General features: G+C 56.6%; 95 protein-coding genes, 3 tRNA genes and 1 pseudogene (1 of these 99 running past the window's edge). 65 read left to right on the top strand and 34 right to left on the bottom strand.

Annotated elements, in window-relative coordinates; translation table 11 throughout:
- From CI070_RS08525 to CI070_RS13135, 5 genes are all read left to right on the top strand, one after another.
- Positions 1 to 1,284: the 3' portion of a cytochrome c peroxidase gene (locus CI070_RS08525; protein WP_094137354.1), read on the top strand. 96 nt of this gene lie to the left of the window's left edge; the window shows 1,284 of its 1,380 coding nt (coding positions 97-1,380); the start codon falls outside the window, past its left edge; it ends in the stop codon at positions 1,282 to 1,284.
- Between the two features lie 263 nt (positions 1,285 to 1,547).
- Positions 1,548 to 1,760, top strand: a complete 213-nt coding sequence (locus tag CI070_RS08520) for a FeoA family protein (RefSeq protein WP_094137379.1) — start codon at positions 1,548 to 1,550, stop codon at positions 1,758 to 1,760.
- 31 nt (positions 1,761 to 1,791) lie between these two features.
- Positions 1,792 to 2,022, top strand: coding sequence for a FeoA family protein (locus tag CI070_RS08515; RefSeq protein WP_094137353.1), 231 nt, complete (start codon positions 1,792 to 1,794; stop codon positions 2,020 to 2,022).
- 77 nt (positions 2,023 to 2,099) lie between these two features.
- Positions 2,100 to 4,364, top strand: a complete 2,265-nt coding sequence (gene feoB, locus CI070_RS08510) for a ferrous iron transport protein B (RefSeq protein ID WP_094137352.1) — start codon at positions 2,100 to 2,102, stop codon at positions 4,362 to 4,364.
- A 27-nt stretch (positions 4,365 to 4,391) separates the two neighbouring features.
- The gene (locus tag CI070_RS13135; RefSeq protein WP_143245729.1) at positions 4,392 to 4,562 is read left to right on the top strand and encodes a FeoB-associated Cys-rich membrane protein; all 171 of its coding nucleotides are present in this window, start codon (positions 4,392 to 4,394) and stop codon (positions 4,560 to 4,562) included.
- Between the two features lie 85 nt (positions 4,563 to 4,647).
- Here CI070_RS13135 and CI070_RS08505 read toward each other — a convergent pair whose 3' ends face one another.
- The 7 genes from CI070_RS08505 to rlmB all read right to left on the bottom strand — a co-directional run bounded on the left by CI070_RS08505 (position 4,648) and on the right by rlmB (position 10,009).
- Complete coding sequence (locus CI070_RS08505) at positions 4,648 to 5,055, bottom strand: hypothetical protein (protein WP_094137351.1); 408 nt, start codon at positions 5,053 to 5,055, stop codon at positions 4,648 to 4,650.
- A gap of 460 nt (positions 5,056 to 5,515) precedes the next feature.
- Positions 5,516 to 6,691, bottom strand: coding sequence for a carbohydrate porin (locus tag CI070_RS08500; RefSeq protein ID WP_179218565.1), 1,176 nt, complete (start codon positions 6,689 to 6,691; stop codon positions 5,516 to 5,518).
- 127 nt (positions 6,692 to 6,818) lie between these two features.
- Positions 6,819 to 7,010 carry a hypothetical protein gene (locus tag CI070_RS13955; protein WP_094137349.1) on the bottom strand — a complete coding sequence of 64 codons (192 nt, stop codon included), beginning with the start codon at positions 7,008 to 7,010 and terminating at the stop codon, positions 6,819 to 6,821.
- Between the two features lie 675 nt (positions 7,011 to 7,685).
- The gene (locus CI070_RS08485; RefSeq protein ID WP_094137347.1) at positions 7,686 to 8,138 is read right to left on the bottom strand and encodes a metal-dependent transcriptional regulator; all 453 of its coding nucleotides are present in this window, start codon (positions 8,136 to 8,138) and stop codon (positions 7,686 to 7,688) included.
- A gap of 123 nt (positions 8,139 to 8,261) precedes the next feature.
- Positions 8,262 to 8,480 (bottom strand): hypothetical protein, encoded by a 219-nt coding sequence (locus CI070_RS08480; RefSeq protein ID WP_094137346.1) that lies wholly within the window; start codon positions 8,478 to 8,480, stop codon positions 8,262 to 8,264.
- A gap of 92 nt (positions 8,481 to 8,572) precedes the next feature.
- Entirely contained in the window at positions 8,573 to 9,394 is an 822-nt protein-coding gene (locus CI070_RS08475; protein ID WP_094137345.1) for a metallophosphoesterase, read from the bottom strand.
- Positions 9,395 to 9,427: 33 nt separating this feature from the next.
- Positions 9,428 to 10,009 (bottom strand): 23S rRNA (guanosine(2251)-2'-O)-methyltransferase RlmB, encoded by a 582-nt coding sequence (gene rlmB, locus CI070_RS08470; protein WP_094137344.1) that lies wholly within the window; start codon positions 10,007 to 10,009, stop codon positions 9,428 to 9,430.
- Between the two features lie 106 nt (positions 10,010 to 10,115).
- Here rlmB and nadB point away from each other — a divergent pair, with 106 nt between their 5' ends.
- From nadB to CI070_RS08450, 4 genes are read left to right on the top strand one after another with little or no spacing between them, the layout of a single operon-like run.
- Positions 10,116 to 11,720 (top strand): L-aspartate oxidase, encoded by a 1,605-nt coding sequence (gene nadB / locus CI070_RS08465; RefSeq protein ID WP_094137343.1) that lies wholly within the window; start codon positions 10,116 to 10,118, stop codon positions 11,718 to 11,720.
- Positions 11,714 to 12,739: a hypothetical protein gene (locus tag CI070_RS08460; RefSeq protein WP_094137342.1), complete on the top strand. Its 1,026-nt coding sequence runs from the start codon at positions 11,714 to 11,716 to the stop codon at positions 12,737 to 12,739. The genes nadB and CI070_RS08460 overlap by 7 nt, the downstream gene beginning before the upstream one ends.
- Positions 12,740 to 12,759: 20 nt before the next feature.
- Positions 12,760 to 13,968 (top strand): glycosyltransferase family 4 protein, encoded by a 1,209-nt coding sequence (locus CI070_RS08455; RefSeq protein ID WP_094137341.1) that lies wholly within the window; start codon positions 12,760 to 12,762, stop codon positions 13,966 to 13,968.
- The gene (locus tag CI070_RS08450; RefSeq protein WP_094137340.1) at positions 13,965 to 15,161 is read left to right on the top strand and encodes a glycosyltransferase; all 1,197 of its coding nucleotides are present in this window, start codon (positions 13,965 to 13,967) and stop codon (positions 15,159 to 15,161) included. Before CI070_RS08455 ends, CI070_RS08450 begins: the two co-directional genes overlap by 4 nt.
- On the opposite strand, the gene CI070_RS08445 is transcribed toward CI070_RS08450, so the two are convergent.
- The gene (locus tag CI070_RS08445; protein WP_094137339.1) at positions 15,158 to 17,056 is read right to left on the bottom strand and encodes a RecQ family ATP-dependent DNA helicase; all 1,899 of its coding nucleotides are present in this window, start codon (positions 17,054 to 17,056) and stop codon (positions 15,158 to 15,160) included. The two genes, CI070_RS08450 and CI070_RS08445, sit on opposite strands and share 4 nt — an antisense overlap.
- Positions 17,057 to 17,143: 87 nt before the next feature.
- Between CI070_RS08445 and CI070_RS08440 the strand changes: the two genes are divergently transcribed.
- Positions 17,144 to 18,802 (top strand): sulfatase family protein, encoded by a 1,659-nt coding sequence (locus CI070_RS08440; RefSeq protein WP_094137338.1) that lies wholly within the window; start codon positions 17,144 to 17,146, stop codon positions 18,800 to 18,802.
- A 131-nt stretch (positions 18,803 to 18,933) separates the two neighbouring features.
- Here CI070_RS08440 and CI070_RS08435 read toward each other — a convergent pair whose 3' ends face one another.
- From CI070_RS08435 to metK, 5 genes are all read right to left on the bottom strand, one after another.
- Complete coding sequence (locus CI070_RS08435; RefSeq protein WP_094137337.1) at positions 18,934 to 19,824, bottom strand: hypothetical protein; 891 nt, start codon at positions 19,822 to 19,824, stop codon at positions 18,934 to 18,936.
- A 286-nt stretch (positions 19,825 to 20,110) separates the two neighbouring features.
- The gene (locus CI070_RS08430; protein WP_094137336.1) at positions 20,111 to 21,376 is read right to left on the bottom strand and encodes a protoporphyrinogen/coproporphyrinogen oxidase; all 1,266 of its coding nucleotides are present in this window, start codon (positions 21,374 to 21,376) and stop codon (positions 20,111 to 20,113) included.
- Positions 21,377 to 21,405: 29 nt separating this feature from the next.
- A complete protein-coding gene (locus CI070_RS08425) occupies positions 21,406 to 22,389 on the bottom strand; it encodes a hypothetical protein (RefSeq protein WP_094137335.1) in 984 nt (327 codons plus the stop codon).
- A gap of 863 nt (positions 22,390 to 23,252) precedes the next feature.
- On the bottom strand, positions 23,253 to 24,668 hold the full coding sequence (ahcY, locus tag CI070_RS08420; RefSeq protein WP_094137334.1) for an adenosylhomocysteinase: 1,416 nt from the start codon (positions 24,666 to 24,668) through the stop codon (positions 23,253 to 23,255).
- Positions 24,669 to 24,690: 22 nt separating this feature from the next.
- Entirely contained in the window at positions 24,691 to 25,875 is a 1,185-nt protein-coding gene (gene metK / locus CI070_RS08415; RefSeq protein WP_094137333.1) for a methionine adenosyltransferase, read from the bottom strand.
- A 37-nt stretch (positions 25,876 to 25,912) separates the two neighbouring features.
- Here metK and CI070_RS08410 point away from each other — a divergent pair, with 37 nt between their 5' ends.
- On the top strand, positions 25,913 to 26,830 hold the full coding sequence (locus CI070_RS08410; RefSeq protein ID WP_094137332.1) for an ArsR/SmtB family transcription factor: 918 nt from the start codon (positions 25,913 to 25,915) through the stop codon (positions 26,828 to 26,830).
- A gap of 111 nt (positions 26,831 to 26,941) precedes the next feature.
- On the opposite strand, the gene CI070_RS08405 is transcribed toward CI070_RS08410, so the two are convergent.
- Entirely contained in the window at positions 26,942 to 27,574 is a 633-nt protein-coding gene (locus CI070_RS08405; protein ID WP_094167848.1) for a hypothetical protein, read from the bottom strand.
- A 280-nt stretch (positions 27,575 to 27,854) separates the two neighbouring features.
- On the opposite strand from CI070_RS08405, the gene CI070_RS08400 reads away from it, so the two are divergent.
- The 8 genes from CI070_RS08400 to CI070_RS08365 all read left to right on the top strand — a co-directional run bounded on the left by CI070_RS08400 (position 27,855) and on the right by CI070_RS08365 (position 38,542).
- Complete coding sequence (locus CI070_RS08400) at positions 27,855 to 28,499, top strand: hypothetical protein (RefSeq protein ID WP_143245726.1); 645 nt, start codon at positions 27,855 to 27,857, stop codon at positions 28,497 to 28,499.
- Between the two features lie 131 nt (positions 28,500 to 28,630).
- Complete coding sequence (locus CI070_RS08395; RefSeq protein ID WP_094137329.1) at positions 28,631 to 30,112, top strand: MFS transporter; 1,482 nt, start codon at positions 28,631 to 28,633, stop codon at positions 30,110 to 30,112.
- A 12-nt stretch (positions 30,113 to 30,124) separates the two neighbouring features.
- A complete protein-coding gene (locus CI070_RS08390; RefSeq protein WP_094137328.1) occupies positions 30,125 to 31,150 on the top strand; it encodes an ankyrin repeat domain-containing protein in 1,026 nt (341 codons plus the stop codon).
- Positions 31,151 to 31,232: 82 nt separating this feature from the next.
- On the top strand, positions 31,233 to 31,661 hold the full coding sequence (locus tag CI070_RS08385; protein ID WP_094137327.1) for a hypothetical protein: 429 nt from the start codon (positions 31,233 to 31,235) through the stop codon (positions 31,659 to 31,661).
- 145 nt (positions 31,662 to 31,806) lie between these two features.
- Positions 31,807 to 33,087 (top strand): TolC family protein, encoded by a 1,281-nt coding sequence (locus CI070_RS08380; protein WP_094137326.1) that lies wholly within the window; start codon positions 31,807 to 31,809, stop codon positions 33,085 to 33,087.
- A 32-nt stretch (positions 33,088 to 33,119) separates the two neighbouring features.
- Complete coding sequence (locus CI070_RS08375) at positions 33,120 to 34,535, top strand: efflux RND transporter periplasmic adaptor subunit (protein ID WP_143245725.1); 1,416 nt, start codon at positions 33,120 to 33,122, stop codon at positions 34,533 to 34,535.
- Between the two features lie 89 nt (positions 34,536 to 34,624).
- The gene (locus CI070_RS08370; RefSeq protein ID WP_094137324.1) at positions 34,625 to 37,783 is read left to right on the top strand and encodes an efflux RND transporter permease subunit; all 3,159 of its coding nucleotides are present in this window, start codon (positions 34,625 to 34,627) and stop codon (positions 37,781 to 37,783) included.
- A gap of 132 nt (positions 37,784 to 37,915) precedes the next feature.
- Positions 37,916 to 38,542 (top strand): TetR/AcrR family transcriptional regulator, encoded by a 627-nt coding sequence (locus tag CI070_RS08365; protein ID WP_094137323.1) that lies wholly within the window; start codon positions 37,916 to 37,918, stop codon positions 38,540 to 38,542.
- Positions 38,543 to 38,638: 96 nt separating this feature from the next.
- Here the strand turns inward: CI070_RS08365 and CI070_RS08360 are convergent, their stop codons facing one another.
- The 5 genes from CI070_RS08360 to bamA all read right to left on the bottom strand — a co-directional run bounded on the left by CI070_RS08360 (position 38,639) and on the right by bamA (position 44,091).
- On the bottom strand, positions 38,639 to 38,911 hold the full coding sequence (locus tag CI070_RS08360) for a hypothetical protein (protein ID WP_094137322.1): 273 nt from the start codon (positions 38,909 to 38,911) through the stop codon (positions 38,639 to 38,641).
- 254 nt (positions 38,912 to 39,165) lie between these two features.
- The gene (locus tag CI070_RS08355) at positions 39,166 to 39,903 is read right to left on the bottom strand and encodes a tetratricopeptide repeat protein (RefSeq protein ID WP_094137321.1); all 738 of its coding nucleotides are present in this window, start codon (positions 39,901 to 39,903) and stop codon (positions 39,166 to 39,168) included.
- Between the two features lie 52 nt (positions 39,904 to 39,955).
- Entirely contained in the window at positions 39,956 to 40,891 is a 936-nt protein-coding gene (gene metF, locus CI070_RS08350) for a methylenetetrahydrofolate reductase [NAD(P)H] (RefSeq protein ID WP_094137320.1), read from the bottom strand.
- A gap of 38 nt (positions 40,892 to 40,929) precedes the next feature.
- Positions 40,930 to 41,670 (bottom strand): hypothetical protein, encoded by a 741-nt coding sequence (locus tag CI070_RS08345; protein ID WP_094137319.1) that lies wholly within the window; start codon positions 41,668 to 41,670, stop codon positions 40,930 to 40,932.
- Positions 41,671 to 41,703: 33 nt separating this feature from the next.
- Complete coding sequence (gene bamA, locus CI070_RS08340; protein ID WP_218824891.1) at positions 41,704 to 44,091, bottom strand: outer membrane protein assembly factor BamA; 2,388 nt, start codon at positions 44,089 to 44,091, stop codon at positions 41,704 to 41,706.
- Positions 44,092 to 44,390: 299 nt separating this feature from the next.
- Here bamA and tig point away from each other — a divergent pair, with 299 nt between their 5' ends.
- From tig to CI070_RS13600, 17 genes are all read left to right on the top strand, one after another.
- The gene (gene tig, locus CI070_RS08335; protein ID WP_094137317.1) at positions 44,391 to 45,701 is read left to right on the top strand and encodes a trigger factor; all 1,311 of its coding nucleotides are present in this window, start codon (positions 44,391 to 44,393) and stop codon (positions 45,699 to 45,701) included.
- A 122-nt stretch (positions 45,702 to 45,823) separates the two neighbouring features.
- Complete coding sequence (locus CI070_RS08330) at positions 45,824 to 46,480, top strand: ATP-dependent Clp protease proteolytic subunit (protein WP_094137316.1); 657 nt, start codon at positions 45,824 to 45,826, stop codon at positions 46,478 to 46,480.
- A gap of 36 nt (positions 46,481 to 46,516) precedes the next feature.
- Positions 46,517 to 47,887 (top strand): ATP-dependent Clp protease ATP-binding subunit ClpX, encoded by a 1,371-nt coding sequence (gene clpX / locus CI070_RS08325; RefSeq protein ID WP_094137315.1) that lies wholly within the window; start codon positions 46,517 to 46,519, stop codon positions 47,885 to 47,887.
- A gap of 22 nt (positions 47,888 to 47,909) precedes the next feature.
- Positions 47,910 to 48,992: a tRNA (adenosine(37)-N6)-threonylcarbamoyltransferase complex transferase subunit TsaD gene (gene tsaD, locus CI070_RS08320; RefSeq protein ID WP_094137314.1), complete on the top strand. Its 1,083-nt coding sequence runs from the start codon at positions 47,910 to 47,912 to the stop codon at positions 48,990 to 48,992.
- Between the two features lie 206 nt (positions 48,993 to 49,198).
- A tRNA-Thr gene (locus tag CI070_RS08315) sits at positions 49,199 to 49,273 on the top strand.
- A gap of 44 nt (positions 49,274 to 49,317) precedes the next feature.
- The gene (gene tuf, locus CI070_RS08310) at positions 49,318 to 50,502 is read left to right on the top strand and encodes an elongation factor Tu (protein ID WP_012420089.1); all 1,185 of its coding nucleotides are present in this window, start codon (positions 49,318 to 49,320) and stop codon (positions 50,500 to 50,502) included.
- A gap of 93 nt (positions 50,503 to 50,595) precedes the next feature.
- Positions 50,596 to 50,671, top strand: a tRNA-Trp gene (locus CI070_RS08305).
- A 33-nt stretch (positions 50,672 to 50,704) separates the two neighbouring features.
- Positions 50,705 to 50,932 (top strand): preprotein translocase subunit SecE, encoded by a 228-nt coding sequence (locus tag CI070_RS08300; protein ID WP_012420088.1) that lies wholly within the window; start codon positions 50,705 to 50,707, stop codon positions 50,930 to 50,932.
- A gap of 29 nt (positions 50,933 to 50,961) precedes the next feature.
- On the top strand, positions 50,962 to 51,531 hold the full coding sequence (gene nusG, locus CI070_RS08295; protein ID WP_012420087.1) for a transcription termination/antitermination protein NusG: 570 nt from the start codon (positions 50,962 to 50,964) through the stop codon (positions 51,529 to 51,531).
- Between the two features lie 63 nt (positions 51,532 to 51,594).
- The gene (gene rplK, locus CI070_RS08290; protein WP_022197881.1) at positions 51,595 to 52,023 is read left to right on the top strand and encodes a 50S ribosomal protein L11; all 429 of its coding nucleotides are present in this window, start codon (positions 51,595 to 51,597) and stop codon (positions 52,021 to 52,023) included.
- 51 nt (positions 52,024 to 52,074) lie between these two features.
- Positions 52,075 to 52,776, top strand: a complete 702-nt coding sequence (rplA, locus tag CI070_RS08285; RefSeq protein WP_094137313.1) for a 50S ribosomal protein L1 — start codon at positions 52,075 to 52,077, stop codon at positions 52,774 to 52,776.
- Positions 52,777 to 52,797: 21 nt separating this feature from the next.
- On the top strand, positions 52,798 to 53,301 hold the full coding sequence (gene rplJ / locus CI070_RS08280) for a 50S ribosomal protein L10 (protein ID WP_012420084.1): 504 nt from the start codon (positions 52,798 to 52,800) through the stop codon (positions 53,299 to 53,301).
- 158 nt (positions 53,302 to 53,459) lie between these two features.
- Positions 53,460 to 53,834 (top strand): 50S ribosomal protein L7/L12, encoded by a 375-nt coding sequence (gene rplL / locus CI070_RS08275; protein WP_012420083.1) that lies wholly within the window; start codon positions 53,460 to 53,462, stop codon positions 53,832 to 53,834.
- Between the two features lie 201 nt (positions 53,835 to 54,035).
- Positions 54,036 to 57,974, top strand: a complete 3,939-nt coding sequence (gene rpoB, locus CI070_RS08270) for a DNA-directed RNA polymerase subunit beta (protein ID WP_012420082.1) — start codon at positions 54,036 to 54,038, stop codon at positions 57,972 to 57,974.
- A 72-nt stretch (positions 57,975 to 58,046) separates the two neighbouring features.
- Complete coding sequence (gene rpoC, locus CI070_RS08265; protein WP_094137312.1) at positions 58,047 to 62,243, top strand: DNA-directed RNA polymerase subunit beta'; 4,197 nt, start codon at positions 58,047 to 58,049, stop codon at positions 62,241 to 62,243.
- A gap of 636 nt (positions 62,244 to 62,879) precedes the next feature.
- The gene (locus tag CI070_RS08260) at positions 62,880 to 68,204 is read left to right on the top strand and encodes an autotransporter outer membrane beta-barrel domain-containing protein (RefSeq protein ID WP_256943600.1); all 5,325 of its coding nucleotides are present in this window, start codon (positions 62,880 to 62,882) and stop codon (positions 68,202 to 68,204) included.
- A gap of 115 nt (positions 68,205 to 68,319) precedes the next feature.
- A complete protein-coding gene (locus CI070_RS13600) occupies positions 68,320 to 68,562 on the top strand; it encodes a hypothetical protein (protein WP_094137311.1) in 243 nt (80 codons plus the stop codon).
- Here CI070_RS13600 and CI070_RS08250 read toward each other — a convergent pair.
- Entirely contained in the window at positions 68,546 to 68,749 is a 204-nt protein-coding gene (locus CI070_RS08250) for a hypothetical protein (protein WP_094137378.1), read from the bottom strand. The genes CI070_RS13600 and CI070_RS08250 overlap by 17 nt on opposite strands.
- 248 nt (positions 68,750 to 68,997) lie before the next feature.
- Between CI070_RS08250 and lepA the strand changes: the two genes are divergently transcribed.
- The 8 genes from lepA (at position 68,998) to CI070_RS08210 (ending at position 78,582) form a co-directional block, all read left to right on the top strand.
- Positions 68,998 to 70,797, top strand: a complete 1,800-nt coding sequence (lepA, locus tag CI070_RS08245; protein WP_094137310.1) for a translation elongation factor 4 — start codon at positions 68,998 to 69,000, stop codon at positions 70,795 to 70,797.
- A gap of 77 nt (positions 70,798 to 70,874) precedes the next feature.
- The gene (locus CI070_RS08240) at positions 70,875 to 71,093 is read left to right on the top strand and encodes a hypothetical protein (protein WP_143246904.1); all 219 of its coding nucleotides are present in this window, start codon (positions 70,875 to 70,877) and stop codon (positions 71,091 to 71,093) included.
- 65 nt (positions 71,094 to 71,158) lie between these two features.
- Entirely contained in the window at positions 71,159 to 72,142 is a 984-nt protein-coding gene (locus CI070_RS08235) for a thioredoxin family protein (protein ID WP_143245724.1), read from the top strand.
- Positions 72,143 to 72,372: 230 nt separating this feature from the next.
- Complete coding sequence (locus CI070_RS08230; RefSeq protein WP_094137307.1) at positions 72,373 to 74,118, top strand: sulfatase family protein; 1,746 nt, start codon at positions 72,373 to 72,375, stop codon at positions 74,116 to 74,118.
- Positions 74,119 to 74,231: 113 nt separating this feature from the next.
- Positions 74,232 to 75,788: a beta-N-acetylhexosaminidase gene (locus CI070_RS08225; protein WP_094137306.1), complete on the top strand. Its 1,557-nt coding sequence runs from the start codon at positions 74,232 to 74,234 to the stop codon at positions 75,786 to 75,788.
- Between the two features lie 121 nt (positions 75,789 to 75,909).
- The gene (cysS, locus tag CI070_RS08220) at positions 75,910 to 77,325 is read left to right on the top strand and encodes a cysteine--tRNA ligase (protein WP_094137305.1); all 1,416 of its coding nucleotides are present in this window, start codon (positions 75,910 to 75,912) and stop codon (positions 77,323 to 77,325) included.
- Positions 77,326 to 77,329: 4 nt separating this feature from the next.
- Positions 77,330 to 77,668: a cupin domain-containing protein gene (locus CI070_RS08215; RefSeq protein WP_094137304.1), complete on the top strand. Its 339-nt coding sequence runs from the start codon at positions 77,330 to 77,332 to the stop codon at positions 77,666 to 77,668.
- Positions 77,668 to 78,582, top strand: a complete 915-nt coding sequence (locus tag CI070_RS08210; RefSeq protein WP_094137303.1) for a DMT family transporter — start codon at positions 77,668 to 77,670, stop codon at positions 78,580 to 78,582. The genes CI070_RS08215 and CI070_RS08210 overlap by 1 nt, the downstream gene beginning before the upstream one ends.
- 194 nt (positions 78,583 to 78,776) lie before the next feature.
- Here CI070_RS08210 and CI070_RS08205 read toward each other — a convergent pair whose 3' ends face one another.
- Complete coding sequence (locus tag CI070_RS08205; protein ID WP_094137302.1) at positions 78,777 to 80,771, bottom strand: ABC-F family ATP-binding cassette domain-containing protein; 1,995 nt, start codon at positions 80,769 to 80,771, stop codon at positions 78,777 to 78,779.
- An 80-nt stretch (positions 80,772 to 80,851) separates the two neighbouring features.
- Entirely contained in the window at positions 80,852 to 81,355 is a 504-nt protein-coding gene (locus CI070_RS08200) for a peptidylprolyl isomerase (RefSeq protein ID WP_094137301.1), read from the bottom strand.
- Between the two features lie 202 nt (positions 81,356 to 81,557).
- On the opposite strand from CI070_RS08200, the gene CI070_RS08195 reads away from it, so the two are divergent.
- The 10 genes from CI070_RS08195 to CI070_RS08150 all read left to right on the top strand — a co-directional run bounded on the left by CI070_RS08195 (position 81,558) and on the right by CI070_RS08150 (position 89,959).
- Positions 81,558 to 82,331 carry an Hsp33 family molecular chaperone HslO gene (locus tag CI070_RS08195; protein WP_094137300.1) on the top strand — a complete coding sequence of 258 codons (774 nt, stop codon included), beginning with the start codon at positions 81,558 to 81,560 and terminating at the stop codon, positions 82,329 to 82,331.
- A 66-nt stretch (positions 82,332 to 82,397) separates the two neighbouring features.
- Positions 82,398 to 83,018, top strand: coding sequence for a hypothetical protein (locus CI070_RS08190; RefSeq protein WP_143246903.1), 621 nt, complete (start codon positions 82,398 to 82,400; stop codon positions 83,016 to 83,018).
- A complete protein-coding gene (locus CI070_RS08185) occupies positions 83,015 to 84,070 on the top strand; it encodes a hypothetical protein (RefSeq protein ID WP_094137298.1) in 1,056 nt (351 codons plus the stop codon). Before CI070_RS08190 ends, CI070_RS08185 begins: the two co-directional genes overlap by 4 nt.
- Positions 84,067 to 85,032: a GDSL-type esterase/lipase family protein gene (locus tag CI070_RS08180; protein ID WP_094137297.1), complete on the top strand. Its 966-nt coding sequence runs from the start codon at positions 84,067 to 84,069 to the stop codon at positions 85,030 to 85,032. Before CI070_RS08185 ends, CI070_RS08180 begins: the two co-directional genes overlap by 4 nt.
- 68 nt (positions 85,033 to 85,100) lie before the next feature.
- Positions 85,101 to 85,508: a hypothetical protein gene (locus tag CI070_RS08175; RefSeq protein ID WP_143246902.1), complete on the top strand. Its 408-nt coding sequence runs from the start codon at positions 85,101 to 85,103 to the stop codon at positions 85,506 to 85,508.
- Between the two features lie 409 nt (positions 85,509 to 85,917).
- Positions 85,918 to 87,558 carry a hypothetical protein gene (locus CI070_RS08170; RefSeq protein ID WP_094137295.1) on the top strand — a complete coding sequence of 547 codons (1,641 nt, stop codon included), beginning with the start codon at positions 85,918 to 85,920 and terminating at the stop codon, positions 87,556 to 87,558.
- Positions 87,555 to 88,121 (top strand): hypothetical protein, encoded by a 567-nt coding sequence (locus CI070_RS08165; protein ID WP_094137294.1) that lies wholly within the window; start codon positions 87,555 to 87,557, stop codon positions 88,119 to 88,121. Before CI070_RS08170 ends, CI070_RS08165 begins: the two co-directional genes overlap by 4 nt.
- Before the next feature lie 194 nt (positions 88,122 to 88,315).
- On the top strand, positions 88,316 to 88,921 hold the full coding sequence (locus CI070_RS08160; RefSeq protein WP_094137293.1) for a MarC family protein: 606 nt from the start codon (positions 88,316 to 88,318) through the stop codon (positions 88,919 to 88,921).
- A gap of 16 nt (positions 88,922 to 88,937) precedes the next feature.
- Positions 88,938 to 89,642 (top strand): alpha/beta fold hydrolase, encoded by a 705-nt coding sequence (locus CI070_RS08155; protein WP_094137292.1) that lies wholly within the window; start codon positions 88,938 to 88,940, stop codon positions 89,640 to 89,642.
- Positions 89,639 to 89,959, top strand: a complete 321-nt coding sequence (locus CI070_RS08150) for a DUF3820 family protein (protein ID WP_094137291.1) — start codon at positions 89,639 to 89,641, stop codon at positions 89,957 to 89,959. Before CI070_RS08155 ends, CI070_RS08150 begins: the two co-directional genes overlap by 4 nt.
- A 35-nt stretch (positions 89,960 to 89,994) precedes the next feature.
- On the opposite strand, the gene CI070_RS08145 is transcribed toward CI070_RS08150, so the two are convergent.
- The 9 genes from CI070_RS08145 to CI070_RS08095 form a co-directional block, all read right to left on the bottom strand.
- Positions 89,995 to 90,348, bottom strand: a complete 354-nt coding sequence (locus tag CI070_RS08145; protein ID WP_143245722.1) for a hypothetical protein — start codon at positions 90,346 to 90,348, stop codon at positions 89,995 to 89,997.
- Positions 90,345 to 90,575 (bottom strand): hypothetical protein, encoded by a 231-nt coding sequence (locus tag CI070_RS08140; RefSeq protein WP_094137289.1) that lies wholly within the window; start codon positions 90,573 to 90,575, stop codon positions 90,345 to 90,347. Before CI070_RS08140 ends, CI070_RS08145 begins: the two co-directional genes overlap by 4 nt.
- A gap of 18 nt (positions 90,576 to 90,593) precedes the next feature.
- Positions 90,594 to 91,181 carry a DUF2589 domain-containing protein gene (locus CI070_RS08135; RefSeq protein ID WP_179219369.1) on the bottom strand — a complete coding sequence of 196 codons (588 nt, stop codon included), beginning with the start codon at positions 91,179 to 91,181 and terminating at the stop codon, positions 90,594 to 90,596.
- Between the two features lie 7 nt (positions 91,182 to 91,188).
- Positions 91,189 to 91,998: a hypothetical protein gene (locus tag CI070_RS08130; protein ID WP_094137287.1), complete on the bottom strand. Its 810-nt coding sequence runs from the start codon at positions 91,996 to 91,998 to the stop codon at positions 91,189 to 91,191.
- A 38-nt stretch (positions 91,999 to 92,036) separates the two neighbouring features.
- A complete protein-coding gene (locus tag CI070_RS08125; RefSeq protein WP_094137286.1) occupies positions 92,037 to 92,876 on the bottom strand; it encodes a DUF2589 domain-containing protein in 840 nt (279 codons plus the stop codon).
- 157 nt (positions 92,877 to 93,033) lie between these two features.
- Complete coding sequence (locus CI070_RS08120) at positions 93,034 to 93,519, bottom strand: LytR/AlgR family response regulator transcription factor (protein ID WP_094137285.1); 486 nt, start codon at positions 93,517 to 93,519, stop codon at positions 93,034 to 93,036.
- Between the two features lie 619 nt (positions 93,520 to 94,138).
- The gene (locus CI070_RS08105) at positions 94,139 to 98,074 is read right to left on the bottom strand and encodes a TIM-barrel domain-containing protein (RefSeq protein WP_094137282.1); all 3,936 of its coding nucleotides are present in this window, start codon (positions 98,072 to 98,074) and stop codon (positions 94,139 to 94,141) included.
- A gap of 220 nt (positions 98,075 to 98,294) precedes the next feature.
- Positions 98,295 to 98,567: a hypothetical protein gene (locus tag CI070_RS08100; protein WP_094137281.1), complete on the bottom strand. Its 273-nt coding sequence runs from the start codon at positions 98,565 to 98,567 to the stop codon at positions 98,295 to 98,297.
- 210 nt (positions 98,568 to 98,777) lie between these two features.
- Positions 98,778 to 98,854: transfer RNA gene (locus CI070_RS08095), tRNA-Met, on the bottom strand.
- Between the two features lie 350 nt (positions 98,855 to 99,204).
- Between CI070_RS08095 and hpf the strand changes: the two genes are divergently transcribed.
- A complete protein-coding gene (gene hpf / locus CI070_RS08090; protein ID WP_094137280.1) occupies positions 99,205 to 99,804 on the top strand; it encodes a ribosome hibernation-promoting factor, HPF/YfiA family in 600 nt (199 codons plus the stop codon).
- Between the two features lie 207 nt (positions 99,805 to 100,011).
- The gene (locus tag CI070_RS14150) at positions 100,012 to 100,140 is read left to right on the top strand and encodes a hypothetical protein (protein WP_012420041.1); all 129 of its coding nucleotides are present in this window, start codon (positions 100,012 to 100,014) and stop codon (positions 100,138 to 100,140) included.
- A gap of 243 nt (positions 100,141 to 100,383) precedes the next feature.
- Here the strand turns inward: CI070_RS14150 and CI070_RS08085 are convergent, their stop codons facing one another.
- The gene (locus tag CI070_RS08085; protein ID WP_143245721.1) at positions 100,384 to 101,094 is read right to left on the bottom strand and encodes a hypothetical protein; all 711 of its coding nucleotides are present in this window, start codon (positions 101,092 to 101,094) and stop codon (positions 100,384 to 100,386) included.
- A 122-nt stretch (positions 101,095 to 101,216) separates the two neighbouring features.
- Here CI070_RS08085 and CI070_RS08080 point away from each other — a divergent pair, with 122 nt between their 5' ends.
- The 5 genes from CI070_RS08080 (at position 101,217) to CI070_RS08050 (ending at position 106,786) form a co-directional block, all read left to right on the top strand.
- The gene (locus CI070_RS08080) at positions 101,217 to 102,827 is read left to right on the top strand and encodes an ABC-F family ATP-binding cassette domain-containing protein (protein WP_094137278.1); all 1,611 of its coding nucleotides are present in this window, start codon (positions 101,217 to 101,219) and stop codon (positions 102,825 to 102,827) included.
- Positions 102,828 to 103,068: 241 nt separating this feature from the next.
- Positions 103,069 to 103,815: a 3-oxoacyl-[acyl-carrier-protein] reductase gene (gene fabG, locus CI070_RS08070; RefSeq protein WP_094137276.1), complete on the top strand. Its 747-nt coding sequence runs from the start codon at positions 103,069 to 103,071 to the stop codon at positions 103,813 to 103,815.
- A 23-nt stretch (positions 103,816 to 103,838) separates the two neighbouring features.
- Positions 103,839 to 105,041, top strand: coding sequence for a formylglycine-generating enzyme family protein (locus tag CI070_RS08065; protein ID WP_094137275.1), 1,203 nt, complete (start codon positions 103,839 to 103,841; stop codon positions 105,039 to 105,041).
- A gap of 391 nt (positions 105,042 to 105,432) precedes the next feature.
- Positions 105,433 to 106,140, top strand: coding sequence for a PEP-CTERM sorting domain-containing protein (locus CI070_RS08060; protein ID WP_094167846.1), 708 nt, complete (start codon positions 105,433 to 105,435; stop codon positions 106,138 to 106,140).
- Between the two features lie 412 nt (positions 106,141 to 106,552).
- Positions 106,553 to 106,786, top strand: coding sequence for a hypothetical protein (locus CI070_RS08050; protein ID WP_094137272.1), 234 nt, complete (start codon positions 106,553 to 106,555; stop codon positions 106,784 to 106,786).
- 27 nt (positions 106,787 to 106,813) lie between these two features.
- Here the strand turns inward: CI070_RS08050 and CI070_RS08045 are convergent, their stop codons facing one another.
- Both CI070_RS08045 and CI070_RS08040 read right to left on the bottom strand, forming a co-directional pair.
- Positions 106,814 to 107,626: a TatD family hydrolase gene (locus tag CI070_RS08045; protein ID WP_179218560.1), complete on the bottom strand. Its 813-nt coding sequence runs from the start codon at positions 107,624 to 107,626 to the stop codon at positions 106,814 to 106,816.
- 5 nt (positions 107,627 to 107,631) lie between these two features.
- Positions 107,632 to 107,904, bottom strand: coding sequence for a hypothetical protein (locus CI070_RS08040; protein WP_143245720.1), 273 nt, complete (start codon positions 107,902 to 107,904; stop codon positions 107,632 to 107,634).
- 233 nt (positions 107,905 to 108,137) lie between these two features.
- Here CI070_RS08040 and CI070_RS08035 point away from each other — a divergent pair, with 233 nt between their 5' ends.
- The 4 genes and pseudogenes from CI070_RS08035 to CI070_RS08020 all read left to right on the top strand — a co-directional run.
- Complete coding sequence (locus tag CI070_RS08035) at positions 108,138 to 108,806, top strand: succinate dehydrogenase cytochrome b subunit (protein ID WP_179218559.1); 669 nt, start codon at positions 108,138 to 108,140, stop codon at positions 108,804 to 108,806.
- Between the two features lie 21 nt (positions 108,807 to 108,827).
- Positions 108,828 to 110,786, top strand: a complete 1,959-nt coding sequence (locus CI070_RS08030) for a fumarate reductase/succinate dehydrogenase flavoprotein subunit (protein WP_022197427.1) — start codon at positions 108,828 to 108,830, stop codon at positions 110,784 to 110,786.
- A 40-nt stretch (positions 110,787 to 110,826) separates the two neighbouring features.
- On the top strand, positions 110,827 to 111,594 hold the full coding sequence (locus CI070_RS08025; RefSeq protein WP_022197426.1) for a succinate dehydrogenase/fumarate reductase iron-sulfur subunit: 768 nt from the start codon (positions 110,827 to 110,829) through the stop codon (positions 111,592 to 111,594).
- 386 nt (positions 111,595 to 111,980) lie between these two features.
- Positions 111,981 to 115,343: pseudogene (locus CI070_RS08020) on the top strand (sugar-binding protein); the annotation flags it as partial.

The raw sequence follows: 115,343 nt of genomic DNA, 5'->3' as shown, positions 1-115,343 counted from the left end.
AATGTCAAGCCACTGACGTCCGCCCAGGCGGCGGAAATCACCGCACAGACCATGAACGCCAAGTGTGCGGACTGCCACAGCCCCGGCACGCATATTTCCGAACTGGTCAATACTCTTTCCGGAGGCCTGCTGGCGCGCCATATCAGGGACGGGCAGCGCAGCTACAATATGGAAGAGCCTCCCACCGCCGTCACCCTTTCCAAGCTGGAGCATGTGCTTCAAATCAATTCCATGCCTCCCACTTCCTACACCATGGTGCACTGGGGCAGTACGCTCACTCTCCGGGAGAAAAACGCCATGCTCCAGTGGATCAAGGATGAGCGTCTGAAAATTTTCGGCGACATGGTAGGTGAGGAATACGCCCTTTCCCCTCTTGCCCCCATTCCGGACGCCCTCCCCGCGGATCCGGCCAAAGTGGCCCTGGGCTACAAGCTTTTCCATGACGTGCGCCTTTCCACGGACAATACCGTTTCCTGCGCTTCTTGCCATTCCCTGGAAAAAGCCGGGACGGACAACCTGCCCACCTCCACCGGAGTCCGCGGCCAGAAAGGCGGCATCAACGCCCCTACCGTCTTCAATGCCGCTTTCCATGCCAAGCAATTTTGGGACGGACGCGCTGCCAACCTCCAGGAACAGGCCGGAGGGCCGCCCCTGAATCCGGTGGAAATGGGTTACGAACATCCGGATGACTGGAAGAAGATCGCTGCCAAGCTGGATCAGGACACCGCTTTTGCCGCGGAATTCAAAAAGGTTTACCCTCAGGGGTTCACCGGTGAAACCATCACGAATGCCATCGCGGAATATGAAAAGACCCTCATCACGCCGAACAGCCCGTTTGACCGTTACCTGAAAGGGGATAAAAACGCCATCAGCGAGAACGCCAAAAAGGGTTACAAGCTTTTCCTGAAGCTTGGCTGCCAAACCTGCCACACCGGTCCTGCCATGGGAGGACAGTCTTTTGAATACGCCGACCTTAAAGGCGATTTCTTTGCCGGACGCGCCAAAACCAATGACGATAACGGTCTGATGAATTTCTCCAAAAAGGAATCGGACAGACACCGGTTCCGTGTTCCTACCCTCCGCAACGTGGAACTCACCTGGCCGTACATGCATGACGCCTCCGCACGGACGCTGGAGGAAGCCATTACGAAGATGTATCATTACCAGCTCGGTTACGACAAACTGGACAAGAAGGAGGTGAGACTTCTGGTAGCCTTCCTGAAGTCGCTCACCGGAGAATACAACGGTAAACCTGTCCGGGGCGAAGTTTGCCCCGCCTCCTGAATCTGAAGAAAAACTCCTTTTCCAGCCGCGCTGATGAACATTCATTAGCGCGGCTTTTTTGTATCTTCCTTCCGTGTCCTACGGCAGGCATTACCGGGGAATTTCCACCTTCTCTCCATTAACAAGAATTAGATTAAACTAATATATAATCAGTTCATATTAAATGAGCTTTGAATAAATGAAAGAAAGATAGCCGAATAATATCATTGACTTGTTAGTTTGATAAGACTAACTTTCTCCCGAACTTGATTCATACACGCACCATGCCACTCTCTATGCTCAACATCGGCGATATCCGCCAAGTCAACAAAATCCATGGCAGGGATGAAACCCGGCGTTTTCTGGAAAGTCTGGGATTCATTGCCGGGAGCGCGATTTCCATCGTTTCCGAAAACGGAGGCAATTTCATTGTCAACGTCAAAGGAGCCAGAATTGCTCTCAGCAAGGCGCTTGCCAGCAAAATATTCGTTGCCTGAGTTCTTTCATCCAACAATCAACCATTATTCTATGACCAAACAACGTACATTAAGAGACGCCCTCATCGGGGAAACCGTCACCGTCGGGAAACTGGCGGGGGAAGGCCCGGTCAGAAGGCGCATCATGGACATGGGAGTTACCAAGGGAACGCAGATATTCATCCGCAAAGTAGCCCCCCTGGGAGACCCTATTGAAGTTACTGTCCGCGGGTACGAACTCTCCATCCGCAAATTGGAAGCCGAGAATATCCACATCCATTGATTCCGCTTTTATTACCGCACGTTTCCTGACCTGACAGCAAGACGGCGCACTCATTCATCAAGACAAGGAAACCATTCATGAGCAACATTACCATCGCCCTGGCGGGCAACCCCAACTGCGGAAAAACCACGCTTTTTAACGCCCTGACAGGCGCCAGCCAATACGTCGGAAACTGGCCCGGCGTCACCGTGGAAAAAAAGGAAGGCCGCCTGAAAGGGCATAAAAATATCATCATTGAAGACCTTCCGGGCATTTATTCCCTTTCCCCTTATACTCTGGAGGAAATCGTCAGCCGGAATTACCTGGTCACGGACCACCCCTCCCTTATCCTGAATCTGGTTGACGGCAGCAACCTGGAACGCAATCTTTACCTCACCACCCAGCTTTGCGAACTGGGCGTTCCCGTCATTATCGCACTGAACATGATGGACATTGTCCGGAAGCGCGGCGACAGGATCGACACGGAAAAACTTTCACGCGACCTCGGTTGCCGGGTGCTGGAAATCAGCGCTCTCAAGGGGACCGGCATCCGTGAACTGATAGACGCCGTGGTAACGACGGCTGCGTCGGACGATGCACGCCCCCCGCAGGCCGTCCACTTTCCGAACCACCTGGAAAAAGCCATCGGAGAAATTGGGGACATCATCACCGGCAAATGCCTGGACCAGCAGAAAAAATGGTTTGCCGTTAAAGTTTTCGAAAGAGACCGGAAAGTCGCGGACCAGCTCGCTCTCCATCCCGAGGAACAATCCCGCATTAACGGGATTATTGAAACCATGGAGCGGAAAATGGATGACGACAGCGAGTCCATTATCACCAATGAACGCTATAATTCCATTTCCCGCATCATCAACAATGCCGTCGTTAAAGCCAGCCCCGGCGGCCTGACGGGCAGCGACAGGATTGATCGCATCATCACCAACCGCTGGCTGGGCCTCCCCATTTTCGCCGTCGTCATGTGGGCTGTATATTACATCTCCATCCAGACGATAGGCGCGTGGGGTACGGACTGGGCCAATGATACATTCTTCGGGGAATGGGTTCCTGAATGGGTGGGAGGCCTGCTGGAAAGCGCCGGCTGCGCCCCCTGGCTGGAAAGCCTGATCCAGGACGGCGTGATTGCCGGCGTGGGGGCCGTTCTGGGCTTCCTCCCGCAAATGGCGGTACTGTTCCTGTGCCTGGGCATATTGGAGGACTGCGGCTATATGGCCCGCGTAGCCTTTATCATGGACCGCATTTTCCGCAAATTCGGCCTTTCCGGGAAATCCTTTATCCCCATGCTTGTTTCCATGGGGTGCGGCGTTCCCGGAGTCATGGCGACCCGAACCATTGAGAACGAAAAGGACAGGCGCATGACCATCATGACCACCACGTTCATCCCCTGCGGGGCCAAAACCCCCATCATTGCCCTGATTGCCGGAGCCTTTTTCCCGGAAAATTCCTGGGTGGCTCCGGGAGCCTATTTCATCGGGGTGGGCGCCATCATCCTTTCCGGCCTCATTCTGAAAAAGACCGCCATGTTCGCCGGGGATCCCACCCCCTTCGTCATGGAACTTCCCATTTACCACATCCCGGCCTGGAAGAACGTCATCATCCATGCATGGGACCGCTGCAAGGCTTTCGTGCAAAAAGCCGGAACCGTCATCTTCGTGTCCAGTGCCCTGATCTGGTTCCTCTCCAGCTATAACTGGAAGGTGGATTCCGTAGAGCAGAATGACAGCATGCTTGCCTCCATCGGCAATGCGGCCGCGCCTGTCTTCCAGCCTTTGGGCTGGGGGGAATGGAAACCCGCCATGGCTACCATCACCGGATTGATCGCCAAGGAAAACGTAGTCGGAACCTTCGGCGTCCTGTATGCGGACGGCGGTTCCGGAGACGATGAGGCGGAAAAAACGGAGGAACCCTCCGAAACGCAGGAAATGTCCCCCGCCGGCCAGGAGCTCCAGGCATCCCTGGAGGAAGGTTCCGGGGAATCCGCCGCTGAAGCGGAAGAAGAAGATGAAGACGCGGAAATCAGGGAAACAGGGGACCGCCTTGTCCAGGCGGGAGCCTTCACGTTCCTGAGCGCTTTCTCCTTCATGATTTTCAATCTTCTCTGCGCCCCCTGCTTCGCGGCCATGGGAGCCATCAGAAGGGAAATGAACAGCGCCAAATGGACTTTCTTCGCCATCGGCTACATGTGCGCCCTGGCGTACTGCCTGGCTTTCCTGACCTACCAGCTGGGAGCATGGATTTATGCGGAAGCTTCCTTCGGCATCGGACAGAGTGTTGCCCTATTGCTCCTGCCGGGTCTTATTTACCTGGTGGCAAAGAAACCTTATACAGCCTCCAATGACTGCTGAACCCACACCTTAACTCTACTAACCAATATGGGAACATATATCATCGCCACCCTTCTTTTCCTGGCTCTGGCCTACGCGTTATACAAAATCCTCAGCAAGCGCGGCAACTGCTGCGGCAGCTGCGGCAACGACAGCGACGGTTGTTGCGGCGGAAATTGCTGCGGCGGCCACCATCACGACCACGGAAAACGGGATTAGCCCCCAATTCCGGCCCTCCCTTCCAGAACCTGCAAACCGTTTTCCGCGGTTTGCAGGTTTTTTGCCGCGTCGCATGCCGCCCCTGTCACTTAATCCAGCCGTGCTGGTACGCCGCCATAACCGCAATTACCAGCGCAATGAACAGGAAAATGAACCACATCACATTGTGGCGGTGGCGGTATTCCACGGCCATCAGAGGTTCCCATTCCTTTTCCACAAAGGAAAAATCGTCTCCATTGGCAAAACGGTCGTAAAGCATTTCCAGTTCCTTTCCCGTCACCCCTTCCGGGGCGGCGAATACCGGCGGGCAGCAGGAATCCTCCTTGAATACGATTTCGCAATGGTACACGCCGTCCGCTTCCTTGTACGACTGGAGGCATGCACCGTCGCGGGCGCACACTACGTGGCCGGTCGTTCCTTCCTGCAAGCGGCGCAGAGCAGTATCACGGTCGGTCACTTCATCATTTGAAATTTCCCATTGAACCTTACTCATTCTGTCAGTTTAAGATAATTTCCGTTCAAGTCAATATGGTTTTAAACGCTTCGAGCCCCGGAAACGTTACGGTTTCCATCCATCTTCCGGCGTGGCAAAAAACCTGCTTTTCCGGGAACGGCGGCAGGGAGCCTTATCTTCATTTGACGGTATTTTATGACAGCCCCGGAAGACTGAGGGCCATTCCAAGAGCCGGCATGGATTGCCGGTCAGATCAGCCGGCAGACGTCAATCAAGGAGGGCAAACGCTCCGTAATCAAATAAGCAGCGCCGCATCCTCTACCTGATTGAGAATGCGGCGCTGCCGCCAGGTCATGCAGACCCCTTCTATATCTTTTCCACGCAGGATTCCGCTCACTGCATGGAGACAGATAAGGAAGATTTAATATGACTGCGTTTTCATCAAATTCCGGCCATGCCCAATCCAGGAGAAAAGGCGGCCGCGTCCAGAATCAGCTGGTCAGAAAGAAAAGACTGCCTGAACGCCCCAGAGAATATTCTCGCTGGAAGCGCTGTAAGCCGGATTCGCAATGTACTGGAAATGCGGAACAACCTTGAAGTAATCATTCACCTGGAAGCTGTACATGACTTCCAGCACTTGTTCGCGGTTATGCTCAGCGCGCTCTCCGTCACAGGGAGTCTGCCCTTTGAACACACCGTAGGAAATGCCCAGGAAGTCATCTTCACGGGAAGGGAAGAGCTTAACGTTGGCTCCCACGGAGAATTCAGCGGAATTGCTCAAGTATTGTTTGGCGGCAAACCCGGCTCGCGAGTAAATGGTCAAAGGCTCGCAGGGGATATATTCAATGCTCGCGACAAGTCCGGCATTTTGGCGGCGGCGTTCCCCGGTCCCGTCATCCATGTCCACATCCGTACTGGCATAGAACGGATTGACGCGGAGAGTCGCAGCTCCATCGGCAAAAATATGGCCGTATTCGCCAACCACGGCATAACCATCGCCATGATCGGAATTAAAGGGGTTGTATCCGGAATCGCATCCCGTGCGGGAAACGGCAACCATCATGTAATTATTGCGGTTGAGTTCAACTTGCAGAATACCGCCAACATTGCTGTCCACCAGAGGAAGAATAGTGGAGTTCACAAACCCGTCATTGGTGAAAGAAGAGAAAGAATCATTGGCGATGCTGACGGCATCAACATAGTTGGTGAGGTTTACCATGCCTGCAATGAGGCAGCCGCGCTTCCCCGCAAAGTATTGCATCAGGGCCACTTCAGGGAATATCCCTTCATGAGGTCCCATCGCGTCAGCGTGCAAACCGGAAGCCGTGGCATAGGCTTCAGTGAAAAACGTATCGCTCTGGGCGGATTCGCGATCCAGCCCCCATGAGCCGGAAAATTCCACACGCAACCAGGTTCCCCCGTTGGCCTTGTCTTCAATAAGACGCTGATTGAGCTGGGCATGAAGAAGAGCCAGGTTGGTATGGCGCTTAACATTGGAAACCTTTTCCATATTCCAAAGTCCGTAGGCCATATCCACAGCCCATTGGGCGCCGTACTTATCATTGGCCTTCACTTTGTAGGCAGGATCGTCTTCTTCCGGGGTAAACATGTTGATACCCTGTAAAATATCACCAATAGCAGGGGTGCTGTCTTGAGCGATTACAGGAAGAGCCATGAGGCTCGTCAACGCCATTGCCATTATGCTATGCTTCTTCATAGAAAACGGTTAGTCTTATTGTTGGATATTTGTGGAATAATGATTGTATTATTGATCCAGGGCGGCGGAGAGGGGGCGCTTTTCTTTACAGGGAAAGTGCTCCGCTTCCGTTCTGCCGGGATTGCTCTTTCACAGCTCTGCCGCATGCCCCCATACAGAACTCACAGTCTCCGCAAAGCAGACGGTATCTGGGACGCCGGATGAGCAGCCCGGCCAGTTTCCTGTACCGGCAGATCCAGCGGAAGAAACGGCGAAGTCCTGTATGAGCCAAGTTCATGCAACACGGCAAAGTTAGATTGAACTAACTATTCGGTCAACACTTTTTCTTTCCGATTCCCTTGACCGGCTCCGACCATCACCATAACGATTTATTATATTTTACTTATTATCAATATATTAAAAATATTCTTACACCCATCAAAAAAATTAGTTTCCACTAATTTAACTCAACATAAACGTCGAGAAAACGCATAGAAAATGCAGACTGGATTGGATATAATCCCATCTTGCCGGAAGAAAAGCGGCTACATGCCGTCAAGGCCGGATGAACCCAATCAACATAATGACCATGAGTTATATGAACGACAAGGACCTATGGGGGAGGGTGTCGGAGTAATGATCGCCGCCATTAATGCGAAAGCAGTGAAAAGTCCCGCTGCCCGGAAACGGGCCGTTCAGGGCCTGTTGAAAGCCATGCACATCCAGCGGAAGGCCACAGAGAAACCGGCAAACATCCGGGAAGAAACCAGCCCCAGACCATTTTCCGCACGCCGGACAAACTCAGGCCTGAAACGCTCCGCAGCCACGAACCGGAAGAACGTGAGAAATCCGGAAAACCAGCCCGGCCCTTGTTTCTCCGCGTAGCAGCGAAAGTTTCTTCTCTTCTGTTTTTCAAGGTGTTTCCGCCGCCTCCGCTTAGAATGGCTAAAGCATTCCGGATTACGGTTCCTGTTTACGGCGCGGAGCAGCCGGCCGGGGAAGCGGACTGCTCCATGTATTCTATACCCCTCTCTCTGCAACGTTCCGTCAGAATCCGGAAACGGGAGATTTCCTCCAGCGTCATGATATGTTCAATGCAGCAGGCCACTTCATCGGCGCGTTTTTCCTCCATCTTCAGCACTGTCATAAGGAACTCCTTCACCATGGTATGGCAGGAAATGACCCGGTCCGCGTAATAACGGCCTTCCCCGGTCAGGGCAATGGGAGAATACTGCGTGTATTCCACCAGGCCGCGTTCCTTCAACTGCTTCATGGCCAGTGAAGCGGAAGGCTTTTTCACATTCAGGGCTTCCGCAATCTCCCCTACGGTGGCGAACCCCTTTTCCAACTCAATGTTGCGGACAGCCTCAATATAATCCTCCAGACTGTTGCTCAACTCCGGAGTGGGGAATTTTTTGTGTATCATGGTTGACTCTTATTAGGTTTGACTAACAAAAAAAACAATAGCCAAGGATCTGTCCAAGTCAATCTCTTCCTGGAAAATATTAGATTGACCAAACTTTTTTCTTGCAAGAATAGTTAGAGTGAACTAACTTTGATTCATGATCAGCCCCGATTCGGAAAGAAACAGTGAAAGAAAACGCTCCGGCGGCGCATCCGCCAGAACGGAGTCCTTCTTCTCCAGGCTTTTTTCCTCCTCGCGCCCCTGCTGCTGCCGGGGCTGCGCCCTGAAAAGCTCCGGGAAAAACTGTCCCGCCAGCCGCCAGGGGAAACAGGCGCGGTCAAATTCTATGGGGAACGCGTCCACAAACTGTATGGACTAGTCATTCGGTGCTCTAACACATTATCGCCTAAACACGGACGCGTTCCCCTGACCTTTTTCTCCGGGAAAGGCATCAATCAGCGGAGGATTGCCGCCGGACCGTCATATCCCCCGGGCGTATAACTGCGTATGGAGACGCCCCCCTCCGGCGTCACGTCCGCCGCCCAGCACTTGGCATGGCGGAAACAGGCGCCCAGGTTGACGTTCAGACGCCTCCCCTTTTTCCCGCTCACCGCCCGGCGGTGAAGATGGCCGAAAATAACGACTTCCGCTTCCGGGAAAAAACAGTCCGCAAATTTCCTCATGCGCCGCATCATCGTCAGCCATGCCAGAAGAATCCGCGCGGGCCGTTCCGGCGGCCAGGCAGAATGAGCTAAAAAACGCACCAGCTTATTTTGATGTGCTCCGGGACGCGTGTAAACAGGCGGCACCAGCACGCTCATGGCACGCGCCAGCTCCAGCCGCCGCAGCAAATCCACATCCGCCTCCGGGAACGCGGCAATCAGTTCGCGGGAAACCTGCTTGTTTTTCAAATATTCCCATCCCCATGGGGCCACCTCCCTGAACAGCGCATGGCCGTGCAAAGCGCAGATGCGCCCGCCCTGCAATTTCAGCAGTCCGGCTTTCTCGTCCGGATCATGGTTGCCGGCCAGCAGAACGGGCTGTACCCCGGCAGCCCGGCACATCCGCAGGAAACGGGCCCGTTTTTCCAAACCTTCCTCCCGGCAGGGGCCTTCACGGGTTTCACTGAGGTCGCCGCACACCACCAGATGGGAACACCCCTTCAGAAGAAACTCCAGCTCTTCCGGCTCCCGCACCAGCGCCTTGGTATGGCCGAAATGAATGTCTGAGATAAATCTGGCGCGGTCCCTCGGAGCAAGAGCAAGTTCCTGAATCATAAAGACGAGGGAGGGAGAAAAACAGTCATGGAATCAGGAACGCTGCCGCACCATTTCATACAGGCATACGCCCGTAGCCACAGATACGTTCAGGCACGGAATGCTTCCTTTCATGGGGATCCTCAGCAGGAAATCGCAGTTCTCTTCCGTCAGCCTCCTCATTCCTTCCCCTTCCGCTCCCATCACCAGAGCGGCCGGCCCCGTGAAGTCCGTTTCATACAGGCCGCGGTCTCCCTTGTCCGATGTGCCGAATATCCAGATGCCGCGGCTCTGGAGCTGCTTCATGGTACGCGCCAGATTGGTCACCTGAATAAAAGGCACCTTCTCCGCAGCGCCTACGGAAACGCGCAGCACCGTCTCCGTAATGCCCACGGATTTGTCCCGCGGGGCGATGACGGCATCCACTCCCGCGCCGTCCGCCGTCCGCAGGATGGCTCCCAGGTTATGGGGGTCCTGCACGCAGTCCAGAATCAGCAGCAGAGGGTTGGGGGATTTGTCCAGAATCCCGTCCAGCGCCTCCTCTCCCAGCGCTTTCACGGCAATTTTGGACGGCGCGCTGCGCACATGCTTGTTCCGGCGCGCTTCCTGTTCGTTCCCTTGGGGTCTCATACCCATCAATTAGCGTGTTTTACGCTTCTTTTCCAGACAAATATGCCCCGCCGCTCCATCATTGGGCGTGACTTGGCGGCCCGCATCATGGTATAATGCCGTACCATTCAAGATGAAGACGAGCGACTTTTTAGTCATTGGGGCAGGTGTTGCCGGATTGAGTTTCGCCTTGAGAGCGGCGGAACACGGCAAAGTTGCAGTCATTACAAAAGGCAAATTTCTGGATTGCAGTTCCGCCAAGGCGCAGGGCGGCATCGCCGCCGTATGGGACCGCAACGATTCCTTTGAAGACCATGTCGCGGATACGCTGGACGCCGGAGCGGGCCTCTGCAACGAACAGGCTGTGCGCACTATCGTGGAGGAAGGTCCGGACGCCATCCGGGAACTGCTGGAATGGGGGGTGAATTTCGACTCCGGCAATCAGGGAGAGGATTACGAACTGGCCAGAGAGGGCGGCCACACCAAGAGGCGCATCCTCCACGCCAAAGACGCCACCGGACTGGAAATTACCTCCAAACTTCTGGAGGCGGCCAAGCTTCACCCCAACATCGAACTTCTGGAAGACCATTTCGCCATTGACCTGATTACGACCACCAAGCTGGGCCTCGTCACGGAAGACCGCGTGCTGGGGGCCTATGTGCTGGACCGCGTCTCCGGAGAAGTGGAAATCTTCCGGTCGGACCGCGTGCTGCTCGCCACCGGCGGCTGCGGGCGCGTCTACCTGTACACCACCAATAATGATTCCGCCACGGGGGACGGCGTAGCCATGGCCTGGCGGGCGGGGGCCACCATCGCCAACATGGAATTCGTGCAGTTCCACCCCACCTGTTTCTTCAACACCCGGGCGGAAGGCGCGGAAGCGCGCTCCTTCCTCATCTCCGAAGCCGTGCGCGGGGAAGGCGGCGTGCTGATAGGCGCGGACGGGAAGGAATTCATGCACAAGTACGATCCCCGCAAGTCCCTGGCCCCGCGCGACATCACCGCCCGCGCCGTAGACTCGGAAATGAAGAGGACGGGCAGCATGTGCGTTTATCTGGATATCTCCCACAAGCCGGAAGGGTTCGTCCGGGAACGTTTTCCCCTGATTTACGAGACATGCAACCGCTACGGCGTCGATCCCGCCAGGGAACCTATCCCCGTTGTTCCCGCAGCGCATTTCCAGTGCGGCGGCGTGCTGACGGACGTCAACGGCCAGACCAGCCTGGACGGCCTTTACGCCGCAGGGGAAACCGGTTGCACCGGCCTTCACGGCGCCAACCGGCTGGCTTCCAATTCCCTGTTGGAATGCGTGGTGGTCGCCAAAAGGGCGCTGAATTCCATGCTTTCCCTGCATCCCCTGAGAAAGGATTCCCCCACTTCTTACGACATCCCCGCCTGGCACCACGGAGATACGGCCCTTCCTGACGAACTTTCCGTCATCTATCATAACTGGGATGAAATCCGCCGCCTGATGTGGGATTACGTCTCCATTGTGCGGACCAATAAAAGGCTGGACCGCGCAGCCACGCGGCTCCGGATGCTGCACCGGGAGGTAAAGGACTTCTACTGGGGGTACCGCATTACGCCGGACATCCTGGAATTGCGCAATCTGGTGGCGGTGGCCTCCCTGATCGTGGACTGCGCCATGCGCCGCAATGAAAGCCGCGGCCTCCATTTCAATACGGATTATCCCGGCAAGCTGGACCACCGCTTCGTCACCCAACTGCACCGATGGTAAACTACCGGCAGCGTCAACAGGCATTACGGAAGGGGTCCTCCGGGAGCCCCCTCCCGTCCGCATGCCTGCTCGCGCTGCTGGTTCTGGTCCCCGCAGGGACCGCCAGGGCGGACATCCAGACAGGGCGGAGCGCCACACGCGCCCTGGCGGACAGCCCCGGACGGCCCAAAGGGCCCGCCATCATCACCCCAACGCAGCGGGACCCCCTACCCCGGGTCATCGTCAAATCGCCCGCGGCAACAGAGGGAGGAAAGCGGCCGGCGCCCCGCATCCTTCCCAGGACGTCCAGGCAAAGCCCCGGCACCTATCCCTGGCGGCTCAACATTACCGCCACAGTCTTTTGGGTGGGGGAAGAACCCACGGAGCGCAACCCTGTAGCCAACCACAAAAGTTCGTGGGATTCCGCATGGCGGGAAAACTTCGGCGGCTTCGACAACCCGGATCCCGTTTGCCGCACGATGGACTTCCGGCCGAAAACATTCATCCCCCGGCAAAACCCCTTTTACGTGGCGCTCCCTTATAATGACGTTTCCAAAGGGGAACATAAGGCGGAGGCGTCGCGGGTCATCCCGTGGTTCCGCCGTGAATACACGGGAAAAGGGCAATCCGTCTGCAAGGGCAGATGGGTGCAAATCGTTTACAACAAGCGTTCCTGTTTTGCCCAATGGGAAGACTGCGGCCCCTTTACCACGGAAGACTGGCCCTACGTCTTTGGCAACAAGCCCCCCGTCAACACCCAGAACAAAGGGGCGGGCATTGACATCTCCCCTGCCGTACGCGACTATCTGGGCATTACCGGGGGAACAGCCCTTGTCCACTGGCGCTTTGTGGAATTTTACCGTATTCCGCGCGGCCCGTGGTCCAAATACGGGGATAACAATCCCTTTGTCAATTCCGGGCTGGGAGCCGGGAAAAAATCCCTCCAGTCACGGGAAGACCGCCTGCGTCGGCAGCAGGAAGCCATTCAAAGGGAGCTATTGAAGGATCCCGCAAAACTCAGAAGGGAACTCCAAGGATAACCCCCTGTTCCGCCGCAGCCATGCAACGTCCACGCATTCTACATATTTTCAGCCGTTACAGCGAGGTTGGAGGGGAAGAAATCTGCTTCCATGCCATTACGGAGGCGCTGGGCGCCATAGCGGACGTCACTCCCTTTGTTTACTCAACGGAGGAACTGCGCCGGAGCCCCCACGGCTCCCTGACGAAAATGAGTTATATGCTCCACAACAGGGATGTGGAGAAAAAACTGCGCGAATGCCTGCTGGAAAACCACTATGACGCATGGATCATCCACAATACGTTCCCGGCCATGTCTCCCTGCGTCTATGAACTGGCCCTGAATCAACCCGCTCCCGTCATCCATTATATGCACAATTACCGCTCCGGCTGCCTCAACGGGGTTTTTTACCGGGACGGAGCGCCCTGCTTTTCCTGTCAGGGCGGCAACTATCTCCCCGGCATCATGCGCGCCTGTTGGAGAAAAAACGCCGCGTACTCCTCTCTGGCAGCCGCCGTCCTGCATCAAACGCGCCGCATGGGAACCTGGAACCGCTTTTCCTCCTACATTGCCATCAGCCAACGCCAGCGGGAGCTTCTCATCCAGACCGGAATACCGGAGGATAAAATCAGGGTTATCCCGCATTTCATCCGGCAACATCCTTCCCCCGCCCCTGGAGCGCCCCGCCGGGACGTCCTTTACGCCGGACGCCTGACGCAGGAAAAAGGAGTCCTGCAACTGGTTCAGGCGTGGGAACTCCTGTCCCCCCCCGGCCGCATGCTCTACCTGATGGGAGACGGCCCCCTGCGCGGGGAACTGGAGCGTTATATCTCTTCCCGCCATCTTGAATCCATCCGCCTGACCGGATTCATTCCCCATGAGGAACAAGGAGCCGTCCGCGCCGCCTGCGGCCTCTCCGTAGCGCCCTCCCTCTGGGAGGAAACCTTCGGTATGGTTGTCCTGGAATCATGGCTCCACGGCACGCCCGTCATCGTTACCCCGAACGGAGGGCTGCCGGAACTCATCACCCACGGCAGGAACGGCTGGATTGCGCAGAAACCTTCCGTGGAATCCCTGGCGGAGACGCTGCGCACCGCCCTAGAGGAAGAAGAACGCTGGCCGTCCATGGGCGCGCACGGGCAACAACTTTTGTCCTCCACATACTCCCCCGCCGCATGGCTCCGGTCCATGGAAGACCTTCTTGGCGAGCTTCACGTTTTCCATTCACCTTCCACCCCCGCAATATCATGAGATGGTACACATGCACGCCGGTTTCCTTCAAAGGGGACCATACCTTCTTTTCCCGTGATTCAGGCGCTTTCTGCAAGGCCTTCCAGAGAATCGGAGTGGAGAGCAGGGCCATCATGCCCACACCTGCCCGGGAAGGAGATGATCCCGACCTCATCCGCACGGAATACGCCAACCTGGAAAACCCCGCCTGGTGGAAGTCCCTGGGCATTGACGGATTGGTCCTGTACGCGTGGGGAATGGGCAAATACCTTCCCATCGCCAGAGCCATCCATGACGCGGGAATTTTTCTGGTAATCTACATGGACTCCTCCGGACTGTTCTTTCCGTGGCAATACTGGCTTCCCATTGCGAAAAACATGTACATTAAAGACGTTTTCATCCACGGGAAAATCAAAGGTTCCGCTTTTTTCCTGCTGCGCCTCCTGAAACAGCATACATGGAACCTCGCCAGCAGGGGACGCAGAAAACATTTGGATTCAGGAGACGTGGTCGCTTTCCCCATTCCGTCCGCCCTCCAATCCGTCGCAGACAGGGAATGGCTCTATGGAAAATCCATCGTCCGGAAACTGGCCCTGGTTCCCAACCCCATTTCTTCCACCTGCCGCTTTGCCGGAGAGAAGCGCAACATCATCATGGCCGTAGGCCGCTGGGACGATCTTCTCTATAAACGCCCCGGACTGCTGATGTCCACGCTGGAACAGGCTCTTGTCCACGCCCCGGAATGGGAAGCGGAAATTTACGGCAATCTCCCGCCTTTTCTCCGGGAATGGCACGGCAACCTTCCGCAAGGCCTTCGCTCCCGCATTCATCTGGCCGGCTATATCCCAAACATTGAGCTGCAAAAGAAACAATCCCTGGCCAAAATCAGTCTTTGCACCTCCCTGTCCGAGGGAACGCACCTTGCCTCCGCAGAAGCGTTGTGCGCCGGAGCCTCTGTCGTAGGGCCCCGCCTCACCCCCCAGCTGAACTGCCTGCAATGGTACGTTTCCCATGATTCAGGCACGCTCAGCCCGCAGGATTCTCCGGAAAGCCTCTCCCAAGCGCTGCTGGAAGAAATACGCGCCTGGGACTCTGGAAAACGCAACCCTGAGGAAATATCCCGCTACTGGGGTTCCCTGCTGCATGCGGAAAATTCCTGCAAACGCATTATTGCCGCCTGTGAAGCCGCCCAAAGCGGAAAAGCCGCCCTCTAACTCCCCAACAAGGCATGCGCCTCAATCCACACGTCTTCCCATTTCCTGTCCGCCAACGCCCCGTAGAGCGGATGGCTCCACAACCGGGCGCGCATGGCCGCGGGGGAAGCCAGCCCCAGCAAAAAGCGCGCCAACTGGGAAGGGCGGGCCAGCGCGGGCTTTCTCTGCCCCGCCAGCTCCATGACGGCGGAACGCAGCTCTTCCGGTAACGGGGAGGGTTCCTCTTCCTCCATGGCCGCGGGCTCCATCCCGCAGCACGCAGGACAATGCCCGCAAGGTCCGGATGCGTCCCGGAAACCGAAATAGGCATCCAGGCTTCTATTCAGGCAGGCGGAAGACGTCAGCGTGGAAACGCAGGTTTTCCAGCGTTCCAGCCCGTTTAGCCGGGATCTGGAAAAATACTGCGCAAATTCCTCCGTAGCCTCTTCCGCGTCAAACCCTTCCGAATACAGATGAAGGGCTGCCTGGCGCATCTCCACTTTCCATTCCCCGGAAAGAGCCAGGTCTCCAAGCCAGGCGGCGGCTTCTTCCCATGAAATTCCCCATTCCACGGCCAGATCTTCCACCTCCCCCTGCCGGCGCATATCCATCCATTGCAGCCGGGCGCATTCCTCCCTGCTGCGGCCGCACAGGATTTCTTCCATCCGGAACAGAGGGCGCACCTTGTAGTACTTGTGTCCCGTCCCCTGCTCCCGTACGGAACCGGAACGCTTCAGGTCAAACAGCATCCGGTCCACCGCCACATCCGGCAAATCATAAACGGAGGAAGCCTCATACAGGGAAATAATGTGCTCCCCCCTGCGGGACAACAGGGATACCAGCCCTTTCATGCCGTGCCGGTCCGGTTCCGCCGCATGCAGCCGGTTGACTGCGGCCACGCTGTCGCGGGGGGACAACATCACCAGGCTGAAGGAAGGAAGACCGTCGCGGCCCGCACGACCGGATTCCTGAACATACGCCTCCAGACTGGCTGGGGGATGGTAATGCACTACGGAACGCACGTCCGGCTTGTCAATCCCCATGCCGAAAGCAATCGTCGCCACCAGCACGTCCGCCGCGCCTGCCAGAAACTCGTCCTGAACCAGCCCCCGCGTTTCCGGAGGCATGCCCGCATGGTAGGACTTGACGGAAAAACCGGCTTTCCCCAATTCGTAGGAAAGGTTTTCCGCATCTTTGCGGGTCCGCGTGTACACCACGGCGGGACGGCGGCCTTCCTCTTTCAACAATTCAACCAGCCGCGCGGCCTTATCCTGCTCCCTCAACGTTTCCACCTGACGGAAAATATTCGCACGGTACGGAGCAGCCCGGAAAATACATTCATCGCGCACGCCAAACAGGCCGGCCAGATCGCGGCACACCCGCTCCGTAGCCGTGGCCGTCAACGCCATAACGCAGCGGAATCCGTGCTTTTTGAAAAAACCGGGCAGCCCCAGATAATCCGGACGGAAACTGTGCCCCCATTCCGAAAGGCAATGAGCCTCATCCACCACGAACAAGCCGGGAGGGACAAGCTCCATGGCCCGCCGAATCCACGGGGATTCCAGAGATTCCGGCGCGGCAAACAGAAGGCGGACGCTTCCGGACGTCAATCTGTCCATCAGGGCGGCCTTATCTTCCTCCGCCAGGGTCGAATCATACCTGGCGGCGGCCACCCCCAGTCTTTCCAGCCCCGCCACCTGGTCGCGCATCAGGGCAATCAGCGGAGAAACCACAACCGTCAGCCCGTTTCCAAGCACCGCCGGAATCTGATAGCAAAGGCTCTTGCCGGAACCCGTAGGCAAAATACCGATGCAGGAACGGCCCTCCAGCGCACACTCCACCAGCTCCCTCTGCATGGGACGGAACCGTTCCTTGCCGAACAAACGCAGCGTGTCTTCCAGAGTAGAGGAAAGCATGGGGCGAGAATACCATAACGCAGAATACCGGCAAAAGGAATCCTATGACATTGACACGGCGGCGCCATCCTATATCCTCCAGGCAATATGAGACCCTTGAAAACCATCGTCGCCGGAACTCTGGCCCTGCTGGCGGCAGTTCCCCTGTCAGCCCAAACCAGGGCCGCGGAAAATAAGAAACCGAACATCCTCTTTATCATTACGGACGACCACGCCTACCAGACGCTGGGCACCGGCAAAGACGATTCCCCCGTCGCCCTGCCCAACTTCAACAAACTGGGACGCCAGGGCATGGTTTTTGACCGCAGCTACTGCGCCAACTCCCTGTGCGGCCCCTCCCGCGCCTGTATCCTGACCGGCAGGCATTCCCACATGAACGGCTTTGTCTTCAACGGCCAGAAACCGCTGGACGGCTCCCAGCCCACCTACCCGAAAATGCTGCAGAAAGCCGGATACCAGACGGGCCTTTTCGGCAAATGGCACCTGGAATCAAATCCCACCGGGTTCGACACGTGGGAAATCTTCCCCGGCCAGGGCAGCTACTACAATCCGGACTTTATCAGCCTCAAGCCGGACGGCAAACGCCAGACGAAGCGATTTCCCGGCTATGCCACGGACGTGGTCACGGACAAATCCATCCAGTGGCTGGAAAACCGGGACAAGAACAAGCCCTTCCTGCTCGTTGTGGGCCACAAGGCCCCCCACCGCGCCTGGTGCCCTGCTCTGCGCCACCTGGGCAAGGTGGACACCTCCGGCATGACGCCGCCCGCCAACTTCCATGACGACTACGCCAACCGTCCGGAATTCCTGAAGAAAAACCAGCAGACCGTCGCCAATCACATGGCGATTTATTCCGACCTCAAAGTACTTAAGGACCAGGTTCCGGAAGAGATGCGCAAAAGCATCGTTTCCCCCGGCTACGGCTGGGACCTGGGCGAACTGAACCGCATGACGCCGGAAGAAAAGAAAACCTGGACGGACTATTACGCCAAGCGCACCAAGTCCCTGGTGGACGGCATGAAATCCGGAAAACTGAAGGACCCGAAAGCGTTTGCGGAATGGAAATGGCATGCCTACATGGAGGATTATCTGGGGTGCCTTCTGTCCGTGGACGACAGCATCGGCCGCCTTATGGAATATCTGGACAAAGAGGGGCTCGCGAAAGACACGCTGGTCATCTACTGCGGAGACCAGGGGTTCTACATGGGAGAACACGGCATGTACGACAAGCGCTGGATTTTTGAAGAATCCCTCCGCATGCCCCTCATCATGAGATGGCCCGGCAAAATTCCCGCGGGCATCCGCAACAACGCCATGGTGCAAAACATCGACTACGCTCCCACCATCGTTTCCGCGGCAGGGGCGGACACCCCGGAAAACATGAATACCTTCCAGGGCGTATCCCTGCTTCCCACCGCTTTCACGGGCAAGACTCCCGACAACTGGAGGGATGCCATTTACTACTGTTTTTACGAAAATCCCGGCGAACACAACGCCCCGCGCCACGACGGCATCCGGACGGACCGCTACACGCTTTCCTACATCTGGACCAGCGGAGAATGGATGCTCTTTGACATGAAAAAGGATCCCATGCAAATGAAAAACGTCATTGACGATCCTGCCTACAAAAATACGGTGGAGCAGCTCAAGAAGCGTTACCACGAACTTCGTAAAGCCTATAAAGTCCCGGAAAACAGCCCCGGAGGCAAGGGAACGCCTATCCCCAAATTCGACGCTTCCTGGTAACAGTTCCCCAGGAAACTGCTTTTCCAAGCGCCGGTTTTTCCGGCGCTTTTTTATTTTTCCCCACAGCAGGCCGGCGCGGTCCGTCACGAAGGCGGAAGCTGGCAGACGCCCCTTCCGCCCACAACCGTCCCTCAACGGTAAAACCCGCGGAGGGGTCTCAAACCAACCAGCTTCATCAATTTACTCATGGCTTTTTCATACAGGAAAAACGCCTGCTGCATACAGCCAACCACGGGCATTAAGGGATGCTCCTCTTTCTTTGCGCCAAGTTCTTCCAAAAACCGGTCCGGGTCCTTGTCGTCAAAACCGGGATGCCGCTCAAACGCCCGGCGGCCTTCCAGATGAATGACGCCCTTCGCGGAATACAGGCAGTCCAGATGATGTTGCGCCGCCACGAGGGACAGCAACGTCTGATCGTGCGTGTGAGCCACAAAATTGGAGCGGCAACGGCTCTCTTCTTCCGGAGCTGCGGAAGACACCAGCTTGAACTGACGGCATAAATCCATCCATTCATGGAGAATTCGGAGGCTTTGTTCCGACTTTTTCAAGAAAAGGAATGATCCCTGAATCAGGGGCGCTTTTTCAAAACACCTGCTATCCAGCTTCAATTCATCAAAAACGCTCTGCTTGCACCACCGCGTAAGGTCCCCCGTATAATAGGAAATGTTCACGCCCGGCATTATATCCTGCCCCTTCTCCCGGAGCCATTGGACAAACGGCTGCAAGGAATGATGGAAAAGCCTCCCCGGCGGACGCCCCGCATCCGTATAAAGCAGGTAATCCCCTTCCTCCAAATGTTCCAGCTCTTTGAGAATGATGAAAGGCTTCCATACCCAAAACCCGGCGCCCTGCAAATTCGGGTCGAACCAGGGAACAGCCTCCCTGATTCCTTCCCTCTCCAGGCGATTAAGATTCCAACAGGACAATTCCACAGAGGAATCCGCCAGCCTCAGGCTCATCATCTGCATCCATTGCCGCAAACGGTAGCCGCGGGTCGCGAAAGAACAATAACGGATAGCCATACTCCCAAATTCCGGTGGAAATGCATGCCCCTGGTAAAAAACAGGGGCACATCTTCTGCGCTTTCAGCTATAACGAGTTGTTAATCCGTCTGTTCCTAAAAAATTTAGGTGTAACTATAAAAAAATAATTATAAATGGTTTATAGGATTGAATGGAATTTTTGCGATAAAAAAAATCCTGTTTCAACCCGTGTTCTATGTACGGAAATTATTCTCTGTTAAAGTTTTCCATTGACAGCGGATTAACAATCCCCCGTTCAAATACTCTGCCATACCCGGAAATTGACTCATCCCCGCGGCATCTGCTTCGCAGCCAGCCTTTTATCCAAATCAAGGGCCGCGCCAATGGCCGCATCCATGTTGTAGTATTCCCACTCCGCAAAACGGCCTAATAAATAAATGCCTTTCGGTTCCAGGCGCTCCTTTAGTTCCCTGATGAGGGTCCGGCTGGAGGCATCCTGAACGGGATAGGTGTATTCTTCCCAGTGATGAGCCAGATACACAGGGGAAAAGGGAATAAGCTCCAGCTGGCGCCTGATTTCCCCTGCCGCCATTTGCTCGGAAAATTCAATAGTCGCGGTGGTGATGTCCCCGTTATTATTATTTCTGGAAAAATTCCCCGTGCAAATGATCCGGTGGGAACGGTGGGACGGAGAGGGCATGTAAATCCAGCTGTAGTCATTAGGGGAGATCCGGCAAAGCACGGAAGTGGTTCCGTGAGAGCGCAATTCTGAAATCCGGGGGAAAAACGGGCGCAATTCGTCCACGCAGGGGAAACAATCCCCAAGCTGCCTGACATTCCCCGTAAAGACAACTCTGTCAAACAACTCTCCCTGTATGAGCCATTTCCCGTCCTTCGGGAGGATATTTACGGCTTCCTCCCGGTACCTGACCTTAAGGCCGCGAGCCAGCGTATCCGCCAGAAACTGGGAACCGCCGTTTTTCGCATAAAAGAAAGAACTGTGCACCATGACGCTTTCATCGATGTGCCCAATATTGTTCAGCAGGATTTCCGCCACACCCGGCATGGGAAGCTTGTTTTCCAGCCAATCCATGGCAATTTGGCTGATATCCTGCCTCCACACCTTGTTATTGTATGGCGTGAAATAAAGGCTGTTCAGGGTTTTCCCGAAACGGTTCAGAAAAAACTCTCCCAGGGAGCGGGGCTCCGCGGGAGGATTCCTGTAAAGTTCCAGCAACTCATGGACGATAGAGGAACGGACGGCCTCGGGAAACTGGTCGAGGTGGTTTTCAATGGGATAATCCACCACAGCCCCACCCTCCAGGGAAATAACCGCCCGGCGCCGGGCGGAAACAAAATCGCGCTCCCTGTCAAACCGGGACCAAAACCAGTCCAGCACCTCCTGCCGCCGGGAATTGAACACATGCCCGCCCACCCGATGATACAGATTACCCTGCACCTCCGTGCATTTAATCAGGCCGCCGGGCCGGGAGTCCCTTTCATAAACAACCACCTCATGACCTCTCTTCAGCAACATTCCGGCCATGGACAATCCGGAAACCCCGGCTCCGATCACAGCATATTTCATCATGGGATAAAAAGGCCAATTTATTGACGCCCCTACCTGGCAAAGCGGGACAATTTCACGGGATGGAGGTACAGGTATTCCTCCGGAAAGGAGGCAAGCAATTTGTCAAGGTTCCCTCCGGAAGAAGACAAAAGCCCTCCGATGACGGCATTCATGGCTTCAAAGTGTTCCGGATCCTGGGGGAACCAGACGTTTCCCGACTTGTATTGTGTGTCCTCCAGCGTAGCCAGTTTTGTACCGGGAAGAAGCTGCAACGCCGTGGGAATGGCCAGCTCCACAAACATGTTCCATGCGGAGAACACTTCGAGAATACGGCAGAAATCGTCCAATCTCCCTTTCGGAATGCAGACAATGTCCGAATATCCGAAAACGACAGGATAGGAATACCGGTATTTTTTCATCCGGTGCTTCCAGTAATTCAGCAAATGCCATACCCTGCCCTTCAACACTTTCCAATTCGCATGAATCCCGCCGGAACTCCATTTGGGCAGAAACATGCGTACGCGCGACAATTCATCATGCCGCATGAGGTTCCTGGATTTTAAAATCCGCCTGGCTTCCTCATAGGAAGGAACGTTCCTGTTGACGCTTTCCGCATCAATACCGGGGGGAGTTATGGAAAAACGGTGAGCTTCCGCCGTTCCCCGGTAACACACCGGCAGAGAAACGTCCACAAAACCGTCAAGGTAACACGTATCCTCCCCATGAATTCCCAGCAGGGACGGCGTGGAAAATTCGTCAAACCCGGGATTTAAAAGAAGATCGTCTCCGATGATGAGAAGATAATCGCCATCCAGCTGTCTGATTCTTTCCCTGGACTGTAAAATATAATTATAAAACTGGAAAGAATTCCCGTAAACGGAACATACGTCAGGGGCATCCCCCTTGTAATAGGGCATTAATTGAAGCAACCCGGAAAAGCGTCTTGAATAAAGCTCTCTGATGACCGGAATGTTACGGTCATACCGATGGTTGAACAACACAACAAGAGACGTTTTCCGGGAAGAAGTATCCATGGTCGTTTGATGTAGAGGAACAAACCGTATCCTCCAACATAAATCATTGAAAAACAGGATTTGCTCTCCGGGTGCATGCACCGTGTAAAGAGTGGGGGAATACTACACGAATTCCAAATTCGATTGAGGGATTCCAAATTCCCTGAGGTTGAAAAAAGATTGAGTGCGATTATTGCCGCATGACGGGAGGAACTCTCCGCAGAAAGGGAATAAAGCTGATAATCAACCACTTTCTTTGAAATACAGGCTTTCCGGCGGATATGAATATTTCTGCCGGAATGGGAATTGATGGGGAGCCCCGGACGGAATCATGAAGACGAAAGGTCCCGGTCATTGGGGAAACTTATTTTCAGAAGCTCCTTTCTTTCAAAATTTAACCTTGACTCCGAATTTGGAATTCGTCATTTTTAAATATTCTTTTCTGTTACAATCAGAAACCTCTTTATCAAGGAAGAGATATACGGCAGACATAAGCCTGCGGAAATAACATACCAGAAAGCCGCCCGCCTGATGAGGCTGATTCTGGCGGAGAAGAAAAGGCTCCTGCTCTTCTCCTATGCTTCATTCGATAACCGCCCCCTTTACTAAATTCAAGCGGTTTTGGGAAATCCTTCAAGCAGGCCGAGGCTTTGTCTGGCCAACATTCCAATACTGCTTCCGTGTTGCCTGCCGGAAAGGTATTTAAACTTTAAAGACAGGATAAAAAGCCTTCCTTTTTTCACTACCCACAGGGGACCTGCATAAAAGCAGGAAGGAAAATAAACGGGCTGCCCTCCTGCTCCACCCGTTACCGGGAAAATAAAAAAGCCGTTCCGTCGGGAAAGTCCGCGAGGAACGGCCAGGAAAAGAAAACCCTTACAAAGTTAATACCTGTAAAAGTCCGGTTTATAAGGCCCTTCCACCGGAACGCCGATGTAGTCCGCCTGCTCCGGACGCAGGACAGTCAGCTTGCACCCGATTTTGGCGAGGTGCAGCCGCGCCACTTCCTCATCCAGCACCTTGGGCAGCACTTCCACGCCCACGGAACGGTCTTTACGGGTATTCCACAGCTCCAGCTGGGCCAGCACCTGGTTGGCGAAGCTGTTGGACATCACGAAGCTGGGATGGCCCGTAGCGCAGCCCAGGTTGACCAGGCGGCCTTCCGCCAGAAGATACAGGCTGTTGCCGGACGGGAACGTGTAGCGGTCCACCTGGGGCTTGATGTTAAGATGACTGATGCCGGGATACGTCTGGAGCTTGTGCACCTGGATTTCATTGTCGAAGTGGCCGATGTTGCAGACAATGGCCTGGTCCTTCATCTTTTCCATGTGTTCGATGCGGATGATGTTGCAGTTTCCCGTGGTGGTCACGTAAATATCCGCCCAGCCCAGCGTATCTTCCACCGTCAGCACGCGGTAGCCTTCCATGGCGGCCTGAAGGGCGCAGATGGGGTCTATTTCCGTCACGACCACCTGGGCCCCCATGCCGCGCAGGGACTGGGCGCAGCCCTTGCCCACGTCCCCGTAGCCGCAGACGACGGCCACCTTGCCGGCAACCATAACGTCCGTGGCGCGCTTGATGCCGTCCACCAGGGACTCGCGGCAGCCGTACAGGTTGTCAAATTTGGACTTGGTTACGGAATCGTTCACGTTGATGGCCGGAATCAGCAGACGGCCGGCGGCCTGCATCTGGTACAGGCGGTGCACGCCGGTGGTCGTTTCCTCGGAAACGCCCTTCAGTTCGGGAAGCCAGCGATGGAAAATGCCCGGAGTTGCCGCGGCAATCTTTTTCAACAGGGCCTTGATGACTTCCTCTTCCTCCGATTCCGACGGGGTATCCACCCAGTCGGAGCCTTCCTCCATTTCATACCCGCGGTGAATAAGCAGGGTGGCGTCTCCGCCGTCATCCACAATCAGCTGCGGCCCCAGCCCGTCAGGAAAGTTCATGGCCTTCCACGTGCAGTCCCAGTATTCCCGCAGCGTCTCCCCCTTCCAGGCGAACACGGGCGTGCCGGATTTGGCGATGGCGGCGGCGGCGTGGTCCTGGGTGGAGAAAATGTTGCAGCTCGCCCAGCGGACGGAAGCGCCCAGAGCCGTCAGCGTTTCAATCAGCACGGCCGTCTGCACCGTCATGTGCAGGGAGCCCATGATGCGTACGCCCTCCAGGGGCCTGGCGGAGGCGTACTTTTCGCGCACGGCCATCAGGCCGGGCATCTCATGCTCCGCAATATCCAGTTCCCTGCGGCCGAAATCCGCCAGGCCGATATCGCGCACTTTGTATTGTTCCGTTTCTGAAAACATGTCTGTAAGCGTTGTCGTAGGATTAATGAAGAAGTTGTTTCAGGAAGGCCAGGCGCGTTTCGTCCAGCTGTTCCCAGGGCAACTCCGGATTGGTGAAATGCCCGTAGTGCGTCGTCTCCCGGTAAATAGGCTGAAGCAGGTTCAACTGTTCCACCATATCCGCAGGCTTGAAGGAAAAGATGCTTTCCAGCGCATCTTCAATGGATTTTTCCTCCACTTTTCCCGTGCCGAACGTATCCACCCGGATGGAAACCGGAGTGGGGTAGCCGATGGCGTAGGCCACCTGCAATTCACATTTGTCCGCCAGCCCGGCAGCCACAATGTGCTTGGCGACCCAGCGGCACATATACGCGGCGGAACGGTCCACCTTGGACGGGTCTTTCCCGGAAAAGGCTCCGCCGCCGTGGCGCCCCATGCCGCCGTACGTGTCCACAATAATTTTGCGTCCCGTCAGGCCGGAATCCCCGTGGGGGCCTCCCACCACGAATTTCCCGGTGGGGTTGATGAAGTATTCCGTCCTCTCATCCAGCAATTCCGAAGGAAGCACATTTTTAATGAGTTTGACGCAATATGAGTAAATCGTGCCACGGTCCACGTCTTCCGTGTGCTGGGTGGAAATAACTACGTTTTCAATATGCTTGGGACGCCCGTCTTCGCCATAGGCCACAGCCACCTGGGACTTGCAGTCCGGGCGCAGCCAGTCCACATGCCCGCATTTGCGCCGCCTGGCCAGCTCAATGAGCAGCTTGTGCGCAAATACGATGGGGGCCGGAAGCAGCTCCGGAGTCTCATTCGTTGCGAATCCGAACATAATGCCCTGGTCTCCGGCGCCCTGCTCCGCATGGCCCTTGCCCTCCGCCTCCCGGGCGTCCACCCCCTGCGCAATATCCGGAGACTGTTCCGTGAGCAGGTTCGTGAAAAAGACGGTATCCGCATGGAAAACATCGTCGTCCTGCCTGTTGCAGTACCCAATCTCCCGAATGGCCTGGCGGGCGATTTTCTCCGGATCGATCACCGCTTTGGTCGTCAGCTCTCCGGCAATAATGACCATATTGCTTTTCACCAGCGTTTCACAGGCAACGCGGCTAGTTTTGTCTTGAGCCAGGCAGGCGTCTAAAATAGAGTCGGAAATGTAGTCGGCCACCTTGTCCGGATGGCCTTCTCCAACGGATTCCGACGTAAAGATGTGAGGGGTGTTTCTGCTCATATCGATAAATCTCGATGTGTTGATATATTATTCCGCTATGAAGTCAACCCTAAAAACGCTCAAACTCCTGGCAGATCCCACCCGCCTGCGCATCATCAACGTGCTGAATGAAGAATCCCTGAGCGTCGCGGAGCTTCAGGAAATCCTGGGCATGGGGCAAAGCCGCATTTCCAGCCAGCTGGCCCAGCTCCGGCAGGAAGGAGTGGTGGAGGACGCCCGCTCCGGGAAAAACGTCTTTTACACTCTTTCCCTGGCAGGCGACCTGCACAACGTAGCCCTGAAAGCCTGCGAGGAACTGCCGGAGGCGGAAACGGACAAAAAAGCCCTTCAGGTCATCCTAGACAAGCGCAAAAACCGCACCCAGGCCTATTTTGACGAAGTAGTGTGCCGTCTGGGCAAAAACTACGCGCCCGGCCGTTCCTGGAAAGCGCTGGCCGGAGCCCTGCTCCGCATTCTGAACTATGACGTAGTGGCGGATCTGGGGGCCGGGGAAGGCTTCGTTTCCCAGCTTATCTCCCCCAGCGCCAAACAGGTGATCGCCGTGGACAACTCCCCCAGCATGGTGGAGCTGGGGCAGGAGCTGGCGCGCAAACACGGGCTGGACAATCTGGAATACCGCCTGGGCGACATCGAAGCGCCGCCCATTAACCCCGGCACGGTGGATCTGGCTCTGCTCAGCCAGGCCCTGCATCATGCGCAGAAGCCGTCCAGGGCGCTGGAAGCCGCGTGGAACATTCTGAAATCCGGCGGTTGCCTGGTGGTGCTGGATCTGCTCCAGCATGGCCAGGAGGAGGCCCGAGAACTTTATGCGGACCGCTGGCTGGGCTTCACGCCCGCCGCCCTGGAAAGCATGCTGAAGGAAGCGGGATTCCGGAATATCCACACGGATATTGTGGACAGGGAGCCGGACCCGCCCCATTTCCAGACTCTGATGGCCGCCGCCTGGAAACCGTGACGAGCAGCCGTCTCAATCCATTTTCCGCCCGGAATAGCCGGGGCGGCCTCCCCGGCACGCCCTGCGCAAGATTTTTTACGGCACCAGCATGCCGCCGTCCATGAAAAGCCGCTACATTCCGGAATCTCTGTCCTCCGGCAGCCTTTCCTCAGGAAAGGGGCGGCTGCCGGATTGCAGGGCCTCCCGCACTCCCCGGACAATATCCATCATCTGTCCGGCGGACAGTTCCTCCTTTCCCTCAATTTCCTCATCCACCAGCTCTTTCATTTCCTCCAGCAGATGCTCCGGTTCCAGACGGTAAGTAAGCAGCACCCGGAACAGCTCTCTTCCGGCAGCCTGCAAAGGAACCGCAGGAAAATCCGTAACGCTTTTCAAATCTTTCTCTTCAAAGGAATTCAGAAGCTTTGCATACCGGAGGAAAGCACGCCTGAATTCCTCCGGGCATCCGCTCATATCCACTGAGGCCAAATACCGGCGGAAGGAAATTTCCGCCGCCAGATGCACGGCCCCCTCTCCCGTGGATTCCGCCAGCCACGTTTCCTTCTGCTTCAGATGCACCAGCAGAAGGACCTTCCTCATGGCCTCCCTCTGCTTTCCCCTGGGGCCACTTTTCAGTTTAACCAGGTCCAAATCCAGATCCGCGGCATCGGGACACGCCACATCCTGGGCGGGGGCCGCACCCAGGGCGGCCGCCATCATGACAAACGGCAGCCACTTCTTCAAGCATTCCCGGATACGGACCATTGCGGTCAGCAATTACATGAAAGACTCCGGAAAAGCAATACAAATCCAGAGCTTCCGGCATGAAGAAAATCCATGCCGGAATGTGCGTCCGCACATGGAGACGTCTTGAATCACAGATCATTCCGACATTAGCGCCGCTCTTCCGTTTTCAAAGCGTTTCAGGCAGGAAAAAGCGGAAAAAACGGCGGGCGCATCCACCCCCGGCGGCTGTCCGGAAAGGGCGGCTTCATGCCAGCCGGAGAGATTGACGGACACACGGGCATATGAGAAAAAGCCGTCTATGCTATTCGCAGTAGTGATTTTCCTTTCCGTGGTCGTGCTCGGCGTCATTGCCGCGCTGCGTTTCACCAAAGGCATCATTCCCCTGCGCACCTACGAATCCCGGGAACTGCCCGGCTTCCCCGGCCCGGCGGGATTGATCCACCGCCTGGACGGCGCGGAAAAACGCCAGCGGAAACTGAAGGAAGCCCGGTTCCCCGGAGTGGATGAAAACGGACTCATCAGCCTTCCTCCGGCGTGGGAAGACAAGGTGACCGCAGGCAGACTGGCCTGCGTAGCCCATACCTGGGCCATGAGCAGCCTGGTCCGGGAAGACCCGGCGGCCGCCAAAGCCCGCAAAACCGCCTCTGTGCGCGCCACGATGATTCCTTTTTTCACGGCTCTTATTCTGCTGGGAATGCTGGCGGCCGGACTGTTGAAATTCCACATTGCGCTGGCCATCGGGCTGGCCTGCTGGGCCTTTTTCACTTTCTCCGCTTTTCCCTCCCAATTCCGCGAATGGAAAGCGGCGGAAACGGCCAAATCAGGGCTGAAAGAAGCCGGACTGTGGCCCGTTCTGCCTTCGGACGCCATAGCTGTGGAGCAATGCCTGAAAGCGCTGTCATGGTGTAATGTGGCAGGCTTCCGGCGCATTCTGCCCAGATAGCGATTTCCCCAGCGATGAAACGCATTTTTCCGGTTAAACCGGCCTTCGGGAGAAAAAAATCTTGAAACGGGGGTGCGTGTAACCCACTCTTTCACCGTCGTCAACTTTTTCTCTACCGCTTCCACTTCTCCATGAATGAGTCCGCAAACCCCATCCTCAAGTACTTTTCGGAATTCAAAATCCTAAAAACCGTATCCAAGGATTTCTGGCTTACCAACGTCGTTCAATTCTTTGACGGACTGGCCTACTTTTCCATGATTACGGTATTCGTCCTCTACCTGACGGACTATTGCAGCTTCAACGATGCGGACGCCGCCCTCTGGGTAGGCCTGTACACCCTTTTCATCTCCGCCTTCGTCTTCGCGGTGGGTTCCATCTGCGACATCATCGGCATACGGCGCACCTACCTGATCGGCTTCATCATCCTCATCGCCGGGCGCCTGATCATGGGCTTCGGCCCGGATCTCAGCCCCACCGTGGACTCCGGGAGGGTGGCCGTCATGGCGGGCATCCTGATTATGTCCTTCGGCACGGCGTTCATGTCCCCCGTCATCCAGACCTCCATCCGGCGCTTCTCCCCGCTGAAAGCGCGCGCCACGGGCTTCAACATTTATTACCTGCTGATGAACATTTCCGCCGTCATCGCGAACGTGTTCCTGATTGAATTTTTCCGCAAGCATTTCGGCGCCGTGGACGGGGGATACTGGATCATCAACTTCGGGACGCTGATGGTGCTGCTGGGATGCATCACCACGCGCTTCATCAATGAAAACAACTATGCGGAACCCAGTGAACGGGAAGCGAACCTCAACGCCCCCCTCCTCAGGCCCCTCCAGCTCTTCATGGAAGTGTGGAGGGAATCCGCCTTCCGTAAACTCATCCTTTTCCTTGTGCTGACCATGGGCGTGCGCATCGTCTTCACGCTGCAGTTCCTGGTGATGCCCAAATATTATGTGCGCACGCTATATGATGACTTTGCCATAGGCTCCATCAACGCCGTCAACCCGGCCATCATCGTTTCCGGCCTCATTCTGCTCATTCCGGTGCTGGGCCGTTTCTCCACCGTGGGCCTCATGATTGTGGGCATGTCCATCTCTGCCTTCTCCCTCGTTTTCATGGCCATTCCCATTGAATGGTACTACCTGGTGCCCGGCATCGAAACGCGCTCCCAGGCGTATCTGGTAGCCATTGTGGCGCAGATCCTGGTGTTCGCATTCGGGGAACTTCTCTTCTCCCCCCGCTTCTCCGAATACGTGGCGCGGGTGGCTCCGAAAGACAAGGTAGCCTCCTACATGTCTCTGGCGGCGCTTCCCATGTTCATCGCCAAACCCATCAACGGCATCATCGGCGGCCTGCTCGTCGCCTACCTCTGCTATGACGGCATCTGCGCCAAGATGGATACCGGGCACATCGGATTCTGGGACTCCCCGGAATTCATGTGGACCATTTACCTGGCCTTGGCCGTAATCAGCCCCATCGCCATCATCATGACCCGAAAGACCATCACCTCAGACCATCCCGAGGAAGATGCGGGGCCGCCGTCCATCAGCGCTATTGAAACGGAAACGGACCCCGCCCTGACGGCGGAAGAACTTACGGAAGCCAACTCCTGACCTTACGAGACTATGAACCAGCACACGCGCAACATCATTGTGGACTCCCTCATCCTGGTAGCGTTCAGCTCCATCCTCGGAGGTCTCAGCCTGTTGGTCTCCAAATCCTTTTCCGGAGACCCCAACCCGGCCCTGGACCTGATTACCGTAATGAAAAAAGCGGAGGCCAAGGAAGTCAACGCCTCCTCGGAACAGGAGGAGCAGGAAGCCCGGGTCAAGGGAATGAAAGAATTCGAACAGACCCTGAAAGAAGGGGAAAAACTGGCTGCGGCGGAAGGAAAGGCTTTTGTCAACATGACGGATCCCCATGGCAGAACCCCTGTCATGTGGATATGCTACGCCAACTACAACAACATTGAAACCACACTGAAGCTGGAAGCCACGCGGGCTCCCTACCTGGAACGGCTTCTGGAAGACCCCCGCGTGGAAATCGACCGGAAAGACAAGGACGGATGGACCGCGCTGCACTGGGCTTCCTGGAGCGGGCTGGACCGCCTGTCCGACATGCTGATTGAAAGGAAAGCAGACATCAATAACCGGGAAGGCAACGGATTTACGCCTCTCATGCTGGCGGCTATGCGCGGCAATTTCCAGGTGGCGGCCCTGCTGCTGGAAAAAGGGGCGGACATAACCGCCGTCAACAAATTCGGCAAAAATGCCCTTCAACTGGCGGAAGAAGGGGCTCTCGCCTATCAATCCAGCTTTGACCTCACCAAGACGGAAGTTTCCAAAGCCCCGGTGGATTCCTTCATCCGCGCTTATGAAAAAGCCGTGGCCGGTCTGTCGACCGCCCATGCGCCGGAATTCATGGAGGCCATGAAAAAAGCCGTGGGACGCCAGTCATTCGTGGAAACAGGGTATGTTCTCCAGCTCATCACGCGCTCCCTGAGCTCCAAAAACCTGCTCACGGAAGAACAGTCTGGAAAATTCCGGGAGGAAATCATCGGGGCCATCGCGGGAAACTCCCGGATTATTGATGTCCGCGGCGTAGCCTTTGAACACACTGTGGATCTGCTCCGCAAAGCGGCGGGAAAATAACGGTCTTCCCTTCAGGGTTCAGACATCCGCCACTTTTGCTCTTGACCCCCTCACGCCTCCTTTCTAGGATTTGCGGCATACCATGGTCAGAGCATTGCGCACCGGCATCATGCTGTTTACCCTTCTGCTCGTCGTCATAGGCGGAACGGGGATGGTTTCCGTGTGCCCGTGCCATGAAGAAATCTTCATTTTTTCCTGTTCCTGCCATCAGGATGCCGCCCCCTGCGAAGGCCATGGGGACGATACATCCCACCCCAGTTCTTCCGCCCCTATGGCCGGGCATCTCTGTGAACACAGGCAACTGGAGATTAGTGACCTAATGGTGCCTGTGCCTCATGCGCCTCTGCCCCAGCCTTACGTCATCTGGCAGACATTGCCGGATTTTCATCATCTGGCCCGCTCTCTTCTTCTCATAAGCCAAACATCGGATTCCGCAACGCCGGGTCCCCCTGACCCGTTCAGGAACACCGGGCCGGCGCATGAAGGCTTTCAACTTCCCCTGCTGATTTAACGGCTTCTTTCAGGAACGTCCCTGGAAGGCGTTTCCTGCGGTACGCTGCCTTTAATATGGCGTCCGCTTTATTTGTTTCCGCGGAGTTATTCGCCGCATTGTCCCAACCTGATTGGATCGAACTGTTTTTATTATCTTTTTCATCATGAAATCCACACCATTCTTCGCCGGGCTCAGCCTGACAGCCCTGCTCAGCTCATGCAGCGTCTACCACAGCGCGCCTATTGACCTGAACGCGGAGGAAGCCTCCTGGAAAGAGGCCTCCCGCGTAGATTCCCCTACCTCCATCACCCAGAACCAGGCCCGCCGGATCGGCCTGGTCATGAATCCGGATCTGAACAAAGCCCGGCTGAAACTGGCCTCCGGCAATGAAGTGGCCAGGCAATCGGGCTGGTGGAACGATCCCTCCTTTTCCTGGGGTATTGAACAAGTCCTCCAGGAAAATACGCTCAACATGTCCGGCAGCCTGGGCTTCACCATTCCCGTGACCGGCCTCCCCGCCCTGGAAAAAAAAGTGGCGGAACAATACAAAGAGGCTGATTTCTGGACTCTCCGCCAGGCGGAACTGGATTTTCTCAGTTCCCTGGACCAGGCATGGAGCAAATTGGCCGTTACCCGGCGCCGCAAGGCGGTCATCCGGGAGCGGCTGGATGCCATCCGGCAGGAAAACGGCATGATTGAACAGCTTATCGGCGCGGGGGAAGTGGATTTTTCCTCCCGGCAGGTAGCTTCCCAGCGCATGAATGACGCCATCCGGGAGCTCCAGACCGTAACGGAAACGGAATTGGAGCAAAAGATGGAACTCGTCAAACTGATGGGGCTGCATCCTTCTGCGGTACGCAAACTCAGGGTCCTGACCAAACAGGGATTCCATCTGCCCGCCGCCGTGCCGGCTCCCGGCCCTTCAGACTTGACCGCCTCTCCAAAAATCAAGGCCCAGCTGGCAGCCTACGCTACCACGGAAACATTATTCAAAACGGAAATCCGCCGGCAGTATCCGGAACTGGAGCTCGGCCCCACTTTCACCCGCGATGACGGAGAAAAGGAAGTGGGCGGGGAAATAGGGTTCAATCTTCCTCTTTGGAACCGCAACCGCAAGGCTATCGCGGAAGCACGCGGCACGCGGGACTTGTCCAGGCAGGAAACCATCCAGCTTTGGAAAACGGAATTATTCAACGCCCGCCAGCTTGACGCCAGCCAGCAGATGGCGCTCCGCCACTGCCGCACGGAACTTCAGCGCATGGAGGCCTTCGCCGCCTCCGTCCGGACTATGGAAAAGCTGCACGGCATTGGGGAAGCCTCCCTGCTGGAACTGGCGGAAAACCGCCATCAGCTTTACGAAAGCCGCCTGGCTTTTCTGGATAATCTGGACAAGCTGATGGCCATTCAGGCCCAGCTCCGTTACCTCACCCACGCCAACCTTTAATCCACATCAATCCTCCACCATCTTTAATGAACATGAAACATCTTTATTTTTCCATCATGTTGGGCCTGGCTCCTGTTTTCTGCCTCCATTCCGCACGCGGAGAACAAGCTGCCCCTGCGGAACACAAACACGGGGACGGCTCCGCCTGCACGGCGGACCATGGCCATGACGACCATCAGCACAAGGGAGGCGAGACCTGTACTCAAGGCCATGCCCATGAAGAACACAGGCATGCGGACGGAACCGTCTGCACAGGCGACCATGAACAGGAAGGCCACCAGCACGCGGAAGGAGAGGTATGCACAGGCAGCCATGAACACGAGCACGAGGGAAAAAATTCCGGCCAACTGGGAGACATGATTCCCGTGCATGTGGATGAAAAAGCGCGCCATTCCCTGGACATGCGCTTTGAGAAAGTGGAGGAAGCCTCCCAAGGAGCGGCAAAAACCCTTCACGGGCAGATGGTCATCCCTCCCCATGCGGTGACCACATACGCCCTTCCCGCCGCAGGGCGCGTAACATTCAACGTCAAGTCCGCGCAACAGGTGCGCAAAGGGGAACTGCTGTACACGCTGGCTTCCCCGGATATTGTGGAAATGGAAGGGAACGCCGCCCAGGCGCAGGCCGCGCTGGACCGCGCCGCTGCGGAACTCAACACCCTCAGGGAACGCCGGGCCCAGTTGGAAAAAATCGGCACCCGCAACAGCGAACTGAATACTTCCATCCAATTCAAAGAGGCGGAAATCCACAGCCTCCGGGCCGCCCTGACCGCCAGCAACAATAAATTAAAACTGGTAATGGAATCCGGCGTATTGAAAAATAACCTGCTTTACATATACGCAGCGGCGGATGGTTCCGTCCAGTCCGTGAACATGACCCAGGGAGCCTGGGGAGAACAGGGCGCGCCCGCCCTCGTCATGACCAATAAAGGGGATCTGGAATTTTCCACGACCATTTATGGGGCAGATCCCGTCCATTACGCAAAAGCCCGGCTGGCCCTGACCAGCGGCAAAAATACGGAACTGCTGGACGGAACCCTGAGAGTAGCCGAACAGGTAGATCCCTCCACCCAGTCCCGGGCCCTGTATTTCACTCCGGACCGCCTGCCGGAAGGGGCGCATGCCGGCCAGCTGGCCCGGCTGGATTTGTATTCCGATGACGCCGCCGCGGAGGGCTTTATTCCCGTCCCCAACAGCGCCGTCGTCAAGGTAGGGGTGAACGACGTGGTTTTCATCAAGGCCGGGAACGACACATTTGTCATGAAAAAAGTGGAAACGCAGCCCTCCCGGCAGGGAAAAACGCCCGTCAGGGGGCTGATGCCGGGACAGACCATCGTCACCAAGGGAGGGTATGAATTGAAATACATCCTGCCCACCGGAGAGGCCGGAAGCAAAAAAGCTGCCGGACACTTCCACGCGGACGGCCAGTTCCACGAAGGAGAACACTAAACGATGTACAAAACGAAAGATTAAGGAACAAATACCACTAACGCCTTGGAACAGTCCCTTGAATCTCCCGTATTTAACGACAAAAATCCATGAACTTTCTAATTTCATTCTGCCTGAATAACAGGATCACCGTGATTCTGCTGACGATTGCGCTGGCAATCATCAGCATCTTCGTGGTGAAAAACATTCCCGTGGACGTATTCCCGGAACTGAAGGTTCCGCGTGTCACCATCCAGACGGAAGCCCCCGGACTTACTGCGGAAGAAGTGGAACAGTACATCACCATTCCCATTGAATCCGCCATGAACGGGACCGCCGGGGTCAAGGGCGTCCGCTCCTCCTCCGGCAGCGGACTTTCCTTCGTTTGGGTGGATTTCGACTGGGACAAAGATATCTACCAGGCCCGGCAGATTGTAACGGAACGCCTTGGTGCAGTCCGGGAATCCCTGCCGGAAGGAACATCCCCGGAACTGGCACCCATCGTCTCCATAACTGGGGAAATCATGCTCATCGCCCTGACGGGAGACAAGGATACCTCCAAACTGGACATGCGGCAACTGGCGGAATACAAGCTGCGCACGCGCCTGCTGGCCATTCCCGGGGTGGGCCAGGTCACGGTGCTGGGCGGACGTCTGCCGGAATACCAGGTGATTTACGACCCCAATAAACTCAAACTGGCAGGGGTGGACCTTTCCAGCCTGAAAACGGCTGTTCAGGAATCCCAGTCCTCCGTCCCCGCAGGGTATCTGGAGGATGTGGCCGGGCAGGAACTCCCCATTCAGCAGGATACCCGCACCGCCAATATTGAACAGCTCAACCGCGCCCTGGTTCCGGATCATGCCTCCGGAATACTTCGGCTTCAGGATGTGGCGGAAGTCAAGATAGACGGTGCGCCGCGGCGGGGAGACGCCGGATTTATGGGGGAAGACGCTGTGGTGCTTTCCGTGCAGAAGGTGCCGGGAGCCAATACGCTGGCCCTGACGCAGGCCGTGGACGCAGCCGTCAGGGAATTCAGCCAAAGCCAGCTTCCCAAGGGAATGAAACTGCACACCACCGCCTATCGGCAGGCGGATTTCATAGAAATGTCCCTGGATAACGGCACGGAAACCCTCCTCATTGCCGGAGCGGTGGTCATGATCGTTATCTTCCTGACTCTGCTGAACCTGCGCACGGCCATCATCACGCTGATCTCCATGCCCCTGTCCATCCTGTTCGGAATGATGATGTTCCCCGTCTTCGGGCTGGCCATCAATATCATGACCCTGGGCGGCCTGGCCGTAGCCGTGGGAGACGTGGTGGACAACGCCATTATTTTCGTGGAAATAGCCTGGAGGCACCTGAACCGAAACGCCGCCCTGCCGAAGGATAAGCGCAAGAGCAAGTATGAAGTGCTGATGAACGCCAAGAGCGAAATCGTAGGCTCCATTTCCTTCTCTTCCGTCATCATCCTGCTGGTATTCACTCCGGTGCTCTTCCTGTCCGGGCTGGAAGGCCAATTTTTCCGGCCGCTGGGGATCTCCTACATGCTGGCCCTGCTTTCTTCCCTTATTGTAGCTGTCACCATCACTCCGGTACTCTGTTACATATGGTTCAGGAAAAGCAAAAACGCCGCTACTCTGGAAAGCGGGGACTCCTTCAGCTCCCGTCTCATTAAGCGCATTTATACCCCCATCCTGGAATTCTGCCTGCGCTTTTCCAAAACGGTCTGCGCCATCATGGCAGCCATTACGCTGCTGGCCCTGTGGCTGGGGTCCACATTCGGAACCAGTTTCCTGCCGCCGTTCAACGAGGATTGCTACACAGTATTCGTCAGCACGGTGCCGGGCACTTCCCTGGATGAAACGGAACGTATCTCCCGGAAAGTCATGAAAGACATTGAACAGATTCCGGGGGTTCTCAGCGTCACCCAGCGCACGGGACGCGCGGAAAATGACGAACATGCGGAACCCGTCAGCGCCTCCGAACTGCTCGTGCGCGTGGATCTCAAGAAAGACCAGAAAGAATTGCGCGCCGCCATCAAGAAATGCATTGACGGCATTCCCGGCACCAGCTCCATGATCGGGTATCCGCTGGCCCATCGCATCAGTTCCGCTTTATCCGGCTCCAACTCGGAAATCGCCATCAACATTTACGGAACGGAGCTGCCCCAGCTCCGCCTGGCCGCCCGGAAAGCCAAGGAAATTCTGGAGAACATGCCGGAAGTGGCGGATGCGCGCGCCAACCGGGAAATTATGGTGGATACTATCCGCGTGCAGTACAATCAGGAAGCCCTGGCTTCCTACGGCCTGACCATGGCGAATGCTGCGGAACAGGTTTCCACGGCCATGAACGGACAAAAACTGGGAGAAGTCATCAAAAACCAGGACCATTGGAACATTGTGCTGCGCATTGATCCCAGACTTAAAACGTCCATGGAAGACGTCAAGAACCTGGAACTTATTTCCCCTAACAAAAAAACCGTGCGCCTGGACGACGTGGCGCAGGTGTACCGGGAGGAAGTTTCCAACCTCATCCTGAGGGACAACACCATGCGGAAAGCCATGATTTCCTGTAATCCCTCCCCCAATTCCAACCTGGGAGACCTCGCGAAGGCCTGTCGGGAACAATTGGACCCGGTCATGAATGCCATGGGCTGTACCGTGGACTATGACGGCACTATCAAAGCGCGGGAATCCGCCTCACAACGGCTTTACGCCCTGGGCGCCATCGTCATGGTGCTCATCGTTCTGCTTCTATCCTCCGCACTGGGAAGCGTCCGGCGCGCCATGCTGACCCTGGTGAACATACCGCTGTGCCTGGTGGGCGGCATCGTAGCCGTTTTCCTGGCCTCTCCCGGCACACTGGCCTCCCTGTTTGGGGAAGCCTATATCCCGCCCATTCTTTCCGTGGCTTCCATTGTGGGATTCGTGACCGTCATCGGCTTCGCCATCCGCAGCGGCCTGATTCTGCTCAACAGATACCGGGCCCTGGAACATCAGGGAATGGAACCCGCGGAAGCCATACGGAAAGGTTCTCTGGAACGCGTGGTCCCCATCATCATGACTTCCCTGACTACCGTGCTGGGGCTGCTCCCGCTGATCTGGGCCATTGACCAGCCCGGAGGCGAACTGCTCGGCCCTCTGGCCGTCGTCCAGTTCGGCGGGCTGGTGACGGCCACCATTCTGAACCTGCTCATCATTCCGGCCACAGCCAAACTCTTTTCCCGCTGGATTGCCTCCCGGCGGAAGGAATTGAAAGCCACCTCCTGATTCATTCAGGACTCCGGCGGCGGAACCGGGGAGGGGATAAGCCCCGGTTCCGCTTTTTACAACAACAGACATAACGAATCCTTGCCTTGCAGGCCAATAAGGAGCACACATGGAGGTTCAAGCTTCACCTTCATGCCCAAACGGAAATCCACCAGAGAGCACCTGCTCAATACGGGCGCCATGATCGTCGCGGAATCCGGGCTGCGCGCCCTCACCGTTCGCGGTCTGTCCCTGCGGGCCGGCACCAATACAGGAAGCTTTGTCTATCACTTCGGCAACCGGGAAGCTTTTCTGACCGAGCTTCTGGAACGCTGGTACGAACCTCTGTTCACTGGCATCAGAACCCACGCCAACATTCATCTTCCGGCCTTTGAAAAACTGGAAGCCATCCTGGGTGACGTCATGGAATTCCTGTTGCGTCACGGCCAGTTCATCGCCCAGCTGGTGCTGGATGCCCTGGCTGGGGAACGGGCAGCCATCCGTTTCATTTCAGGAATCCATACGCGCCATCCCCTCGTGCTGCTGGAAACCATACGGGAAGCCCAGCAGGAGGGATCCGTACTCATGGGAGACCCCATGAACATCCTCGTTTACCTTGCCTGCTGCGGAGGAGCCCCCTTTATTCTTTCCGGACAACTCCAAGTGCACGACCCGAAAGCGGCACGGCCCGTTCTCGATTTGCTGGGGTCTCTCCTCAATGACCCGGAAAGCGCCAGGCAACGCATGACCTGGGCGCTCCGTGGCGTCCGGCAGGTTTGAGAATTCGTGCAAGGGAAGATCGGAAAACCGCATCACCCCCCCCAGACTCTCCCTGCCGGACAGAAATACCGCAGCCTTTACACGCATGCCCCCACCTTATCTCCGCCAGTGGGGGCGATGATGCGGACGGGGAGGCGGAGGCGGGGGATTATGGCGGCGCCAGTCATTGCGGTACCTGTCCTTGTCGCGGTCATGCTGGACAGCCGCTCCAATGGCGGCGCCGGCAGCCAGCGCCCCCACACCGATAGCGGCGGCTCCGCCGGGCGTTACGGAGCTGTTCCCGTAGCTGTCCGTCGTGCAGGACGGCATGAAAGAAAGCGCCATTCCCGCCAGTGGAAGAAGCCAGAATGATTTGATATGCTTGTTCATGGAATGAAAAATACTGGTTAATACCGGTGACCCGGTTACATCCGGTAAGCGAGGAATCCCCTTATCATTTGTTTAAATATGTCACGGTCCGGAACGGAATTTCCGGAATCACAACAGTTAAGCGCACAGCGGGCTTTTCATTACCCTCTGTTCCGGCGTTCCTGAATACGGAAATCCGCATGCACTGCAAAAAAACAGACATGCGGATGAGAAAAACGTTCATCTTCCGGAAAACTTCGGAAACGTCCGTAGGCTTATTTCTGTTCTACCACAGGCTCAATACGAACGGGGCTCTGAATATCAAACAGGCTCTTGCGCAACAGGTAGCCTCCGCTTTGCAGGGCAAATGCACTGGACGGGAATTTTTCCGCCAGTTCACGGTAAAAAGCGCCTGCGACGGCATTGTCTTTCTTAGCCCGGGCAATGTCCCCCAGGCACATGGTGGCAAAACCGGAGAAAGTGGGATCTCCAGCATCCACCACGGAACGGAACAGCCCTTCCGCCTCATTCGCTTTCCCCCGGTTCATCAGGCGGCATGCCAGGGTAACGGACGCCTGGGCTTTCCATTCCTCCGTGGGAGCAGAATCAATAAAAGCTTTCATTTTGGCCACGCCTTCATCCTCCTTGCCGGCGTTCCACAGGGCAACGGCCTGAAGATAAGAGGCGGTGACGGCGGCGCGGGAACTGTCAAAATCAGCTACCACCTGCTGAAGCCCCTGTTCGTTCAGGGAAATTTCCCCGGTTGCCGGGGATTCCGGCATAGCGGCCACCAGAGCGGCGCCAGCCTTTCTTTCCATGGAGTCCTGCACGCCATTATAAATAATCCATCCGGCGGCTCCAAGGACGCATAGCAATACAACCAGCGCAACCTTGCCGTAATGTTCATCCAAAAACTGTTCGTGCCTGGACGGACCGACGGAAATCTCCGCAAACGCGCTTCCGTCGCCCATCGGCATATTGTCCATGGCCCGTTTAATATCCTTGATATCCATAATATGTTGAAGAGGTTTCTACCGTGTTGTCCCAGCCAAATCAATCAGCTTTTTACTTATCTTCGCCATGTTCCAGAAGCTGGAGGGAATCCTTCAGGCCCAGATTCCTGTAGATTTCCCGCGTAGCCCGGCTCTGGTTAAGCGTATAAAAATGAATGCCGTCCACGTCGGAATCCAGCAGCTCGGCGCACTGGCTGGAGGCGTACTGAATGCCTACCTCCTGAATAGCGTCCGGATTGGAACCCGCACGCTTCAGCGCCTTGAGCAGCCGGGCCGGGAAACAGGTGCCTCCGGAAAGCTCTGCCATGCGGTTCATGCCGGACAGGCTGGTCACAGGCATGATTCCCGCCAGGATGGGCACCTTGATGCCGGCCAGCAGACAGCGTTCCCGGTAATCCAGAAAAGAATGATTGTCAAAAAACAGCTGGGTACAGATATAATCCGCGCCGGCATCTACTTTGGCTTTCAGGAAATCCATCTCGCGCAAGCGGTTGGGAGTAGCCGGATGACCTTCCGGGAAACCGGCCACGCCTATGGCGAATCCCTCCGGATCCGGATGGCGGCCGGATTCATTATACCCACGGATGAAAGCCACCAGATCCGCCGCATGGCGGAAAGCATCCGCATCACGGTTGTAATCCTTCGCTCCCCGGGGAGGGTCTCCCCGGAGTGCAAGAACAGCCCGCACTCCTGCCCGGGCGTATTGATCCAGAATATTCCATACCTCCTCCCGGCTATGGCCTACGCAGGTGAGGTGGGGCACCGTAGGAATACGGGATTCATGCTGGATGCGCAGCACCACCTCGCGGGTAAGCTCGCGGGTGGAGCCTCCTGCGCCGTACGTCACGCTGACGAAGCTGGGGCGGTAAGGCTCCAGTTCACGAATGGTCTGGTACAAGGCCAACGCAGCCTGCTCGTTTTTGGGCGGGAAAAATTCAAAGGACAGGCTGGGACCGGCTCCCGATTGCAATCTTTCTCTCAGGTGCATTTCTCTTTATGCTTGGCTTGACTGGATACGGGGCCGCATCACGGCTCCATGGGAATCATCACCGGTTTGGGAGCTTCCACGGGAACGGGGGAAGGAGACGCGGACTTGTTTTCTTCCGTCATGTTTTCCTGCCAGCTTGCAGGAGGAACAATGACTTCATCTCCCGGCTTGATGGGTTCCTTGTCATTATGATCAAAAAGCGTATTACGCTTCACGTAGGACTGGAACACCTTCCCGTCCGGGTCAACCCCGTCGATAATCAGGGAGACGAAAATGCTTCCGCGCCTGCGGATGCCCAGTTCCTGCCCCACTTTCAGGTCGGGCTGGCCGATGGACTGGAACAGAACCAGATTAGCGTCACGGTAGTATTCCGTCACACGGCCCACCTGCTCCGCATCCTTGATTTCATTAAGCCATTGCAGCCGGGGATCTCCCTTCTCCATGCTCTGGCGTTCCAACAAATCGCGTTCTTCCTCCGCCAGGGCATGGCGCTTCTTCAATTCTTCATTCTCCTTCTTCATCCGTTCCAGCTCCGCCGAGACATGAGCCAGCTCCTCGCTCACCACGGGGTCCGCCACCACCACCGGCTGAACGGCGGAGGCAGGAGCCTGCGTGGGCATCGGAAGATAAGGGGAGGGATTGGCCGGCGCCGGAGCGGAGGCCATCTGCTGCTGTTGCTGAATCACATCCATCCTTGAAGAAATATTCACATAAATCATTCCCAGAACAGCCAGCACCACCACCAGAAACGCCAGGATAAGAATGCGGAAATTGCTCATGTCGTCAAACGGTAGAGAAATTATTAAATATCGTTAATAGGAATAATTAAGATAGAACTGGAATTGGCCCCCGCGGTCAATGGCGTTGTTCTTCTGAATCGGAATGGCATAGTCCACTGCCAGCGGGCCGATGGGCAGGTTCAAGCGCAGGCCGATCCCGTAGTCGGAAACTATTTTGGACGTGCTGAAGTCAAAGGAGTCCCCGTTGACAAAGCCGATGTCATAAAACACCGCGACGCGCACTTCTTCAATCACGGGAATGGAATATTCAAACTGGCAGAAGAAGGAGGAACGGCCGCCCATCGTTTCATCACCGCTCAGGGCGGGATTGTACGGCGCCACGTCCCGGAAACGGAAACCGCGCATGTTGTACGGCCCGCCGAGATAGAGGCGCTCAAAAATGGGTACATCGTGGCTGCCATAGGAATCCACGGTAGCCGCACCGGCATTGATGCTGAAAATGGTGTCTCCGCGCAAATTCCAGTAATAGGAGCCATTCACGCCGAAGTTGTATGTATGCACATCGCCGCCCAGGCCGGAATAACCGGCCAGTACTTCAAATTTGCCTCCCTTGCGGGGGAAAATCTGCGCGTCTCGGGTATCAATGGTGTAGGAAAGCTCCACATGGCTGCGCAGGTAATCTCCGTCCTGTTGCCAGAAGAAGATAGGGGCGTTCCCCTCGGCGTCAATACGGTACTGTTCCAGACGGTATTCCAGTTTCACGTAATCCAACTCCCCGATCGGTTTGCGGAGGGAAATGGCAAAGCCATAGTTCTGCTGGTCGTAATAATCGGAAAAATATGAGGAATTGCTGTAAAAAATTTCCGTCCCGAAGGCCAGTTTGCGGTGCAGGAACCACGGATCCACCCAGGAGATGCTGGCATCCTGCGTTTCAAAACCGACGCGGGCGTTGATCGCGAAACGCTGGCCGCCGCCCACGAAAGAGGACCAGTCATACATGTCAAAGTTGGACTGGGTGATGCCAGCGAACAGATAAACGCTTTCAATAGAGGAAAATGCCACGCCGATATTCAGGGACCCCGTACGTTTTTCCGCCACCTCGATATTGATATCACGGTAGCCGGGCCGCGTGGACCCCACCTGGGCCACGTCCACCATGTCAAAATAGTTCAGGTTCTGGAGACGCTTCTGGGCGGTATCCAGATCCACGGCGTTCATGGGGTCATTGGACTGGAGGGGAAGTTCCTGGCGGATAACGTAATCCTTCGTGCGGTTATTCCCGGTCAGGCGGATGTTGCCTACGCGGTAGGGATTGCCTTCCGTCACATGGTACACGATGTTGATCTGCCCGTACCCTGTTTTGGGATCAACGCCCACTTCCTGAATGTCCGGACGCACGGAGGCGTCCGCATATCCCCGGGAACCGTAATAACGACGGATCATCGTCACGTCGTCGGCCACTTTCTGGGCGGAATAGGTATCCCCGTTATACATGCTCAGGCCGGGAATCAGTTCCTGGGCCGTAAACACCTTGGTGGGACCGAAGGCAACCTGGTTAACCTTGTAGCGGCGCCCCTCGGTAAGGGTAATTTTCATGATCAGCTTTTGCTCATTGCCCTTGCCGGCGTCGAAATATTCCACCTTGTCCAGCTTGACGCGCAAATAACCTTTATTGCGGTAATAAGTCACCAATTCCGCCAGATCGTCCTCTACCTGCTCACGGTCAATGCGTCCGGACTTGGTAATCCAGGTCAGCCAGCCCTTCTCCTTGGTTTTCATCACCTGTCGAAGATCCTTGGCGCTGATGTGTTCATTGCCCACAAAGTCAATCTTGATAATATTGGCCTTTTTCCCTTCGTTGATATCGAAGACCACATCCACAAAGCCGGGCCGTTCCGTTTTCTGGTAAAAATAGGAAACGCGTACATCCGGATACCGGGCTTCCTGATAGTAAGTGCGCAGCTTGGCAATAGCGCTGCTCAGGGCCTTATCGCTGAGAGCTTCCCCCCCCTTCAGCCCGCATTCCTCGGAGAGGTCCCTGTTGTCAAACGCGGTATTGCCGCGGAACCCCACGCCGCCCAGCAGATTCTGGGCAGCCATTTCAAACACCACCGACACGCCGTCGCCGGAAGGCTCCACGGCCACCGTTGTATTGCCGCCTACCAGACCGCTTTCCAACAGCCGTTCCAAGTCCTTGTTAACCACTTCCGGGGAATAACTGGTGCCCGGCTGCGTAGCCAGCAAATTTTTCAGACGGTCTTCGGACACGGTCTTGCCGGTGCTTCTGTACCGCACGGAAACGCTTTTCACAGGCCGCCCCTCATACGCCTGGTCGCCGGGAAGAAGCCCCGTGCCCGGCCCCAGTTCCCGCATTACCTGTTCCGGAGTCATCACGGAACCATAGCCGCCTCTGTTAAGGGAAGTTTCATCCTGGGCCAAAACAGCCGAACATGCTATCAAGGGAAAGGAAACACACAAAAAAACGGGACGAATCATGAGAGCTGAACTTAATGCTTGGGATATAAAGGACTTTTCCTCTTGCATAGTCAAGACGTGATTCCGCGTAGAACACAGTTGTAGCGCGCCTCTTTACGCCGCATGCGCGTGCGCGCTTAAGGGGGGCAATTGTGTCATTCCCGTGCAATAGCTTGCACTCCAGATACGCTCTCATTAAAGTCATTGCCGCTCGTGTTTTGACCGCTGCCGCCATCCCGGAGCCGAAACAGAACCATTTTCTATTAACACTGACCGTATTATTTATGGAAATCAACGTTGATATTCAACCGGACTGCACAGCCACGCTGAAAGCTTCCATCCCCGCAGAAACCACGTCTGCGCGCCGCGCCTCCATTGTGGATTCCTACGCCGCCAAAGCCAAGCTTCCCGGCTTCCGCCCCGGCAAAACCCCCAAGTCCATCATTGAAAAGCGCTTCAAGAAAGAAATTGAAGAAGAACTGCTGGATACCCTTTTTGAAACGGCCTGCTCCGCCGCTCTGGAAGAAAACCCCAAATTGAAAGTGCTCAACTTTGGAAAGCCGGAACATTCCCTGGATGACCAGGGCAACTACGCCGCTACCAGCACGATGACCGTGGTTCCCGAATTTGAATTGCCGGAATACAAAGGCATCGAAGTCAAGGTCCCCTCTTCCGAAGTAACGGAAGCAGACGTAGAGGAAGCGCTGAACTCCCTGGCTGAACAAATCGCGGAATTCACCCCCGTGGACCGCGCCGCCAAAAAAGACGACGTAGCGATCATCGACTTCAAAACCACGTTGGACGGCAAGCCCGTAGCGGAAGCCGTAGGCAAACCCGTAGGCTTCCTGGAAGGCCGTGACGGCCAGTGGATGAAGGTGGAAGACGATCAATTCCTGCCCGGCTTCGCCTCTGCCCTGGAAGGCCTGAATGCCGGTGACAGCAAGGATATCACCGTCACCATTCCGGATACCTTCCCAATTACGGAACTGCGCGGCAAGGAACTCGTCTTCCATGCCACGGTGAAAGAAGTACGTGAAAAACAGCTTCCGGTCATGGATGACGCCTTTGCGGAAAAAGTGCTTCCCGGCAAAAACCTGGAAGAATTGAAAACCGCCCTGAAGGAAAACCTGGCCCAGCGCAAAGCCATGCAAATTGATGAAGCCAAGGCCGATCAGATCACGGAAAAGCTGGCGGACATGCTTGACTTCAATCTTCCGGAAGCCGTCGTAGAACGCGAAGTGTACGGCATCCTCCAGCAGAAAATGCAGCAGGCCATGTACAGCGGAAACGCCCCGGCGGACATGGATAAATTTGTTGAGGAAGCCCGGGAAGAAGCCAGACAGGAGGCCAAGCGCAACCTCAAGGTCTTCTTCATGCTTCAGGAAGTGGCCCAGGTGGAAAAAATTGCCGTCACGGAAATGGAGCTTTACAACGAAGTGGCGCGCCAGGCCCGCCAGCAGAAAAAGAACCTCAAATCCTACATCCGCGAACTTCAGCGCGAAGGCCGCGTGCATGGCATCAGAATGAGCCTGCTGACAGCCAAGGTTCTGGACTTCCTGACAAAAGAGGCCAAAGTAACGGTAGACGAGCAGTAACCCCTCCTCTGCACAAAACACCTTATCAGGGGGAGTTGGCGCGCACATGCCCGACTCCCCCGTTTTGCGTCCTGCAGACGGGTAACGTACATTGAAAAAACAACATCCTATCTTCCATCAATATGTTTCAAGACCAATCTTCCAAATCAAGTCCCGCAAACTCCTACTATGTGCCCATGGTGGTGGAGCAGGACGGCCGCGGCGAACGCGCTTTTGACATTTACTCCCGCCTCCTGAAAGACCGCGTTATCTTCATCGGCTCCGCTATTGACGACGATGTGGCGAATTCCGTCATTGCCCAGCTCCTGTTCCTTCAGATGGCTGATCCGAAAAAGGACATCCACGTTTACATCAACTCCCCCGGAGGGTCCGTCACGGCGGGTCTCGCGATTTACGACACGATGCAATTCGTCTCCTGCGACGTAAACACGTATTGTCTGGGCATAGCGGCATCCATGGGCTCCGTGCTTCTGGCCGCGGGAGCTCCCGGCAAACGCTTCTGCCTGCCGAACTCCCACGTAATGATTCACCAGGTTTCCGGCGGCGCCCAGGGCACCGCTTCAGATGTGGAACGCACCATCGGCTTCATGTTCAACCTCAAAAAACGTCTCAACGGCATTCTGGCCAAACACACCGGCAAAACCGAAAAACAGATTGAAAAGGATGCCGACCGCGACAACTACATGACTGCTGAGGAAGCCGTGGCCTACGGCCTGGTGGATAAAGTTCTGACGCACCATTCCGACGACCAGGACGACAAGAAAAAAGCCAGGGCCTGATCCCTCCCTCCGCCATTTCTCTCTACCTGAACAACCATGTCCGGTTCCACTCATCATCTTCCTGCCTGTTCCTGCTGCGGCAAGCCCGGGAACAAGGTGGACAAGCTCATCCAGATTGCGGAAGACTTTTACATCTGCAACAATTGCGTTGAAATTTGCGTCAACATGATTGTGAAGGACACAGGCCTTCCTATGGCAGCCCGCTTCATCCGCGGCATCCTGAATATGGAGCCCTCCGCCTATGCCATGTGCCAGGCGGAAGCCCGCAAGGAGGCAGCTGCAGACATGCTCAGGGAAACGGCGGCCGGACCGGCCGCCTACGAAGGCCCGCTGCCTACGCCGGAAGAAATGTGCGCCACGCTCAACCAGTATGTCATCGGGCAGGACTATGCCAAGAAAGTGCTTTCCGTAGCCGTGTACAACCACTACATGCGCCTGCGCCAAAGTGCCGTCATGCTGGAAGACAAATCCCTGGACGATGTGGAGATTGAAAAATCCAACATCCTGCTGGCCGGTCCCACCGGCTCCGGAAAAACCCTGCTGGCGAAAACGCTGGCGAAAATGCTCAACGTCCCGTTCTGCATTGTGGACGCCACCACGCTGACGGAAGCCGGTTACGTGGGGGAAGATGTGGAAAACATCATCCTGCGCCTGCTCCAGGCTGCCAACTTTGACGTAGCGAAAGCGGAACAGGGCATCATCTATGTGGATGAAATCGACAAAATCGGCCGTAAAACCCAGAATGTCTCCGTTACGAGAGACGTCTCCGGGGAAGGCGTGCAGCAGGCTTTGCTGAAAATCATTGAAGGCACTATTTGCAACGTTCCGCCCACCGGAGGCCGCAAGCACCCGCAACAGGAATACATCCGCGTCAACACGGAAAAAATCCTCTTCATTGTCGGCGGTGCTTTCGTCGGTCTGGAAGACATCATCCGCAAACGTCTCGGCGCCACCCAGATGGGATTCGGAGCCATCACGGAACAACGCGACCGCAAGGAATACTCGGAAGAGGAAATACTGGCGCAGGCCATGCCGGAAGATCTCTTCTCCTTCGGCATGATTCCGGAATTCGTAGGCCGTCTGCCCATCTTCTGCCCGCTCTCCAAACTGGATGAGAGCCAGCTCGTCCGCCTGCTTACGGAACCCAAAAACGCCCTGGTTAAGCAATATTCCAAACTGCTCGCCATGTACGGCGCCAACCTGGACGTGCAGCCGGACGCCCTGAAAGCCATGGCTGCCGAAGCCATGGAACGCGGCACGGGAGCCCGCGCTCTGCGTTCCATCTTTGAAACCCTCATGCTGGACGTCATGTACAAGGTGCCCAGCATGAAAAATGCGGATTCCGTCACCATCACCCGGGAAACGGTTACCGGCAGCAAACCGGCCCAAATCCACCAGGCCTCCTAACCCCCCTCCCTGCTCTTCCTTCATGCCGGAATCCCTTACCGTTCTGGGAATAGAATCCTCCTGTGATGAAACGGCGGTCGCCATCCTGCGCTCTGCCGGAGAGGAAAAAGCGCCGGAAATACTCTCTTCCGTCATCTCCTCCCAAATTGCCATTCACCGCCAGCACGGCGGCGTAGTCCCGGAACTGGCTTCCCGCAACCATTCAGCGGACCTTCCCGGAATCATCCGTACCGCGTGCCGCGAAGCCGGAACAGCTCCTGCGGACATTGACGTTTTCGGCGCCACGGGAGGCCCCGGCCTGGTAGCTGCGCTCCTGGTAGGCAACAGCACGGCCAAGGCTCTTGCTCTGGCGGCAGGCAAGCCCTTCGTCTCCGTCAATCATCTGGAAGGCCATCTGCTCTCCCCCTTCCTCAAACGCCCCGGCGGTCCCGTTCCCCATCTGGGCATGGTCGTTTCCGGCGGCCACACCCTCTTTGTGGACGTGCGCGGCGTAGGGAACTACCGTCTGCTGGGCCGTTCTTTAGACGACGCAGCAGGGGAAGCCTTTGACAAGGTAGGCAAAATGCTCGGCCTTCCCTATCCCGGAGGGCCGGAAATCGACCGCCTGGCGGCGGAAGGCGATCCGGAAGCCTTTTCTTTCCCCCGGGCCCTGATGAAAGAACATACAGTCAACGTATCTTTCTCAGGCCTGAAAACGGCCGTTCTCTACACATTGCCCAAAATTACGAAAACCGGCGATCCTCACGACCTGCCTTGGCAAACTCTGCGCGACCTCTGCGCTTCCTTCCAGCGGGCCGTGACGGACGTCCTGATTCACAAGGCTCTGAAAGCTCTGCGCGCCTCCGGTCACCGCACCCTTGCCGTCTCCGGGGGCGTCTCCTGCAACAGGGAGCTGCGTTCCCGCCTGAAAACCGCCTGCGACCGCGAAAAAGTGGAACTGGTCCTCCCGGACTTCGACTTGACGACGGATAATGCCGCCATGATCGCTTATGTCACCTGTCTCAAAGCCCGCAGAGGATTGTTCCACTCTCTGGATGAAGACGTTGACCCCAATCTTAAATTGACGGAAGATCTAAACAGATCCAAATATTCAACGCATTCCTGATAAATACATTATACATGGGCGCCCTGCATTCGCAGCATTAAACTGAAAAAATGTTCATGTTTTCATTGACATCCCGCATCTAAAAACGTAACATAGCGTCCGCTTTTCGTCAGGCAACACGGGAGGATGCTATTTATCCGCTAGAACCGCAGGTTTGGGCGGATTTACGACTTCTCTAGGAGCAGCGAAAGGCGGAAGAAGTCTATGCTTCTGTAGCTCAGGGGTAGAGCGCATCCTTGGTAAGGATGAGGTCGCGGGTTCAATTCCCGCCAGAAGCTCCATCTTCAAGCTAGACCCATAGCAGCCCAAACCTAAACATAATATTATGGCTAAAGAGCAATTCCAGCGCAACAAGCCCCACGTGAACGTGGGCACCATCGGTCACGTTGACCACGGCAAAACCTCCCTTACCGCCGCCATTACTTCAGTGCTCGCTAAGAAGGGTTTCGCCGAAGCACGCGGCTATGACCAGATTGACGCCGCCCCCGAAGAACGCGAACGCGGCATTACCATCTCCACGGCTCACGTTGAATATGAAACGGAAAACCGTCACTATGCTCACGTTGACTGCCCCGGACACGCCGACTATGTGAAAAACATGATCACCGGCGCTGCTCAGATGGACGGCGCCATCCTCGTGGTTGCCGCCTCCGACGGCCCGATGCCGCAGACCCGTGAACACATCCTTCTTGCCCGCCAGGTGGGCGTTCCCGCCATTGTCGTTTACATGAACAAGTGCGACCTGGTTGACGATCCCGACCTGCTCGAACTCGTGGAAATGGAAATCCGCGAACTTCTCAACGAATACGAATTCCCGGGCGACGACACCCCCATCATCAAGGGTTCCGCCGTTAAGGCTCTGGAAGGCGACGCCGCCGCCGAAGACTCCATCATGGAACTTATGGCTGCCGTTGACTCCTACATTCCCCAGCCCGAACGCCCCGTGGACCAGCCCTTCCTCATGCCTGTGGAAGACGTATTCTCCATCTCCGGCCGCGGCACCGTGGCTACCGGCCGTATCGAACGCGGCGTCATCAAGAAGATGGAAGAAGTGGAAATCATCGGCATCAAGGACACCCAGAAGACCGCCGTTACGGACATCGAAATGTTCCGCAAGCTGCTTGACGAAGGCCAGGCCGGTGACAACGTTGGTCTGCTTCTCCGCGGTCTGAAGAAGGAAGACATCGAACGCGGCCAGGTAATCATCAAGCCCGGCACCGTGAAGCCCCACAAGAACTTCAAGGCTGAAGTTTACGTCCTGACCAAGGAAGAAGGCGGTCGTCACACTCCGTTCTTCAACAACTATCGCCCGCAGTTCTACTTCCGCACGACGGACGTGACCGGTTGCTGCACCCTTCCCGAAGGCGTGGAAATGGTGATGCCCGGCGACAACGTCAACCTGGAAGTCCAGCTCATCACTCCGATCGCTATGGAAAAGGCCATGCGATTCGCTATCCGCGAAGGCGGCCGCACCGTGGGTGCTGGTCGTATCAGCGAAATCCTTGACTAAGTTCCTCAGGAACTGTAGAGGAATCTACATCAGGTTTAATGAGGGGGCCTCCCCGCAGGCCCCCTCATTTCCCACGAAAGAAGAGACTTCAACAGGTCAGTAGTTCAATTGGTAGAGCGTTGGTCTCCAAAACCAAAAGTTGGGGGTTCGAGTCCCTCCTGACCTGCCACTTCTTTCCAAATACACCACCCCACCTTGAAGCATGTTTCGCAAGATTTCTCAATTCATCGCCGAAGTTAAAGGCGAACTTAAGAAGACGACCTGGCCCTGGGAAAGCGACCCCAAGGTGAAAGGTTTCAAAAAATTCCGCGAACTCTGGGGTTCCACTCTCGTCGTACTGATTGCCATGGTCTTCCTTGGCGCGTTTGTTGCATCGTTCGACATCTTCCTTCACAGCGTGGTCAACTACCTCATCCAGTTGGCAATCTAGTTTTACTTTCCCCCACTTTTTCTCCGATCATGCCCAGTACCCCAGAGCCCCACGAACAATGGTATGTCCTTCATGTCCTCTCCGGGCAGGAAAACAGTGTTCGTGACCGCATTATCCGCAAGGCGAAGGACGCCGAACTTTCCGACTTCATTTACCGGGTGGAAGTCCCCACGGAACTCATTTCCGAAGTGCGGAACGGCAAAAAAACGGAACGCCACAGCAAACTCTTTCCCGGGTACGTTTATGCCAACATGTACTTGCTGGAAGCGGACGGCACCCTGAACAAGGATCTTTGGTACTTCATCCAGCAAATTGACGGCGTCATCAGCATCGCCGGTTCCCGCAACGCTCCCCTTCCCATGCGCAAGCGCGAGGTGGAAGATCTTCTGCCCCTGCTGGATGCGGAAGCCGTCGCCGCCCGTCCCAAGGTGGAATTCGCCGTCGGCGATCCTGTGCGCGTATGCGAAGGACCGTTCCAGAGTCAGGAAGGCACCATCGAAGAAATCGACCCGGAAAAAGGCAAACTGCGCGTCAGCGTTTCTATTTTTGGCCGCGCCACGCCTGTGGATCTGGAATACTGGCAGGTGGAAAAAGCCTGAGTCTTTTTCTCCCCCCTCATCAGTTCTCTTCCCGTTTATTTTCTCCGCTAACAAAGCAAAACCATGGCAAAAGAAATAACCAAAATCATCAAGCTCCAGATCAATGCCGGAGCCGCTAACCCCTCCCCGCCCGTGGGTCCGGCACTTGGTCAGGCCGGTGTAAACATCATGGCATTCTGCAAGGAGTTCAACGCCGCCACGCAAAAGCAGGCCGGCGATCTCCTGCCGACCGTCATCACGGTTTACAAGGACAAATCATTTTCTTTCATCACCAAGCAGCCCCCGGGCAGCGTGCTTCTCAAGAAAGCCGCAGGCATCGCCTCCGGCTCCGGCGAACCGAATAAAAAGAAAGTCGCCACTCTTTCCAAGGCCAAGCTGATGGAAGTCGTCAACACCAAACTCCCTGACCTCAACACGAAAGACCCCGAACGCGCCGCCCGCATTCTTGCTGGCCAGGCTCGTCAGATGGGCATTGAAGTTGAAGGTATGTAACACTCACCGCAGGAGGATTAAACCAATCCGAACGCACTGCCAAATACACACATGTCTACCAAACGCAGCAAGCGATATCAAGAAGCAGCCAAGCTTGTTACTCCTAACAAGAACTACAGCATCACGGAAGCCGTGGAAACCATGAAATCCTTCCCGGCGCCGAAATTCGACCCGACTGTCACCGTCTCTTTCCACCTGACTGTGGATCCCCGCAAATCCGACCAGATGGTTCGCGGCAGCGTTTCCCTGCCTAACGGCACGGGTAAAAACGTCCGCGTCCTCGTCTTCGCCCAGGGCGATGCCGCCAAGGCCGCTCAGGAAGCCGGAGCTGAATTCGTGGGGTTTGAAGACCTCATCAAGAAAGTCCAGGAAGGATTCGTTGACTTTGATACGGCCATTGCTACCCCCGACGCCATGACGGAGGTACGCAAGGTTGCCCGTGTGCTGGGTCCGCGCGGCCTGATGCCCAACCCGAAAACCGGTACCGTCACGGATGATACGGCCAAAGCTGTGAAGGAAGTGAAGGCCGGCCGCGTTGACTACAAGGTTGACAAGAACGCCAATATCTCCGCCGCTGTAGGCAAGCTGTCTTTCTCCAACGAAAGCATCGCCGAAAACATCGCTGCCCTGATTGATTCCGTCGTCAAGGCCCGCCCGGCTTCCGCCAAGGGCGCCTACATTGAATCCGTCACCGTTTCATGCGCCATGTGCCCCGGTCTGCCGGTTGACACCGCTTCCATCGCCAAACTGTAACCCGAACCGATTTAGCACACCATGAATCCTGACAAGCGTATCATCATTGACGACCTGACCGCTCGCGTCAACGCCTCCCCGTTCCTGATCGTCGTGGACTACACCTCGATCACCGTGCCTGAGTTCACCAACCTGCGTTCCGCCCTGGCCGCCTGCGGCGCCCAGTGCCACGTAGCCAAGAACAACTTCATGCGCACGGCTCTGACGGATGCCGGCCTTCCCGACATCGGAGAACATCTCGTCGGCCAGACCGCTTTCGTGACCGGCGCATCCGACGTAGCAGGCGCCGCCAAGGCCATCAACACCTTTGCCAAGGCTTCCAAAAAAGCCGAATACAAGGTGGCGATCCTGGATGGAGCCATTCTTTCCGCGGACGAAATCCGCGCCATCGGCGAACTGCCTCCCCGCGACCAGCTGCTTGCCAAACTCCTTGGCACCATCAACGCGGCCGGTTCCGCTCTTGCCCGAGTTATTCAGGCATATGTGGACAAAGAAAACGGCGGCAGCGAAGAACCCGCCGCCTAATACCAACCCCTTGACCGGACGGTCCGGTTGCACTCTAGCCAAATGTGTGAAAACCGGACCCGACTCTCCTACAGGTTCCTTGTCGGAACTCCGGCCGGAGAACTGAAATGCCAAGTTGGCTCTTGGCGCGACTCGAAACCAAACTAGAAAATAATACAATGGCTGATATTAACAAAATCGCTGAAGAACTCGGCACCCTTACCATCCTGGAAGCTGCCGACCTCGTCAAGCTCCTGGAAGAAAAGTGGGGCGTTTCCGCCGCTGCTCCCGTAGCCGCCGCCGGCGCTGCCGCCGCTCCTGCCGAAGCTGAAGAAGAAAAGACCGAATTCAACGTCGTCCTGACGGAAGCCGGCGCCAACAAGATCGCCGTCATTAAGGCCGTCCGCGAAGTGAAGGCCGGTCTCGGCCTGGTGGACGCCAAGAAACTGGTTGAAGGCACTCCCGCCGTCATCCTGGAAGCCGTCTCCAAGGACGAAGCCAACGCTGCCAAAGCCAAGCTGGAAGAAGCCGGCGCCAAGGTGGACGTCAAGTAAGCTTTTTACTTCCCGCGCAACAGGAGAAAAGCCGTTTTTCTCCTGTTGCGCTTCCTCGTCTTCACATCCCGCGTGATCGACTAGAGGCTTTTTATCCCGTAAAACGCTTCCAGTCGGTTCCGCCCTTCAGGGAAAGGACCGCCCAGCCCAGCATCCGGGTTCTTCAGGATGCAAACCATAACATCTCCGCCACAGCAGCCCATGTCAAAGCGACTCTACTTCGGGAATATCAAGGAAGTCATCGAACCTCCGAACCTTATTGAGATCCAACTTCAATCATACTTCGATTTTCTACAACAGGACACGCCGGCCGCGGCCAGGAAAAACATCGGGTTACAAGGCGTTCTGAAGGAAATCTTTCCTATCAAGAGCTATGACGAAAACATTGAGCTCGACTTCGTCTCCTACGACATTGAACAGCCGAAGATGAGCGATTACGAGGCCATCCGCGCGGGGGAAACCTACAGCGCCGCCCTTCAGGTCACCTTCAAGCTCAAATCCGACAACGAGTCCAAGGAAGAAACGGTTTATATGGGGGAACTCCCCATGATGACCAACCGCGGCACCTTTGTCATCAACGGCGCCGAACGCGTCATCGTGTCCCAGCTTCACCGTTCCCCGGGCATTTGCTTTGAAAGCGCCCAGCACCTGAACGGGAAACTGCTTCACTCCTTCCGCATCATCCCGGACCGGGGCTCCTGGCTGGAGGTGCAGTTTGACACCAATGACCTGCTCTACGTTTACCTTGACCGCCGCCGCCGCCGCCGCAAGTTCCTTGCGACGACGTTTATGCGTTACCTGGGTTTCAAAACGGACCGTGACATCGTCAGCCAGTTCTACAACATCCGCACGCTTCCCCTGAGCGAAGACATGACGGAAGAAGATCTGCACAACCTCGTGGCTGTAGACACGATCAAGGACAAGGATCTGGTTCTTGCCAAGGCTTTCGAACAGCTCAACATGGGTGTGGTTCGCCAGCTCCTCCAGTTCGGCATCAAGAAAATCGACGTCATTGACCAGAGCGAGGACGACGTGCTGATCAAAACCCTGAAAAAGGATCCCGCTCACGACGAAGAATCCGCCCTCAAGGAAATCTACAAACGGCTGAGGCCCGGAGACCCCGCTACGGCGGCTCAGGCACGCACCCTGCTCAAGAGGCTTTTTGACGATCCCAAGAAATACGACCTCACCCGCGTGGGACGCTATAAAATCAACCAGAAGCTCGGTCTGGACACCAGCCTGGACCAGCGCCTGATGACGGCGGAAGATTTCCTGGCCGCCCTCAAATACCTCCTGCGTCTCAAGAAGGGTGAAGGCATGGTGGACGACATCGACCACCTGGGCAGCCGCCGCGTACGCGCCGTAGGCGAACTTATGGCCAACCAGTGCCGCGTAGGTCTCGCCCGCACCGAACGCCTGGTCAAGGAACGCATGACCCTCATTGACCAGAACATTGAAGGCGTCACGCCCAGCAAACTCATCAATCCGAAGGCCCTCAGCGCCGTCGTGCGCGATTTCTTCGGCCGTTCCCAGCTCTCCCAATTCATGGACCAGATCAACCCCCTTGCGGAATTGACGCACAAGCGCCGCCTTTCCGCCCTGGGGCCCGGCGGTCTGAACCGTGACCGGGCCGGTTTCGAAGTCCGGGACGTGCATCCCTCCCACTACGGGCGCATTTGCCCCATTGAAACGCCGGAAGGCCCCAACATCGGCCTGATCAACTCCATGTGCACCTACGCCCGCATCAATGAATTCGGGTTCATTGAAACGCCTTACCGCAAGGTGGAAAACGGCCGGGTCACCAATACCATTGAATACGTCACCGCCGATCAGGAAGAAGGCTATCTCATCGCCCAGGCCAACAACCCGCTGGACGAACAGGGCAACTTCACGACCTCCCGCGTAACCGCCCGCGAAAAGGGAGAATTCATCGAAGTGGATCCGGCGGACGTGCATTACATGGACGTATCTCCCAAGCAGCTCGTCTCCATCGCCGCAGGTCTTATCCCCTTCCTGGAACATGACGACGCCAACCGCGCCCTGATGGGCTCCAACATGCAGCGCCAGGGCGTGCCTCTGATGGTGGCGGAATCCCCGTACGTGGGAACCGGCATTGAAGGCAAGTGCGCCAGGGACTCCCGTTCCGTCGTTCTGGCGGAAGCGGACGGCATCGTGGCCTCCGCCACGGCTGAAGTCATCATCACCACGAAAGACGGAGAACTGCCCGTGCGCCCGGAAGTGTTCCTGTCCGATCCCGACAGTGTGCGCACGGACCGCGACAATGGCGTTTACGTCTATCCCCTGCGCAAGTTCATGCGTTCCAATGCCGGCACCTGCATCAACCAGCGTCCTATCGTGCGCCGCGGCGACAAAATCAAAACCGGCGACGTGCTGGCGGACGGCCCGAACACGGACCAGGGCGAACTGGCCCTTGGCCGCAACGTTCTGGTGGCCTACATGCCGTGGAACGGCTACAACTTCGAAGACGCTATTGTCATCTCCGAAAAGACCGTGAAGGAAGACACCTTCACCTCCATCCACATCTCCGAGTTTGAAGTGCAGGCCCGTGATACCAAGCTGGGCCCGGAAGAAATCACCCGTGATATCCCGAACGCCGGTGATGAAGCCCTGAAAAACCTGGATCATGACGGCGTCATCCGCATCGGCGCGGAAGTGAAACCCGGCGACATTCTCGTCGGCAAAATCACTCCTAAATCGGAAACGGAACTGGCCCCGGAAGAACGCCTCCTTCGCGCCATCTTCGGTGAAAAGGCCGCGGAAGTGAAAGATACATCCCTCCGCGTTCCCTCCGGTTGCACCGGCATTGTGATGGACGTGCGCATTTCTTCCACGGGTTCCGGCCACCACCGCGGCGACCTCGTCGTGGACAGCGCGGAGAAGAAAAAGCAGTTCAAGAAAATCAACGACGAACACAAGAAGAAGAAAGAACAGCTTATTGACCAGTTGACCAAGAAGCTCTCCGACATTCTTCTGGGCGAAAAAATCCCGTTGGACGTCGTCAACGAACAGACCGGTGAAATCATCATCCCGGCCAACCGGAAAATCACCAAGACCCTGCTGCGCAAGCTGGCCCTGGTTCACGACCACATCGAAATCGAGCCCAGCCCGATCCGCAACAAGATTCTGGAAATCATCACCTCCTTTGAAGGCCGCTTTACGGAACTGGATGACGAACGGGAACACCGACTGGATCAGATGGAATCCGGAGACGAATCCGAACCCGGCGGACTGAAAGAAGTCAAAGTATACATCGCCGCCAAGCGCAAGCTCGGCGTGGGTGACAAGATGGCCGGCCGCCACGGCAACAAGGGCGTTGTCGCCAAAATCGTTCCGGAACAGGATATGCCCTTCCTTGCGGACGGCACTCCGGTGGACATCGTGCTGAACCCCTTGGGCGTGCCTTCCCGAATGAATGTGGGACAGGTGCTTGAAGCTCACCTCGGCATCGCTGCCAGAGCCCTCGGCTTCAAAGTGGCCACTCCGGTGTTCGACGGCATCAGTGAAGAAACCATCTGGAATTACATGTCCGAAGCCAAGAAGGTGGACGGTTTCACCTGGATCGGCGACGGCAAGGACGGAACCGTAGGCGGGAAGAGCACCCTTTATGACGGCCTGACCGGCGAACCTTTCCACAACCCGGTGGTGGTAGGCCAGACCTACATGCTCAAGTTGAACCACCTGGTGGCGGACAAGATTCACGCCCGTGCCGTGGGTCCGTACAGCCTGGTCACGCAGCAGCCCCTGGGCGGCAAGGCCCAATACGGCGGCCAGCGTTTCGGGGAAATGGAAGTGTGGGCGCTGGAAGCCTATGGCGCCGCCTATACCCTCCAGGAGCTTCTCACCGTCAAGTCCGACGACGTTCAGGGCCGTACCCGCATTTACGAATCCATCGTGAAGGGGGATAATACCCTGGAAGCCGGAACTCCGGAATCCTTCAACGTTCTGATGAAGGAAATGCAGTCCCTGGGGCTGAACGTACGCCCCGGCAGCAAGGATGAACAACCCTCCCTGCAACTCGGCGGCACGGATCTCACTCCTGTGGACGGCATGACGGAAGGCTTTGACAGCGACGACATGGCCGGCCTGGCGGACGTCGACTTCTCCGACCTCAAATTCTAATATCCACCGCATTCCGCCCCCGCGCCGCAAAACGCGGGGGCGGACACCAAACCTCCTTTAAACTTTCAATATATGTCTGACACCCCCACCATCAGGGAAATGCACGGCCTGAGCGACAAGCCCCGGACCTTTGACCAGGTTGCCATCACCGTGGCGGATCCGGATACCATCCGCAGCTGGTCATTCGGTGAAGTCGTCAACCCGGAAACCATCAACTACCGCACGTTCAAGCCGGAAAAAGGCGGCCTGTTCTGCGAACGCATCTTCGGGCCCACCCGAGACATGGAATGCGCCTGCGGCAAGTACAAGCGCATCAAGCATAAGGGCATCACCTGCGACCGCTGCGGCGTGGAAGTAACCAACGCACGCGTGCGCCGCGAACGAATGGGCCACATTGAACTGGCCGTTCCGGTCTCCCACATCTGGTTTTACAAATGCATGCCCAGCCGCATCGGCCTTATGCTGGACATGACTGCCCGCCATTTGGAACGCGTGATTTACTATGAAGACTACATCGTGGTAGATCCCGGCAGCACCCCTCTGGAAAAGGGTGCCATCCTGACGGAAGAGGAATTCCGCAACGCGGAAGACGAATACGGCTATGACAGCTTTGAAGCCGGCATGGGCGCGGAAGCCATTCAGAAAATGCTGGCGGCCATCGATCTGCCTACCCTCGTCGCGGATCTTCAGGAACAGCTGGACAATACCAACTCCAAGCAGAACAAGCGCAAGATTGCCAAGCGTCTGAAACTGGCCCAGGGATTCCTTCAGTCCAACACGCGCCCGGAATGGATGATTTTGAATGTTCTTCCCGTCATTCCTCCGGATCTGCGCCCGCTGGTTCCCCTGGAAGGCGGCCGTTTCGCCACGTCTGACCTGAATGACCTGTACCGCCGCGTCATCAACCGCAACAACCGCCTGAAAACCCTCCTGAGCCTCAAAACCCCGGAAGTCATCATCCGTAATGAAAAGCGCATGCTTCAGGAAGCCGTGGACGCCCTGTTTGACAACGGACGCCACGGCCGCGCCGTCACCGGCGCCGGCAACCGTCCCCTCAAATCCCTCTCCGACATGCTGAAGGGCAAGGGTGGCCGTTTCCGCCAGAACCTGCTCGGCAAGCGCGTGGACTACTCCGGCCGCTCCGTTATCGTCATCGGCCCGGAACTGAAACTCAACCAGTGTGGTCTTCCCAAGAAGATGGCGCTTATTCTGTTTGAGCCCTTCATTATCCACCGCCTGAAAGAGCTGGGCTACGTGCACACCGTGCGCTCCGCCAAGAAGCTCATTGACCGCAAGACGCCGGAAGTGTGGGACATTCTGGAAGAAGTGACCAAGGGGCACCCGGTCATGCTCAACCGCGCCCCCACCCTGCACCGACTCTCCATCCAGGCTTTTGAACCGGTTTTGATTGAAGGCTCCGCCATCCGTCTGCACCCGCTCGTCTGTAATGCGTACAACGCGGACTTCGACGGCGACCAGATGGCTGTGCACGTGCCTCTGTCCGTGGAAGCGCAGATGGAAGCCCGTCAGCTCATGCTGGCGCCCAACAATATTTTCTCCCCTGCTTCCGGCAAACCCATTGCCACCCCCACGCAGGACATCATTCTGGGCGCGTACTTCCTGACGCACACCCGTGCTGCGGAAGTGCAGAACAACCAGGATAATCATCACCATCTTCCCCTCTTCGAATCCATTGACGAGGTGGAATACGCCATTGCCGCCCGCAAGATCGGCTACCATGACTGGATCCGCCTGCACAACCCGGACTACGGCAAGAAGCCTTCCGAAGTAGTATACGGGGATGTCACCAAGAAGGTTATCGTCACTACTGCTGGACGCGTGCGTTTCAATGAAATCTGGCCCCGGGAACTCGGTTACATTAACCGTAACGTAGGCAAGAAACAGATGGGCGACATTATCTGGCGCTGCTACCAGACCGTCGGCAAGGAACGTACCGTGCAGACCCTGGACGCTCTGAAAAACCTGGGCTTCAAGGAAGCAACCCGTTCCGGCTGCTCCATCGGCATCGTGGACATGGTGGTTCCCTCCCAGAAAAAGACGGAAATTGAAAAAGCCTACGCAGAACTGGACAAGGTGACCCGCCAGTATAAGAACGGCATCATCACGGATGGAGAACGCTATCAGAAGGTGGTGGACATCTGGACTCAGACTACGGATGTCATCCAGGCAGCTCTGTACCGCAAACTGGAACACAACGAAGGTTCCAAGATGGCCAGCCCGCTCTTCATGATGGTGGACTCCGGTGCCCGAGGCAACAAGGCGCAGATCAAGCAGCTCTCCGGTATGCGCGGTTTGATGGCGAAACCCAGCGGCGAAATTATCGAACGCCCCATCACGGCCAACTTCCGTGAAGGTCTTTCCGTGCTGGAATACTTCATCTCCACCCACGGCGCCCGCAAGGGTCTGGCGGATACCGCCCTGAAGACGGCGGACTCCGGCTACATGACCCGCAAACTCGTGGACGTGGCCCAGGACGTCATCGTCCACGCGGAAGACTGCGGCACCAGCAACGGCATCACTGTTCACGCCATCTACGACGGCGATGAAGAAGTGGCGTCCCTCTCCTCCCGTATTTACGGCCGTACTTCCTGCGAACGCATCGTTGACCCCGTCAGCGGCGAGGTTATCGTGGACGTCAACGACCTCATTAACGAAAAGCAGGCGGAACAACTGGAAAAAATCGGCATTGAACGGCTGAAAATCCGTTCCGTGCTCACCTGCGAACTCAAGAAAGGCTGCTGCGCCAAGTGCTACGGCCTGAACCTGGCCACCGGACAGGAAGTGAAGATCGGGGAAGCGGTCGGCATTATTGCCGCCCAGTCCATCGGCGAACCCGGCACGCAGCTCACCATGCGTACGTTCCACGTAGGCGGAACGGCCACCACGGCGTTCAAGCAGCCCATTGTGAAAGCCAAGAACGACGGCCGCGTCATCTACACGGAAGATCTCCGCACGGTGGAAAACGCAGACGGCAACTTTGTCGTTCTGAATAAAAACTGCTCCGTTCGCATTGAAAATGAACAGGGCCGAGAACTGGAATCCTACCAGCCCGTCATCGGTACCATCCTGTATGTGCCCAACGGCGGCGCCATCAAGAAGGATGACACTCTCGCCACCTGGGACCCGTATAACGTGCCCGTAATCGCAGAAAAGGGCGGCATCGTCGAATTCAAGGATATGATCGTGGGCATCACCGTTTCCAAGGAAACGGACCGGGAAACCGGAGCCTCCTCCCTTGTCGTCATGGAACACAAGCAGGAACTTCACCCGCAGGTAGTCATCCGCGACGCCAAGACCCGCGAAGTTCTGGCCCATCACGCCATTCCCGCAGGCGCCAACCTCACCGTGAAGGACGGGGAAACCATTTCCGCCGGCACGATGGTGGCCAAGACGCCCCGCAAGGTAGCCAAGACGAAGGACATTACCGGCGGTCTGCCCCGCGTGGCGGAATTGTTCGAAGCCCGCAAGCCCAAGGACGCCTGCACCATTGCACGCGTGGAGGGCATTGTGCGCCTCAGCAGCAAGAATACCTCCCGCGGCAAGAAGGTCATTACCATTGAAACGCCCACGGGCGAACTGGTGGACCATCTGGTGCCGATGAACAAGCACGTTATCGTTCACGAAGACGACCATGTGCATCTGGGCGACCAGCTTACGGAAGGCCCCGTCTCTCCGGAAGAAATTCTGGATGTCTGCGGCAAGGAACGCCTCCAGGAACACCTCGTCAACGAAGTTCAGGAAGTGTACCGCCTCCAGGGTGTGGAAATCAACGACAAGCATGTGGAAATCATCGTTCGCCAGATGCTTCGCAAGGTAGTCATCACGGAACCCGGCAATACCGAATTCCTGTGGGGAGACCAAGTGGACAAGACTACGTTTGACCGCATTAATGAACAAACCGTAGCCCAGGGCGGCCAGCCGGCCGCAGCCAAGCCCGTCCTGCTTGGCATCACGAAGGCCTCTCTGGAAACGGAATCCTTCATCTCCGCAGCATCCTTCCAGGATACTACGCGCGTTCTGACGGAAGCATCTACCCTCGGCAAGACTGACACGCTGGAAGGCTTCAAGGAAAACGTCATCATGGGTCACCTCATTCCCGCCGGCACCGGATTCTCCCGTTACAGCAAGATTGAAGTGGAACCCGCAGAGGGCGCGGAAGAAATCGCGCTGGCCAGCGACGAAGAGGAAGCGGAGGAACTTGCCGAAGACATGTTGAACGACACCATCAACTTCGACAACGAACGCTAAGCCCTTCACTCCATCCACATTCAAAGGCCGCTTCCCGTTTCCGGGGGGCGGCCTTTTTTATGGTCTCTCCGCGTTATTTCATGAAAATGAGGAAAAGCGGATTGGAAATTCGGCGATGAACCCTATATTAGCCCATGTAACATAAAATTTGATATTTTATATTCATGATGAAAGCATAACGATGATTTTCCCCTTATTTCAAAGGAGATTTAAATGAAAGAGCAAAAATCCAATTTTAGAGATTTAAAAAATCATAACACACTTACAGTGAGAGTTTGAAAATCCAAGAACTGGTATTTTCAACTTGACATCAAATTTCCAATCCGTTATATACGCAAAAAATTAACATCTAACATTTTTACAATGCGTCTCCATCTCCCTATTACCCTGCTGCCCGCTGTTCTGGCTTGTTATACCGGCGTTTCCCTGGCTGCCCCAACTCCTGAATCTCCCGCATGAGGAGCGGACTCCACCTTCAACAACAACGAGCCCGCCAATGAATATTCAGTTACTGGGAACCAATCCGTCAGCCTTGATGTAAATTCAGGAAACAACAATTACACCACAGGACTTTATATTGGAGCAGACTCCTCGTTTACCATTAATCAGAATTCTAACGGCGGCTGTACTATCAATTTGAACGGGGCATTTGCCGGAGAAGGAAATCTGACGCTGGTAGCGGCTAACGGCAATGCCGGCTATGCCTCCAAGTTTGTGCTTGGTTCCCAGGAAAGCAGCTTCGCCGGGAACATTATCCTTTCCCAAAAGGGAACACAAGCCGGAGGAGCCATTCTCCAGATTACGGGCACGGCGCTCGCCAACGCAACAGTGGATTTGTCGGGATCAATCAATCAAAGTTCCAGTGCTCTGACGTTGCAAATTTCCAATGCCGCTTCTCTGGCCGGTTTAAATGATGCCGACGGCTCCAGCGGAACGCATAAAGGACGCGTCCAGTCAGCCAATTCTTCCAGAGCGGATCTTACCCTGACGGGCAACGGGAATTACACGTATGGGGGAAGCATCGGGGCAACCACGCAACATTCCGGAGTCAACGGCAACACTACTCCCACGGGGGGAATAAATCTGATTATGGCCGGAACGGGTACTCAGAACCTGACGGGATCCGTCATCAACGCGAACATCACGGCCCAAGGGGGCGCCTTGAAAATCAATAATTCTTCCCTGGCCTATTCCGGCATAATCACCATGGAGGGAGGAACGCTGGATTTCACCTCCGCCACTCTGGGGGCAAATGCCGTGTTGAACATGAACGGCACCGGCACATTGAAAAACGCAACAATTGACGGAACCAAGTTAACCTATACGGAATCAGGCTCCTCCTTTACCAAGAAAAATGTCACCTTCACTTCAGGCACCATTGATATCGGCGGCGCACTTGACAATCTGGTGGAGGAAGACCAGGGATACACGTTTGATTTAGGGAGCAACCTCGGCTCGAACTTTACCGTTACGGGATTGGCAACGGGACAATACAGCATAGAAGGCAGCGTGCTGACGATTGAAGAAGGGGCTATATCCAGCGTGACGTGGGTATCCGCGGGAGCGGCAGGGGCGTTGGAAGAAACGGTAAAAAACGCCTTTACGCTGACCCTTGGGGAGGGGAACGCGGCCAATGTCAGCCTGGGATATCTGGACGGAACCCTGACGAGCAGCGGGGATAAAGTCTATCAAATCACCAACAGCGGCGGAACCAAAATCAACCTGAACGGAGTATACAACAACGGGGCAACCCTGCCGTCCGGCAACCTCAACTACCAGGGGGACGTCTGGATGGATATCATCGGGGGGCCATTCGGCACCGTCGTTGGGGGCGTATCCAACGAATGGAGCACCAACCTCCAGACCAGCACGCTGACGGGAGACACCCATGTGCAGCTCTCGGGAAACGCCACGGCGGAACACGTCATCGGCGGAAATAACAAGGGAGCGAGCACCACCCTGACGGGCAACACAAACGTTACCGTCAAAGATAACGCCATCGTGGCGGGGGCCATCATCGGAGGAAGCACCTCCGCCCACAATGCCGTCACTACCATCACCGGAAACACGAGCGTCCTGGTCACCGGCATTCAGTACAGCAACAACGCGACCGTCAACCTGGGAGGTTTCCGCAACGTCACAGACCAGAACTTCATCACGGGCGGAAGCGCGTGGACAGCCAACACGGCATCCGGAACGACGGTGCGGGGCAACACCTCGGTAACGATTAATGTAAGCAATGCGGAACTCTCCGACACGGAAGGACACAACAACTTCGTCAAAAACATTTATGGGGGCAGTTACGGAAATACGGCATCCGAAAGCAACGGAGCCGTACAAAAAGTGGAAGGAAACTCAGGCGTCTCCATAACCGGAAAAGAAGGAATCACCTTCACGGGAAACATCATGGGCGGCTCCTTCTGGAACTGGGGCAACGGCACGACGCTGACCACCAACGGAAACACCATCGTCTCCATTGACGGAGGCTCCACCTTCACGGGCAACATCGTGGGCGGCTCCTGGAGAGGAAACACGTGGACGGCGGAAGATCCCACAGCGCTGCCCGTCAGCATTGGCGGCAACGTCACCGTCACCCTTGGAAAGGGCGCCTACCTGGGCGACATCTACGGCGCGGGCAACTGCGGCACGGTAGGAGGCGGCGTCCTCGTCTCCCTGACGGGAGGAAGCGTCTTTGGGGCGGAAGGGGAAGACGGCGGCATCACCGTCGGCGGAAGCGCCGGAGCGGCGGTCGAAGGAGACAGGACGCTGGTACTCAAGGGAACCTTTGGAGACGGGAACTTCCAAAACGTCACCTTCACCCGGTTTGATGAAATTAATGTCGAGCAGGAAGGAATTTCGGCTACCATCTGGGCACTGACCGACAGCCCGTCCCTGACCAAAACCGGAGCGGGAAACCTGAAACTCGGAGCGGACGCGGCAGGAGCGCAAACCATCCTTGACGGAACCACGGAAGGAATCTCCATCACGGCAGGCAGCCTGAACCTCTCCGGAGCCGACGGCAGCCGTATGAAAGGAACGTGGAATATCTCCTCCGGCTCCCGTCTGACCGGAGTCAGCGGAACCGTAACCGTAGGAGAAGGCGGCCTGGACGGACTAACCATCGCCCTGGGAACGGAAAACATCGGCCAGGACACGCAGGCATCTGACGCCGTCATCAGCAACGGCAGCGCAACGGGAAGCGACCCGAACCTGACCATATCGGGAGAAGGGCTGACGCTGGACCTGAGCAACGACGCCGTCGTCAACCTTCTGCTGGACCACAAAACCGACGACTCTTCCAGCTACCTGACCCTGACCAGCGGAACGCTGACCGTCGGCGACCTGGGAGACATCGCCTTCACTACCGACCTTCTGGCCAACTACGGCATCCGGGTCACCGGAACGGACGGAGGCAGCCTGGTGCTCAGCGGAGCGTCCGCCGGCCTCTACCGCGTGCAGGCGGAAGGAGGTGACGCCCATGAAGTCAACTCCTATCAAACGCTCTCCGGCTACGCCGGCGTCGTCATCGGGGGCGGACAGACCCTGACGGTCAACCTGGCCGGAGCACCAGGCGAAGCCGACGGACAGGGAGCTAGAATCAACAACCTGATGGGATCCACGGGCAGCAGCCTGGTCGTCAACAACACCGGAGACAGCACGGCCGTCGTCATCCTCAACAACAAACAAATAGAGACGGGAGAAGACGACATCGACCCGGCCGGCCAGGACACCGTCATGGGCGGCAGCATCACGGGCGGCAGCAACGTCACCTTCATCAAAGAAGGAATCGGAGCGCTGACGGTCGGAGGAAAGATGAACGTGGAAACCCTGGTCCTGCGTGAAGGAAGCATCGTCCTCAACGGCGCGGAAAACTCCCTGGACACCCTTACTCTGGAAGGAGGAGGCCTGACCATCAACGGCAACGCTGAAATCGAAACCATGACCGTTACGGAAGCCGGAGGAACCCTGACCATTCAGGGAACTTTTGACCTGACCGGAACAAGCAATATCAACGACGGAGCCATCACCGGAACCGGCTGCCTCCGTATCCGGGAAGGAGCGGAACTGGCCCTGGGCGGAGAAGCCCGGCTGGACGGACCCGCAATCACCGCTGACGGCACGCTGAACCTCTCCGGAACGGAAGCCGGCACCATCAGCAGCCTCTCCGGCGCCGGAACCCTGTCCATGAACGGAGGCAGCCTCGCCATCTCCTCGGCGACAACCTCCGCCGGAACTTTCTCCGGCACGCTGGAAGGCAGCGGCGCCCTGGACATCTCCGGGAAAACCACCCAATACCTGCAAACCGGCAATGAGGACTACGACCTCGCCGTCCGTGACGGAGGCATCCTTGTCCTGAAAGGCACCGCAGACACCTCCACGCTGAACTACAACGGCATCACCGCCGGAAACAACGGCACCCTGCGTATTGAAGCCACCGGGGATGCCCAGGGCAACGCCAACACCACGCTCAACGTGGAAAGCGCCACCTTCCAGAACGGCTCCACGACGGAACTGATCTACAACTTCAACCAGGACGCCCCCTTCGGCGCCCCCATGCTGACGGCGGGCACCATCACCGTGCAGGACGGAGCCGACTTCCTCCTCTCCAACATGGAAGGGAATGCCGCCATGAACGCGGGAAGCGACCTTCATGACATCATCCTGATGAGCGCCACCGACAGCATCAGCGGTTTGGAAGACGGACAAAACCTCGCCGCCCGGATATCCGGCCTCTTCGCCGTTTACTATCAGGACGCCACCCTGAGCCGCGACGGAAACGACATCCTGCTCAATGCCACGCTCCGTCAGGAAAACCTCTTCTCTCCCGCGGCCGACACATGGAATTCCGCCGCTGGAGCCAGCCTGCTCTGGGAAGCCCGCAAAAACCTGGATTCCGACTCCCAGCTGGCCCAATTCATGAACGGCGTCAGCACCATGATCAGCAACGGCAACCTCTCCGAAGCCTCCCGCGCCATGGCAGCGGTGTCGGGAAGCACAGTCAACGCGCTGGGTACGGCGCAGCGGGACGCCCTGCGCGACCAGATGGGCTGGATCCGCAACCGGACCACCCTCATGGGCGTCAACCCCGCCTACGTCAACGACGACCTCCCCCGCTTCCACATGTGGATGGAAGGCACGGGCTCCTACGCCCAGCTCGACACCCGGGGGGATGAAAGCGGCTACCGGCTCACCACCTGGGGATGCACCGTGGGCATGGACGCGGACCTCAGCGACCGCATCACCGTGGGAGCGGCCTTCACGGCCAGCTACGGCGACCTGACGGCCAGCGCGGCGGACAGCGCCGACGGCCACCTGGACAGCTACTACGCCAGCCTCTTCGGGCGCTACCAGAACAAACGCTGGGCGCACACGCTCATCCTGACGGGAGGATGGAACGACGCGAAACTCAACCGCACGGTCAACTACGGAGAAGGAAGCTACAGCACGCAGGGCAGCACCAGCGGGTGGGGCCTTGGAGCCATGTACGAACTCACCTACGACATCTACCTTGACGAAAACCGCAGCAGCGTGCTGCAGCCGCTGTTCAACGCCTCGGTGGTGACGACGCGGATGGACGACTATGAAGAAACGGGAGCGGGCAACGCGGGCCTGAACGTCGGCCGGCAGGACTGGACGACGGGAACAGTGGCGCTGGGCGGCCGTTGGATGGGTCTTGTAGGCAGCAACATCTTCGGACGAGAAGCGCTGGGGGAAATCCGGGTCAACGCGGCGCAGGACCTGGGAGACCGTAGGGGAGAAACAAACGTCACCCTGCTGGGCAACCCCGGCTTCACGCAAAGCGTGAGAGGGGCGAAAGCGGGAACGACGGCATTGCAGCTCGGAGCGGGGCTGAGCGTGCCGGTGGGGACGAAAGGGACCGTCTTCGTCAACGGCAACGCGGACATCCGTGACGGGTCCAGCTCGGTGAACGGAAGCGTCGGCTACCGTTACGACTTCTAACAGAAAGAAACGGGGAAGGAGGCTCCCCACAGCCTCTTTCCTCCGGGCCCTCCAGAGCCGTTCCGAAACAACTCCGGAACGGCTCTGAGTTTTTGTTTATCGTAGGATTATCCCCTTGGCCTACTTCCCGAAGATATTGATTAATTCAAAGTCAAAAAGTTGTGTTTACGTTTCCGAGGTAAACAAATGGAAGCCCGTTAACATTGCGAATACCGGTATCAAGAAGAATGATGCCGCCATGAACGGCGTATTCCTTCTTCAACCTCAGGGAATGAATGCCGCTGCCGATCCGCAGGATGTTTTTTCAACCATCCCGGCCATAAAGCCGGAAACGACGGGTATCATTTATTTTCCATGAAGTAAGCCTGCAGAATACAAATAATATGCAGGACAATGGGAATGAGGGCGAAGATGAACCAATAGAGGAGGCCGTAAGCTGCTCCCACCACCAGGAACCAGATGATGGCCTGGACAAAGTGCCCCTTGTACAACTGGCCGAGACCGGGAATAAACAGGCTTAAAATGGCTGCTAAAAAAGATTTCATATGCTGGCTGAGTAAGAAATGACCGCACGGGAAAAGATTCCGCGTGCCTGTACCAGTTGAGAGCCTTCCTTCTTCCCCCACGTTCAATCTCCCGGCGCCTCCCCTGTCATGAATGACGGTTTTCCCGGAGCGAATGAAGCCGGCGCGGCAGGGAACGGGAGGCAGTCATGTTCAAGTCTTGACCGCCGCATGGGCTATGTTACCCTCCCCGCGCACAGGGCACTCATGTTAGAAGGGTAGAGACCACCATGTCCATTGAACTGACTCGCAATTTCTCCATTATCGCTCACATCGACCACGGAAAGACCACCCTTTCCGACCGGTTGCTGGAAAAGACGAATACCATTTCCGAACGGGAGAAGCAGGATCAGCTTCTGGACGCCATGGATCTGGAGCGGGAAAAGGGCATCACCATCAAGTCCCACCCCGTCACCATTTTCTACAAGGCCAGGGACGGAAAAACTTACAAGCTCAATCTGCTGGATACGCCGGGCCATGTGGATTTTTCCTACGAAGTGTCCCGTTCCCTGGCGGCATGCGAGGGAGCCCTCCTTATTGTGGACGCGGCCCAGGGAGTGGAAGCCCAAACGCTCGCCAACATGCACCTGGCCATGGATCTGAACCTGGCCATCATCCCCGTCATCAATAAGATCGACCTACCCAGCGCCAACCTGCCCAAAGTGTACCGCCAGCTGGAGGACATCGTCTGCATCCCCCATGAGGAAGCCATCCATGCCTCCGCCAAGATGGGCATCGGCATTGACGATATTCTGGAAGCCGTTGTTCAGCGCATCCCTCCGCCAGAAACGGAGCAGGACGGCTTTTTGCGCGCCCTGGTGTTCGATTCCGTTTACGACGCCTACCGCGGCGTGGTCTCCTATGTACGCGTCATTTCCGGCAGCGTGCACCGCGGCATGAAAGTCAAACTTTTCGCGACGGACGAAGTGTATGAAGTGAAAGAAGTGGGCATCTTCACGCCCAAAATGACCCGAACGGATTCCCTGGAAGCCGGCGACGTAGGCTACATCATCGCCAACATGAAATCCGCGGCGGACGTCAAGATTGGGGACACGTACACGGATTACATGCGCCCCTGCCCGTCCCCCCTGCCCGGCTTCAAGGAAATCCGCCCCATGGTCTTTTCCGGCATTTATCCGGTGGATTCCTCTGATTTTGAAGCCCTGAAAGCAGCCATGGCGAAGCTTCAGATTAATGACGCCGCTTTCTCCTTCCAGGCGGAATCTTCCGTAGCTCTGGGCTTCGGGTTCCGCTGCGGCTTCCTGGGCCTGCTCCATATGGAAATCATTCAGGAGCGCCTGCGCCGGGAATTCAACATGGATATCATCTCCACCTATCCCTCCGTCATTTATGAGGTCACCAAGACCAATGGAGAGGAAATCAATGTGGACAATCCCAGCCTGCTCCCGGAACCGCAGGAAATTCAGGAAATCCGGGAACCTATCGTCAAGGTGTTCATCATGCTTCCGGGGGAATACATCGGGGACATCATGCAGCTTGTTCTGGAAAAACGCGGCAGTGTGGACAATACGGAGACCATTGACGACATGCGCGTGATGCTCACCTGCACCGTCCCTCTGGCGGAAATTCTGGTGGATTTCAACGACAAGCTCAAATCCATGACGCGCGGCTACGGCTCCATGGATTATGAATACGCCGGTTATCAGGCCGCCAAACTCATTAAAATGGACATGCTCATCGCCGGGGAACCGGTGGACGCTTTCTCCATGATCGTTCACCAGGACAAGGCCGCCTCCCGCGGCAGGGAACTGGCGGAACGCCTGAAAAACGTCATTCCCCGCCAGCTCTTCACCGTCGCCATTCAGGCCTGCATCGGCGGCAAGATTATTGCCCGGGAAAGCATCTCCCCCATGCGCAAGGACGTGACGGCCAAATGCTACGGCGGGGACGTCACCCGCAAGCGCAAACTTCTGGAAAAACAGAAGGAGGGCAAAAAACGCATGAAGGCCATCGGAAAAATCAACATCCCGCAGGAAGCGTTCATCAAGGTGTTGAAAACAGGGGATTAACCCATTTTCTTTCCGCAGGACCGCTAAACGGGTGCTTTCCTTTTTCCTCCCGGTTTTATATCAGTTCTCCGTTGAATATGGAGAGACTGTTTTCCCGGGTTCTCTCGGCCTGTGTTTTGGCGAGCATTCATGCCCCTGCCAGCGGGGAGGATGAGGTCAGGATGGGTATTTACGAGCAGATCTTTCTTTTTGACGGCAAAACAACCGGAGACGTCACGCGCGTGGTAACACGCCGTCAGCAAATTATCGCCATACGGAACCGGAAGCAGAAGGAACAGGAAGCCAAGAAATACTGAAACCGCCGCAGTCGTTGAACAATTCCCGGTTGCGCATTTTTCCCTGTTATGCTATCAGGTCAGTCATGAGTCTGCCCAGGCTGTCCATGCTTCTTCTTGCCTCCGCCGCCCTCTGCTCCTGCGTAGGGACCTCTCCGGAACAGGAAGAACCGAAGGTAAAAAAAAGCCTTTCGGAATACATGCAGGACAATAAGGCCAATTCCATCGCCAATGTTCCGACGGGGCTGTTGAGCACTACTCCGAATCAGCAACAGGCCACCCATCTTACCGCCACCACACAGGAGGAAATGACCAGGGCAGACAGCGGGGCCGTCTATTACACGGACGCTCATGACCCGGACGCCCCCATCCCCGGACTGGAAGAGGCTTTCGCCCAGCGTAAGGAAAACGAACGCTGGATTCAAAGCTATCCCACCGCCCTCCGGGAAGCCCAGAGTACCGGAAAACCCATTCTCATCTGGTTCCACCATTCCGTGGGCAGCCCTCCCAGCAAAAAACTTGGGACCGAACTCCTCCATACGAAGGAATTTGAAGACTGGGCAAAAAGGAATGTCGTCCGCGTCTGTTACGACCAGGCGGAAAAATTTGAAAGCGAACCTGTTTACAGGAAGCGCCAGAAGATGCTGGAATATGTGAAAAAGGCTCCCTCCCTGTTTGGCGTGAGAGGAACGCCCGTGCTTCTGGTCATGTCTCCGGACGGCTCCAAAGTGGATACGCTGCGCGGTTACTACACCGGCCAAAACGCCCTTTATTTTGACCAGATCAAGAACAGCGTCAAACTGGCGAAGCAACAATATGAAGAGTTTAAAAAAACGCTGATTCCCAAAGGCTACCGGGTCTGGACAGGAGTCAATGGCAATACCGTCTTCGCCAAGCTTTCCCGCTATTCGGAAAAGACCCGGACCCTCTGGCTCCAGGAGCTGGACGGGCACCAGAGCAAAACATCCCTGAAGAGGCTCAGCCTTGAAGACAGAACATGGCTTCTGGAGCAGAAAGAAGCCCATGAAAACAACGGCCGGAACAAGCGATCCGGCCCACGTGACGCCTGAACGGCTTTTCCCCGGCTGTCCGGCTGCGGAACGGTTTATTCATGAGCTTCCACTCCAGCCCCATTTTTGTATTGAAATATAAAACTGATATTCTATTTTTCCTAAAACTCTCTTCCAGCGTTTTTTCTTTCGGGGATGTGGTCTTTTCCGCTCCGGAGGAAATGCCCTTACGGACAAATCCCGCCGCTTCCCCTTCCAACCATTCGCCTGTTTAATTCATGATTTCAACAATGAACCGTCATGCCGCCACCGCCCTGATGCTTGCGGCCTGTTCCCTGTCCGCTTCCGCAGACCAGCCGCAGAAGCAAACGACGGACCAGCGCCCCAACATCGTAGTCATTGTCACTGATGACCATTCCTACCAGACCCTGGGCACCTGTGAAAAGGACTCTCCCATGCCTTATCCGAACTTCCGCAAACTGGCGGACGAAGGCATGGTCTTTGACCGGAGCTACTGCGCCAACTCCCTGTGCGGTCCTTCGCGGGCCTGTATTTACACGGGCCGCCATTCCCATATGAACGGGTACCTCTTCAACGAACATGCGGCTCCTTTTGACGGTTCCCAGCCCACTTTCCCGAAAATGCTCCAAAAGGCCGGTTACCAGACCGCCATCGTCGGCAAGTGGCATCTGGAAGCCATTCCGCCGGACGCCAAGGGAGACACGTCCAAATATGAATCCAACCCCACCGGATTCGATTACTGGGAAATTTTCCCCGGCCAGGGCAACTATTTCAATCCGGATTTTATCACTCCCGACAAAGACGGCAAGCGCGTGGTGAAAACGGAACCCGGCTATGCCACGGAACTGGTCACGCAAAAAAGCCTCAAATGGCTGGACCAGAGGGACAAGGACAAGCCTTTCATGCTCGTCGTGGGCCACAAGGCTCCCCACCGCTGCTGGTGCCCCTCCATTCAGAATCTGGGCCGCGCCAAACAGTATGCGGACGCCATTGACCCGCCCGCCAATCTGGAAGACGATTTTGCAGACCGTCCGGAATTCCTGAAAATGACGGAACAGACCCTGCTCAACCATTTCAACGTATGGTCTGACGAACACCTGATCAAGGAGGTGGTCCCGGAAGACATACAGAAAATGCTTTCCTGCCCGGAATCCAAGACCCTGCATACCCAGTATGACTGGGAAATGCCGGAATGGGTGCGCATGGACCCGCAGCAGAAGGAAGCCTGGTACAACTATCACAAGGCCCGCACCGTACAGCTTGTCAAAGATATTAGAAACGGAAAAATCAAAACGCAGCGTGACATTTTGCTGCGCCGCTGGCGCCATTATATGGAAGACTATCTGGGCACCGTTCTTTCCGTGGATGAAAGCATCGGCCAGATCATGGATTATCTGAAACGGAACGGCCTGGACAGGAATACGCTGGTTCTCTACTGCGGAGACCAGGGATTCTACATGGGGGAACACGGCCTGTACGACAAGCGCTGGATTTTTGAAGAATCCTTCCGCATGCCCCTCATCATGAGATGGCCGGGCCACATCAAGCCAGGCGTGCGCTCCTCCGCCATAGTGCAGGAACTGGATTATGCCCCCACTTTCTGCGAGGTAGCCGGGGTAAATACCAAGGAAAATATGAACACCTTCCAGGGCCGCAGCCTTACTCCCCTGTTCCAAACCGGGGAACATCAGAATTTCAAGAATCGTCCTATCTATTACGCCTTTTACGAAAATCCGGGCGAACACAACGCTCCGCGCCATGACGGCCTGCGCACGGACCGTTATACGCTCTCCTATATCTGGACCAGCGACGAATGGATGCTCTTTGACAACCAGAAGGATCCGGCCCAAATGCACAACGTCATCAACAAACCGGAATATGCGGAAACCGTGAAAGAGCTTAAAGCCCTTTACGGCAAGCTCCGCAAAGACTACCAGGTGCCGGAAGGCTTCCCCGGAGCCACCGGCAAACTGGCTGTCAAGCCGCAGTGGGACTGCGCTCCCTCCAGAGATTGACGCCGCCATTCACCGTTCCTCCCGAAACACGGGTTATCCGGAACACGCCATTGACGGCGGAAAGACAAGGTTTAACTCCTCACACAAACAACAGCCATTACCACACGCGCCGCATGAAATCAATTTTGCTAGCCGCTGCGTTCCTGGGCTCCCTCTGCTGGGCCGGAACCAATCCCTACAACATTATTCCGGAGCCCGTCAACGTGACGACGGCTTCCGGAACTACCAAAAACCTCAAGATCGTCCACGAGCAAAAAGTCGCCGGACTGGGCAATGAAGGGTATACCATGAAACTGACTCCCGGCGGCGTGGAACTCCGTTATACCACGCCCAACGGGAAGGCCATGGCGATGGCGACCCTGCTCCAGCTTCAGGACCAGCTTTCAGATGCTCCTGAAGGCCTTCCCTGCGGCAGCATCCAGGATTCCCCCGACTTCGGCTGGCGCGGCATGATGGTTGACGTGGGCCGCTACCACTACCCCATGAAGGAGATCTATAACTTTGTGGACGCCATGCATTACTACAAATACAACGTCCTGCATCTCCATCTGACGGAAGACCAGGGCTGGCGTCTCCCCGTGCCGGGCTACGATAAGCTCCGCACTATCGGCGCCGTCCGTCCCTCCGCCCCGGCAAGCCAGAACAACTCCCTGCTGGCCAATGAAGGCATGTATACCAAAAAGGAACTCCAGGACCTGGTAGCCTACTGTAAAGCGCGCGGTATCCAGGTGCTCCCGGAAGTGGAAATGCCGGGCCATAACATGGCCCTGGCCGCATCCTATCCCGAATTCTGCTGCAATACCAAACGGGCCCAGGTATGGACGCACGGCGGCGTTTCCTCCAAACTGATTTGTCCGCAGAAACCGGCCACCAAAAAGTTTCTTAAGGATACCTTCCATACCGTTCAGCAGATATTCCCTTTCCCGTACATCCACATCGGCGGTGACGAATGCCCCATGGGAGACTGGAAGAAATGCCCGGACTGCCAGGCCGCCCGGGCCAAAAAGGGCCAGGGGGATAATGTGGAAGCCCAGATGAGCGATTTCACGAAAAGCCTGACGGCCATGCTCGCCAAGCACAGGAAAAAGCCCATCCTTTGGTATGACATCAACAAAAGCTATTACCACAAGGGGGAAACCGTCATGTCCTGGCTGCCGGGAGAATTCCCGCGTTGCATTGACAAGACGAAGGAACAGGGCATCGACCTCATCGTCACTCCCCAGTTCAAGTATTATCTGGCGCGCACCCAGATGAAATTCCCGGCGGACGACGTGCGCGCCCGGCCCGGGGGCGCCCCCATCCTGCTGAAAGACTGCTACAACTTCGATCCCCGCAACGGACGGGACAAGAATGACGTCAAGCACATCAAGGGCATCAACCTCTGCATGTGGGCGGAATGGATTCCCTCCGGCGAATTGCTGATGTACATGACCTATCCTCGCGCCATGGCAGTTTCCGAAACCGCGTGGGGCAATCATAAAAACCGTCCAAGCCTGGAAGAGTTTGAAAAGAAGATGGAAACTCACAAAAAACATTTCCAGAAGCGTTTCGGCTATACTTTAGAGCGCACGGTGGAAAACAAACCCTACCGGGAAAAATTCATCACTCAGGAGGAAATAGAACGTATCAACGAGAATTATAAAAAGGGCCAGCAAAACGCGGATAAATAGCGTTTCCTTTTCTCTCGCCATCCTCTGATTCTTTCAAGGCCGGGGCCGCGGACTACCGCAGAGCCCCGGCTTTCTTTTCCCGCTTGACCGGGAAGCCCTCTTCCCTTCTAATCGTTCCGCCATGTTACACCTTTACGATACCCGCACCAGAACGGCCCAGGACATTTCCCCCATGGATGGAAAAACGCTGCGCTTTTACTGTTGCGGACCCACGGTGTACGGTCCTGCCCACATCGGCAATTTCCGCACCTTCGTGATGCAGGACGTCTTCCGCCGTGTCCTGGAACTGGGGGGGATTCCCACCACGCATATCCGCAATCTGACGGATGTGGACGACAAAACTATCCGGGATTCTCAAAAGGCCGGCGTTTCCCTGGCGGAATTCACCGCTGGCTGGGCGGATCTGTTCCACCGGGACTGCGCCGCACTTAATTGCCTGCCTCCCCATGCGGAACCCTCCGCCGTGGGCCATATTCCCGAACAGATACGAATGGTCCAAACACTGGTGGAAAAGGGCCATGCCTATGTCTCGGAAGACGGTTCCGTGTATTTCAGAATTTCTTCCTTCCCGGAATACGGAAAGCTTTCCCACCTGGACGAACGTGAACTGGATTTAGGAAAAACCGCCAATACCCGGTCCAACGCGGACGAATATGAAAAGGATTCCGTGGCGGACTTCGTGCTGTGGAAGAGCCGCAGGCCGGAAGACGGCGACAACTTCTGGCCCTCTCCCTGGGGAGAAGGCCGCCCCGGCTGGCACCTGGAATGCTCCGCCATGATCCATAAATACTTCGGCAATGACTTCGATCTCCATTCCGGCGGCGTGGATCTGGTATTCCCCCACCATGAAAACGAAGTGGCCCAGTCCCGCTGCGCCTGCGGCGGAGGCTTCGCGCGCCTGTGGTTCCACATCACGCACCTGCTGGTGGACGGCGGCAAGATGTCCAAATCCCTGGGCAACATGTACACGCTGGCGGATTTGGACAAACTGGGCCATAAGCCGTCCGCGGTCCGGTACGTGCTGGCGGGGGGCTATTACCGCCGTCCGTTGAATTTCACCCTTTCCTCGCTGGAAGACGCCAAAGCCGCGCTGAACCGCCTGGCCAAATTCGACACGCAGCTCAGGAACGCCTCCGGAACGGATTCCGTTCCATCCTATGAGGAATTCTGCGCGGCACGCCCGGAATTGGGAATCTTCCAGCCGGCATGGGACAGCCTGAACGATGACCTGAACACTCCGGAAGCCCTGGGCCATGTCTTCAGCGCCATCAAGAAGGCGGATATCCCCTCCCTTTCACCGGAGGAGGCGCTCCGCTTGCGGAATGCCTTCCACTTTATCCTGTCCGCCTTCGGCATTATTCTGCCGGAAGAGGAACAGGAGGAGGCTCCGGAAGAAGTTCGCGTTCTGGCGGATCAACGCTGGCAGGCCAAGCAGAACCGGAACTGGACGGAAGCAGACCGTCTGAGGGCGGAAGTGGCAGCGCTGGGCTGGGTCATCAAAGACCGCAAAGACGGATACGACCTGGCACGCAAATAAACGAATGGACTCCTTTTCCCCCATCCCCAATCATACGGGCTTCACGGCCAGGGACCTGTCTATGGACAGGCCGGGAACCCTGAAAGGCGGCGCCTTCGCCAAAATAAGCCCCGGCGGCGGAGGCCCCCTTTCTCCGCACCGCCATGCCCACGCCCACTTATTCATTGTCACCCGTGGAACAGTCTCCGTCATGCTTGACGGAGAAGAACGAACGGTTCACAAGTACGAATCCCAGCTCGTTCCCGGCGGCGTTCTCCATGCCGTCTGGAACAGGAATGCGGAACCGGCGGAAATCCTGGGCCTGACGCTGGAAGCGCCTTCCTCCCCCACATCGTCAATTTAATGAGTTCCCGACAGCGCACCCTGGGACATGCCGCCGCCCTCATGACCATTATCATCTGGGGAACGACTTTCGTCTCCACCAAGGTGCTCTTACGGGACTTCACCCCCGTCACGGTACTCTTCACGCGCTTTGTAATAGGATATGCCTTTCTCTGGTGCCTGAAACCGCGGGTTCTTCCATTCTCCGGCTGGAAAAAGGAACTCCTGTTCGCCGGAGCGGGATTGACCGGGGTTACCCTGTATTTCCTGCTGGAAAACATCGCCCTGACTTACACTTTCGCCTCCAATGTGGGAATTATCGTGGCCGTGGTGCCTTTCTTCACAGCCCTTCTGGCCCATTTCCTGCTGAAAGGGGAAGGCTTTTCCCGCCGTTTCTTCCTGGGTTTTGCCGCCTCCTTCACGGGCATCTTCCTTATCATGGCAAACGGCGCCTTCGTGCTGGAACTGAATCCGGCGGGGGACATCCTGGCACTGGGAGCGGCCTTCGTCTGGGCGGCGTATTCCATTCTGATGAAAAAAATCGGCGTCAACACGTCCAACATGATCATCTGCACGCGCCGCATTTTTTTCTATGGCATCGCGCTGATGATCCCCGCCCTGTGGGTCCTTCCGGCAAATATGGACTGGCGTCTGATGGCAAAACCCGTCAATGCCGTTAACCTGCTGTATCTGGGCCTGTTCGCTTCCGCATTGTGCTTCCTGACCTGGAATCGCGTGGTGGAAATGCTGGGAGCCGTCAAGTCCAGCGTTTACATTTACATGGTACCGGTCGTAGCCGTGGTGGCCTCAGCCATCATTCTGGGGGAACGCCTGACCTGGATATCCCTGGCGGGGATCCTGCTTACCCTGTTCGGCGTCACGATTTCAGAGTACAGAAAAAAAACACGGAAAAGCGGGAAGAAAAGGCCATCCTGAAAGAAATCTGATTTTTCCCGTTCCGGTTTTCGATATTTTCCTCCCCCTTGCAGGGAAATGGACGGAAACCGCTTTCAGGACATGCCAAACTTATGATTTCCCGCAACGGACAAACATTCATTTATCACGTTGCGGAAAAGCTTGTCTCCGGATTAGATATCCGGCAACAACAAAGTTTCCTGAAGAAAATCCTCTCAGCTCCCGGAAACGCTTCTTTCCGCCTCTTCTTGAATGCGCGCTTCCGTCTCTTCAATCTTTTCCGAAAGATCTGCCCATTGCGTAAAACAGGTTTCCAGCTGCCGGTCCGTCTGCTGGAAACGGGAAGTAAGCTCCATGACGGCTTCCGTATCAGCCGCTACTTCCGGACGTTCCAACTGAGTAGTAATTTCCGTTTTTTCCGTTTCCAGCCGCGCTATTTCTTCTTCCAGCAGCTCCAGTTTCTCCTGAAGCGGACGCAGCAGGCGCGTCTTCTTCTGGCGGATTTCCGCCTCCATGCGCCTGCGTGCCTTGCGGTCCAGCCCGGCTCCCGGTTCCGCCGTTCCGGAAGAGGGTGAGGCGGCTGCGGCGGCCAGGGCCTGATCCCGCTCCACCTTTTCCAAATAATCAGAAACGTTGCCCAGGTAAACGCGCGGTTTCTCCCCCGGAACAAATTCCAGAACTTTCGTCACGATGGGGTCCAGGAAACTGCGGTTGTGGGAGACGATGCAGTAGGAACCCGGATATTCGGACAGGGCCTGTTGAAGCACCTGCTGGGACTGGATGTCCAGATGATTGGTCGGTTCATCCAGAATCAGGAAATTGGCCGGATGCAACAGCATGCACACCAGCGCCACGCGGGAGCGCTCGCCCCCGGAAAGCATGCCAACGCGCTTGTGCACGTCATCCCCCCGGAACAGGAAACAGCCAAGCAGATTCCGGACCATGGGCGCAGATTCCCGCGTGGCGGCAGCTTCCACGCATTCCAGAACCGTTTTCTCCGGATCCAGGTCGTCAGCATGCGTCTGGGAGAAAAAAGCTACCTGCGTATGGCGTCCCATGGTCACGCTGCCGGAGCTGGGGGCCTCTCCGCCGGAAATAAGGCGGGAAAATGTGGATTTCCCTGCCCCGTTTACTCCTACAATGGCAATGCGGTCCCCTTTTACGATTTCAAAATCCACATCCTCAAAAACGGCAACGGGGCCGTAATGCTTGGAAACCTTTTCCAGCCTGACTACAGAATGGGCGCCGGCTGGAGGAGCAGGAAAGTGAAAGTTCATGACGGCGTCATCCTCTTCCACCTCAATCAGTTCCACTTTTTCCAGCTGCTTGATGCGGGACTGCACCAGGGAAGCCTTGGTGGCTTTATAACGGAAACGGTCAATAAACTCCTTCGTTTTGGCGATCTCCCGCTCCTGGGCTTTTTTCTGGCGCAGCAGAATCTCCTTCCGCAGCACGCTTTCCTTCAGGAAATAGGAAAAATTGCCCGCGTACTCCTCCGCACGGCCGTGGTAAAAAGCAATCGTACGGGAAACCAGGGAATCCAGCAGCGCGGCATCGTGGGAGATGAGGATGATAGCGCCCCGGTAGGAGCGCAGGTACTGTTCCATCCACCGTTGGGACTGGATGTCCAAATGGTTGGTAGGTTCGTCCAGAAGCAGCACTTCAGGTTCCCGGAGCAGCAGTTTGGCCAATGCGATGCGCATTTGCCAGCCGCCGGAAAATTCTCCGCAATCCCGGTCAAAATCCCTGTCTTTGAATCCCAGGCCGCGCAGGATAGATTCCGTCCGGGGACGCAGCCGGGCGGAATTATGGGCATGCAGCACCAGTTCCAGTTCCCCGATTTCATTGAGAACTTCAGAGTAGGCGGCGGAACGGGGGTCCAGCCCCGCCATTTCCCGCGTCAGGACATCAATGCGCTCCTGAAGATCCATCAGGTCCGCAAAAGCGGACATGGCTTCATCAATCAATTTGCGCCCGCGGATATGAATTCCTTCCTGGGGCAGATAACCCACCTGGGAATGCCTGGATTTGATAATGGAGCCGGAATCCGGTTCATTCAAACCGGCGATGCACTTCATCAGCGTGGATTTTCCCGCGCCGTTATGGCCCGCCAGGGCAATTCTTTCCCCATCCTCCACTGTAAAGGATAGGTCATTGAACAGGACGCGCGCGCCATACTGCACGCGCAGGTTTTGAACAGCCAGAACCATGTGCTGAAAAAGCAGAGAGAGGAAAACAGCGGAACGGGCGTCCCCGCGCCGCGTTCCGCTGAATGAATGCCGGAATGAAGTTATTTACCAAGCGCCTTGTTCCACGCGGCAATGCGGTCGGCCTGTTCCGCAAACAGATCATCCGCATTATCTTCAATCGTAATGCCGGAGATGGTGTCTCCCTGCTTAATGGAATCCACTACGCTCTGGCCTTCCGTCACCTTGCCGAAGACGGTGTGCTTGCCATTCAGCCAGTCGGTGGGCACATGGGTGATGAAGAACTGGGAACCGTTGGTTCCGGGGCCCGCGTTCGCCATGGAAAGCACGCCGGGGCCGTCATGCTTGAGGTCCGGGCGGCACTCGTCTTCAAACCTGTAGCCGGGGCCTCCCATGCCCGTGCCGGTGGGGTCGCCGCCCTGAATCATGAAATCCGGAATCACGCGGTGAAACTTGAGCCCGTCATAAAACCCCTTGGAAGCCAGATTCAGAAAGGAAGCCGCCGTCACGGGCGTCTTGGAAGCAAACACCGTCAGCTTGATGTCGCCCTTGGAAGTATGGATGGTGATATTTTTGTCAGTTGCCATGGGCGCATGTTAAACGCGCCAAAAGGCATGGTAAAGGCTTATTGCGTGCAGTCCCCGGGCCCCTCCGTTATTTCCCGCCCGTTTCTCTGCCGCACCTTTCCATGCCGGGAAAAAGAATACTGCCGCGCCTGCCTGTCATGATGGTTCCTAATGACAGGAGGAACGGTTGATTTTCCATAAAGGAAGGCCGAACTTGAATGACATGAGCGAAGAACTGGTAGAAGAATTCATTACGGTTGAATCCATTTTTGTCCGCGGACGCAATTGTCTGGCGCTCAGGTCAAAATTCTCTCCCCTGTTTACGGACTACTACCTTCACCTCATGCAGTACGGCCTGCGCAACGAAGAACTCTGCGACAGCCTGCTGAAAGAACTCATGGCCTATTTCACCCTCTACATGGTCGCACGGCCCTGGGCGGAGCAACATGCCTGGACTGTCAATCTCCGGACGCCCGCCGTCGCCAACCTGTTTGTGACCGGTTCTTCCCTGACGGAATCCGTAGTAGGGCGCGTCTTCACCCGGGACATCAAGGAACCTGAGGAAAACACGCTGTATTCCACCCTGCTCCGCAAGGGGTTTGACCCGCAATACTCCGTCGTACCCATTCCGGGAACGTCTCCGGCACGGTGGGTGGAGGAATTTTACAGGCAAAGCGAACAGAGAAACGCCCGCTGCATTGAGCTCCCGGATGAATGCTATACCATGGTGACGGCCCAGCCTGACGCGGATGAAGAATGGCTTGCTTCCCTTACCCGGGAGAAAATGGCCCATCTGGAAGAAGATGAAAATACCCGCGTGCTGGAAACGCGCCGGTTCCGCTTTTACTGCGGCTGCACGCTGGACCGCATCCTGCCTACGCTCAAGACCCTTCAGAAAAACAAGGAAGACCTGTTCCAGGGAGAAGAGGAACTGGAAGTCACCTGCCCAAGGTGCGCCGCCATTTACCGTGTGACGAAAGAAAATCTGGAAGATTGAGACATACATGATTTCTTTCTGACAATTAGTCTTTTCGGCAACGAACTTCGTGCTTAAACTTTCCTTGTGCCGACTTGTCCGAAGTGTTTACATAATTTCCACCGCGGGGCGGAATCATTGTGCCCCCACTGCGGTTTTTCCCTGGAAAATCTGGACAAAAAATACGGCAAAAACGCCATTCCCTACCGCCGCGTATGCGACAACGCCGGAGCTCTCCGGCAGCAGGATCGCGTGAGGCTGAATGCCCTGCTGGAGAAACTGGAGCGCCGCATTCCCCCCGTTCTCCTGTCCGTTTATTTCCCCAACATCCTGGAGCCCTTTTCCCTTATTCCACACAGTTTCTGGACAATGAACCACCTGACGGTGGACGAGGCAGGCTTCCCCAACCACCAGGGACCGCTGGATCCCCAGTGGCTCCTGATTCTGGTGCTGGATGTGCGGACGGACACGGCCTGCTTCATGTGGGGGTATGAACTGGACCCTTATGTAGAGCCGGACCTGATCAACAAATCCATCATGAAAGCCCGCATCCCCCTGCGGGAAAGCATGCTCCTCCAGGCCGCGGGTTCCATCATGAAAAACGCCGTCCAGCTCGTAGCCCGGAAAGCGCGCTCCAAGGTCAGGCATCCCATGCGCTATGGATTAACGCCTCCCGCTCCTGCGGACCGGAAAGGAGGCGGCGCATGAAACCCCTTTTATTCCCGCTCCTGCTGGCGGCGGCCATCTTTCCGGCTCCGGCCCAGGAATTGCCTGCCCTGAAATGGACCCCCCGCGACCAGCAATCCCTGATGAGAGGCGCGTGGTGGAATGCCAACCCTCCCTTGCTGCCCCCTGTGGATGCGGCGGCCCCCTCCGATCCCATGCCGGAACCCGCCGCCAATGCAGACTCCCCCGCCGTAGACCCCATTCCGGAGGATTTTACGGACGTCAATGAATATTTCCTGCCGGACTACATCCGCACCTCCACCGGCCTGATTGACCCCCAAAAGCTTCTTGCGGAAGTGGAAAGCAATGACGTTATCGAGCTTATCAAGCTCGTCAAATCCCGTTACAACGTCAACCTGTTCGTCAGCATCTTCGCGGCCGGGCAGAAAGTCCCCCCTTCCGTCAATGCCCCCACGATCGCCCGCCAGATATTCAGGGACAAGGAGCGCAATCTGCTGCTCCATTTCCACATGGGAGATATTAAAAGCGCCCAGATCGCACTGGATCCGGAGCTGAGTTCCCACCTTGGGGATGCGGGACGGCGGGATCTCCTGTACCAGGTGAAGCAGGACGCCTCCCGATTCACCAACCCGCAGGACGAACTCATTGAGGCCATGATTTCCCTGGCCAGAAGAACGGAGGCGGACATGGCATCCGCCCCCAGTCCTTCCCTCCCCGCGCTGGAGCCGGACAATCCTGCCAGCATCCCGGAAGCCAACATCACCATCCAGGAACCGGAGGAGGCGCAAGAATCCTCCCTCCATGCCATGATGAAAGCCTGGATGTCCTTCGCCCTGGCCAATGTAGCCGGCATCATCCTGCACATCTCCGCACTGGCGGCCGTGGTGGTGCTCTGGCTGGTCTGGAAAAACAAAAGAGTGGTGCATCTGCTGCCGTCAGAGCCGGATAAGCGCCTGGGCGCCCCCCACGGAGCTTCCCAGAGCCGTCCCGTGAACTACTGCATGCAGGACAGCTGCGGGCCGAACTCCATCGGACGCAGGCAAATGCGCCAGCACATGCGCGATGTCTCATGACAGAATCATCCCCACCCCCCGGAATCCGCGCCTCCCTGAATGAGGCGGGAGAACTGGCGCTTACCGCGGTGAACGCCCCTCCGGAAGCCGTCATCCGCATGGACGTGAATGCGGATACCCCCCGCATGCTCTGCACGCAGGGCCGTTATCTGGCTCCGGTGCAGGCCCCGCCCGGCACGCGCATCCGCTTCCGCCTGTTCCGGGGGAAGCGCGGCATTACGGCGCCGGAAACCTTCATCATGCCCGGCCCTGCCCCCGCCCGGGCCGTACCCTCCACGCTGATTCCCTGCACCCAGGACCGGGACTTCATGATTTACGACTGGGCGTCCCGGCATGAAGCCGCGTGCCGCATCGTGCGCGAAACACGCCCGGACCTCCTCTTCATCGGAGACTCCATCACACATTTCTGGGGAGGTCCGCCCGTGGACGAACCGCACCGGGACATCCTCCAGAAATCCCCGGAAACATGGGACCTGTGCGCGGCGGGAATGCGGGCGGTCAACCTGGGGTTCGGCTATGACCGGGTGGAAAACGCCCTGTGGCGGCTCCGCCACGGAGAACTGGACGGAGCGGAGGACAATGCCGTTTGCGTGGTGCTCCTCGGCACGAACAACCTTTCGGAAAACACGGACGGCGAAATCCTGGAAGGCATTCGTGCCGTCTGCCGGGAAATCACCGGCAGACTGGAAAAAGCCGTCATCATCCTCCAGGGATTCTATCCGCGCAACAGCGCCCGGGAAGGCACGGCGGAACGTATTGCCGGCATCAACCTCCTTCTGAACCGCCTGGCCGCGGAAGAAAATTTCATCTATACGGAGCCGGGACGCGTCATGGCGAATAGCGATGGACACGTCCCGGAAGAACTTTCCAGCGACGGACTGCACCCCTCTGCGGCCGGCTACGCACGCATCGCCGCCGTGCTGGCTCCTGTCATCAGACGGGCGGCTGAACGGAAAAAATGACGCCGGCAAGAAACCGGACCCATCTTCCGGTGTTTTTCCTCATAGAACCCCTCAGCGGAACCGCCACCATGAACGAACAGGACGATACAACACTCTGGCAGATTCTGGGCCATGCCTCCCAACCTGCGCCGGGAGACGATTTTGCCCGCAAGGTCATGATGCGCATTGAAAGGGAAGAATGCGCTCCCGCCGTTCCGGTGGAATCCATTCATCACTTCAAGCGGCATTCCTTCCGCATTTGGGGAGCTGCGGCGGCAGCCCTGGTGGCGGCCGTCATCGGCATTGCCGCCCTGATGGAGCCTTCTTCTCCGGAAACGGCGCCCTTTTCCATCGCCGCCCTGAATATTGACGATGTACTGGTAGAGGAAGCCGGTCTGGCTCTGGGGCAGGAAAACCTGGTAGACGCCCTCTGCGTACTGTCCTCCACGGAAACGGGCGTCATCTCCTCGGACAACATCCAGGACCTTCTTCTGTAACTCCGGGAACGGAAATACCATTCAATGCCCGTCCGGCGTCACAAGCCTCCGTGCCGGGCGTTTCCGTATTATTTTTCCCGACTGCCTTGAATCCGTATTTCAGAAACCCCGCTTTTTCCGAAAACGGAAATGTAAAGAGTCTGTATCCCGGAGGGGCAACTCATCCGGCAGGAGGAACGGGGCTACCAGCCCCTGTAGGGTCTAGTTTAATTCATACACAAGCGTAGCGATACGTTCCAAACTATTAACATATATATGGCGGGCGCTGGATGGCATCCGCCATTTTTATTGGAGATAATCGGGGATTTTCCCCCATCACGTCCGGGGCGTGTTGTTGTTCTTCCTGGAATTCCTTATGTTCATTTGAGAGCTAAATGGTTAGTTCTCAAACAAGAAACAATTCAGGAATATGAATAATTATATACCACTGAACAAGGCGGTCGGTCCGAAGCTTATCTGCGACGGGGAGCAGGCTCTCATCCCGCAGAAACTCGGAGTTGACGCGATGGAGTTCAACTTTGACGGTTCGGCGTGCGAACACGCCACTTGCGCCGGAGCGCCGGAAATGTTCATCAAGGTCGAGGAAGACGGCCTGTATTATTTCGGCGTGGAAGCCGACGACACAGGCAGCATTTCCATTGCGGGCGACGTGCTTTGCAAGAAGGATGGGACACCTCCCAACGGCAAGCTGAATATTCAAACGGAAATGATAGGATTGAAAGCTGGCTATTACAAGGTGGCCTTGTCTTACACGAATAATGCCTACACCCCCGTCAGCAACAACGCTGCCGCGTTCAATGTGACGATGGACAGGGAACCTATCCAGGCAGGGAAGTACGAAGGCAACTCGACGATGAAGCGCGAATTCTCGCCTTCTCCCAAAATCAAGCTGTGGACGATTGAAAAGGAATCCACCATCACCTGTGAAGAGTCCAAGAAAGTGGAGGTGACGCTTGAAGAACCTGCGCCTGTCGTTGAGGAAAGTATCGGAGATACTAAAACGTCCCTTATCAGTCCCCAGATCATCGTAACGGCTTGCAAGGATGAAGTGCTCGACGAGTGGAGACTGCGCGTGCAGCAAGTTTCCGCCGGTTCCAGGATTCTCTTGCGCACGGGAGGATACAGGGACGCCCTTAAAAATCCCCCTGTCACCGAAGATGAAGCCGTCGAAGCGGTCACTGCAATGAACCGTTACCAGTCTCATAAACGCGGCGCATGGCATACTCAAGAGGCATCCCTCGCCCACGAGAAACACCACCGCCGAGAATGCAATGACGCCTTACAATTCTACTGGGACAATTTGAGAATACAGGATACGATTGAAATGAAGCATGAATCCTGTGAAAAAGTTCCAGAAATGGAAAAGTTTCTGGAAAATATGAAGCCATTCGTTACCGAGTTGAGTAATACGTATTTTGAAGCTGTCTATAACTATATCAAAGTATTGCCGGATGAGGCCAATGACCGTCCCTACTGTGCCGGACAAAAAGTTCTGAACGAGGCAACCCGGAAGATTATTGCCCAGGCAAAGGCCAATGGGTGGAGCAGAGTACCCGATGAAGTCACGGAACCGGGAACGATTGAACCGCCCTGTTTCCTTCCGCCCGTCAACGGCATGTATGCCCGCAGCGTGGCTGCTGCGGAGGAACCGGCGCCCTTGACCCTCTCCATGGCGGATACCTCCCGGTTCAGGGAAGGCAGAATCACAGTCCGCTTCCGCAATGAAGGAAACGAACCTGTCCGGATTCCGGACGAAATCAACGATGAGACGGCTGATTATTTCTTCCTGACGGTGTTGAGGACGGAACGGGGGAACTTCCGCGTCCTGAACAGGACAGGCGGGAAAATAACCTTCAATCGTTCCTTGAACTACCGGGAACTGGCCCCCGGCCGGGAATACAGCGTCACGATTCCGGTGTGTCTGGATGAAGTCGATCTGGAAGGCTGGAAACAATGTTCTTGTGAACTCGAAACGTGCTACTATAATCAGCAGGGTGAAGGTTGTTTCCGGGGGATGCTCCGGGCGACGGCCAGGCTCGCGCTGCAATGAAAAAAATCTTCCGGTATTTAGTACTTCTGGCAAGCCTGTCCCTCCATGCCGCGGCGTGGGGGGACATGGCCGACAACGGAGTGGAATGCTCCGTGGTGATGGAAAAGACCCGGTTTGACGCGAGGGAGACGTTCCCTGACTTCAAACTGGTGTTCACGAACAAGGGCGAAAAGACCGTGCGCCTGTTCGACGACTTCTATCCCCTCAAGGATGACGGCCCTAATATCCGTATCGAAATATGGAAAAAAGCGGGAGGGAAAAGATATGGGTACAGAGTGGGCGAAATAGAGAATCCAATAGCCTGTTATGGAGCCGGTTATAAAATCGAACGGGTAGCGGCTTTGATGCGCTTCATTACGTTGAAGCCGGGAGAAAAACATGAAGTCCCCATCAAGGAAGCTTACCTGTTGCTGATGTATTTTGACCGTCTTCGCAATGGTCAGAACTATGAGCTGGAAGTACGTTTCAGGGATGAAAGTTCGTATCCCGATGCTCGGAGGGTGTATGTAGGGAAGGCAGAATTTAGTTTGTCACGCCGGTCGCCCAAAGGATTCTTGCGCTAATAGCTTTTCTGTTTTATTAAAAAGCTATGGTCTCCTACGCAAAGTTTCCCCAGAATTCCTCAAATCGCTTTCCAGGCATAAAGGCCCGGCTCCTGCGCTGGTGAAGAAAATAGCAATCCGGGCAGAGAAAATTTCCACTGCTGGCGGTTCCTTTTGACGTACACGCCCGCATCGTTTACAACGGGGCATATTCCATGCAGGATTTCCTTTCCACTGTTATTCTTCTGTTCATCGTCATCGACCCGGTGGGTCTGGCGCCCATGATTCAGGGAATGCTGAAAAAATACTCTCCCGCGCAACAGAAGACTATTCTGATGCGGGAACTTGCATTTGCGTTGAGCCTGCTGCTCCTTTTCTTCTTTTCCGGGAAATTCCTGCTGAACCTGCTGGGGCTGCAACCCTCCACCCTGAGCATTTCCGGAGGCATCCTGCTGTTTCTCGTAGCGCTGGGAATGGTCTTCCCCGCCAGGGATATGCTTTCTTCCTCCGGCCGGGCGGACGGAAAGGACGAACCCTTTATTGTTCCCATCGCCATGCCCCTGATGGCCGGCCCCTCTTCCCTGTCCATCATTATGCTGCACGCCTCCCAGACTCCGGACAGCATTTCCCAGATGACTTATGCCGGGGCCATTGTAACTGCCTGGTTCCTCTCCGGAATTGTGCTCTTCATCGCCCAGAAGTTCCTGCGCCTGCTGGGGGAAAAAGGGACAATCGCCCTGGAACGGATGATGGGCATGGTGCTCATCATGATTTCCGTCCAGATGTTTATGAACGGACTCGCCGGCTACGGCGTCAAATAGAAAAGCGGTTCCGACCATGATTTGGCTTCTGCACGGCAATCTGGGTTCTCCGGCGGATTGGAAACCCGTCATGGATTTTCTTCATGCCGGAGGTGTGGAGGCTCGCGCTCTGAACCTCTGGAAGTATCTGGAATGCTGCCCCAAGAGTTTGAAGGATATGGGCCGCGTGCTGTGTTCCGAAATAGCCTCCCAGGATCGCCGCCCCCTCCTCTGCGGCTATTCCCTGGGGGGCAGGTTGGCCATGCAGGCCGTTTTGGCTCATCCCCCTCTCTGGAAAGGAGCCATATTCGTCAGCGCCAATCCCGGCCTGGAACATGAAGCGGAACGGGCGGCGCGGCGGGCGAAGGATGCGGAATGGGCCGTCCAATGCCTCTCCGCTCCCTGGGAAAATTTTTTGAAGGAATGGGATGCCCAGGGCGTATTTGAAGGCGGTCCGCCGCCTCCGGACCGTTCTTCCCTGAAACCGTGGCGCAAATCCATCTCCCGCGCCTTTATTGACTGGTCTGTGGGCGCACAGGAAAACCTGGCTCCGCTTTTGAGGCAATCCCCTGTTCCCCAGCTTTGGATTGCCGGACAGCGCGACGCCAGATTCAGCGCCCTGGCGCGGCGCATGGCGGGAGAACAAGCCGTCATCATCCCTCATGCCGGGCACCGGCTTCCCCTGGAAACGCCGGAAAGGCTGGCGGAATGCCTGCAACCATTTATGATGAACAATCTATGAACGATCCTGAAATACCGGACGCGGAAGATTTAAGAAAACTGGTGGAGGAAATCGCGCAGACCCGCATTCCTTTCGGCATGTACGGTCCTGCCAAATATCCCCCCAGGGGATGTCCGCTGATGGATGTCCCCCAGGAATATCTGGCCTGGTTCCAGGCCAAGGGGTTCCCGAAAGGAAAACTGGGCCGCCTGATGGAACAGTGCCTGCTGCTGAAAGGGAACGGGCTGGATTCTCTTTTTGACCCCTTCCGGAAAGCCAACGGCGGGCGGACGAAGAAAAACGCCCGCCGCCGCGTGTGGAACTTTGAAAATGAATGACCTTCCTTTTCTGAAGGGATGCCCCCTCCGGCAAATCAGGAGGCAGGAACCATCTTCACTTCCAGGCTTGCGCCCCCTTCTTCCTTAACGGCCAGCACGTAAAAAACCCCGTCCTCTTTTTTCCCGCGCGTGACCACAATGGTCAGGCTGCCGCGGGACAGCCTGACGCCATCCTCCGGAACGGAAGAAATCCCCAGCTCCGCCAGGAGTTCAAGCGCTTGAATGCCGTCCCTCACACGGATGGTTTGTCCGTCGTCCGCTATCTGCTTCTTCACTTCCTGCCAGGCTGCGGCAAGCTGGCGGGGTTCCTGCTGCCGCATCTCCGCAGGGGACAGGGATGGAAGAGCCATGCACAGCACGGCGGACATGGTAATCAACAGTCTCTTCATGACAGGGAGGCGGAGGGAAGCTGCTTGTCCAATGCGTTCTGAAACTTTTCCAGGGCCTGCATGGCATGGTCGGACGCCTTCCGGTCAACGGAAAGCGCCAGGCCGCAATGGGGGCACCTGATGGAGCCGGACAGCAAGTCCGGAATGGTCGTGGGGAAATACACTCCGCATTTGGGGCAATGAAGCCCCGGAGTGCGCTGGTAGGAATAAGTTGTTTTCTGGTCCATGTTGTTTTTTTCAATTAATCATTTCTTTTCCCGGGAGGGAGAATCCTCATAATGCGGCCTGGAAGCCAGCTGGAGAAATTGGGACAAGCCGGAAGGCATGTCCGCCTGCTGCATGGAGACATGAATTTTCATGTTCGCCTGAAGGGAGGAAGAAGCGCCTCTCCCGGACTGCGGAGCCAGGGAGGCCCGAAAATTCAGCCCTTCATTCTTCTCCTTTCCGCCGGGTGACTCCACCTCTCCCCTGTTCAGGGAGAAATGTTCGTTCGGAGCGGAAGCTATTGCGTCAATGATATTGATGTCAAAATCAAAATCCGCCTGCTTGATTTGCAGCAGCGGCAGCGTCACCAGGCTGATGAGCGGCACGCTGACCTTCTTTTCCGCGACGCCGGAAGCGTCGCTGTCCGTAAAGTTGAAGCTGATCAATCTCAACGCCCCTGTGGATCCGTCCGCAGGATTGTAGGACTCAAAGGCCAGGGACATGAAATGCTTCATGTAACGTTCCGTGGACATGGCGTCCGCATCAATCGTTGCGACCAGCGGGGCTGAAATCAGCTGCTGCAGGCTCATAATGTGCCCGTTCACCTTGTTGTTTGCAGAATCACTCATCATCGTATCACTGTTGCGCGGACACTCCGGAGACATCATTCTGCTCCGCCAGAACAGAGGGGAGGGAAACAGGGGATATATTCAGGCGCAGAGTCTGCACGGCTTCCTCCGACATCTTTTTCAGCTTGTCCGCCTCCACTTCCACGTCCACCACCACATTGCTTTCCTGCCTGGTGAAAACGTACTTTTCCGCCAGGGCGGCCAGGAAGGAGGAAAGGCCCTCCCGGAGATTCGCGCGGCATTCCTGCCTGAGGTCGTCACCCCGGGTTCCCCGGAACAGATCCTCCAGATCCGGATTGTCCATAAACTCCTTCTCCGCGACGCCTGCCAGAATCTCCAGCAGCAGCCCTCTGTCCAGCCCGGTTTCCGCTTTCAGAAGCGAGCCTTCATGGGTGGAAACGACTGCGGAAATTTTCTTCCGCAGGTAGGAGCAGAAATTCTTTTTCCACTGTTCCTCCCTAGCCAGCAGGCTTGAAAAGTCGCTTCTGGCTTCGTCGTCCGGAAGACTGGAATGCACCACGGCCATCACAATGGAACGGATGGCAAACGCCGGCGCTCTCTCTTCCAGTTCCTGACGAAACAATCTCCACTGCTCCGTGTCCGCAACCAGTTTCTCCTCCACCCCGGAAGTCCCCGTCACCGCATACTTCAAATCGAATTCCAGGGAACCTATCTGGGCGCTGGGCAGCGGAAAGCCGCACGCGCGGCCTCTTTTCCCATACTGGCGCGCCAGTGATGCCGCATGGCAGTTCGCCGCGTGCTGCGCTTCAATAATGTCCTTCAGCAGGGATTCCACGATGAGATGAAGACGGGACATGGCTCTGGAATGGAGGAGAAATCGTTATGGTTCGGTTATCAGGCGCCTACAGCCACCTTCTTCTTGAGTTCTCCAGCGCTCACCGTGCAGTTTCTGGCATCTTCCCGGGAAAGCGTGTATTCCTTGCCGGAATCCGTCTTCACAATCCTGGATTCATTCCCCGCGCCGTTTTCGAACGTTTCCGTCGCTTCGCCTATCCGGAGAGTGATGGCTTCCGGATCAAACAGGCCCTCCTTGTTCTTGTAGGAGGCTACCAGTTTCACGGTTCCGTCTTCCTGAATGGCATGCTGCACGTCCAGGGAACCATCCGGAGACACGACGGAAATGCTGTTGTTCAGCATTTCCAGCACTTTGGCCATCCCGGCGGGCATGCTGTCCTGCCCGGCATGGACGGCAACGTCCATGGTGTATTCCACGCTGTACTTGGAATCCCTGGTCGCGGAAGAGTCCTTTTTGCTGGAGTAGCTGGCATTCATGCTGCCGCGCGCCCAGAAGCATCTGGCAGAAGCGGACACGTTGACGTCGGCGGCAGTGGAGGAAGTTTCCGTTTCCGTACTGGCGGCGGACGCGCTGATATTCGCCTTGAAATTAATGTCGATGGAATTAATGGCGATGTATGGGATGGGGACGATGGTCAGAAGGGGAACTGTAATCTGAGCCATGTGGCCGTCCTTGATGAACTGGAAGGAAACGTTCACCGTCTTCTTCTCTTCCCCATCCGAGTACAGGCCCACGTTCTGGATGAATTCCCAGGAAGTCCGGGCCGCCTGGGCCTGTGCTTCCACACAGGCAACGAGGGGACCGCCGATGATGTTGCCGAAGGGCAGCGACTGCAGGGAAGAAGTCGCTGTCTCTGCTGCTGATTTGTCAATTGCCATTATTTATTTCTATTTCTGGTTCAGGTTCATTGATATGCCGCCTTCCGGCGACGTCGTGAATCATGCGGTCATTCCGGTTCTGCTTCCACCCCGCCTTTCCGGCCGTTCCGTTTCGCTTTCCGGGAACGCCGCAGAAGTCTGCGCGGCGTCCCGGCGCCTATTTGGAAAACGACAGCATGTTCAAACTGCCCAGCACTTTTTTCTTCATGAATTTGCTGATGGGAATGGCAACGACGCCTACTTGGAGGAAATTGCCCGCAATGGATTCTATATGCAGCTTGTTAACCAGGTAGGAACGGTGCACGCGGATAAAATATTCCCCATCCAGATGCTCGGATACCCGCGCCAGAGGAGCGGAAACAAGGATGGACGGCATGCCGTGCACGTGCAGCGTGCAATAGCTTCCTCCCGCTTCCACATACAGGATATGCTTCATCAGGATGCGCTGGAATCCGTCATTCATTTTAACGAATACCATGGGATTCCGGGACAGGGAAATCCCTGCGTTTTTCCCTGCCGCCGGGAAAAGCCCCCCATCCTTCATTTCCATGATTTCCAGCTTGTCCCCTTCTTCCACCGGCTCCGGCACCGGAGCATAGCAGACCCTATCTTTTTTCGTGACTTTAATAAATTGAACAGTCATTCAAAAATCATAACAAAAACTTTAAAGCATCAATAAATCTCTCAATGAATAACAGAAATGGCCTTTTGAAACCAAAATCCAGTCTTTCGGACAGACAGGAAATTTCCGCCTTTATCTGCCTTCAGCCGCCATTTTCCAATTCCGCGGATAGAATTCTTCCGGCCCCGGTTACAGGAAAGAATTTCCTATTGGCCGGAACGGTTATCAGCCGCCCCTTTCATCCGGCGGTGAAGAACCGGTCTTGAGGATGCCGGACAGGACCATCCTCATTGGACAAGCGCCCCGGCTCCGATTTTCCTTCCGCCGCCCTACAGGCAGTCAGCAAATCCCTCCCTGAACGGCCTCTCCGCCCAGAGGATGGCCGCCGCATGAAGAAGCGGCAGCCGCGGAAATGGCAAGCCTTCCATTGTTCAATGGCCGGGGCAGGCGCCCTGCTTCCGCGCCCCGGAAAAGCAGGGCAGAAAATATCTCCCCGTTGCCGCTCTGTCCGGGAAGCTCCGGAATATGCGTAAAAATGCCGTTCCGCAGTGGGAAACGCTGCGGAAACGTCCTGCCGGAACGGAAGGCTCCATGCGCGGCCGTTGTCCGGCCGGGCATGGAGCCGCCTCAGGGTGTTCAATTACAATTTTTTGGTGTTCAGTTTTTTATCCACCACCATGCCGTCCGTAAGCTTCGGCTGGAACTTCATGTCGCGGCGGGCCTTGAACTTCAGCACAAACAGTTCGGAGGTTCCCTCCACAGGCTCTTTGTCTCCGATGTTGACGAAGGTGGGGTACAGGGCCTTGGTTCCGTTCGTATGAAGCCTGTCGTTCGTCAGGTTCTCCATCTTCTTCATGTTCTTAACCTCCACGCCCACGAATTCCAAATCCTTGGAATCGTACGGGAGGGCGAAGCTCAGGGCATTCACCAGACGGAGGTTCCGGCCCTTCACGGTCACCCTGACGGCGTCTCCCCTGGCGTACCTCTTCTTATCGGCGCTGAGCAGAAGCTTTCCATCCACACAGGCTTTTTTCTTTGCCTCCCCGGCGGCTTTCTTCTTCTCGTCGTCTCCTTCCTTCTTATCCTCTTCCCCGTCTTTCTTGGCGTCTTCTTCCTGCGGCTGGTCGGCTTCGTCTTCCAGCTGGGTGGCTACCACGGAAATATCGTAAGCGTCAATAAGGCCATTCTTGTTGATGTCTCCGTTGCTGATGTAGCCTTCAAAGTCGGAATCGCCTTTCCGCAGCCCCGTGTAGTTGATGTAGGAGGTCAGGTCGTTTCGGTCGATCTTGCCGTCATTGTTGATGTCGCCCGGCAGATAGCTTTCCGTGCCCGGCACCTTGAAGACGTAGATTTCCCTGCCGGAGCCATAGTCGCCCACGCCTTCCGTGACATTCAGCTTGATGTAGCGCGCCGCGGGGGCATCCTTGAAGCTGAATACCTTCACGTCGCCATTCTTGTCCCATTGGAACGTGCCGGCCTTCGTCCAGTTCTCCCGGTCCATGCTGTAATAGACGGCGCCTTTCAGCAATGTGCCGTTGCCGCCGTCCTCGCGGGGAACGTAATGGAACTTCTCAAGCTTGTTGATGGTCTTCAAATCCATGACCAGGTCAAACGGCACGGCCTTCTCGCCATGCTTCGTGTGCCAGGCATCCTTTTCCTTGAAGTCAAACAACTTCACCAGGGAATTGCCCTGGCTTTCGACGCTCGTCTCGCCCTCAATTCCAGGAATGGCGAATTCGAGCGGATTGGCCTTCGTCTTCGCGCTGACAGCCGTCCACGCGGAATGGCCGTCCTTGTTGACGGCCCGCACCTTGAAGGAATAAGGCGTCTCAGCCTCCAAATCCTCAAACAGGAATTCCGTCCCTTTGATGGTGGTGTACAGCATTCCGCCGAATTCGATTTCATAGAAATCGGCATTCGGAACGGCGTCCCACGTGGGCTTCAGGGTATAGGCCGCCGCGTTTTCCTCCGTCACCGCAGCATTGGCGGGAGCGGTCAGCGCGCCGGAAGAAAGACGGTACTTTTCAGCGGGTTCAAACCGGAACCCTTCCACGGAAAGCACCGTGGGGGCCGCCGTAATATCTGCCGCGCCCAGCTTCACCAGCAATTGAGGGTTCCCGGCAATCGCCTTTTTCTCAAAATCGCTTCCCTTCGTCGCGAACCTGTTCAGGTTGGGAGCCCGGTCATAAAAATAAACATTCTCCCGGGACTTGAACTCATCCATGGAATTCGCCTCCGCCAGGTTGACGCTGTTTTCCCCGATTTTGGCGGAAACCCCGGACGGCTTCTGCGTCACGTTGATGCGGAACTCCGTGGCCTTCTTCTTCTGGAAGCCGTTGAAATCCCCCACCGCCGGATGAACGGTGACGGTCACGTTGTTCTTGTCGTCCGTCCGGGATTCAACCAGGGTGCGGACGCCTTTGCCAGCCCTGTATTCTTCCGTCACGCCGTCGTCGTCATACACGGTGAAGGAAGTGCTGCCGTGCGGATAAAGCTCGTAAATGCGCAGGTTCGGATTAATTTCCGAGACATTGTTGCTCGGGTTAGCCATGGGAATAATCGCGCCGTTCTTGACGAACACGGGCAGCTTCCACAAAGGAGCGTCAACGTCATTGTAAATCTTGCCGCCTTCATACAAATCCCCGGTGAAATAATCGATCCACTGTCCTTCCGGCAGGTAAATGCCGTGGCGGACGTCATTTCCCTCCTCGTCCGCCCTGGTTTCCTGGTAAATGGGAGCCACCAGAAAATAGGGGCCGTACAGGAACTGGTACTGCGTCGCCTTCCCCAGCGTGTAGGGATTGGGATATTCCAGGAACATGGCCCGGATCATGGGCAGTCCGGAAACGGATTCCTCCGCGATGCTGTAGGCGTACGGGAGCAGTTCCGACTTGAGCTTGAGATACCACCGGTTAATGGAAGTATAAGGTTCCCCGAAGACATGGGGATACTTTTCATTGGCGCCCCAGCCATCCATGTTCAGTTCCATGGGGGTGAACGTTTTCCACTGGAAATCGCGGACATTCACCAGCGGGTTCTTGCCGCCGAAAATGCCGTCCATGTCCGAACAGATGTTGGGCTGCCCGGAAAGACCGGAGCCGATGTAGGTGGGAATATGGAAACGGATGTACTCCCAGACGCCGCCCGTCTGGTCGCCCGACCAGATGCCGGCATACCGCTGGGTTCCCGCCCAGCCGTCCAGGGAAATGATGAACGGGCGGCTGTTGTTCCCGTAGTAGGTCATGATCTGGGCCACGTCCGTAATGCCGTTCAGCCCGAAGGAATAGCCCGCGCCTACCCAGGCCACGTCCGTTTTCAGCACGCGCACTCCGGCGTCCCGCACCTCCTTCACGATATCGCGCTGCAGCAAAGCGCTGATTTCCGGCTTGGGATGCAGGTCGGACTGAGTCCACAACCCGATTTCCACGCCGTTCTTCCTGGCGTAGTCCGCCAGGCTCTTCAAATTCGCGATATTGCCGTCCAGGGTATCCGTCTGGCCGTACCCGGCTCCGTAGCCGTCGTTCGGCAGAAGCCATCCCAACGGCATGTCATGGGCCTTGTAACGGTCCACGACGGCGCGTCCGGAAAACTGGTAATTGTTCAATTCCCCGTTCAGGGATTCCTTAATGCCTCCGTTATCCTTCTGGCTTTCCTTGTACCGTTTCCCGTCCTCAAACAGGATGCCCTTTTCATCTTCCTTCCAGTAATCCCGGTTATAGGCGTTCAGATGCCCCTGGTAAAAGGCGAACTTGGGCAGCAGAACGGGAGCGCCGGTAAGCTGGTAGAAATCCCTCAAAAGACTGACCGGCCCGTCGTTGACCATGAAAAAGACGTCCAGATAATTTTCATCATGCGAGAGGTTCACCAGATTCTCTTCCCTGGAGCCGAAATCATACTGCCCTTTCTTGAAGGTATGCCACATGACGCCGTACCCGCCGGTGGACCAGTAAAAAGGAGTGGGGGAAGCCACGCCGCCATCCGTCCAGCTGTTCTGGTTTTCTATGGAAATGACCTTTCCCTTATGGGAAAAACGGCCGTTCTGCACGCCGCCGCCGTAAAAATATTCGTCCGGCTTCGCCTTCAGGGAAAAACTGGTTCTGCCCTTTTCAAAAAGAATGGGGGATGCCTGCTCCGCCACTACGGAATGATCCTTCAGATTGATCACCTTGAAAAGAGAGGTCTTTTTATTTATCTCAATCCTGACCTTCCCCGTAGTGATGACAACCGCATCGCCCTTCTGGTCCACATCCAGCCGGGAAACCGGCTTCCGGGGATTGTCCGCCAGAATGCGGGCTTCCGGGTCCGCCTTGGGGTCGCGGATAATGCCGCCTTTGTCATCTCTGAAAATACGGAAAACGTTATCTCCGTAAAAATCGAGCGTCATCCGGCGATTGTTGTCAAGCAGCACTTCCACGGCGGCAGGATTGATTTTCCTGGCGCCTTCAACGGCCTGGACCTGTTGTCCAGGAACCGGCTCTTCCAATGCGGCAAGTGCGAAGCCCGAGAAGGAAATGGACAATCCGAAAGCCAGCAGGACGGAATTCCGGAACATGCCATGGTCTATTGAGTTTCCCATTATTGTAGTATTTTATGTTATTCAGCGGAGCGGCATCGCGGGAAGGACGCAAACAGCCGTTTCCCGACGGACAGCAGACCGCTTTCATTCATTGTGCCGTCTAATGGCGCAGGTTATCTTGCCGCACCATACCCTTTGTCCTTAATCGTAACAAGGTCAAAGACGGCAGCAACGGCGCGCCATTGCTCCACACGTTCATAAAATACCTGCTCACAGAAGGTTATCTTTCCATGATGACATTATTTCTTCTCCACGGCATCACATCGTCAAATGAATCAAGCGCGCTGAAGCCCTTATGGGTACCCTCTGGCGACCTATTCCCCCGGCTCCGGAAACTGCCCTCCTGCGCGGCGGAATGCCGCGGGTCCATCAACAAAACCGTGCCATGGTCCTGGGAACCGTTAGCCAGAGGATACTTGTGAGAAAACCCCCGGTTCACGACTGCGGAAATCCCATCCACCGCCGGCCTGGCATCCAGCCATGCCATATTCATGCCATATTCCCCACGGAGTCATGATGGATTCCAAATCCCGGTCGCCGGAATTAAATACACGTTCCACGATCTTGCGGGCCGGCCTACCATACCCCGGCAGCTTGAAAAGTCAAAAAGCTCTCGAAAACAACAGGTTCCCAATACCTGCCGGATGCTTTTCCAACCGTAACGAAAAAGCCCCGCAAGCTTATTGCTTGCAGGGCCTTCAAATGGTTACGGGAGCAGGATTTGAACCTGCGACCTTCAGGTTATGAGCCTGACGAGCTACCTGGCTGCTCCATCCCGCGATTTAGAGAGCATCCGTATAGGAGTGCGCGACCGTTATAATACATTTCCGCGGCATGTCAAGTACTTTCAAATAATTTTTTTATGCCCGCAGTTGTATGACAGAAGCCCTGAAACGCATTCCGGAGACGCAGGAAGGCAATAAACGGGAACAGCCGCTCCCCGATTGATTGGCTCACAACAGGTAGGAGAGTCGCCCGGTTCCGGCAAATGGGAACGGAAAAGGAAAAACGCCTTTCCCTGCACACGAAAAAAAGAAAGGATTCCTCGACAAACATTGTCAAATCTGTATATCTTGAAAGGTGCGGACCGGGAGTCCGCGCATTAACATCAACTAGAAAGAGGTACGACAATGCAAAAGGTAAACGTAAACACACCCATTACGATCACGGGGCGCCACGTGGAAGTCACAGACGCGATTCGGGAATTCGTAACGAAAAAGATTGAGGGGATCCGCCTGGATTTCCCGCGCATTATGGAGGTTAAAGTATTGCTTGATGTGCAACGCGACCGCAAGATTTCCCAGGTAATCCTGTTCTGTTCAGACCATATCACCATTGACGCTTCCACGGAAGGGACGGACATGTACGCCTGCGTTGATGAGACGATCACCAAAATCATGCGCCGCATGCGCAAGCATAAAACGCGCCTGATGAAGAATTTCCGTCCCCATCACCAGGAAACTATCCGCAAACTGGATGAAACGGTATATGACGATTCCGTGCTGGATTACCCCGGAGATTCCCAGGAAGACCCGGAACCCCTGCTCATTCACAGAGAAAGCTACAATCTCAAAAAGCTTTACAAGGAAGAGGCTATCATGGAATTGGAACTTTCCGATAAGCCCTTCGTGCTCTACAGGAATGCGCGGCGCGACGTGCTCCAGATCGTGTACCGGAGACCGGACGGAGACTACTCGATCATTGAGCTTGGGGCCAGTCTGCAAGCGTAAAAAACGGGGTTGAAACAAACCGTTTTCCATAACGCGTCAACAAGAGCAGGACTCCAGAAACCGGGGGTCCTGCTCTTTTCTGTAATGCCGTGACATGGAACAAGAAAATCTCTTGATTTCTACTTGCCACCATTTACATTGGTCCCAGCAAACCTCCGTGGATGCGGAGGTTCCAGTAGTTAATAAACACTGTATTTAATTCGAATTATGAAGAACATCGCTATCCTCGCCATCGCCGGCGCCGCTTGCCTGGTCGCTTCTTGCTCCCAGCAGCAGCAGCAACAGCAAACCACCGCTCCTGCTCCCGCTCCGGTTGTGCAGGCCAAGGGCAAGTAAGTTTGCAGCGGGGTTTTGCCCTGCAACACTAGCAAATCATCCAATTAATCCGCACTCGGTGTACGCACTGAGTGCGTTTTTATTTGCCCTGAACCCTGGCTCCCGCCGCCATTTGCCGATTCCGCCGGAATGTTACTTAAAAATGGCGGCTGCCGCAACAGGCGCCTGCATATACGGCCGCGCAGGCGTCAACCGCCGTCGCGCAGCGTCGTGTACCTGCTCCGGCCGGAGCAGGCGGTTCCTTTATTCAGAGGCGCCCGCCTTCGCCTCATTCCGCTGGTCAGACTGGAATATCCGTTGAACCAGCATGGGGCGTTTCCTGGCCCACCCGGGCCAGACCAGGTGATGTTCCATGCCATAGGAATGCCCCTCCGGAAAGGCTTTGGAAACAAACGGCTCCCGCCAGTCTTCCTCCCATTTGCCGCCTTCCCGGTCTTTCTGGGTCAGCGTCACCAGATGGCCGCAGTTCTTCCAGGCATCCAGCACAATGGAACCCTGCAATCCCTTCCCGGCGGCATTGACATACACGCAACTGTGCTCCCTGCCCGTTCCACGGTCTCGAATCGTCAGCCCTACGCGGAAATACTTCACGGGCCGGCGGCGCAGATCCCGGTACAAATCCTGCTGGACTTGCCAGCACAGCCCCCTGTCGCGCAGGTTGGAATTGACCAGAATGTTGTTCAGCCAGCCAAACAGCACCGTCCTGTTGTCCCGGGCAATCGCGGCGGACTGGGCTACAGCCGTGTCCGCCAGCCACCTGGCCTCCGCTCCGGCAGCGGGAAGAACGGCCTTGTCCGGCGGAAGCAGCGCCAGGAAGGCATTTGCCAACCCGGACATTTGCTGCTGCACGTAAGGTTTTTGTAGATAATCCTCCGCCGGAGGAGTACAACAGGAACTCCATCCGCACAAAAGGGCGGCAGCAAGCAAAAGCCTGAATGTCTGCATGGTCGGCATGGCGCGCCAAGGCTACCAGACTACGCGCAAAAATCCAGTAAAGCTTTCAAAAATGCCGGCCTCCGCCCTGACGGCTCTTGCCTTCCCCTTTGCGTCCCGGTAGAATACGGTCTCTCTTTACCATGCTGACAATCAAAAATCTCACGAAATCCCACGCCGGACGAACCCTGTTCAGGGAAACGGAAATGACCATTAACTGGGGGGAACGGGTAGCTCTGGTTGGCCCCAACGGAGCGGGCAAATCCACCCTGTTCCGCATGATTCTGGGAGAAGACGCGCCGGACGAAGGCTCCATCAGCATGGATGAATACGCCATCGTAGGTTATCTTCCCCAGGAAGCCAGCGAACCCAAGGATGAAACCGTGCTGGAAATCGCCCTGGGCATCACGCCGGAAATGGAACAGGCCATCCACATCATCCGGACGGCGGAAAACGCCAACAAGACAGATACGCCGGAGTACGCGGAAGCCATTGACACCTTCAACGCCTCCAACGGCTACCAGCTGGAGCCCAAGGCCAAAAAAATTCTCAAAGGTCTGGCCTTCCGGGAAAGCGACTTCCACCGCCCCGCCCGGGAAATGTCCGGCGGCTGGATCATGCGCGCGTACCTGGCCAAGCTCCTTGTCCTGGAACCGGACCTCCTGATGCTGGACGAACCTACCAACCACCTGGATCTTCTGTCCCTGCTGTGGCTCCAGCGATATTTGAAAAACTACCCCGGCGCCATCCTGATGATTTCCCACGACCGTGATTTCATGGACGAACTGGTGGAGAGCGTGTACGACATCGACAATGAAGAGCTGGTGGAATACCGCGGCAACTACTCGGACTTCCTCCAACAGAAGGACGTGCGCTTCGAACAGCTTCAGGCGGCCTACCGCAACCAGCAGAAGGAAATAGCGCACATCCAGGAATTTATTGACCGTTTCCGCTCCATTAATTCCAAGGCCGGACAGGTCCAGAGCCGCATCAAGCAGCTGGAAAAGATGAAGCTCATCCAAAAACCGGTAGCCCGCAGGAAAGTATTTAAATTCAACTTCCCCCAGCCGCCGCGCAGCACTCAGAAAGTCATTGAGCTGGAAAAAGTCTGCCAATCCTATGGCGACCGCAGGGTTTATGAAAACCTGGACTTGCTGGTGGAACGCGGGGAACGCACTGTTCTCGTAGGCCCGAACGGCGCGGGCAAATCCACTCTGCTGAAAATCCTGGCGGGCATCATCCCCATTGACTCCGGGCAGCGCACTCCCGGCACCACCACGCGCATCGGCTACTTCTCCCAGGCGCGAACGGAAAACCTGAACCCGGAAAATACCGTGCTGGAGGAAATTATGAAATGCAGCGCTGAAATCCGGGAGGAAGAAGCGCGCTCCATCCTGGGCTCCTTCCTGTTCCGGAGGCTGGATGTGGAAAAACGCGTCAGCGTTCTTTCCGGCGGGGAGAAATCGCGGCTCAGCCTGGTCAAATTCCTGGTGGACCCGCCCAATCTCCTGCTGATGGACGAGCCGACCACCCACCTGGACCTTTTGTCCGTGGAAGCCCTGGTGCAGGCTCTGAAGCATTATGAAGGAACACTGGTCTTCATCTCCCACGACGTGCACTTCATCCGTTCTCTGGCGCAAAAAACCCTGCATGTGAACCGGGGGACCATCACCGCCTACGCGGGCGGATATGACTACTATCTGGAAAAATCGGGCATTCTGGATGATGAGAAAGGCGGCATCACGGCGGAATAGAAGCCCTTCTTCAACTCCCCTTTCCCTGCCATGAATTTCATCCTTCCTTAAAAGACAGGATGAAGGCGGTGCGCCCTCCCGGACAATCCGGGAAAATGAAGAAGATGAACAGTAGCCTTCTCCGCCCCGTTTCCTTCCCCTCTTTCATTCCCGGGCAGCCTTTTCCCCGTATGGGCTCCTGCGCGGCCAGGTCCATTTCAAGCTTGCCGGAACCGTGAAAAACGGGTTTACTGTGGGCAGCATGCAAAAGTTAGCAGGTAAAACAGCCATCGTTACCGGCGCGGGCCGCGGAATCGGCAATGCCGTCGCGCGCCGCTTCGCTTCGGAAGGAGCCAGGGTCATCCTGATCAGCCGCAGCCCGTCCAGCTGCGGGGGAGCCGCAGAAGAGATCAACAGGGAATTTCCGGACTCCTGCAAGGCCTACCCCTGCGACGTAGCGGATTACGCGGCCGTTCAGGAAACCATGGCCGCCATTTTGAAAGACTTCCCGCAGATTGACATCCTGGTGAACAACGCCGGCATCACGAGGGACACCCTGATGCTCCGCATGAAGGAGGAAGACTGGGACGCCGTTCTGGACACCAACCTGAAAAGCGCGTTCAATACGGTCAAGGCCCTCCAGCGCGTTCTGATGAAATCCCCGGCCGGGCGCATCATCAACATGAGTTCCGTCATCGGCCTCGTCGGCAACATCGGCCAGGCCAATTACGCCGCTTCCAAGGCGGGCCTCATCGGCTTCACCAAATCCCTGGCCCAGGAATTCGCTCCGCGCAAAGTCACGTGCAACGCTATTGCTCCCGGCTTCATCTCCACGGAAATGTCCAACGCCATCCCCGACAATCTCAAGGAAGAAATCGTTAAGAAAATTCCTTTGAAGGAACAAGGCTCCGTGGAAGACATCGCCGCCCTGACGGCCTTCCTGGCCTCTGACGATGCCCGTTACATTACCGGACAGGTCATTGCCTGCGACGGGGGCATGACCATGTAGGGCCTTCCGGTTCTTACCATTCCATGCGCGGCATTTTCCTTGTTTCCTGCTTTCTGGGAGGAAGCGCCCTGCTGGCCGGGTGCCGGGAAGAAAATTCCCCCCGCCCGGCCACGGAAGATGCCGCGCGCATTACCAGCGCGCGCCAGTGGGGGGAAAGCCGTTCCGCGCTGCAAAAGCGGGAGCTGGACCGCGCTGCCGGCGCTTCCCTTCCCGTCCCGGATGACCTGCCGTCCCGGGAACTGGTCGGCACGACGCGCCAAATCCATCAGCTCATTGAAGCTTCCGGAAATCCGGCACATGCTGAATCCTACACGGAAACGGTGCCTGCGGCGGGAGCTTCCCTGCGCATGGTCGCCATACCGGGAGGAACGTTCCTTATGGGAAGTCCCGCGGAAGAGCCGCACCGGAAACCGGACGAAGGTCCGCGGCATGAAGTGAGCGTCTCCCCCTTCTGGATCTCGGAAACGGAAATCCCCTGGGAACTTTATACGGCCTTCATGGAAAACGGACGTCCGCGCGCCAAGGACGGCCAGCTTCTGGAGGAACAGCCGGATGACGAGCTCTGGGACTTCGTGACGCAGCCCACCGCCCCCTACACCGCCATGAACCTGGGCATGGGCCACGGCTATGAACACGGTCTGCCTGCCATCTCCATGTCCCATCACGCCGCCAGCAAATTCTGCGAATGGCTGAGCGCCCAGACCGGGCATTACTACCGTCTGCCCACGGAAGCGGAATGGGAATACGCCTGCCGGGCCGGCTCCCCCGGCGCCTACTCTTACGGCAATGGAGAAGCCCCCCTGGACCAGTACGGCTGGTACTGGAACAATTCCAATGACCGCTACCAGAAAACAGGCTCCAAAAAACCGAATAAGTGGGGCCTCCGGGACATGCACGGAAATGTGGCGGAATGGGTTTTGGACTCCTACGTTCCGGATGCCTACGGCAAGCGGAGCGGCCTACCCGCGAAAGACCCCCTGGTCATCGTCCCCGGAGCCCCCCACACCGTGCGCGGCGGTTCGTGGGAAGACGACCCGGACGGCCTGCGAAGCGCGGCGCGGCGCGCCAGCGACCCCGCCTGGAACCGTCAGGACCCCCAAAACCCTAAAAGCATCTGGTACCTGACGGACGGAGGCATGATCGGGTTCCGCGTGGTGCGCCCTATGAACATTCCGGACGTCATGACGATGCACCGCCTCTGGAATTTCTCCAAGGGGGAGCCGTAAAGAAAAACTTTTCATGCTCACCGGATCAGGATGTAGCCGCCGTCCGCGGCAGCCGCATTGCCGGGGATATCATCATCCGTCATCAGGACAGACGACGGAAAAGAGTACGGTGGTTGCACCAAATTTGGAATCCCTCAATCGAATTTGGAATCCGGCACGCAACGGTGAAGAAGCCCAATCAATAATGAAATCAATGGATAACAACGATGGTTCCAGCGTGACGTCAAAAGGACCAGAGGCATTAAAATACAATCATTTTCAAATAGTTATAAATACAATACATTAACTCTTAATAATTTTAATTGCTTGCGGATTCCAAATTCGGTACACAGGCGCAAATGCGCGCTGGACCCTCGCATTTTCTTATTTATTAAGTATTAAGATACCAATCATGAAGAAATTATTATCCACTCTGATTCTTTCTGCCGGCATGAGCCTGAGCGCTACTGCGGATACCGGCCTGCTGGATAGTTCCATCGTGGGATATTCGGACTTCTCCTCCCTGACGGCGGATTTCGGCACTCTGAAGGATTCCGTTACCCTCACGCAAGGCACTGACAATCTGACGTTAAGCGGGGTGAATTTTAGCACTCCGGCTGCAAGCAATCGCAATAACATGACCGTGACCATGGTCCTGGACCTGGGCAAAATCAACACGCCGCAGACCTATACCGCCCTGTTCAATGCCAAAGGCGGAAGCACAAGCTGGGGTGCGGGCGTGAATACGGATCGTAAACTCCAGGGATTATGGAACAATGCCGCATATGCCTCTCCTATCGCGTCAACTCCGCTGGGCACGGAAGGCCTCCTGACCATCTCTGTAGTCACCGGAGATATCGGCTCCCGCATCTATGCTGGCGCCAACGATAACTATTATTCCTCCGGTGGCCTGAAATTCGGCGGCGTGAACATCGACCAGATTCTGTTTGATACCCAACTGTCCGGCGCCATCCAACAGCTCTACGTTCATGACTCCTGCCTTTCCCAGGACCAGGTAGGTCAGCTGATGAGTGAAATCGCCAGCATTCCGGAACCCGCCACGGCCACGCTGGGCCTGCTGGGTCTGGCTGCGCTGATGGTGCGCCGCCGCAGAGCATAAGGTTGCTTCATCGGTCCGCTCGCTTTTTTCCAGGGCTGCCTCATGTAATCGTGAGGCAGCCCTTTCCATACCCATAGGGCGCCCTCCCAAAGGCTCCGCCAAAGCGCTGGGCGGGGAAATGCCCTCTTCCGGAAAAACGATATTCAGGCGCCGTGCGGCAGGCCCCTCCCCGCGGAACAGCGGTATTGCCCGGTCCCCACGCCAATCCATTTTCCAGCGCAGAAAAAACCGGAAACGGACGTGGGAAAGCGAGTCTTCCTCCCACATCCGGAACATCCCATCCTAGACGGCAATCCGCTCCCCCGCCCAGGCCGTTCCGGCACGGTCTGTCCATTCCGGAAGAAGCCTCCGTTTTCCAACCTGCTCCTCCCGGCTGAAGGGGAGAAAACCGTCTCACCAGCATCCTCCGGCCATGACCCACCAGAAACAGCAACTGCTACTGCGCTTTTTCCGTTATTTCAAAAGCAAAAAGGAAGAACCGCACTTTTTCAACAAGCGCAATATATGCCTGCTCGTCCTTGCCGGCGTCTATATTCTGATTCCCGATGAATTCCTGCTTGCCGGAATAGACAAGCTGGGACTGCTGGACGACGCCGCAGTCATTTTGGGAGCCGTCTTCACCGTCTTCTTTCCGGATGGGGATTAGCGGCCTTCCTGCCCGCCGCGCACGGGACTAGCGGGACGACACTTTCCGAAACTTCGGGGACTGGCCCATGAACGCCTCCGGATTGTCCAGAAGGAGCCGCTCCGCCTCCCGGCGGGAAAAACCGCGCTTGCGGAGCTCGCAGGCCAGGGCCGTCAGCGCCAGGGGATTGGAATCCCCCCAGTCCGCCGCGGAATTGGCCCAGACGCGTTCCATCCCATATATTTCCAGAATATCCGCCGCCCGCTTGGGATTCAGCTTGCTGGTGGGATAAAGGGTCAGTCCGGCCCAGTAGCCGGCCTCCTTCACCAGCGGGAAGGTATGTTCCTCGCAGTGGTCCACCAGCACGCGGCCGGGATCCAGATCCGGGCGGTTTTTCAGGGCGGAAAGAATCATCCTGGTCCCCTTCAGCTTGTCTTCCAGATGGGGAGTGTGAATCAGCACAAGCTGGTTGAGGCGCACCGCCAGATCCAGATGCTCTTCAAAAATGGTCATTTCATGGGAAGTATTCCGGTTCAGCCCTATTTCCCCGATGCCGAGGACATTGGGCCGGTCAATAAACTCCGGAATGAGCTTCATTACCTCCCGTGCAAAGGCCACGTCTTGAGCCTCTTTGGGATTGATGCACAGCCATGTGTAATGGTCCATACCGAACTTGGCCGCCCTGGCGGGTTCGCCTTCCGTAAGCTGTACGAAATAATCCCGGAAACCGTCCACGGACGAACGGTCGTAACCGGCCCAGAAAGCCGGCTCCCCTACCGCCAGGCAGCCCGCCTGCGCCATGGCCCGGTATTCGTCCGTGGTGCGGCACACCATATGTATATGAGGTTCGATAAAAGCCATGATTCCTATTTGCTGAAGTTCGGGGCTCCGCAGGCCGCCTTGGCCGCGGCGGTTTCCGGCACGGCGTCATCCCTGTAGGAAAGGGCTTCCAGAATGGCCCGGACACGCCCGGGGCCGGATGCGGACAAGAGGGGAAGAACCTCCATCAGGGCATGGTAGCGGAAATCCGCCTCTCCTTCCCCGCGGTCCACCCGGTCCAGAAATGCGGCCACATCCAGAACGACGGCGCGCGCCGCTGCGAAATCCGCGTCCAGCACCTCTTTTTTACTCCTTTTCATGCACAGACGATACGCCTGTGCGGAAAGCCTCGTCAAGCCGGAACAGGTAACAAAATAATAACTATTCCAAACTGATAAACAGCAACGCCTTTCCACGGCTTTTCAAAAATCCGAAAAGAGCCGGAAATTCAAGAAGAGGCTTGCCATCCGTGCCTGAACCGGGCATCTTGTGGAGACGCATTTATTTCATTAGAGCGCCTATGAATGCACTAGTAAAAACCATATGTACATTCGTGACATCCTCCATCGGCCGCAAAATCATTGTGGCTCTGACGGGGTTATGTTTGGTCTTGTTCCTTGCGGGACACCTGGCAGGCAACCTTCTCATTTTCGGAGGCCCTGAATGGATCAACACCTATGCCCACGGCCTGCACTCCATGCCGGAAGCAGCCCTCTGGGGCATTCGCGCGGGGCTTGGGGTGATCTTCATCATCCACGTCTGGCTGACCATCCAGCTGAAGCTGGAAAACAATGCGGCCCGCGAACCCTACGTGTTCAAGAACACCATCAAGGCGACGCTCTCCTCCCGCTACATGATTTACACCGGCCTGACCGTCCTGGTGTTCCTGGTCTACCACCTGTACCAGTACACCCTGCGCGTGGGATACGATCCCGCCCAGTTCACCACCTTCATTTCCGACGGCACGGTGGAAACCTTTGACGTGTACAAAATGATCGTGGCCGGATTCTCCAACGTATGGTGCTCCGCCTTCTACATCCTGGCCGTTCTGATGCTGTTCAGCCACCTGCGCCACGGGGTGCAGTCCATCTTCCAGACTGTGGGCGTCGATTCCCGCAAAATCCGGCCTCTTTACAACTTTGTCGCCATCGCCTACGGCGCGATTATCTGCCTGGGCTTCATCTCCGTGCCGGTCTCGGTTCTTCTGGGCATCATCAAATAACCATCAACTCCTCTCAAAGTCATGATTAATTTTCCCGTAAGCGACTGGATGCCGGATGCCAAAATTCCCTCCGGCCCTATTCAGGACAAATGGTCCAAGTACAAGCTTGAGTCCAAACTGATCAATCCGAACAACAAGCGCAAATACACGGTGCTTGTGGTAGGTTCCGGCCTGGCCGGCGCCTCCGCCGCCGCCACGCTCGCCGAACTTGGCTACAACGTCAAATGCTTCTGCTACCAGGACAGCCCCCGCCGCGCCCACTCCATTGCGGCCCAGGGCGGCATCAACGCGGCCAAGAACTACCAGAACGACGGCGACTCCGTTTACCGCCTGTTTTACGACACCGTCAAGGGCGGCGACTTCCGCGCCCGTGAAGCCAACGTTTACCGCCTGGCGGAAGTCTCCTCCAACATCATTGACCAGTGCGTGGCCCAGGGCGTTCCCTTTGGCCGTGAATACGGCGGCCTGCTGGATAACCGCTCCTTCGGCGGCGCCCAGCTCAAGCGCACCTTCTACGCACGCGGGCAGACGGGCCAGCAGCTCCTGCTGGGCGCTTACCAGGCCCTGGAAAAGGAAGTGGCCAAAGGACACATTGAAATGTTCTCCCGCCACGAAATGATGGATCTGGTGCTGGTGGACGGCGAAGCCAAGGGCATCGTCACCCGCAATCTGGTCACCGGTGAAATCAAGTCCTACGCAGGGGATACCGTCCTGCTCTGCACGGGCGGCTACGGCAACGTGTTCTTCCTGTCCACCAACGCGATGGGCTGCAACGTCACCGCCGCCTACAAGGCCTACAAGCGCGGCGCTTTCTTCGCCAACCCCTGCTTCACGCAAATCCACCCCACCTGCATTCCGGTCAAGGGCGACTACCAGTCCAAGCTGACGCTGATGTCGGAATCCCTCCGCAACAGCGGCCGCATCTGGGTGCCCAAGTCCCGTGAAACCGCGGAAAAAATCCGCAAAAAGGAAATCAAGCCTTCCGATGTTCCCGAAGAAGAACGGGACTACTACCTGGAACGCAAGTATCCCTCCTTCGGCAACCTGGCTCCGCGCGACATTTCCTCCCGCGCCGCCAAGGAAGCCTGCGACGACGGCCGCGGCGTGGCCATCACCGGCAAGGGCGTCTTCCTGGACTTTGCGGATGAAATCAAGCGCATGGGCCGCGAATGGATTGACGGCCAGTACGGCAACCTGTTTGACATGTACGAAGAAATCACGGACGACGACCCCCATGAAACGCCCATGATGATCTACCCCGCCTCCCACTACACCATGGGCGGCCTGTGGGTGGACTACAACCTCATGTCCAACGTAAAGGGGCTGCACGTCCTCGGTGAAGCCAACTTCTCCGACCACGGCGCCAACCGCCTGGGAGCCTCCGCCCTGATGCAGGGCCTGTCTGACGGCTACTTCGTCATCCCCGCCACGTTGCCTGCCTACCTGACGACCACCAAGCCAGGCGCCGTCACCACCGCTTCCCCGGAATTCAAGGCCGCGGAAGACGAGGTGAAGGAACGCATCAACAAACTCCTGAACGTGAAGGGCACCAAGACGGTGGACTCCTTCCACCGGGAACTGGGCCTCATCATGTGGGAAGACTGCGGCATGGCCCGCACGGAAGAAAGCCTGACCCACGCCATTGAACGCATTCCCCAGCTCCGCAAGGAATTCTGGGAAAACGTGCGCGTAACCGGCACGGCGGACGGCATCAACGCGGAACTGGAAAAAGCCTGCCGCGTGGCCGACTTCCTGGAATTCGCCCAGCTGCTCTGCTATGACGCCCTGAACCGTCAGGAATCCTGCGGCGCGCACTTCCGCGTGGAATACCAACTGCCGGACGGCGAAGCCAAGCGCAACGACGATGAATACGCCTACGTAGCCGCCTGGGAATATACCGGCGTGGACAGCCTGCCTGTTCTCCACAAGGAACCGCTGACCTTCGAGAACGTGCACCTTGCCATCCGCAGCTACAAGTAAAGATAGCCAATACATTAACACTCAAAAGAAAGATTATAACATGGCTAAAACACTCAATCTCACTCTCAAGGTCTGGCGCCAGGAAAACCGTGACGCCAAGGGCCGCATTGAGACCTATGCCGCCAAGGACATTCCGGTGGACGCCTCCTTCCTGGAAATGCTGGACATCGTCAATGAAGGTCTGGTCAAGGAAGGCAAGGAACCCATCCATTTTGACCACGACTGCCGGGAAGGCATCTGCGGCATGTGCTCCCTGACCATCAACGGCATTCCCCACGGGCCGGAACGCCAGGTAACCACCTGCCAGCTTCACATGCGCAAGTTCAAGGACGGCGACACCGTCTGGATCGAACCCTTCCGCGCGAAGGCTTTCCCCATCCTGCGGGACCTGATGGTGGACCGTTCCGCCCTGGACCGCATCATCGCCGCTGGCGGCTACATTGACGTGCGCACCGGCTCCGCGCCGAACGCCAACAACATCGCCGTGGAAAAAGTGAAGGCGGACGCCGCCTTTGACGCCGCCGCCTGCATCGGCTGCGGCGCCTGCGTGGCCTCCTGCAAAAACGCCTCCGCCATGCTGTTCACGTCCGCCAAAATCGCTCATCTCAATCTGCTGCCGCAGGGCCAGCCGGAACGCTCCAAGCGCGTCCTGGCCATGATGAAGCAGATGGAAGCGGAAGGCTTCGGCAACTGCACGAACCAGTACGAATGTGAAGCCGCCTGCCCGAAAGGCATCAGCGTGGACAACATCGCCCGCCTCAACCGCGACTTCATGCGGGCCAACGCCAAGGAAGGCCTCTGCTTCTAAAGTAGGATTCTTTCTTAAGACGCTCTACAAAAACTCCCGGCGGCCTCGGCTGCCGGGAGTTTTTTCATTACCGGGTTTCCTTGAGCGAGGAATAAAATACCAGATAGCCGCTTTCCTGGGGATTTGCCGGCAGCCAGGAAGGGAGGGCATCTATCAGGGAGATTTTCTAACAAATAGATAATATTAATGTCTCTTATAGGAAGCACTGTGTGTAAAGATTATAATATTATTTTCTCATGGAATAAATTCTCATGTTTTGAAAATAACAATAAAAATTCAAACAAAATTCTATCGACACAGGCTCTGGATAACCCTATTAAGAAAATGGTCATGGGAGGATTGCGCTCATCTTGTTTTATTCATTAATCCCAACTCTTTAATGCCTTATGAATCCCCCTCATCATTCTTCCATTCCTACTTATCGCAAATGGTACTTTGGAGCGGGAGGCAGTGTCGGCGCGCAGGGCATGAGGGCAGTTGCGGAATCCGCGCCGCTGCCGTTTGAAGCGATCCGGATTCATGAGGAAAGGAACGTGGGGCCGCCGAGCACGCCGGCGGACGGCTACAGCGCGCAAGGCACGTTCACCATCCCGGAAGGAGCGGACGGCAAAAAACTTTACGGCACCTGCTCGCTCTTCCTGGGGGTGGACGACTGGGGGAGCCTGGAGGTAAAAGACTCCGGCGGCAAGGTGGTGGCGCAGGTGGATCTGAAGGAAAACCCGCAGACGGCGGGAGCGCAGGGGGGGCACAGCTACCACACGGGAGTCGGCGGGGCGCAGCTTCCCTCCGGCGCCTACACCTGGGAAGTCAGCCAGACCAACATCGACTACCAGCCGGCCAGCGGCAACACCTCCATCTGCAACTACAGCATCGACGTGGTTCCGACGGAGCCGGGGGGCAGGAAAGAGCCCGAACCGTGTCCCTGCGAAGGAAACACGTGCGACGAAAGCGGCGGAACGCCGCCCACCCCTTCCCGGTCGGGTCCTGGCGGGGCGGGAATGGAAAGCAACGTCCTGGGAAACTACAGCTCGGCGGGGTGCAGCGTGACGGCGGAAAGCACGGCCACGCTGATGTACTGGTCGTGCAACTTCGGAGCGTTCCGTGGGCTGGGAGGCATCCCCGCGGGGCGGGTGGAACTGAGGGCTGAGAAAAATACCTCCGGCCTGGAAAACCCGGCGTCATTGGCCTACAACCATCCCCTGAACAGCCGTCTGGACGTGCCCGAAGGGGGCATTGTCCCCGGAGCGCGGTTCACTCTGACGCAGGGCGACCGGGAAATTGCGATGCGCTGCTACACCAACGGCGCGGTGCTGCCCATCGGGGTGGACACGGGCGGCGGAGGGCGTGCGGCGCTGGTCACGGCGGAAGGCCAATCCTGCCTGCGCTGGGTGGTGGAAGACGGCAGCCAATACCTCTTCTCGGCGGAAACGGGAGAGCTTCTCTCCTACACCACCACCGACAGGCAGGTCATCTCCAACGCGTCATCCTATCTGGACGTCAGGCATGCCGAAGACGGCTCGCTGAGGCAGATATGGAACCTGTGGGACGGCCTGCTCAACGTGGAAAACGTCACCTCCACGGGCTACGCCATCGCGCTCTATACCCCTGGGCAAATCACCGGAACGGATGAACAGGGGCTTTATACGGTCACCGGAACACCCTTCAAAACATTTGCCCTCTCCCTGTCCGCGGACGGTCGCTTCACCATCACGGAACAGGCGCCGGCCAGGCAGCCCTACGCCGTCACCTGGTGGAACGGCGGCCTGGCGTGGAACATGAAGAAAGGAACGGGGGAAGACGCCGTCACGACCCTCCGCACGCGCACGGAACTGGAACCGGAAGACGCGGTCTGGCTGCTGGTCACGGAAACCTCCAAAAACGGAATCGTGGCGGCGCGCGCCTGCGCCATCTACCAGACCACGGACGTCGGCGACCTGCTGCTCGCGCTGACGGAAGGCTACCAGACCCCGGAGGCGCGAACCACGCAATACGGCTACGACCAGTGCGGCAGGCTCAAAACGGAAATGGCCATGGACGGCAGCCAAATTCATGACGCGTACGACCTTTACGGGCGCCTGCTCTCCCGCGACGAACCGTGGGCGGAAAGCGGGCGGCGCATCACGCGCTACACCTATGCCTATTCGGGAACGGACAACTTCAGCGGCGCCCCCGCCACGGAAACGGTGGACCTGCTCCCGCTGGAAGGGCATGTCAAAACGCTCACATCCACCACCTGGAACTACACGACGGCCAACCACATCAAAAGGACGGAAAAAAAGGTCACGGGACTGGGCGTGGCGGGCACGCGCCTGACGGCGGAAGAACAATGGCTGGCCGGCGCCGCCAACATCCATGCCCGCGGGCGCACGCGGTTCAGCCGGGACCTCAACGGCGTGCAAACCTGGCACGACTACGCGGCCGCGGCGGAGCACGGCGCCCTCTACACGGAAACGGTGGAAACGCGCGTCAACGGAAAAACCGTGCCGGGCCAGAGCACGCGCACCACGACGTGGATCACGGCGGAAGGGCAGCGCGTCCGGGAAGAAAGCTACGCCCTGCTCACCGGCGGGGAATGGGCGCTCACGGGCAGCGCCGTCTACGAATTTGACACGCAGAACCGGTGGGTGAAGCGGACGGCGGGCCATGGGCGGGTGACGCGGCGCGAGCTGATGTGCGACGGGCGCCTGCTGTGGGAAACCGACGAAAACGGCATCAGGACGGACTACGCCTACGACACGGCGCGCCAGCTGACGGAAACCACGCGTTCCGCCGTGATGGACGGGGAAACCGTCGTCACGCCGGAAACCATCACCACCTACGCCCGGGATGCGGCGGGGCGCGTGCTCTCCACGCGCCGGGACACGGGAGCGATGACCACGCAGGAAAGCGCCACCTACGACCTGCTGGGAAGAACCGTATCCGTTACGGACGTCCTGGGCCGAGTCACCGCCTACGCCTACAGCGGGGACGGCCTGACGGCGACGCGGACCGCCCCCTCCGGAGCCACGTTCGTCACGCGCAGCGCGCCGGACGGAACAGTCCTGGAAGAATCCGGGACGGGGCAACGGCACGTCATCTACGCCATCGACCTGGTCAGTGACGGCGTGCGAACCTTCACGAAAACCGTCTCCGGGGAAACGGAAACCGAGCTGCAGCGCAGCATCGTCAACGGAGCCGGGGAAACCCTGCGCACGGGCGTCCCCAACACCGTCGGCGGAGTCATTTACACGAGGCGCACCTACAACGCCAAAGGGCAGCTGATCAAGGAACAGACGGACGCGGGCAACGCGGCCACGACGATGGCCCCGACCCTGTGGGAATACGACGCCTTCGGCAACAGAACGAAAGAAACCTGGAAGCTGGCCGATCCGGCCACCGTGTCCAACTCGCGCATCACCGCGTGGAGCTACGGAGCGGAACTGGCGGAAGACGGCGTGTACCAGGTCGTCACGGCGACCAGGAACAACGGCCGGGGAACGACCTGCGACGAAACGCGGAAAACGCTTCTTTCTTCCCTCTCGTCCACGCTGGAAAGCAAAGACATTTCCATCGATCCCAGGGGAAATATATCCACGCAGTGGAGCGAGTACGGAGCGGGCGCCCTGCGGATGCAAAAGAGCAGCATCCCCACCTCCGACATCACGGCCACCGCTACGGTCATCGACGGTTTTATCATCTCGCAAACGGACCACGCAGGCGTCACGGCCACGCAGACCCGCGCCTACACGGAAACCGGCGTCATCTATGCC

This window comes from Akkermansia muciniphila (assembly GCF_900184965.1).
In the GTDB taxonomy this organism is placed as follows: Bacteria; Verrucomicrobiota; Verrucomicrobiia; order Verrucomicrobiales; family Akkermansiaceae; genus Akkermansia; species Akkermansia muciniphila_A.
Note: the sequence above shows the minus strand (reverse complement) of the source record. Positions and strands in the feature narration are given on the sequence as shown.

Excerpts from the sequence above, each read along its gene's own strand:
- CI070_RS08520 (WP_094137379.1), top strand. The coding sequence starts at position 1,548 with ATGCCACTCTCTATGCTCAACATCGGCGATATCCGCCAAGTCAACAAA.
- CI070_RS08515 (WP_094137353.1), top strand. The coding sequence starts at position 1,792 with ATGACCAAACAACGTACATTAAGAGACGCCCTCATCGGGGAAACCGTC.
- feoB (WP_094137352.1), top strand. The coding sequence starts at position 2,100 with ATGAGCAACATTACCATCGCCCTGGCGGGCAACCCCAACTGCGGAAAA.
- CI070_RS13135 (WP_143245729.1), top strand. The coding sequence starts at position 4,392 with ATGGGAACATATATCATCGCCACCCTTCTTTTCCTGGCTCTGGCCTAC.
- CI070_RS08505 (WP_094137351.1), bottom strand. The coding sequence starts at position 5,055 with ATGAGTAAGGTTCAATGGGAAATTTCAAATGATGAAGTGACCGACCGT.
- CI070_RS08500 (WP_179218565.1), bottom strand. The coding sequence starts at position 6,691 with ATGGCTCTTCCTGTAATCGCTCAAGACAGCACCCCTGCTATTGGTGAT.
- CI070_RS13955 (WP_094137349.1), bottom strand. The coding sequence starts at position 7,010 with ATGAACTTGGCTCATACAGGACTTCGCCGTTTCTTCCGCTGGATCTGC.
- CI070_RS08485 (WP_094137347.1), bottom strand. The coding sequence starts at position 8,138 with ATGATACACAAAAAATTCCCCACTCCGGAGTTGAGCAACAGTCTGGAG.
- CI070_RS08475 (WP_094137345.1), bottom strand. The coding sequence starts at position 9,394 with ATGATTCAGGAACTTGCTCTTGCTCCGAGGGACCGCGCCAGATTTATC.
- rlmB (WP_094137344.1), bottom strand. The coding sequence starts at position 10,009 with ATGGGTATGAGACCCCAAGGGAACGAACAGGAAGCGCGCCGGAACAAG.
- nadB (WP_094137343.1), top strand. The coding sequence starts at position 10,116 with ATGAAGACGAGCGACTTTTTAGTCATTGGGGCAGGTGTTGCCGGATTG.
- CI070_RS08460 (WP_094137342.1), top strand. The coding sequence starts at position 11,714 with ATGGTAAACTACCGGCAGCGTCAACAGGCATTACGGAAGGGGTCCTCC.
- CI070_RS08455 (WP_094137341.1), top strand. The coding sequence starts at position 12,760 with ATGCAACGTCCACGCATTCTACATATTTTCAGCCGTTACAGCGAGGTT.
- CI070_RS08450 (WP_094137340.1), top strand. The coding sequence starts at position 13,965 with ATGAGATGGTACACATGCACGCCGGTTTCCTTCAAAGGGGACCATACC.
- CI070_RS08445 (WP_094137339.1), bottom strand. The coding sequence starts at position 17,056 with ATGCTTTCCTCTACTCTGGAAGACACGCTGCGTTTGTTCGGCAAGGAA.
- CI070_RS08440 (WP_094137338.1), top strand. The coding sequence starts at position 17,144 with ATGAGACCCTTGAAAACCATCGTCGCCGGAACTCTGGCCCTGCTGGCG.
- CI070_RS08435 (WP_094137337.1), bottom strand. The coding sequence starts at position 19,824 with ATGGCTATCCGTTATTGTTCTTTCGCGACCCGCGGCTACCGTTTGCGG.
- CI070_RS08430 (WP_094137336.1), bottom strand. The coding sequence starts at position 21,376 with ATGATGAAATATGCTGTGATCGGAGCCGGGGTTTCCGGATTGTCCATG.
- CI070_RS08425 (WP_094137335.1), bottom strand. The coding sequence starts at position 22,389 with ATGGATACTTCTTCCCGGAAAACGTCTCTTGTTGTGTTGTTCAACCAT.
- ahcY (WP_094137334.1), bottom strand. The coding sequence starts at position 24,668 with ATGTTTTCAGAAACGGAACAATACAAAGTGCGCGATATCGGCCTGGCG.
- metK (WP_094137333.1), bottom strand. The coding sequence starts at position 25,875 with ATGAGCAGAAACACCCCTCACATCTTTACGTCGGAATCCGTTGGAGAA.
- CI070_RS08410 (WP_094137332.1), top strand. The coding sequence starts at position 25,913 with ATGAAGTCAACCCTAAAAACGCTCAAACTCCTGGCAGATCCCACCCGC.
- CI070_RS08405 (WP_094167848.1), bottom strand. The coding sequence starts at position 27,574 with ATGGTCCGTATCCGGGAATGCTTGAAGAAGTGGCTGCCGTTTGTCATG.
- CI070_RS08400 (WP_143245726.1), top strand. The coding sequence starts at position 27,855 with ATGCTATTCGCAGTAGTGATTTTCCTTTCCGTGGTCGTGCTCGGCGTC.
- CI070_RS08395 (WP_094137329.1), top strand. The coding sequence starts at position 28,631 with ATGAATGAGTCCGCAAACCCCATCCTCAAGTACTTTTCGGAATTCAAA.
- CI070_RS08390 (WP_094137328.1), top strand. The coding sequence starts at position 30,125 with ATGAACCAGCACACGCGCAACATCATTGTGGACTCCCTCATCCTGGTA.
- CI070_RS08385 (WP_094137327.1), top strand. The coding sequence starts at position 31,233 with ATGGTCAGAGCATTGCGCACCGGCATCATGCTGTTTACCCTTCTGCTC.
- CI070_RS08380 (WP_094137326.1), top strand. The coding sequence starts at position 31,807 with ATGAAATCCACACCATTCTTCGCCGGGCTCAGCCTGACAGCCCTGCTC.
- CI070_RS08375 (WP_143245725.1), top strand. The coding sequence starts at position 33,120 with ATGAAACATCTTTATTTTTCCATCATGTTGGGCCTGGCTCCTGTTTTC.
- CI070_RS08370 (WP_094137324.1), top strand. The coding sequence starts at position 34,625 with ATGAACTTTCTAATTTCATTCTGCCTGAATAACAGGATCACCGTGATT.
- CI070_RS08365 (WP_094137323.1), top strand. The coding sequence starts at position 37,916 with ATGCCCAAACGGAAATCCACCAGAGAGCACCTGCTCAATACGGGCGCC.
- CI070_RS08360 (WP_094137322.1), bottom strand. The coding sequence starts at position 38,911 with ATGAACAAGCATATCAAATCATTCTGGCTTCTTCCACTGGCGGGAATG.
- CI070_RS08355 (WP_094137321.1), bottom strand. The coding sequence starts at position 39,903 with ATGGATATCAAGGATATTAAACGGGCCATGGACAATATGCCGATGGGC.
- metF (WP_094137320.1), bottom strand. The coding sequence starts at position 40,891 with ATGCACCTGAGAGAAAGATTGCAATCGGGAGCCGGTCCCAGCCTGTCC.
- CI070_RS08345 (WP_094137319.1), bottom strand. The coding sequence starts at position 41,670 with ATGAGCAATTTCCGCATTCTTATCCTGGCGTTTCTGGTGGTGGTGCTG.
- tig (WP_094137317.1), top strand. The coding sequence starts at position 44,391 with ATGGAAATCAACGTTGATATTCAACCGGACTGCACAGCCACGCTGAAA.
- CI070_RS08330 (WP_094137316.1), top strand. The coding sequence starts at position 45,824 with ATGTTTCAAGACCAATCTTCCAAATCAAGTCCCGCAAACTCCTACTAT.
- clpX (WP_094137315.1), top strand. The coding sequence starts at position 46,517 with ATGTCCGGTTCCACTCATCATCTTCCTGCCTGTTCCTGCTGCGGCAAG.
- tsaD (WP_094137314.1), top strand. The coding sequence starts at position 47,910 with ATGCCGGAATCCCTTACCGTTCTGGGAATAGAATCCTCCTGTGATGAA.
- tuf (WP_012420089.1), top strand. The coding sequence starts at position 49,318 with ATGGCTAAAGAGCAATTCCAGCGCAACAAGCCCCACGTGAACGTGGGC.
- CI070_RS08300 (WP_012420088.1), top strand. The coding sequence starts at position 50,705 with ATGTTTCGCAAGATTTCTCAATTCATCGCCGAAGTTAAAGGCGAACTT.
- nusG (WP_012420087.1), top strand. The coding sequence starts at position 50,962 with ATGCCCAGTACCCCAGAGCCCCACGAACAATGGTATGTCCTTCATGTC.
- rplK (WP_022197881.1), top strand. The coding sequence starts at position 51,595 with ATGGCAAAAGAAATAACCAAAATCATCAAGCTCCAGATCAATGCCGGA.
- rplA (WP_094137313.1), top strand. The coding sequence starts at position 52,075 with ATGTCTACCAAACGCAGCAAGCGATATCAAGAAGCAGCCAAGCTTGTT.
- rplJ (WP_012420084.1), top strand. The coding sequence starts at position 52,798 with ATGAATCCTGACAAGCGTATCATCATTGACGACCTGACCGCTCGCGTC.
- rplL (WP_012420083.1), top strand. The coding sequence starts at position 53,460 with ATGGCTGATATTAACAAAATCGCTGAAGAACTCGGCACCCTTACCATC.
- rpoB (WP_012420082.1), top strand. The coding sequence starts at position 54,036 with ATGTCAAAGCGACTCTACTTCGGGAATATCAAGGAAGTCATCGAACCT.
- rpoC (WP_094137312.1), top strand. The coding sequence starts at position 58,047 with ATGTCTGACACCCCCACCATCAGGGAAATGCACGGCCTGAGCGACAAG.
- CI070_RS08250 (WP_094137378.1), bottom strand. The coding sequence starts at position 68,749 with ATGAAATCTTTTTTAGCAGCCATTTTAAGCCTGTTTATTCCCGGTCTC.
- lepA (WP_094137310.1), top strand. The coding sequence starts at position 68,998 with ATGTCCATTGAACTGACTCGCAATTTCTCCATTATCGCTCACATCGAC.
- CI070_RS08240 (WP_143246904.1), top strand. The coding sequence starts at position 70,875 with ATGGAGAGACTGTTTTCCCGGGTTCTCTCGGCCTGTGTTTTGGCGAGC.
- CI070_RS08235 (WP_143245724.1), top strand. The coding sequence starts at position 71,159 with ATGAGTCTGCCCAGGCTGTCCATGCTTCTTCTTGCCTCCGCCGCCCTC.
- CI070_RS08230 (WP_094137307.1), top strand. The coding sequence starts at position 72,373 with ATGAACCGTCATGCCGCCACCGCCCTGATGCTTGCGGCCTGTTCCCTG.
- CI070_RS08225 (WP_094137306.1), top strand. The coding sequence starts at position 74,232 with ATGAAATCAATTTTGCTAGCCGCTGCGTTCCTGGGCTCCCTCTGCTGG.
- cysS (WP_094137305.1), top strand. The coding sequence starts at position 75,910 with ATGTTACACCTTTACGATACCCGCACCAGAACGGCCCAGGACATTTCC.
- CI070_RS08215 (WP_094137304.1), top strand. The coding sequence starts at position 77,330 with ATGGACTCCTTTTCCCCCATCCCCAATCATACGGGCTTCACGGCCAGG.
- CI070_RS08210 (WP_094137303.1), top strand. The coding sequence starts at position 77,668 with ATGAGTTCCCGACAGCGCACCCTGGGACATGCCGCCGCCCTCATGACC.
- CI070_RS08205 (WP_094137302.1), bottom strand. The coding sequence starts at position 80,771 with ATGGTTCTGGCTGTTCAAAACCTGCGCGTGCAGTATGGCGCGCGCGTC.
- CI070_RS08200 (WP_094137301.1), bottom strand. The coding sequence starts at position 81,355 with ATGGCAACTGACAAAAATATCACCATCCATACTTCCAAGGGCGACATC.
- CI070_RS08195 (WP_094137300.1), top strand. The coding sequence starts at position 81,558 with ATGAGCGAAGAACTGGTAGAAGAATTCATTACGGTTGAATCCATTTTT.
- CI070_RS08185 (WP_094137298.1), top strand. The coding sequence starts at position 83,015 with ATGAAACCCCTTTTATTCCCGCTCCTGCTGGCGGCGGCCATCTTTCCG.
- CI070_RS08180 (WP_094137297.1), top strand. The coding sequence starts at position 84,067 with ATGACAGAATCATCCCCACCCCCCGGAATCCGCGCCTCCCTGAATGAG.
- CI070_RS08175 (WP_143246902.1), top strand. The coding sequence starts at position 85,101 with ATGAACGAACAGGACGATACAACACTCTGGCAGATTCTGGGCCATGCC.
- CI070_RS08170 (WP_094137295.1), top strand. The coding sequence starts at position 85,918 with ATGAATAATTATATACCACTGAACAAGGCGGTCGGTCCGAAGCTTATC.
- CI070_RS08165 (WP_094137294.1), top strand. The coding sequence starts at position 87,555 with ATGAAAAAAATCTTCCGGTATTTAGTACTTCTGGCAAGCCTGTCCCTC.
- CI070_RS08160 (WP_094137293.1), top strand. The coding sequence starts at position 88,316 with ATGCAGGATTTCCTTTCCACTGTTATTCTTCTGTTCATCGTCATCGAC.
- CI070_RS08155 (WP_094137292.1), top strand. The coding sequence starts at position 88,938 with ATGATTTGGCTTCTGCACGGCAATCTGGGTTCTCCGGCGGATTGGAAA.
- CI070_RS08150 (WP_094137291.1), top strand. The coding sequence starts at position 89,639 with ATGAACGATCCTGAAATACCGGACGCGGAAGATTTAAGAAAACTGGTG.
- CI070_RS08145 (WP_143245722.1), bottom strand. The coding sequence starts at position 90,348 with ATGAAGAGACTGTTGATTACCATGTCCGCCGTGCTGTGCATGGCTCTT.
- CI070_RS08140 (WP_094137289.1), bottom strand. The coding sequence starts at position 90,575 with ATGGACCAGAAAACAACTTATTCCTACCAGCGCACTCCGGGGCTTCAT.
- CI070_RS08135 (WP_179219369.1), bottom strand. The coding sequence starts at position 91,181 with ATGAGTGATTCTGCAAACAACAAGGTGAACGGGCACATTATGAGCCTG.
- CI070_RS08130 (WP_094137287.1), bottom strand. The coding sequence starts at position 91,998 with ATGTCCCGTCTTCATCTCATCGTGGAATCCCTGCTGAAGGACATTATT.
- CI070_RS08125 (WP_094137286.1), bottom strand. The coding sequence starts at position 92,876 with ATGGCAATTGACAAATCAGCAGCAGAGACAGCGACTTCTTCCCTGCAG.
- CI070_RS08120 (WP_094137285.1), bottom strand. The coding sequence starts at position 93,519 with ATGACTGTTCAATTTATTAAAGTCACGAAAAAAGATAGGGTCTGCTAT.
- CI070_RS08105 (WP_094137282.1), bottom strand. The coding sequence starts at position 98,074 with ATGGGAAACTCAATAGACCATGGCATGTTCCGGAATTCCGTCCTGCTG.
- CI070_RS08100 (WP_094137281.1), bottom strand. The coding sequence starts at position 98,567 with ATGAATATGGCATGGCTGGATGCCAGGCCGGCGGTGGATGGGATTTCC.
- hpf (WP_094137280.1), top strand. The coding sequence starts at position 99,205 with ATGCAAAAGGTAAACGTAAACACACCCATTACGATCACGGGGCGCCAC.
- CI070_RS14150 (WP_012420041.1), top strand. The coding sequence starts at position 100,012 with ATGAAGAACATCGCTATCCTCGCCATCGCCGGCGCCGCTTGCCTGGTC.
- CI070_RS08085 (WP_143245721.1), bottom strand. The coding sequence starts at position 101,094 with ATGCCGACCATGCAGACATTCAGGCTTTTGCTTGCTGCCGCCCTTTTG.
- CI070_RS08080 (WP_094137278.1), top strand. The coding sequence starts at position 101,217 with ATGCTGACAATCAAAAATCTCACGAAATCCCACGCCGGACGAACCCTG.
- fabG (WP_094137276.1), top strand. The coding sequence starts at position 103,069 with ATGCAAAAGTTAGCAGGTAAAACAGCCATCGTTACCGGCGCGGGCCGC.
- CI070_RS08065 (WP_094137275.1), top strand. The coding sequence starts at position 103,839 with ATGCGCGGCATTTTCCTTGTTTCCTGCTTTCTGGGAGGAAGCGCCCTG.
- CI070_RS08060 (WP_094167846.1), top strand. The coding sequence starts at position 105,433 with ATGAAGAAATTATTATCCACTCTGATTCTTTCTGCCGGCATGAGCCTG.
- CI070_RS08050 (WP_094137272.1), top strand. The coding sequence starts at position 106,553 with ATGACCCACCAGAAACAGCAACTGCTACTGCGCTTTTTCCGTTATTTC.
- CI070_RS08045 (WP_179218560.1), bottom strand. The coding sequence starts at position 107,626 with ATGGCTTTTATCGAACCTCATATACATATGGTGTGCCGCACCACGGAC.
- CI070_RS08040 (WP_143245720.1), bottom strand. The coding sequence starts at position 107,904 with ATGAAAAGGAGTAAAAAAGAGGTGCTGGACGCGGATTTCGCAGCGGCG.
- CI070_RS08030 (WP_022197427.1), top strand. The coding sequence starts at position 108,828 with ATGATTAATTTTCCCGTAAGCGACTGGATGCCGGATGCCAAAATTCCC.
- CI070_RS08025 (WP_022197426.1), top strand. The coding sequence starts at position 110,827 with ATGGCTAAAACACTCAATCTCACTCTCAAGGTCTGGCGCCAGGAAAAC.